The organism is Microbulbifer sp. CAU 1566, from assembly GCF_023156515.1.
In the GTDB taxonomy this organism is placed as follows: domain Bacteria; phylum Pseudomonadota; class Gammaproteobacteria; order Pseudomonadales; family Cellvibrionaceae; genus Microbulbifer.
Genome location: NZ_JALNMG010000004.1, coordinates 1 through 115,343 on the forward strand (window position 1 = coordinate 1; position 115,343 = coordinate 115,343).

Here is a 115,343-nt window from a genome sequence, read left to right on the forward strand (position 1 = left end):
ACTCAGTGGAGCGCCAGGCCCTCACTGTGGGACGCGTATTCTACACATCCAATCTGCTGAAGCAAGTGCTTTTTGCAGACTTCTTTGAGACTGAAAAGCGTTTAAAAACAACGTCTTTTTCAGTCTCGATCACCGTTCCGGTGACCCCGAGAAGGACGCGCATTATATGGCGCCAATCTCGTTTGGCAAGCTCTTTTTTGAGAGCTTTTTTCAGGCCTGGAAAGCAGCTTTAACAGCGACATTCCCAACCCCGAAGGATCTACCCGAGACCCCGGTCGAACACTCAGCAAGTGCGCTTGGCAACCTTGCTTGAGGGCGCGCATTATAGCGAGCTCTCCGACCTCGGCAAGTACTTTTTGAAATTCTTTTTCAGAGAAAAACTCTTTGAAAATCAATCGGTTATCTTGCCTTTTCACCGCGCTTTGGGTTGCCCCTGCAGCGGTGAGGGCGCGAACTATACGAGTCTCACCGGACGGCCGCAAGCAGTTTTTGAAAACTTTTTTCCGGCGCGTTAGTCACTCCGCCTGACAACCCCAGAGCCCCATTCCACAGCCAGAACAGCGAAACAAAAAAAGGCTCCCGAAGGAGCCTTTTTTTTGCGTAAAAGCCGACCGTCTTAGGCGTCGGTCTTTTCTTCCGCGCTTGCCTGCTGTTGAGCCTGCTGTAGAGCAGCGGCGAACAGCGCGTCGAAATTGATCGGCGGCAGCATCAGGGCAGGGAAAGATCCCTTGGTCACCACGTTGTCCACGACTTCGCGTGCGTAGGGGAACAGAATGTTCGGGCAGGCAGTGTTCAGAGCCTGGGCCAACTGCTGACCTTCCAGACCTTTGATACCAAACAGGCCGGCCTGCTGAACTTCTACCAGGAAAGCGGTCTCGTCTTCGATCTTGACGGTGATGGTCAGGGTCAGAGCCACTTCATACAGATCTTCATCGATCTTGGCGGTTTTGGTGTTCAGCTCCTGATTAACCTGGGGTTTCCACTGCTTTTTGAAAACCTCTGCACCCATCGGAGTCTCGAAGGACAGGTCTTTCAGGTAGATGCGCTGCATCGCAAATTGTACTTGTTGGGCGTCGTCTGCGTTTACTGCTGCGCCGTTTTGTTCTTCAGCCATGTTGCTGCCTGTTCACTAATTAAGATTATTGACTGCCTTCCCTGATAAGAAGACTCCCTGTATGAGTCTTACTTATGGGGGCCTCGAAATACCCTTTCAAGGCATCTGTTGGAAATTTCTTGGACTAAGCGGCGGCTTACGCCAGCAATTGATCCAGCTCGCCACTGCGCTCTATCGCCATCAGCTCGTCGCAGCCACCCACATGGTGTTTGCCAATCCAGATCTGTGGCACCGTGTGACGACCTGCCTTGGCGGTCATCTCCGCACGCAATGCTGGCTTACCATCTACCGATATCTCTTTGTAGGAGACATTTTTGTTGTCCAGCAAATACTTGGCCCGAATACAGAAGGGGCAGTAGCGGGTGGTGTAGATGACTACGTCTTTCACGACCAGTTAACCTCTTTACGTCTCGAAACCTAATGTTCGCAGCGCTATTGCGCCTCAGCCTTTTACCAGCGGCAGCTTCTGGTTCGACCATTCAGACATGCCACCTTCCAGGCGGCGCACAGTGTAGCCAGCCTTTTTCAGCTGACGACCGACAGGCCCCGCGTGCTGGCCCATTTTGTCCGCCAGGATCAGGGTCTTCTCTTTATAAGGTGCCAGCTCACCAATGCGCTTCTCCATCTCACCGTGGGGAATGTGGATTGCATCCACGATATGCCCGGCGGTGAATTCACTGCGGTCACGCAGATCGATGACCTTGGCGTCATGAATGTTAATCAGCTGCGTAGCCTCATGAGCCGATGCAGGCTTACCCGCTTTGATACGCTCGGTAATCGCAAACGCGTAAATCAGCGCCACCAATAAACTTACCAGCAGCCACTGCTCGCTGATAAAGACGAAAAAGTCCACTTCGCCCCCAAAAATCTCTGAATTGTAGTTGTAAACCGCACCAGACTTGCCAGTCGAGCCCTGTAGGGCCGCGAATGTACCCAGTCACGTGGTAGTCCAATGAAGGTGGCGGAGTATACACGACCATGGCCATTTCTTAATCAGCATTTTCCGGCACCGTTTTCACACGTCTTCACACATCGATTGCCTCAATCACTGATCAAACCCTGACCTTCCTCCCCTAAACAGGTTAAAATCCGCCACCTGCGGTTTAACACCCTCTAAGTTTCCGATTTCCGGCAATGGCGCCGAGCGATCTTCCACAAACCGACCGATTAACTCAGCAAAGGAATTCCAATCCCATGGCATCCGAGTCTTCGCCTAAACGCCCCCTGGTACTGCTCATTCTGGATGGCTTCGGCTATAGCGAGCACAGCGAACACAACGCCATTGCTGCGGCAAATACCCCGGTTTGGGACCAGATCTGGGCCAATCGCCCGAAATCCCTGATTCACACCTCCGGTATGGCGGTGGGCCTGCCGGAAGGGCAGATGGGCAACTCCGAAGTGGGACATATGACCCTCGGTGCTGGCCGCGTGGTGTACCAGAACTTCACTCGCATCAACAAGGCCATCGCAGACGGCGACTTCTTCACCAATCCGGCATACACCGCCGCGGTCGACAAGGCCATCGCCAACAATGGTGCAGTGCATATTATGGGCCTGGCTTCCGAGGGCGGCGTACACAGCCATGACGACCATATTGTTGCCATGGCCACCCTGGCGGCACAGCGCGGCGCCAAAGCGGTTTACATTCACGCCTTTACCGACGGCCGCGATACCGCCCCGCGCAGTGCCGAAACTCCGCTGGCACGCCTGACTCAGGTATGCGATGCCCTGGGGACAGCGTGCATTGCCAGTATCGCCGGTCGCTACTTTGCGATGGATCGCGACCAGCGCTGGGATCGAGTGCAACCGGTTTATGACCTGATCACCCAGGGCAAGGCCGAACATCAGGCCAGTGATGCCCTCGCGGGCCTAGCCGCCGCTTACGCGCGCGATGAAAACGATGAGTTCGTTGCCCCAACCCGGATCGGAGATGCCGCGCCCTTGCAGGACGGCGATGCAATGATCTTTATGAATTTCCGCCCGGATCGCGCACGCCAGCTGACCCGCGCTTTCACTGATGCCAACTTTGACGGCTTCGAGCGCGCCGTCACCCCCAAACTGGCAGACTTTGTAATGACCACCGAATACGCGGCCAGCATTGACGCCAGCTGCGCCTTCCCGCCGGAAAGCCTGGTCAACACCCTGGGTGAATACCTGCAGAACCAGAACAAGACCCAGTTGCGCATTGCCGAGACAGAAAAGTACGCACATGTGACCTTCTTCTTTAGCGGCGGCCGCGAAGAGCCCTACAATGGCGAAGAGCGCATCCTGATCAAATCCCCGGACGTGGCGACTTACGACCTGCAGCCGGAAATGAGCGCACCAGAGGTGACCGACAAACTGGTTGCGGCCATTGAGAGCGGCAAGTTCGATGCCATCATCTGTAACTACGCCAACGGTGACATGGTCGGACATACCGGTGTGTTTGAAGCCGCAGTGAAAGCGGTAGAAGCGCTGGACGGTTGTGTGGACCGCGTAACCAAAGCGGCACTGGCCGCCGGCGGCGAGGTACTGATCACGGCGGATCACGGCAATGTGGAAGAGATGTTCGACGCCGGCTCCGGCCAAGTCAGCACCCAGCACTCCACCCTACCTGTACCCTTTGTGTATGTGGGTGAGCGCGATATCAGCATGCGCGATGGTGGCAGCCTGGCCGATGTGGCACCCACCATGCTGGCGCTGATGGGTGTACCCCAGCCAGCAGAAATGACTGGTGAGCCCCTGGTAAAAATTGGCTGACCTCAAATTAACAAACATTAAAAACAGCGGGAAAGTATTACCCCATGAAATTGGTCGCACTGTTTTTCAGCGCCCTGCTATTTATCCCCGCCTGCTTCGCGCAGGCGGCGGACGAAGAGCAGCAGGCGCGACTGGCGGAAATCAAACAGCGTATCGAATCCCTGCAGCAGGAGCTGAACCAGGTCAAAGGAGAGCGCGACCAGCTGTTGAAAGACCTGGAGTCCAATGAGAAAGACATCTCCGAGTTGATCCAGCGTATCGATAAAATCAAAGCGGATATGCAAAGCCGCGGCGAGAAGTTGCAGGAGTTGAAGCGGGAAGAGAAACAGCTGGAGGAATCCCGCCGAAGTATGCAGCGGCGGGTCGAGCAGGAAGTCGCCGCCGCTTACCGACTCGGTCGCCAGGAGCAGATCAAACTGCTCCTCAACCAGCAAGACCCCCAGCACATCGCCCGCCAACTCCGCTACCACGACTACTTCCTCAAACAACGCAGCCGCGTCATCGACGATTACGCCAGCACTCTCGACCAGCTCTCCACCGTCAGTTCAGGTATTCAGCGGGAACAGGACACCCTTGCCGGCGAACGCGACCAGCTGGAGCAAAAGCGCCGCGCACTCACCAGTGCCCAGCAAAACCGCCAGCGCACCCTGGACCGACTGGCCAAACAGCTCGCCAGCAAAAGCGGCGAACTGGATCAGCTACACAGTGACCGCAGCCGCCTGCAACGACTGGTGGACGAAGTGGGCAGAGCAATCGCCACCCTGATCAACCCCAGCGACCAGACGCCCTTTGCCAAGCAACGCGGGCGCATGCAGTGGCCCGCCCAGGGACGCCGCGCCAATGCCTTTGGCCAGCGCCGTGCCAACGGCATTACCTGGACGGGGGTCACGATTCGCGCCAATGAAGGCCAGTCGGTCGAGGCCATCCACCGCGGGCGGGTGGTATTTGCAGACTACCTTCGCGGCCAGGGCATGCTGATCATCCTCGATCATGGCGACGGCTACATGAGCCTCTACGGCCACAACCAGTCCCTCACCCGCGCCATCGGCGAATGGGTGGAGCGCGGCGACACCATCGCCAAGGTGGGCAATACCGGCGGCCTTAGCCAAAGTGGCCTTTACTTCGAAATCCGCCGCAACGGTAAACCCCAGGACCCGACCGCCTGGTGCCGGGGCTGACCCAAACAGCCCCCTGCCGACACGCAATCTGCCCGTAAACGCCCGCGATCTCCGCTTCCCGGCTTGTTCCGCCGCTCCTGTGCCTAACATATTTTTCCCTGCCAAGTCCCCCTCTGCCAGCGCCCAGTACACGTATCCCGGTTCGTTTCTCCGCCAAGTTCAAAACCCGGCGTTGGCGGCGGGTCTACAATTCCTGTTGGAAAGTAACGATAAATGCCAAGGACGTGCAGACTATGTTCACCCCCAAAATGCTGGCCCGTATTGTTGGCGTGGCTGCCCTTACCGCTCTGCCGCTGATGGGACTCAGCCAGGGCGACAACAGCGAGCGCCGCTCACTGGAAGCGGAATCCCGCCTGCCGCTGGAAGACCTGCGCAGCTTTGCCAAAGTGTTCGAGCAGATCCGCCAGGGCTATGTGAATGAGGTGGACGACAGCACCCTGCTGGAATACGCCATCAAGGGCATGCTCCAGGGGCTGGATCCACACTCCGCCTACCTCGACAGCCGCTCCTTCGACGACCTGCAGGCCAACACCACCGGTGAATTCGCCGGGTTGGGGATCGAGGTGGGGATCGAAGACGATTACATCACCATCATCACCCCGATGGACGACACCCCCGCCGAGCGCGCCGGTTTGCGCGCTGGCGATGTGATCCTGCGCCTTGCCGGCAAGTCCATGCGCGGCGTCAGCCTGGATGAGGCTGTGGACAAGATGCGCGGCCCGGTGGGATCACCGGTAACCCTGACCATCGGCCGCAAAGGCCACAAGGAACCCTTTGACGTCACCCTCAAGCGCGACAAGGTCCGGGTATACAGTGTGCGCGGCGAGATGCTCGAAGATGGCTACGGCTATGTGCGCATCAGTCAGTTCCAGCTGGATACCGGTGGCGACCTGATGCGCGCGATGAAAAAACTCAAGAAAGAAGGTGAGCTGAAAGGCCTGATCATCGATCTGCGCAACAACCCCGGCGGTGTGCTGCAATCGTCGGTGGAAGTGGTCGACGCCTTCCTGGAGGAAGGCCTGGTGGTCTACACCGAGGGCCGCAACGAGTCCTCCAATTTGCGCTACTCCGCCAGTCCCGGTGACGTCACCAAGGGCGCACCGCTGGTGGTGCTGATCAACGACGGCTCTGCCTCGGCGGCAGAAATTGTCGCCGGCGCCTTGCAGGATCACCGCCGTGCGGTATTAATGGGCACCGACAGTTTCGGCAAGGGTTCGGTGCAGACCGTCATCCCCATCACCGACGATCGCGCCATCAAGCTCACCACCGCACTTTACTTCACCCCCAAAGGGCGTTCGATCCAGGCCCAGGGAATCACCCCTGACATTACCGTTGAACGGGTGCAGGTCACTCGCATGGATGGGCGCACCCGCACCACCGAAGCGGACCTGGCAGGTCACCTGGGTAATGGCAATGGCGGTGAGGAAAGCGGCTCGGAAGATCGCAAGCGCGCCAAGGCCGGCAAGAAAGATTGGTACAGCCGCGACAACCAGGTATTTGAGGCCCTGAATGTGCTCAAAGGCCTGAACCTTTATGTAAAACGCCCAGCGGTAAGCAGCGAAGAAAGCAGTGCGCCGGCTCCGAAAGATCAGGTAGCACGTATCCGCGCGGAAGATCTGTAACCTGGCTTATTGTGAGCTTGTGCAGATTGAGGTTGCGCAAACACAGGCGCCCGCGGACCAACCGACACCCTGTTTTTGACTAATCTTTAAATAGGGTGTCGATGTTCGACCCTGGCAGCGCGCCACAGAATGTAAGCGCCCTGCCCGGCAGTAGATGTAGCGAGGTGAGTCATGCAGCAGTATCGTCGTGGCGAACAGGGTCAAACCATTCCCCCTCGCGCAGACCGTTTTTACAAGCTGGGTGACGACTGGTATTTCACCGTGCGCGGCGGTAAAGCCTTTGGGCCTTTCACTTGCCGGGCTGAAGCGGAAAAGGCCGTAGAAAAATTTCTCAATCCCGCCAAAGAGTACGCCGGCAATGTGCGCCCCTTTGGCAGCCTCCGTGCCAAGCGCTGGCGCTCGCAATTCAGGTTTTAATCCAACCGCCCCACAGCACCCAACGCAACGACATAAGACCAGCCCGCCGTCAGATTCGCATTTCTATGCCTGCATCCTGCATAAACGCCTTGGCTTCACCCACGGTGTATTCACCGAAGTGGAAAATGCTCGCGGCAAGTACCGCATCGGCGCCGCCCTTTAACACACCGTCCGCCAGGTGCTGCAGGTTGCCCACACCGCCGGAGGCAATCACCGGTACGGATACGGCATCGGAGATGGCGCGGGTCAGGGCCAGGTCAAAACCGTTCTTGGTGCCATCGCGGTCCATGCTGGTCAGCAGGATTTCCCCGGCGCCGTAGCTGTCCATTTTTTTTGCCCACTCCACCGCGTCAATACCGGTGGGCTTGCGTCCGCCGTGGGTAAAAATCTCCCACTTGTTCTCACCCACCTGTTTGGCATCGATGGCGACGACGATGCACTGGCTGCCGAAGCGGTCGGCAGCTTCGCGCACAAAGTCGGGATTGAACACGGCGGCGGAGTTGATCGCGGTTTTATCGGCACCGGCATTCAGCAGGTTGCGGATATCCTGAATTTCGCGCACGCCACCACCGACGGTCAGCGGGATAAACACCTGGGAGGCCATTTTCTCCACGGTGTGCAGCGTGGTATCGCGGCCTTCATGGGTGGCGGTGATATCGAGGAAGGTGACTTCGTCGGCACCGGCTTCGTTATAGCGACGGGCGATTTCCACCGGATCACCGGCATCGCGGATATCGACAAAGTTGACGCCTTTGACCACGCGGCCGGCGTCGACGTCGAGACAGGGAATAATGCGTTTGGCGAGGCCCATTGTCTGATTCCGGTAATTACTTGTTCCAGTTATCGCACAGTTGCTGCGCGGCGCGCAGGTCGAGTTTGTCTTCGTAGATGGCGCGGCCAGTGATGGCGCCGAAGATCTCGGTTTTGTCGTCGCCGGCAGCAAGCAGTTTTTCAATATCTTCGATACAGCTGACGCCACCCGAAGCGATGATCGGGATCTGCACGGCGCGGGCGAGGTCCATGGTGGACTCGAGGTTGACGCCCTGCATCATGCCGTCGCGGGCGATGTCGGTGTAGACGATGGCGCTGACACCGCAGTCCTGGAATTCCTTGGCGAGCTCGGTGGCCTGGACGTCGGAGACTTCAGCCCAGCCTTCGGTGGCGACGAGACCATCTTTGGCGTCGAGGCCGACGATGATGTGACCTTCGAATTCACGGCAGGCTTCTTTGACCAGTTTGGGATTTTTTACCGCGGCGGTGCCGATGATGGTCCATTTGACCCCGGTATCGAGGTAGCGCTCGATGGTTTTGAGGTCGCGGATGCCGCCGCCGATCTGGATGGGGAATTGCGGGAACTGGCGGGCGATGGCGTTGACGGCATCGCCGTTGACGGGGTTGCCAGCAAAGGCGCCGTTGAGGTCGACGATGTGCAGGCGTTTGGCGCCCTGGCTGAGCCAGTGTTCGGCGGTGGCTACCGGGTCGTCGGAGAAGACGGTGGCGTCTTCCATTTCACCCTGACGCAGGCGTACACACTCGCCGTCTTTCAGATCAATGGCTGGGATTACGATCATTATTTATAACTTCCTGTTTCGGGGCCCCGGTTATTTTTAGGCCCAGTGGCGGCAGGGCACCGGGTAAGTCTTTTCAAAACCGCTGTGAATACATCCCTGTACGCTGCGTCGGCAACATCCCTGTTGCCGACGCTTTTGAAAAGACATACCCGGCACCCTGCCTTCGCATCTCGTTATTTACTTCGTCAGCTGACGTCCTTAAGCAGCGCCGTTCCAACCAACAAAATTCTTCAGCAGCTGCATACCAGCATCCGCACTCTTTTCCGGATGGAACTGGGTGGCAAAGATATTGTTGCTAGTAACAGCCGCGGCGAATTGCACACCGTAGTCGGTCTCGCCGGCGACGGCGTCATTATTGTCCGCGGGCACATAGTAGCTGTGCACAAAATAGAAGCGGCTGCCGCTTTCGATACCTTCCCACATGGGGTGGTCGATTTTCTGCTGCACGCGATTCCAGCCCATATGCGGGACTTTCAGGCGCTGGCCGTTTTCATGCAGATCGGTGCCGAAGAATTTGACCGGCTGCGGGAAGATGCCGAGGCAGTCGACGCCGCCATTTTCTTCGCTGCTGGCCATCATGATCTGCATGCCTACGCAGATGCCAAGAATCGGCATGCCGGATTCGATGCACTGGTTCAGCAGCGGCACGAAGCCCGGGCGAATGAAACCTTCCATGCAGTCACGGATGGCGCCGACGCCGGGGACGATGAGGCGGTCTGCACCCTGGGCTTCTTCCGGGGTGGTGGCGAGGACGACTTCATCACCGGGGGCGACCTTTTGCAGGGCGCTGGCGACGGAGTGGAGGTTGCCCATGCCGTAGTCGAGGACGACGATCTTTTGCATCTTCGTTCCCGCCTTACAGTACGCCTTTGGTGGAGGGCATGGCGCCTTCCATTCTCGGATCCGGGGTCAGGGCCATGCGCAGGGCGCGGCCGAAGGCCTTGAATACGGTTTCGATCTGGTGGTGGGCGTTGAAGCCGCGGATGCAGTCGATGTGCAGGGTCACCAGGGCGTGGTTGACGAAGCCCTGGAAGAATTCGTAGAACAGCTCGGTATCGAAGTTGCCGATGCGCTTCTGGGTGAAGGGCACATTCATGGTGAGACCGGGGCGGCCGGAGAAGTCGATCACTACGCGGGACAGGGCTTCGTCCAGGGGCACATAGGCGTGACCGTAGCGGGTCATGCCTTTCTTGTCGCCGATGGCCTGGTTGATGGCCTTGCCGAGGGTGATACCGATGTCTTCCACGGTGTGGTGATCATCGATGTGCACGTCGCCGTCGCAGGTGATGTCCAGGTCAATCATGCCGTGGCGGGCGATCTGGTCCATCATGTGCTCGAGGAAAGGGACGCCGGTATTGAATTTGCCGGTGCCTTTGCCGTCGAGGTTGAGGCTGACCTGGATCTTGGTTTCCAGGGTGTCGCGGTTGACGCTGGCGGTGCGCATGAGGTCTACATCCTTGATTGCGAGCTTGTTTGCAATTCAGGGCGGCCCCGTTGACCGGCCCCTGAGACAGAAGGCGCGAATTATACGCCCAAACGGGGCGGAATTTGGCCGATAGTCTCAGATGAAACTTGATTCGTCACAAAGATCAAATATCATACCGCCCATGAATATGAGTTACCGTCACAAGACCCCCGTGTGGGTCAGCTTTGTACTGCTGTTTGCGCTGATGCTCGCGCAGCCGGTGCTGGCGGAGCATATTCACATCGACGACCGCTCGCACCAGCTGTGCGACCTGTCCCACAACCACACGCCCGCGCCCGTGGGCAGTGAGTTCAGCTTCATTTCCGACGACCTGGCACCGCTGTATATCAAACAGCAGTCCCCGGTGGCACTCGATTGCCAGCCGGAGCGCCAGTCCGCCCGCGGCCCGCCCGCACTCCTGTCACTCAGCTAATCACTCTCGCTGCTGATTCCGGTAGATATACCGGTCAGCGGCTTAATAACGCTTATGCATTCGGGCACCGGCCTTTTGGGTGGCCGCTGCCTGTGATTGACAGGAATAATTCGAAATGTTTCGTGAAAAGTACCGAGTAAACACTCTGGCGCTGGCTGTTGCCTGCGCGCTGACTTCTGCTGTGTCTTCTGCCGCTTCCGCTCAGACCGCCAACAACCAAAAAGAGACTCTGGAAGAGGTCAACGTTACCGTCTCTCCCCTGGCCAAGCCCGCCGATGCGGTGGCCGCACCGGTTTCCGTACTGAAAGGCGATGAGCTGCGCAAATCAGCCGCTGCCACCCTGGGTCAGACCCTGAACAGCCAGCTGGGCGTTGCCAATGCCTCCTTCGGCGGTGGTGTGGGCCTGCCGGTGATCCGTGGCCAGAGCGCCAACCGGGTGAAGGTGCTGAACGACAACCTGGATGTGGCCGACGCCTCCAACACCAGTTCTGACCACGCCGCCAGCATCGAACCACTGCTGGCCAACAGCATTGAAATCCTGCGCGGCCCCGCGGCTCTGCGCTATGGCAGCGGCGCCATCGGTGGCGTGGTGAATGTGATCGACGGGCGCATTCCTACCAAGGTACCGGAGGCAATCGAAGGCGCGGTGGAAATGCGCCACGACACCGCCAACAGTCAGGATGCCGGCGTCTTCCGCCTGTCCGGTGGCGCGGGCAACCTGGCCTGGTATCTGGACGGCGTCTACCGCGAGAACGGCAACACCCAGATCCCCGGTCTCGCTATCCGCGAACACGAAGAAGACGGCCACGACGCACACGAAGAAGAGCACGAGGGTGAGGAGCACCACGAGGAAGAGTTCAACACCAACGGCTTTGTGGGCAACACCAACGCACGCGCCAAGAGCGGCAGTGCCGGCCTGTCCTGGGTGACCGACAACGGCTTTGTAGGCTTCTCCGTCAACCGCCTCGAAAACAACTACGGCATCCCCGCTGGCACCCACGCCCACCACGAAGACGAGGAGGGCGAGGACCACGCGCTGGAAGAGGGACATGACGAGGTTCACGAAGAGGAACACGAGGAGCACGGCGGTGAAGGTGTGCGCATCGACCTGGCGCAAACCCGTTACGACCTCAAGGGCGAGCACCGCTTCAACAGCGACTACTGGGACAAACTCAGTTTCCGCCTCGGCCACAACGATTACGAGCACGTGGAACTGGAGCCACACGGCGACCACTACGACGAAGGTACCCGCTTTACCAACAAAGCCTGGGAGAGCCGCGTCGAGCTGACCCACGACGACGGCGGTGAGTGGCGCGGCGCCTACGGCCTGCAGCTGTCACGCAAGGACTTCGCTGCCATCGGCGACGAGGCCTTCATTCGTCCGTCAATCACCGACAGCATCGGCGCCTTCACCATGAAGGAGCGCGAGTGGGGCAGCTGGCACCTGGATCTGGGCGCGCGCCTGGAGAATGTCACCGTCAACCCGGAATACGGCAACGACAAGGACTTCAACCTAGCGGGACTGTCTGGCGCCATTCAGTATTTCCTCACCGAGCACCAGCACCTGAGCCTTGGTCTCACCAGCGCCGAGCGTGCGCCGGTGGCCGAGGAGCTGTTCGCCGATGGCGCCCATCTGGCGGAATCCCGCTACATCATCGGCGACGAACAGCTGGATAAGGAAAACTCCCTCAACCTGGAACTGGGTTATCACCACCACAACCAGGAAGCCAGCGGCTGGCACGCGGCCAAGGTGGAGGCGAATGTTTTCTACAACCGTATTGCCGACTATATCTATGCCGCCAACACCGGCCTGGAAGATGAAGAGAGCGAGTTCGACATCTACGGCTACCGCAACCGCGACGCCACTTTCTACGGCGCCGAAGCTTCGGTGCAGTTCCCGCTGGCCAGCGGCCTCAGCCTAACCCTGTTCGGCGACAGCGTACGCGCCAACTTTGACGATTACATTGCCGGCGAATCCAGAGAAGTACCGCGCCTGCCGCCACTGCGCTACGGTTTTGCCCTGGGTGGCGACTACGCCAACTGGAACTGGCAGTGGCGTAACACCCACGCCACCGAACAGAACCGCCCCGGTGCCTTCGAGGAGAACACCGACGCCTACACCCGCATGGACCTCACTGCCCAGTACAACTTCAAGCTGGCAGGCAACGATGCAGTGGTCTTCGCCAACGCGCGCAACCTGCTCGACGAAGAAATTCGCAACGCCACCTCGCTGTTGCGCGACTTCGCACCGGAAGCGGGACGCAGTATTGAAGCGGGCGTAAGGTTTCATTTCTGACCGGCAACTGCTTCAATAGTCGCATCCACGGTGCCCGGATAGATTGCTGTCCGGGCACCGTTCCCTTCTCGCCAACTCCAGAATAAGGATGCGCCCTGTATGGCCTGGATCAAACGCGGACTGATTACCCTCGTTGTTCTTTTTGTTCTCTTCGCCGGCGTTATTGCCTGGTTCCTCTCCGGCCTCGACGCCAACCAGTACAAACCCAAAATCGTGCAGCTGGCTGCGGATCAGGGCATTGCGCTGACCCTCGATGGCGACATCGGCTGGCAACTGTGGCCCAACATCGCGCTCAAACTGGAGGGCGTGAAAGTCGCGCCACTGGCACTGCCCAGTGAATCCCTGCTGGAAGCCGACCGCGTTGCCGTGGGTGTGGCGCTGATGCCCCTGCTGGACAAACGCATCGAGGCGAAAGAGATCGCCCTGATCGGCCCGCAAGTGGAACTTACCGTGGACAAAAACGGCAAGGGCAACTGGGAGCTGATTACCGATGCCATGGAGGCCAAAGCCAAGCTCGACGCACAGCAGAAAAAAGAACAGCCACCCAAGCTGGACGTTCCCGAGGAAGAATCTTCCGCAGCCTCCGGCCTCGAAATCGCCCTCGAGCAGTTGCGCCTGGAAGACGGCGTGCTGCGCTACCGCGATATGCAGGCCGGCTCCGAATACGCCATCACCAAACTGCGCATCGCCGCAGACAATCTGGTGCCCGGTGGCAAGCCCGGTGACGTGCAGCTCAGCGCGGAGCTGGCGGGCAGCGATTTCCCGGACCCGGTAAATCTCGATATTCACAGCACCCTCGCCATCGATGAGGGCCTCAATGGCCTGCGGGTCCAGCCTGCCAATATCAAACTCACCGGCGCCAAAGGTTCGGAAGCGGAAGTGACCCTGCGCGGCAATGTGCGCCGGGTTGAGGCCGACGCTCCCTGGCAGATTCAACTCAACCTGAATGCCAAGGCCGAGCCCCTGACCGGCTGGCTCGCCGCGGTGGGCAGCGAGTACAAGGCCCAGAGCACCAGCGCCCTGAAAAAATTCAGTATCGAGTCCGACATCAGCGGCACCGATAAACAGCTGAACCTGGAGCCGCTGCAACTGAAACTGGACGATCACGCGTTTAATGGCAGCGCCAGCTATCAGGCCGGCGACATTCCCTCGGTCGCGCTGACCCTGACCGGTGGCGACCTGAATGTGGACGATTACCTGCCGCCCCCGGTAGCCACCCCGGAGGAAGATGCACTGGCCGCGGATGTTGCCGCTGCACAACCAGTACCGCTACCGCTGGAAGCCATGCGCGGCTTCAATGCGCGCCTGAACCTGACCCTCGAGAAGCTGCATGCACTGGATTTTGTAATCGACAAGCCGCAGCTGGCAGTTAACGTCAATAACGGCCTGTATCAGCTCAACCAGCTGGCAGCCGGCCTCTACGGCGGCCAGCTGAACAGCACCGGGGTGTTTAACGCCCGCGGCGCTTCTGCCCGCGGTGAACTGAGCGGCGGCCTTACCGGGGTGGAAATTTCCAAGGTGCAGGAAGCCCTGTTCGCCAGCGACGAACCGGAAGCGGCCAACCAGAAAAAGGTCACCCTGTCCGGTAAAACCGACCTCACCTGGGTAGGCCAGACGAACGGTGCCGACACCCTGGCCCTGCAGAAAAACCTGCGCGCAGCGGTACAGCTGAACGCCGCCGAGCTGGCACTGGCACCATTCAACCTTGAAAAGGGCATGTGTCAGCTGGTGAGCTACGCGGAAAAAACCGCGATGCCGGAAAGAGAGTGGCCGGCGCAAACCCGCCTGCAGGACCTGCGCGCCAGCGTGAACCTGAACGGTGATGTCGCCAAGGTAGAGGGCATCAACGCCGGTATCGAAAATATCGCCCTCTCCGGCGACGGTACCGTCAATCTCGAGCAACAGGACTTCGACTTCGCCCTGGGCCTGGCCCTTGTGGGTGAGAAGACCTCGGGCAATGGCTGCTCGGTGCAGAACAGCCGCTGGCGCAATCGCCCGCTGCCCCTGCGCTGCAAAGCAGCCTTCAACGAGGCCGGCGCCAGCACCTGCAAACCCGACAGCCGCCGCATCGACGACCTGATCCGCGACGAACTGAAGTACAAAGCCGAGAAAGAGTACGGCGACAAAGCCCGCGAAAAGACCGAAGAGCTGAAAGACAAACTGAAAGACAAGTTCAAAGGGCTGTTCAACCGGGGGGACTAATCACTCTCGGTCGTTGTCGATCGGCAATCGCCGGTAGGACGAATAGCCAGAAAGCAGTAGCATGGGCACCCTTCGCGGTGCCCATTTTCGTTTCAGACCATGTCCAAATCCGATCCAGATACCAAGCTTCCGGTTAAGCCCAAAACGCCAGCCCGCTTCCAGCAAGCCTTGCTCAAGTGGTTCGACCAGCACGGTCGCCACGACCTGCCGTGGCAACAAAACATCAACCCGTACCGGGTGTGGGTGTCAGAGATCATGCTGCAGCAAACCCAGGTCACGGCTGTTATTCCGTATTACCTGCGCTTTATGGAATCTTTTCCCACCGTGCAGGCCCTGGCGTCTGCCAGCCAGGACCAGGTACTCGCCCACTGGAGCGGCCTCGGCTACTACGCCCGCGCGCGCAACCTGCACAAGTGCGCGCAGACAGTGGTCAGCGAGCACGGTGGTGAATTCCCGAGGGATGTGGAAGCACTGGCTGAGCTACCAGGAATCGGCCGCTCCACCGCCGGCGCTATCGCCAGCATCAGCATGGGCCTGAAAGCGGCGATTCTGGATGGCAACGTGAAGCGGGTGCTGGCCCGCATACACGCGGTCGAAGGCTGGCCGGGGCAAACCGCCGTGGCTAAAAAGATGTGGGAAATTGCCGAGCGCTACACGCCCGGGGAGCGCACCGGTAACTATACCCAGGCGATGATGGACCTCGGCGCCACCCTGTGCACCCGCTCGAAACCCGCCTGCGAGCGCTGCCCCTTCGAGAGTCACTGCATCGCCCGCGCCCAAGGCAACCCCACCGACTACCCGGGCAAAAAGCCGAAAAAGGAAAAGCCTGAGCGCCAGACTACTCTGTTGCTGATCGAGCACGACGGCGAACTCTACCTGGAACAGCGCCCCGCTAGCGGCATCTGGGGCGGCCTGTGGATACCACCACAGCTGGAAGGGGACGACGGCGGCGAAGCCAGCGCACAGGAGTGGCTGGCCGCACAGGACCTGGATGCCAGCGAGATTCAGGCCCTGCCGCCCATGCGCCACACCTTCAGCCACTTTCACCTGGATATACACCCGGTGTGGATAAGTCTGCCGCGCAAACCCGCACAGGTGGCAGAAGGAGCCTGCGGCTGGTATAAACTGCGCCAGCTCGACCGGCCCAGATCCGGACAGGATCTCGGACTGCCGGCACCCATTACCAAGCTGGTTAAACAGCTCGTAGCGTTTCGGGACCCTTTGCTGGCCCCGTGCTGAATAAGTTAGGAGAACCCATGTCCCGCACCGTCTTCTGCCGCAAATATCAGGAAGAACTGGAAGGCCTCCCCAATCCGCCCTTCCCCGGCCCCAAAGGCCAGGACATCTTTGAGAACGTCTCCGCCAAAGCCTGGCAGGAATGGATGGCCCACCAGACCATGCTGATCAATGAAAAACGCCTCAACATGATGGAGCCCTCCTCCCGCGCCTACCTGGCAGAGCAGATGAGTAAATTCTTCAGCGGCGAAGACTACGACGCCGCTGACGGCTATGTCCCCGAGCAAGATGGCAACAAGTAAGCAACCGCTTACCAACTGAAAAAACTATTTATCAATCAAGGGGTTGACTCCCCCCAGAAGAGCAGGTTTAATACGCGCCTCGCTGCCGGGGACACCCCGAATAAAGCGAAGCCCAGATAGCTCAGTCGGTAGAGCAGGGGATTGAAAATCCCCGTGTCGGTGGTTCGATTCCGCCTCTGGGCACCACTAATATATCTCCACATGCTCCCGCATGATCGGAAAACCCAAGAAAACCCGCACTCTCGCGGGTTTTTTTGTGCCTGTATGATTCTGCACACCTCCACACAATCCCACCCTTTCGGTATATGCTTCGGTATACAGCCCGGTTCGATAACGAGCGTATACCCATGCCGAAGAAAATCGTCCCCCTTACAGACCCGAAATGCGAGGCCGCCCGCCCCACGGACAAGGATTACAGCCTGTTCGACGGCAACGGCCTGCACCTGCTGGTGAAGCGCACTGGCCTGAAAGTTTGGCGCTACAAGTTCAAGCGCCCCAACGGAAAGCAGGGGCTGATGACTTTCGGCCGCTACCCTTCCACCCGTCTGAAAACAGCACGACAGAAACGCGATGACGCCGCGGAGCTACTGGCTGCCGGCATTGACCCCATCGACCACAAGAAAGCCGAGCAGGCGACGAAAGCCGGCGCCCTGACCTTCGAGACCGTCACCCGAGATTGGCACCGCAACCAGGTGGCCCGAGAAAAATGGTCCAGCCCACACGCCGAGCGGGTCATTCGGGAAATGGAAGCCAACCTGTTCCAGATGATCGGCGGATTCAGTATCGAGGACTTCAAAACCCGCGACCTACTGGCACCTCTACGGACAGTGGAAGCCCGTGGCGCCCTGGATATGGCCGCCCGCCTGCAGCAGCGGATCTGCTCAGTATTCCGCTACGCCGTACAAAACGGGCTGATCGACTACAACCCGGCACAGGATCTGACTGGCGCGGTGAAAACCCGCAAAGCGAAACACCGGCCCGCCCTTCCCCTGGAGCGCATCGGGGAGCTGCAGAACAAAATCCACGAATACACCGGCCGCCCGCTTACCCGCCTGGCCATGCTGATGACGCTGCACGTATTCATCCGATCCAGTGAGCTGCGCTTCGCCCGCTGGGGTGAGATCGACTGGAAGCGGAAGCTCTGGATTATTCCGCCCGAGCGGGAAGCCATCGAAGGAGTGCCACACTCCACCCGCGGCAGCAAGATGCGAGACACTCACCTGGTGCCGCTCTCGCCCGCAGCCTTGGCACTGCTGGAAGAGATCCAGACCCTAAGCGGCCGTAGCGCCCTGATCTTCCCCAGTGACTCCAACAACGGCCGGCCGATGAGCGAGAACACAATTAACAAAGCCCTGCGTCGACTTGGCTACGACACCCAGCAGGACGTCTGCGGGCACGGCTTCAGAACCATGGCCTGCAGCGCCCTGGTTGAGTCCGGTCTGTGGTCCCGCGATGCCGTAGAGCGGCAAATGAGCCACAAAGAGCGCAACGGGGTGCGCGCCGCGTACATCCACAAAGCCGAGCACCTGGAAGAGCGCCGCCTGATGTTGGACTGGTGGAGCAAGTACCTGGAAGAAAGCCGCCGGGAATATGTCGCCCCATTTGAGTACGCGCAGCCGAAGGGGAAAAAAGTGGCGAGGTTGCAACGGGCATGAAAGCGTATCCCATTAAGAATTTTCGCGATCCGTCCGCCTACCCAAGCTGGAAAGGCATCAATGCCTGGCGGTGGGAATTCCTGCGCAGAAACCCTGAGTACCAAGCTTTTTTCGATGCCAATAAGACAAAGTTTAAAACCGACCCTAGCAATGTTTCCTGCTGGAGATTTGGTGTTCGGTCGCTGCATGACCCTGCTCACGATGAGGCATACCAGGGAATGTTGCCGCCTTCGCGGGTTGTCGGATTGCCTACATTCGATGATTTGGAGCGCTGGGAGAAAGTCCCTGGATATACGCCAGAAATGGGGTTGACTATTATTCTCCGAATACTCACAGAGCTGCAGTATCAGGGTGACACGCTCGCTGTTATCGACCGCTCTCTGCCAGTCAAACCCCAGCTTACTGCTATCGGAGAAGCAGTCGAATTGCGCAATTCAGCAGACGGAGTATCACCCGCTTTTCAGCGACAAACGTCCACAAAGTGGCCGGAGTACTTGCGTGTATTGGATGGGAAAGCGGCAGGTGCCAGCGATGATGAAATTGCGGCTGTGCTGTATCCCGACAAAGAAAACAATTATCCAGATTATCCAGTGAGAAAGCGTGTCGAGAAGGCGGCCGCACAAGGTATCTATCTATCCAAGGTTTTCGCTACAAAGGGGTTTTCTCCGGAAAAATAAGAGAGTTGTTATATTTCCTATTTTGCACTCATTAAAAATCTGAACCTTGTGGCTCACCCAATACGGAGCCATTCAGATGCAAGTAAACCCACCGCCCGACCAGCTGAGGCTTATCAGGCAAACCACCCTTTGCCAGCGCATGGACCTCAGTGCCAACGGCCTGGCAAAGCTACGCGCCAAAGACCCCACCTTTCCCCAACCAATTAAGTTTGGCGAATCCCGACAAGCCCCCGTTTTTTACGATGAGGCCGAGTGGCAATCCTGGTTGGAAACCAAGAAAGCCGAGAGGGGGGCCGCCTAATGCACACACAAAAAAATGGCGCTGCCCAAGTGGAACAGCGCCAAATTGCATATATCTCGACCACAGATTCTACCGCTGGCGTTGCACAGCTGCCACCCGCGGTGTACATTTCCCCCACTGCCGCAAAAGCGACAGGCCCGGGGTCGAAGCTGGGTAGACATCACCAAGGCGCACTCGCGCCCCGTCTCTATGTGGGCTTTTTTATGCCCGCAATTTATGGCGGGCCGTGCTGGGTGGGCTGTGTAGTTTTCCTTGGTGAACTCCAGCCCTCTTCGACCCCGGCGCGGTCCGCCCCCATAGCTTGTCGAAGAGCTGGTGGCGGTTCCTTCAATCACCAAGGAATCGACACAATGTCAAACCCCACCCAAAGTCCGTCTGTACGCCGCCGCGTGCGCGCTCACCGCGCCATGGCCATGGCAGCGCTTCACAGTAACACCAGCCTTAAAACCCGTATTGCCCGCTTCCGTCACCATGCCAATGCCGCGCGCCGCCTTGAGCGCATTGGGGGTGCGAAATGAGCAATCTGGTAACCTCAACCCGCGTCAGTTTTTACCGTTTCACTCCAAAGATAGGCAGCGAGCTGTACGAAATTAAGGACGGTTTACCAATCGTCGATGTGCTAGAGCACGCTCGTAATCTCGTAGAAGTATGTGAAGGAATTGCTAGTAACGGCGAAGACGGCGACCTTCCAATCATGCAGCGTTACGCCCTGCAACACCTGCTACCGATGGCAAAAGCCACCATAAATTCAGCATTCAACGCCTTGGAGATCGAAAATCTGAATGGGGGTGCAGCATGAGCAACCGCCCCGCCTTCACCGATGAACAGCTGACCTGGCTGGAAAGCCTGCTTACCGAAAAGTCCTCTCGTATCGAGCAGTCCGCTCGCTGTGTGGCCTCTATCGCGGAGATGTTGGGCGCAGGCGGATCCGAGCCCGAAGTTACCGGCGCCCGAGCTGAAGAAATGATTAATACCCTACAGTCCTTGGGGGTGTTTATCGAAGAGACTAGCTCCGACTTGCATGCCCTGATCGTACTCGGCAGGAGGCTTTCCAATGACTACTGATGAAGCCCGCCTCAGCCGTGAACTGAAAAGAGTCAACCACCTAGTTAAAGACCTAAAAGAGGAACTTGAACACACCTGCAGCGTTGCTGCGCAGCGCCTACAGCTGATCCAGACCTTGCGCCAACCAAAACCCGAGGTTGTCGGCGCCGCAAACATGCTACGCGACGCCTTATTCGATCTTGGCCCCACAGGCCAATACCGCGACATGGAAGCTGCTGGCCGTGCCGGCCACCTGCAAACCACCGCCAAACTGGCCTTGGAATTACTGCAGGAGGCCGGACGATGAAAGCACCAATTGAACGCTTTTACCCAGCCGGCAAGTTCCGCCTGATCGGAAAAGACCGGTACCGGGGCATCTGTTCCGTGTGCGACCGCAACACTCTGCAGGTAACAGAGGCAGAGGATGGCAAGCTCTTGCTGAAGTGCTGGGCCGGTTGCGACAGCCACAGCATTCTCGCCGCCCTCGGCCTTTCGTGGGGCGATTTGTTCCCCGACACCGGGTTCAGGCCTGACCCGACCTACCGCCAGCGCAAACAGGCCCAGGCACGCGCCAACGCTGTTCACTTCGAGTTCCAGATTCTGCGCTTTGCCGCGGCGGATCTGAAACGTGGCCGGCGTATCACCCCAACGGATGCCGCCCGTGTGGAGCTCGCTTGCCAACGCATCGAGCAGGCAACAGGGAGGCGCCCACTTTGAGCACAATCGAAGCTGCAAAACGTGAAGCATTGGAAGTTGACCAGATATGGGGGGAGGAGCAGTACACCGGCCCCATGCCCACACCTGCAGATATTGAGCAGCTGCGTACTGAGGTACAGCAAGGGCAACCACCGGCGGTCAAGTTGACCCGCGCCAGTGACGTCCATTGCCGGCCTATCGGCTGGCTATGGCCTGGCTGGCTCGCCGCGGGAAAGCTTCACATCTTTGGTGGGCACCCGGGCTGCGGAAAGACCACAGCGGCACTCAGTATCGCGGCCATAGTCTCCAATGGTGGTTTATGGCCTGACGGCTCTCGAGCGCCCATCGGTAACGTGCTGATATGGTCGGGCGAGGATGATGCCGCAGATACCCTCGTGCCTCGCTTGATGGCAGCCGGGGCAGACCTCAACCGCGTGTACATCGTTGGTGACGTTGTTTCCTGCGGAGAGCCACGGCCATTCAATCCCGCTGCAGACATTCTGACCCTGGAAAAGCAGGCAGAAGCCATTGGTGGTGTACGCCTCCTGATAGCGGATCCAGTTGTGTCGGCAGTGACTGGCGACTCTCATAAAAACGCAGAGGTCAGGCGAGCACTGCAACCCATCGTGAACCTTGCCAGTCGCCTTGGTTGCGCCGTGCTGGGTATCACGCACTTTTCCAAAGGGACAGCAGGGAGAGACCCCACGGAGCGCATTACAGGCTCCATCGCCTTTGGTGCGCTCGCCAGAGTGGTCATCGTTGCCACCAAGGGGGAAGACGGCGACCGAATTATTGCTCGGGCAAAATCGAACATTGGCCCTGATGGTGGTGGCTTCCAGTATGACCTCGAGCAAGTAGAGTTGGATGGCCTGTCGGCCTCTCGAGTCGTTTGGGGAGATGTGATTGAAGGAACGGCCCGCGAGATCATCGGTGAAACTGAAGTCGGATCCTCCTCCCGCGATGATGCCCTGACCTGGCTGGAGGAGCTGCTGTGGTCTGGCCCGGTACCGGTGAAAGCAATCAAGCAGGAAGCTACCGCTTCAGGGACCAGCTGGAGAACGGTAGAGCGAGCCAAAAAGGAATTGGGGGTGGAAGCTCACCGGGTTCAGGACGGTGCCGAGCGTGGACGCGGCCACTGGGAATGGATGCTTCCGGGTAAGACCGCCAACAGCAAGACCGCCAGCCCCACCTCTAAATCTGGCGGCCTTAAAGAAAGCCAGTATTCACAAGGGTTTCAGGGTGATTCTGGGTTTAACACCGCCAGTTCCCAGAGTGGCGGTGTTAAGGCGGACTTAAACAAAACCTGCCCGAGTTGCGCCGGTGAGGGCTGCGGTCATTGCGGGGGTGATTCGTGAGAGCGCGCATCCACACTACGCAAAACCCACCGCCGCACTTGCTGGGATTAGACCGGCTTTCACCGATCCGCAGGATATGGGAGGCGCACTTTGGTGGGCTTGAACCAGAGCCCGAACCGGTGGCCAAGGTATGGCACGCAGAGATCGACGGCGACCGTCTAACCATCATCGACCCCGAACAGTTCACAGCCAATCAGATGCGCCATTACCTGGCGCACAAATTTGGGGGTGCGCGAATTGGCCGAATTAATCAGTGGGGTGGTGCTGATGGACGATAAAGAAGTTGAGCTGATAACTGCAGCGATATTGCTGATTGTTGCCTGGCCTACCTGGTGGGCGTCCCATGCCTTAGCACTATTGGGAGTATTGAAATGATCGAAAGCCATCTGGACGCCCTTCGGTTGCAGTGCAGCGACTATGACGAGAGGGTATTTAAAACCGCGCAATTATTCGCGGATACCGCCAGAGCCGCAGGGATGCAGCTCTCATTTGATCTGCGTATTGGTGAGGCTGATGCAGCAGCCGTGCTTGGTTATAGCCCGGACCACCTTCAGCGAATCCGCCGAGAAAAAACCGGGCCAACTGCCTATCGCCGTGGGATCGGAAATAAAACCCGCGTTTCTTATCGCTTGGTGGACCTCGCACACTGGATCGAGGGAACACGGGAGAGGTAACCCGGCACAACGCTGCATTAACCATCTGTTTGGTCGTGGATGCCGGGTTATACCGGCAAGACAATAACCCTGTACTACTTGATATTTAACCAATCATTCACTGAACAGGAATAGCACCATGCCGATGACCGACCGCGACCGCCTTTCGTTGCAAATTCGCAAGGAAAACGAGACCGAAAACTTGAAGCGCCAAGCTCTATTCATTTTGCGAGCTTTGGCAAGGCATAGTACTGAAAATGGTATGTCAGAGATTCGCCAAATGGGTGGAGATGGAGACGGAACGCCTATTGGTATGTTCGCAAAGGCTGCGACACCCGCGAACTCTCTTGATGTCGCTTGGCAGTCCGCTGCTGGGCAGGCAATGGCCCAGTCATACTTGGGATCAATCGCTTACCGTGACGCACTAACGCTGGTATTACGGTACTGTCGCCAAATCCCAGAAGATCTACCGAACGTTCTAGTCGCAAGTGGCACAACAGCTGATGTGGTTAACGAGGGGGCGCCGAAGGCGGTCCGGCACCTTGACATTTTTGGGGAGGAGGTTGAGGACCGGAAAACTGCCGCCTTAGTGGTGATGACCAAAGAGCTTTTGCGCGAAGGTAATACAGCGGGCTTTTCCCTCTTTGAGCGAGAGCTAACCAACGCGGTCACAGCCGCCGCAAACAAGGCATTTGCCATGGAGTTTGTGGACTCAAACTCGCCCACGGCGACGCCAGGTGCTAACGCATTTGAATCCCTGCAAAACGCATTGGCCCAAGCGGAGCCCTCCCGCGGCTATGTTGTTCTGGCCGATTGGAGCTTAGTGCCAGGCTTGGCAATGCAATCAGACGGCAGGATGTCCGTTTCTGGGGGTGAGTTCGTTCCCGATCTTCACATCATCGGCTACGAGGCCGAAAGCAGTGACCCTCAAATGATTGTTATCCCCGCCGAGCATTGCGCCGTCTGGGCTTCAGACTTCGTAGCCCGCAGTGCCAGCCACGCAAGCGTAATGATGGCCGATGACCCAACCGCAGAAGGCGAGCTGACGTCCCTGTGGCAGACAAACAGCGCGGGGCTTCTGGTTGAGCGCTCCTACCGAATCGTGACATCAGCGTCCGCTGTCATCGTCGAGTAATTGGGGGTGATCCGTGAACGTAGAAAAATTTGTAGAGGGGCTGCACGACTATCTGAGTAAGCAGATACAGCCCCTTGCCGACCGTATCAAGAATCTCGAAAGCAAATTGGAGTCGATAGAGTCCAAAGGCATGGAGTACCGCGGTATCTATCAGCGCGCTCAGCACTATGGGCGCGGCGACGTTGTAACGCATAAAGGCTCGATGTGGGTGCATGTGACTGATGGAAGCCGAGGTTATGCACCCGGTGATGGCGCATGCTGGCAGCTGGCAGCAAAGGGGCATTCAAAGTGAATAGCGGAAACAAGCCAGCGGCCAATTCTGATTATATGGACTTCAAGCGAGCTGCCGCTCACGCGGGGTTCAAAGTCAAAATTGCCACTAATCAACAAGACCGAGATAGAAACGGTGGCTGGTATCTACTGAGCCACCCTGGATCACCAACGATACTGGTTACTTCGGACTGTCTCCGGGATATAGGGCTCACGATAAAGCGCCTTACCGCAGAAGGGGTTGTAGCATGAGTCTAGATTCTGCAATGGAGAGCATCTCTCGCCAGGCCGCTCGTAGCGCGGAAGAGTTTCCTGATAATCGAGCTCTAATGGTGCAGGTGGAGCCTGTAGATGACGAAGCAGGCACCTTCCTGACGGTTGCAGTTGCAACGGCAATGGGTGGTTATCTGGTAGCTGAGGCTACCGGTATTAGTCAGATAACCAGTAAGGAGGCTGAAGCCATCGGGCGTATAGCTCTTTGGTATGCGGGTTTAGGGTTTGACCTACAAGGCAAGCGCTCCCGCGTCGCTCTTGTGAGCTACCACAGCGCCCCTCAGTGTATCCAGTAGGGGTTTAGGGTGCCCGGGGGGTGCTTCGAAAGTCAGAAGCGCCCCAAGCGGACACCACGCCCCCAATCGTTTTTTTGCATGCCCGCTTCAGAAAACTGGTTTTTTTAACCCAGTGACCTGGCGCCGACTTAGGAGCGACCCATGCCACCACCGAAGAAACCCAAAAGCCTCAAACTGCTGAACGGCTCCCGCCGTATCGATGAACAGGACAGCCTTGAGCTGCCACCTCTTGAAGAAATGCCAACGCCGCCAGATTGGCTCCCGAATAGCCATGCGCTATGCGAATGGGAGCGCCTAAGCGGGCTCCTGCACGCCAATGGGTTGCTCACAGAGGGGTGCTTAAGTCCACTGGCCCACTTGTGCGCGCTGCATGGAAAAATTGTCCAGCAGTACGCTGCCGGCGCCGCACCAACTGGGCACATGATTGCTCAGTATCGAGCACTGGCCGGGGAATTCGGCCTTACTCCGAGCAGCGCGACGAAAGTGAGCCCTGGCTCAGCGCGCAAGAAGAACAAATTTGCAAATGGTGGCCCAACCCAGTTGAGTAAACAGCGATGACCGATCAAACCATCAAGCTCGCGGCAAACCCGCTTGTATTGGCACTGCTACAGGATATGAGCGCCGCTCTCGATCATATCGAGAGCGGGAGATACGGAGATGCTCACGCGATCCTTGAGGGGCGCTGCCGCCCAAGCGATCCGCTCAAAAAACTGACAGCATGTTCAAGTGTCGCCATCCGCCGGACCGAAAAAGAGATCGTTGCCCTAATGCCACCGGAAATGTTTACCCAGGGCGATGCATACTCAATTTCAATTGCCGCCGGTGCAGCGGCAAGTCAGCTATCAGTGCCCATCTCGCAACTGAACTGTGGTGATCTACTTTCTGTGCAAGAAATCTTGGCAGAGCTTGGTGCCCTGTTGGTAATTGCTCGCGAGGATTAGAGGACATGGATATATTCGATATAGCCTATTTACAGCGAATTGGTGAGCAGATGGAGGCCGCCCAGGCTGAATACGAGAGCGGCGCCCGACCGTTAGCCCCCAATGTCGCATACCAGACTTCCTTGTTTACCGGGGCCGATTGCCAGCGCTTGATGAATGAATTGACGGGTCAACACTGGCGCGCCGGTCTAGTCGGTGTGGCGGGTATCGGTGCGGTCGATACCGGGCGCTATTCCGCATTAGAAACCTTTTTTGACCCCACAGAAGACCGGTTTAAGTGGGTGTTGGATCAATTGTGGCCGTGCATCTATGCTGCTGGGATCAAGTTTGGCCTGGATGGGCTCAGGCTGGCGGAGCAGGCCCGCATTGTGCGGTACAGGGCCGGAGACCACTTCAATTGGCACAAAGACAGCGATGCTACCGCGCCAAGACGGCTAACGGTCTCTGTGCAACTATCCGTACCAGATTCATATGACGGCGGCGGCCTGATAGTGCTTGGTGATGCCGGAGAATGGCATTTTGCCGCAAATGACTTGGGGGCCGCCTGCCTTTTTCCGGCGGAGAGATTACACCGCGCCGCTCCGGTGGATTCCGGCGAACGGCTTGCCCTAGTTTGTTGGTGCTATTGAGTTATCCGACTGTTTGGGTATACAGGAGGGTATACGCGGCCCCACCAAATAATAAAAATCAATAATAATCAACATGTTGCCAGCATTTTTCTATTCCGCCTCTGGCACCATACAAAAAAAGCCCCATCCGCAAGGATGGGGCTTTTTTTGTATCCGTTGTCCGGAGCCGGATGAGAACCACCGCGGTTCGACTAATCGCGCCAGCGATTTGCAACGAGCACGAAGTGCGAAGCCCGCAGGGTCGTAATAGCCCTTAGGCTATTACGATTCTTCCGCCCCCAGCGCAACCCAGCCTCAACTATCCTGCACTAAAGCCCCCAATCCCTAGTGCACCCATGCCCAACCTCTTCAGAGCCATCCTGTTCCTCTGCCTGTCGCCACTGGCAACGGCCGAACCGCAAAAACTCTTCGAACAGGTAACTCCCGAAGAAGAACAAAGAATCTACCAATACAACCAGCCCTCCATCGACCGAAAAATCTACTACGCGTCCCGCTACCGCATTGTCCGCGTCAACACCAAGCTACTCGAATCCGAAAACAATGAATTCACCCTCAATCCATTCGAAGATCAACAAATGGATGTAGTGACTCTCAAGGTCAACAGGAATCCATCAGGCGGATCTATTCACTGGGAGGGAATCTGGAAGGACTGGGAGCGAGTAACCGGAAAAACGACGCCAACGCCCACGGCGCCACAAAGCAAGCCACTCGAAAAAGACCAGATTCGCCGGATGCTCAAAATTGAACTGCGCGCATACGTCTGGCATTTCAACCCGGATACTAGCGAAGCAATCACTCCCGGTAATCTGCACCGCAAATACCAGGAACTCGATGGTAACGAAGTCGAGGAACACCAAAAGCTCAAAAAAATCAGTCGACACTCTTTCAGGACAACTACCGGAAGATTTTTTATTCTGGGTGGCGACAGCTTTGTATTAACACCTCTCGAATTCACACCGAGGTACCACCTGATTTCTATCCCAAACCCGGATCGCTACCTGGGGATAGACACGCCCTACCACCAGCTGAGCGAGGATAACCAGCGCAGAGTAAGAGAAGCGCAGGCTTTCATCGACAGCCTCCCCCCATCAGACCCGAACAAGAAAGTGCTCGAAGATATTTAACCTGCTAAAACAATACAAAGGAACAAAACCATGAAACGTATTATTTTCGTTTTATTTATTCTTCTCTCTGGCCCAAGCTGGGCTGAGAAGTTTGGTGTTAATAGTGGGAGTTTTAATTTCGAAGCAGCAGAAATACTGGAGTGCAAGAGCCTCAAAGCAAGCGCCCAATACAGACATCATGCAAGCAAGTGTTTAGAGTTTTTCGAGAATAGCGCCAAGCAAAGACTAGAGACAGAATATCTTAAGCTACTCTCAAGCATCACCAATGACACTAGTGATCTGGAAGATGCACAAATTAAATGGCATGAAGATTCAATTGTTCAGTGCAAACTGGAAGACTCCGCAATCAGGTCAAGCTCCGAAACAGATAGTGATGCGAGTTGGAATAATAGAATTTGCATGCACAATAAATATATACAACGCAAAAAATATTTGAAGCGCATACATCTAGAAAACTCTGACTCTATCAGGTGAAGTCCAGCGCGTAAGCTGGAGCGCATACTGCAGATTTTCAGGCGCTTACCCCAGCAGTTTCCGCGACGAACCAATCCACAAAATCGGCTCCCGGTGAATCGCACTTTATAAACAGAGAACGATAACCCCATCACACTATCAAGCCTTTCGTTCAGCATAAATTCATCCACACACGTCAGAATTACCCCTACAAATTTTCACAATTGTTGGAGAAACCATGAACAAGATTCTTACCACCGCGGTGATCAGCCTGGTATTTTCTGCGCCAGCCCTGGCCGACAAGCCTGAAGTTACCGGCAAGGAAATGAAGGAAGCCAAGGTATCTGCGGAAGCCAAAACCGGCACGGAAAAGCAGGCTTTGATAGCTGCAGAAAAGCGCCAGATGGCAGAAGACAAGGCGATGAAAGCCAAGGAAAAGCGCAATAGCGCAGAAGAACCAACGGAAGAAGGCAAGGAAAAAATGCCCAAGGGCCTTGAGGCACAGAGCGCCAAGAAGGCCGAGCAGGAACGCAAGGAAATGGACAAGGGATCCGAACAGGGCCAGGCCGCACGTGCTGAGAACAGCAAGAAGTGGTGGCAGTTCTGGAAGTAACTATTCTGGAACTAACTATCTAAGCGCCCCCAGACGCCCCCCTAACCCAACCGTACCCATACAAAAAAGCCCGGGCATTCATAGATTGCCCGGGCTTTTTTGTCCGCTATGCGCGGCTATTCTTCCACGGTTCCCGGCCAGATAACCACGCGCCCGTCCGGCTCTTTGAATACCCTGACCGGTAACGACTGCTCCAGCATCGCCACCAGGATATCCGCCTGGTCGGCATTAAACGCGGTGGTTACCCGCAGTGTTTCCAGTTCGCGAGTACCGATAATAATGCGGTGCTTGCGGTAGCGGTTGGCATCGGCGACCACTTCTGACAGGGGTGCATCGCGGTAACTGAATTTGCCCTGGCGCCAGCCGGCCACCCGGCCAGATTCCACATTGCGCACCGGGCTCAAGCGGGATTCACTGACACTGACTTGCTGGCCGGCGAGCAGGCGGACTTTATCCGCCGGCGCACTGCCCGACACCTTCTGCCGGGCGACATCCACAATGCCTTCCTCAACGGTTACCTTCACTTCACTGCCGCTGCGCACATCAAAGCGCGTACCAACCACGCGTACCTCGGCACCCTTGGCGATGACATAAAAAGGCCGGGTCGGGTCTTTGGAAACGCGGAAGAAGGCCTGTCCTCGCAACAATTTTACGTCGCGCCGACCACTTGAAAAGCTTGTCTCGATGGCAGTATCGCCCCCCAGGGTAACTTCGCTGCCGTCCTCCAGGGTGATGTTGCGCACCTGGGCCAGTGCCGAAGTGTAGGCCTGGGCGGCGGGCTCACTTTGCCAGGGCGCCAGGTACAGGGTGCCGACGGCGAGCATCAGGGTGCAGGCGAAGGCGAGGCCGGTTACCGGTGAGACACCGAGAAAACCCTGCAGCTTTGCCAACAGGCTGCCGAAGCCAAGCGGCTGGCGCAGGCGCGCGCCCTCTTCACTGGCGGCCAGCGCCGCGAGGCTGCGATCAATCTGTTGCAGACGCCGGTAGGCATCGCGGTTCTGTGCCTTCTGCATCCAGGCATCAAACGCAGACTGCTCACTGCTATCCAAAGCGCGCTCACTGCGGCGCATAAACCACTCGCGAGCCTCGGCTTCCACCTGCCGGATATCACGCTGCGGGTGACTGTTCCCAGCCGTCATCACAATTCTCCACCGTGCACACGCAGCGCTTCCTGACAGCCAGCCAGGGCTTTCGCTACGTGTTTTTTCACTACTGTTGCCGAGAGCCCTTCCCGCCGCGCGATTTCCGCGTAGGAGAGTCCATCGACACGATTCATCAACAATAATCGCCGCCGTTTGTGGGGCATATTCCACAAGGCGCGGCTGATCAGTCCCAGAAACTGGCGGCCGGAAGCCACACGCTCGGGGCTGCGACTGTCCTGTTCGCGATCTGGATCGCCCTGTACCGATTGCGCGTAACTCTCGCGCACCTGCCCTTTGCGCAAGGTATCTATGGTGGCGTTGTGCACCGCGCGGTACAGGAAAGCCCTGACGTGCTCGATGTCGCCGACACGGAGCTGGGGCGCCATCCGCGCAAACGCTTCCTGCACCAGATCTTCGGCCTCGCTGTACGACAATCCGAACTTGCTTACCGCGTATCGACACAGCTCCTGGTGATACTCGCGGTAGTAATAATCCAGATCTTTGTCGTTATCGGTCGCCAATTGGCTGGCCCATGCTGTCGCCATGGATTCTCTTCACCATCATTTTTGTTGTATTTGGCTGCTTGCTTTAGCGAAATCTAATTCTCTCGCCGGTATGACGACCAGGCCTCGGCAATCGTCTCCCCCCCTTTGAAAAAATAATCGGAGCCAAATCAATCGAACTGCAAGCCAACACGCAATCCGAACATACGCGGCGCGCCATAGTAGTAAACGGGAGTTGCGGCATCGGCCTCCTGTACGTCGTTGGCGGCGGCGATATCGGTGAGGTTTTCGCCGTAGAAGTCGAGCCACCAGTTGCCCGCCACTGGCTCCAGTTTGATGCCGGCGCTCCACAGGCTGTAGGCCGGGCGGCGGTCGATATTGCGCGCCGGGCCGGCAGGATCAGGCAACCATTCTCCGCTTTGGTTGTCGAGCAGCAGGCCGTCGCGATCGCCACGATTGGCTTCGGCAAAATACATGGCATCCGCATAGCGCAGGCCAAGCCGCGCGGTCGCCCGCCCCCAGTTACCCAGGGGCAGCTGGTGGCGGTAGTTGAGACCGAGACTCAGCTCCGGCACCTGTTTCAGCTGATTGCCACTGAAATCCACCAGGTCAGGGATCTCTGCATTGCCGGCATCGGGATTCCAGGTCTGGCCGTAGCTGGGGAATTCGTTATCGACGGCGAGGAAGCGGTTGTAGTGCGCATCTAGCCAGGACAGGAACCCGGTGACGCGGCCGTTGCGGCTGCTGGCCCAGTTGAGCTCCAGTTCCAGGCCGCGAATGGTGGCCGAGGGCGCGTTAGTGCTGCGGATCAGCTCGGTGCCGTCCTCTTCGACAGCAACACCGGAGACCTGCAAGTCCCGGTAGCGGGTATCGAACAGGGCGCCGTTCAGGGTCATTGCGCCATCCAGCAGCCCGAGCTTGATGCCCAGCTCCACATTGGTACTGGTTTCGGGGCCGACGTAGGCTTCACCAGCATTGTTGCGCGCGACTAGTGCCTGCAGGGCCGACTCGAATGCTGGGTCCCGGGGGCCGCTGAATGTTCCTTTGAGACTGGCGCCGTCCTGCACAATACCGGGCTTGAAGCCCTCGGCGTAATGGAGATACAACAGGGTGTCTTCTAGCGGGCGGTAGGATAGCCGCGCCATGGTGGTGGTGCTCTGCCAGGTGTGATCCACGTCGTTATAGTTGGCCACATAGCACTGGCCCTCTGCTGCGGAAGCGCGATTGACCGCGATCTCCCCCAGCTCGCCCCCGCGGTCGCTGCGAATCAGGTCCGGGCAGGCGATATTGCGACCGCCGCGATCGTAGCGCTGGTCACGCCCGCTGCGGGCACCGAGGCTGATCATCCAGCGCGACGTAAGATCGTAATCCAGCTGGCCGTAGAAGGCGCTGAGGCGGGTACCGCGATTCGGCTGCTGGAAGCTGTGCGCCGGGGCGCCACCCCAGCCGCTGCCGTCCGGATTCTGGTGCTCGAGATCAAAGCGGATCCGGTTTCGTTCCTCAAACCCGAAGTAGGCCAGCATCCAGCGCAGGTCCTGCTCATCATCGCTCTTCAATTGCAGTTCGTGCTGATGCCCGCGGTACTCGGACCCGATGGTGCGGTTGCTCTGGTGATAGACGGCGGGGTCCGTTTCACTGCCCACTGCGCCGGTGCCATCGGCATCCCAATCCTGTGAGCGCTCCAGCGTACCGAGACCGGCGATATACGCAAGACTCGCACTGCCCGGCAGCGTCCATTCCAGGCGACTGCGCAGGGAGTCCTGATTCAGCAGGGTTTTACCCGGGGTGTCGATGGTGACCGGGGTATCGTAATCCACCACCGGCAGACTGCCGGCGCCGCGGTCTTCGAAACGCTCGTAGCTCAACCACCAGTGCAGGTCATCGCGGATCTGCCAGCTGGAACCGAGGCGATGGCTGAACAGGTCGGTGTTGTTGTAGCGCTCACTGCGGTCGGCAGAGACCGAATCCCCGGTGTATTCGGTATAACTGTCTGCGCGCACGGATACCGCCGCCCAGCGCAGGGCCCAGTTGTCGGTCACCGGTGCGTTGGCAATCGCGGTGACTTTCTGCTGGTGATAGTTGCCAAGGGTCACGGACAGGTCCGACGACCACTCCGGCTCCGGGCGCGCCGTGTGGTAATTGATTACGCCGCCGGTGGAATTGCGACCAAACAGGGTGCCCTGTGGGCCGCGCAGAACTTCCACCCGATCCAGATCGTAGAGCAGCACCGCAGAACCCTGTACACGGCTGCTGAAAACCCCGTCCACATGGGTAGCCACCCCAGAATCCCCCGCCTCGGTGTGATTGTCGGAGCCGACCCCGCGCAAATACAGCATGGACGCGGTGTGGTCACCATTGCGCGCCACCTGCAGACTGGGCACCTCGGCGGCCAGCTGCTCCAGGCTGTCGATATTCCGCGCCTGCAGGGTAGCGCCGCTGAGGGCCGTCACGGTCATCGGGGTCTGCTGCAGATTAGTGCGGCGCTTGCTGGCCACCACTTCCACTTCCTCCAGCATTGGCCGGACCTCGGGCGTGGCTGCCGGTGAAACGTCTTGTTGCGGAAACTTGTGCGGAGCCTTGGGTGGCAGTATCACTATTCCCGGGCCGTCGACCTGGCGGTAGCGGAACCCGGACGGCCCGAGCAGTGCGGCCAGCGCGGCCTCTGCGGTAAAGCGGCCATTTAACGCCGGCGCTAACTGTGCGCTCTGCGGCTGCGCCCCCAGCATCACTGCGAGACCGGTGTGACGGGAAAACGCCAGCAGTGCCTGATCCAGCGGCAGCGGGGGAATTTCGAAGGTATAAAAAGCAGAGGTGGCAGTGTCTGGCGACGGCGTACTGGCAGCGGCATGGATGGATTCCGCCACCGAAAAAGTATTATCCGCCACGGCAGCGGCCAGTGGGCAGACACCGATTGGTGCCGCCAACAGCAAAGTGCGGAGTGACCTGTGGCAGGTCTTGAACATAGGCATGTCGTCATCGCTGCCCCGCACGCTGGCGGGAATTCCGGATACGCGATGGCGACACGCAAAACCGCTCTCAACCGCTACTCTCTGCAAAAGCAGCATGAGCAGTTAGAGAACCAGCGTCGAAAATCAGGTCACGTTCCGGCTTGATTATTGTTCTGGCCGGAAAACATACAACAAGAATCTGCGGGGTGACAAGTTGAGACGTGCCGCCCCGGGGGATCCGCCCCCTCTTTGGTAACTCCCGATCTGCAACCCTATTCGGCAGCGAGGGTCACACAGCGGTAATGGGAGCCTCCATCGGCACTCAAATCTGCCGCCAGCTGGGGCAGCAGCTGGTCCATCTGCCCGCGCAAGGTCCAGGGTGGATTGATCACGATCATGCCGGCGGAAGTCATGCCGTGCCCCTCGGCGTCGCCGCGGATACCCAGCTCGAACAATTCGATATTGCGAATACCGGTAGCCACCAGCTGCTTCTCCAGCGCATCGATGCGGCGGCGCTCCACTACCGGATACCAGAGGGCGACCGTTGCGGTGGCCATCTTGCGATGGATCAACTTCAGCGCGTCGACCACCCGCTGATAGTCGTCCTTCTGCTCATAGGGCGGATCGATCAACACCAGCGCGCGGCGGGCGCGACTCGGCAGCAGGCTCGACAGCCCCTTGAAACCATCCTCCTCGCGCACCTGGTACTGGCGCCCGCGGGGCAGGTTCTGTCGCAGCTTTTCCGCATCGCTGGGGTGCAACTCAAACGCCCAGGCCTTGTCCTGCGGGCCCAGCATCTGTGCGGCAATCAACGGCGAACCCGGGTACTGCTGCAGCGCTCCCTCCGGGTTCAAACCCTCAATCAGGCGCAGGTAATTCTGTAGCCCCGGCAGCTCACTGATTTTGAACAGGCGACCGATACCATTCATGTATTCGCAGTTTTTCTGCGCCATGTCCGACGCCAGCGCATAACTGCCGGCACCGGCATGGGTATCGATATAGTCGAAAGGTGCCTCTTTTTTTTGCAGGTAAGAAATAATTTCCACCTGCACACAGTGCTTGAGCACATCGGCAAAATTGCCGGCGTGAAAACCGTGGCGATAACTGAGCATAGGACCCACCCCGGGCAAGTAAAAACAAGGAAAAAACACTGCCGGATGGGGCTTGGCAGTGGCGGGCAAGTCACCAGAGAAGGCTGGTGCTCACCGGGAAGCGGGCGAACTTTAGGGGCCTTTGCGGCCCCTGACAATCATTTTTGCTCGATCTTCCAGTGCACAATGTGGGCCCTGGATTAGAACCACATGGACCAGAAGAGGCGCACCACGTGGGCATTGAAGTGGTAGGCGGGCTCGTCACCGGGGAGGTAGTCGCCGCTGCCAGTGTGCACGCGCACATCGTGGAAGTCGTCGTAGTCGAACAGCACGTAGTCCCAGTAAAGGTTAACGGTGTTCTTGCGATCAAACAGGGCCCAGCGTTCCGGCAGCAGGTAGGAAGCGCCGATGCCGATGGCGGTGCTGGTGAAGTCGCTCAGCTCTTTGTCGCGGGCGCGGAAGTTGGTGGCATCCAGATAAGGGAAGAGGTCGCTGTAGAAATCCGCTCCGGTCTGTTTGTAAAAGCGCAGCTTGCCCTCGAGGATCAGGTTTTCCGCTTCCAGGGGGTGGGTGTAGCGGAATTCCAGGTTGTCGGAATTGATGCCCCAGCTGTCGGCATAGCGACGGTACTCACTTTTGACCGCTGCGCGGTAGGGCAGGTGGTATTTGGCCCTCAGTGCCACGGCATCGCTGTTGCGGGTGGTGGGGTAGAGTTCCGCCTGGTAACTGAAGCCGGTTCCGGAATTGGGGTCCAGGTAGCGCACGCTGCGATAGGGATTGTTCAGGAAGCCCTCATCCGCCACGGTTTCTACGCTCAGTTCGGCGATCAGTTTAGTGGTGAGAATCTGGCTCCAACCGATGGAATAGCGACGGTGCTCGGCCTGGGCAAGAAAGTCCTCGTCGCCGTTGCGCATGACATCGTCACTACCCAGGCTGACGCGCATGGACAATGAACTGAGGTCGCCGAAGAAATCCTGCGATATGCCGAAACCGACAGTCTCGGCCTGGTAGTCGTCTTCGCTGGAGTTGGTGTAACTCAGGCTCATGGTGGTTTTATCCACCAGATACTCGGCGCCCAATGAATACTCGTCCCGCTGCTCGCTGTAAGGGCTGGCGGTGGCCTGCACATCGATGGAGGCGCCGGAGATCATGTCCACATAATAATTGGCAGAAAGAGATACCTTGTTGCCAATATTCTTGCGCACCAACACCGAAGGGCCATCAATGGTGACCCCACCACCACTATAGGAGTGGTACATGGTATCCGCGCGTTCTTCCGGCAACACCGCCGCAGAGGACTGAACAGAAAATAAAAAGAGTGCTAGTGCACCGAGGCATTTTCTGTAATTAGTTACAGCCACAACCGCCTCCGGATCCACCTTCTGCACCGCGTGCAGCTTCGCGCGCTTCATACACGTGGTTCATGTAGCCGGCGGCCACCGGATCGCGCTCGAAACTCATGATCGGGTCCGCGAGATAGTGCCGCTCGTAAGGTTTTACCCAGGGCTCCGGCATCACGGTTTCGCAACCGGCGAGAATCGCGAACAAGGGTAAAGACAGGCAGATAAGGAAGCGCTTGGCCATGGATTATTCCCGGATCAGTTCCTTGATGATTTTTTTGTACTCGGCCTCATCGCCACTGCGGTAGCCCTTGTGCACGTAGCGCACCTTGCCGTCGCGGTCGATAAACACGGAGGTAGGCATGGCTTCAACGCCAAAGAGCTTGCTGACATCGCTCTCGGCATCAAACAGCACCGGAAATTCCACCGGGATTTTTTTCAGCATGGCCTGGGCATCTTCGCGGTTGGCATCCACATTCACACCCCACACCTGAAAACCCACCGGCTCGTAGCGCGCGTGCAGATCACTCAGTAGCGGCATTTCCTCGCGGCAGGGTCCACACCAGGATGCCCAGAAGTTCAGCATGATCACTTCGCCGCGCTGTTCGCTGAGCTTCAGGTTGCCGTCGTTGAGGGAAGCCAGGGTGAAGTCGCTGGCGGGGGCGCTGGCCAGCGCCGGCGCGCCCGCGAGAAGGGCAGCACTGGTGCAGAGGGCGGCAATCAGGTTACGCATCGGGTTACTCCATTTTTTCTTTTATAAGTCGTATAGAAATCAAATTCAGAAATAGATCGAAAAGCCCAACTGGGTTGAGAGGTTATTGGTTCGCAGTGGCTCGCCAAAAATCTCGTGCTCGAGAATGTGATCGCGCACATCCAGGCGCAGGGCCAGCCAGTCCTGGGCCAGCACGCGCACGCCGGCACCTACGTTGTAGGTGAAGTGCTCTTCATCAGCGAAACTGGTATTGCCAATGCCGCCGATCAGGTAGAGGTTACTGTTCAGTGCCCACTTGTCGAAAATGAAAATCTCTCCGGGCATAAAGTTCCAGGCCAGGGACAGGTTATACATGGAAAGCTCGCGCTCTTCGTCGGTCAGCAGAGGGGCCGAGCCGCTCAGTTTTTCGTAACTGGTTTCCCCCAGCTTGGTTTGGCCGTAGCCCGCCTCCATAAAAAAATCTTCGTTGATATGGTAGGCCAGGCTGCCGCCGATCAGGCGACTGCTGCCGAAATCCTCGACACTGATGATACCGCCTGCATAAACGGTGAACTCGAAGTCTTCGGTATCGATTTTCGCTTCGCGAATTTCCCGCCGCTCCAGATCCGGCGAGATAATCTCGTCGATTGCTTCATCTCCCTGAGCCAGGGCGCCACTGGCACAGGACGCCGCCAGCAACAAGCCGGCAAATGTTACATAAATACGTCGAATCCCAATTTCCATTCGACTATCTCCTGATTGTTTTCCCGCGAGGTAAGCAGGTAGTGATTGGCAGCTTCCACACGCAAGGCAAAGCGACGGGAAAGATAAGCGGTAACACCGACACCGGTCAGCATGGTGGTGTCCTGGCGGTCTTCGGTGGCGACGATGGTGGCATTGGGGGAAGTGGTGTTGATACCGGTGCCCAGCAGAAAATAGGGCGAAAACCGCCACTGGGGGAAGGGCTTGTGCAATACAGCCACCTGATAGGTCTGGCTATCGGAGTAGGCACCGATGGTCTGCGCCGCGCGCAATTCCGCCGAAAGATTCGCGGTAAAGCGATACCCCAGCGACACCCCCAGGGAGTTGGCACCGGCAAAATCCCCATAGGAAAAACTGAGACGGAGCCCCTGTTCACGGTAGTCGTCGATCCCCGGGGTGGGCACCACCAGCTGCTCGCCCTCCGGGGTAAACACTTCATCCAGTTCGGAGATTTTTGCCCAGCCGGTTTTACCGCTGCGGGTCATGACCTTGACCCAATCGGTGCGGCGTTTCAGCAGCCACAGGGGCTCACCGTATTCCACCACGTGATCGATCACGTAACCGCGCCCGGGGCCGGTATAAAGATTCAGGAATACAGCGCCGACGATCACCTGCTCGGCGTCGCTGGCAAGACCTTCCGGCTGACGCCCGCCGAACTGCTGTGCGGAGAAGCTATCAATAACCGCCGCGCTATCTTCCTGCAGCTGCACGTCTCGCCCATCCGCGTGACTCTCGCTGGCCTGGAGCGGACCGACAGACATCAAGCCGGCGACCAATGCCGCCAGCCGCAAGGATGTCGTTGAGAGAATTCGGAAGGAATATTTTCCGGGCTGCCAATTCATGACTCAGTTGACCGGTGCTTCAAAGGGATTGTTGTAATACTGCGCACCGATATCCAGCCACTCTGAAATCAAACGCAATTCCGCAGCGGACAGTTCACCGGCGTGGAAACCACCCGCTTCAAATACCTCGAAGAAGCGACTGGCATTCGCGCCATTGGTATCCATGATCCGCTGAATGTCGACGGTAACCATAACAGGAATCGGGTTGCCATCGGCATCCAGAATCAACTCGCCATTCTCATCGGTTTCAAACAACAGGTTGCCGTTGTCGTCGGTATCCTGCACCAGCACATTCTGTACCGCGCCGTCGCGCAACTCTTGAATGGGGTTGTCGAAGATCAACTCCACGTAGGAGGTACTGTAATTGGTGTTTACGCCGGACTGGTCACTGCGCAGGTCCAGCTGCCCCGGGGGTACCTGGGCCATGCCGGCAGCATCGCGGTTGCTATGGCAACCGGTGCAGGTACGGTCTTCCAGCACCGTGCCCATATCATCGGTAATCTCCCGCGGCAGATCCCAGATGGGCTGGATGTGGGTGGGGTAGTGGATAACCGTGCGGCAATCCACGCTCCAGGCGCTCTGGCAGGCGACGCTGGTCGGCGCCGGCGTCAGCAACTCGCTCATCAACAGCTCGCTGCTGGGGTCTTTTGCCCGCAGCGCGGAATCCGTCCACAGGTCACTGAATTTCAAATCTCCTTCCAGTATCAGGTGTCCGGCCACCCGCGCCATCAGTTGCGCCATCGTCTCGCCCATCTGTGCATTCAGTGCGGGCTCGGTGTTGGCGAAGGGCGCCTCGCTAGTGGGCGCACCGGCCCAGGCTGCTTCCGGCTGCTTATCGTCACGCCCGTGGGGCACTTCGCTGTCGCGGCTGTGGCAGCCCTGGCACTGCCTGATTTCACCGGCGCGGAATTGCAGCCAGTTATTGTGACGACCGACAATGCGCCGGCCATTGGCATCCACCACCGAAATCGCCAGCGGCACATCCGCCGGTACTTTGACCCGCACCGAACCGTCCGGCTGAATCGGGGTGTAACCGATGATCTCGCGCATCAGCTGGCTGCGGTTGCGGCCGAAGGCACTGCGGTCGAAATCCAGGGTGTCGCGATCGGGAACCCCCACCGCTTTCACTACCCTCAGGAAACGCGCCGGGCGCTCGGCGGCAGACGTCTGCAGCGGATCCGCCACCGCAGCGATATCCAGCGCGGGCTCGCCGTCAAAATCGTAAACGCTGCGAATATCCAGAATCGCCATTCCCTCGTCCACCAGGTCGCGGTCGATATCAATACCGGGGATAGGCTCGGGAATGAATTCGGCCACTGGGCGGGTATCGGCGGTGACTGCTTCGGAAATCATCTGGCCTTCAACGGGCTGGATGATAGGCCGCTGGGTACCCTCGAAATAGTCATAGATCCACAGGCCATAAAGGGGATCCGCGGGTACGATATCCGGCGTGGCCAGCCACTCTTCGGTACAGGGTTGCGGCAGCTCGGTTTCCGGGTCGATGACCCGACACTCGCTCCAGCTGACCAGTAATCGGCTGGTGCCATCGTGAAAGGCCCAAGCATTGGCAAACAGTCCGTGGGGAGAGAGACTACCGTCGGTGATGACCTGTAATACCGACAGAGACTCCTGCCCCTGCAGCACGCCCTCCTGCTCCGGCTCACTGTAGGCCTCGGTGAAATTGTCGGCATCGATGACCACCATATCGCCGCCGTAGGTAATCCCCTCCGGGGAGCGCAGGGTGACGAGAATGCGACCATCCGGCATCTGCTGGGGTTTGCTGAAGGTGGCCACAACCGGGTCACTTTGCGGATTGGCACTGAGGCCGGTGGCCTGGCTGTGATACCCGTAATGGAACTGCAGGTCGGTGCCATCGGGTTTGACGGTATACAGGCTCAGGCGATCGACACCGCCCATATTATCCCAGCGATTGAACAGGATGCGGCCATTAAACAGAACCGTTGGGGAAAGATCGTGGCTCTGGTTGTAGGAGATCTGTCGAATATCGCTGCCATCCGCTTCCATCACATGCAGTACGAAGGCAGGCTCATCCAGGTTTTCCGCCAGGGCAGAAAACTGTGGCTTGTTGTCATCGAGCAGTAACGCACGGGAGCGGCGCTGGCGAGTAGAGGTAAAAACGATGCGACCGTCGGGCAAAAATGCCGGGGCGATATCATCCCCTTCCTCGGCAATCAGGTCAGACTGGATGGCCCGCTTCAATTCCGCGGCGGCAAAATCGTACAGCCAGATATTCCAGCTGGGCTGTTCATCGTCATCCAGCCCTTCGATATCCGGGGCGCGCATGGCGAATGCCATGGTGCTGCCATCGGCGGATACCGTCAGGTCTTTAACGTCGTAACCGCCCTCGAAAATAATTCCCGCCTCTTCGTCGCTGACGAACAGATTTTCCGTCAATACCCGCTGATCGGCGCTGGCGGTGGCGCGATCGCGCAGCACCAGTTCAGCGCCGGGATTAAACGAAGAGGGCGCGTAGATACTGTCGCCCATCAGCAGGTCGTCTTCGTCCCGGTTCAGCGTGCGGCGCACATAGGCTACCGGGTAATCCACCACCACCGGATCCTGCGCCTGATCACCGCCGCCGAGACTGGAGCCCTCACCACTGCCACCGGAACAGCCCGACAGCAGCGCAAGCGTCCATAGCGCAGACAGTCCGCCAAGCGTCCGCAGCTGCGTATAAAAAAGATTCAAATAGGTACCCTCGTCCAAGTCTCCAACCAGCTTTTCCGTAGTGAACACTCACCTTGTTTACGGCGCTATAACTGGACTTACGTCTGCCATATTTACACAGAATAATTGCGCCTGATTCTCGCGATTGACCGCCTTAGTCTCAAGCGATGCACATGGTTTTTGCCAACCAGCACACGCTTTAAATTTTTACCGCTGGTGAATCCTTGTGCATTCTTTAGTATCCGTTGCCAATTGCCTGACTGTTACAAAAGTCAATTAAACGCTGCGCTCCAAGCACAACACCAAAGCGATCATTACCATGAAAATAAAATCGCCCGCTGCGCGCCTGCTATGCGCGGCGACCGCCTGCCTTGGCACCCTTGCCGCCATCAGTGCCAACCCGGCCCTGGCGGGAGCGGAAGAACAGGCAGCGCAAATCCACAGTCGTCTCACCGGGGTCAAGCCGAGCGTGGACGTACTCACCGCCATGGCCGAAGAAATTGCCAATGGCAATGCCGAGGTGGCGGCGCATCTGGCGATGGACAACGATGCCTTCTATAACGTCACCCTGAAAAACCTCGTTACGCCCTGGACCAACCGCGACGGTGACAACTTCGCGCCGCTGAACGACTACACCGCAACCGTCATCGGCGTGGTGCGCGACGATGTCGACTTCCGCGAGATTCTCTCCGGCGACATCCTCTATACCGGCACCGGCGCCTCCGGGCTTAACCTGCCCGCCTACAGCAACAGCAATAACAACCACTACGAAGCCTTGGAAAACAGCGGCTATCCGCTACAGAGCGCTCTCCAACGCCAGCCCCAATCCTCCGTAACCGGCCTGCCCAGCGAGGCCACCGCCGGGGTGATGACCACCCGCGGCGGCGCCAAGGCGTTTTTCTATGCGGGCACCAACCGCGCCATGTTCCGCTTTACCCTGATGAATCACCTGTGCCGGGACCTGGAACAGGTGCACGACACTTCAAGACCGCCGGATCGCATCCGCCAGGATGTGAGCCGCAGCCCCGGTGGCGATAGCCGGGTATTCCAGAACAACTGTATCGGCTGCCACAGCGGCATGGACCCCATGGCCCAGGCCTTTGCCTACTACAACTTCGCTTACGATGTGGAAAATGACCCCACCGGGGAAAACGGCCAGATCGATTACAACCGCAGCGGCGATACCGACCCCGCAACTGGCACACGCGTACAGGCCAAAAACCACATCAACAGCGCCACTTTCCCCTATGGATTTGTGATTCCCGACGACAAATGGGACAACTACTGGCGGCAGGGACCCAACATGCACCTGGGCTGGAGTGAAACGCTGCCCGGCTCCGGCAATGGTGCCAAGTCCATGGGACAGGAACTGGCCAACAGCCAGGCCTTCGCCCAGTGCCAGGTAACCAAAGTCTTTGAACAGGTGTGCCTGCGTGCACCGGAAGATCAAGCGGACCGCGACCAGATCGAAAACATCACCAGCAACTTTACCGGCAACGGTTACAAACTGAAGCAGGTGTATGCGGACACTGCGGTTTACTGCGCGGGAGAATAAGAAAATGTACAACGATACCGCACAATTCCAGCTCAGCTTCAGCACCCTGTTCGGACGCCCGCAATTGCGTAAGGCCGCGCTGCGTAAAACCGCGTTACTCTCCTGCGTGTTTGCATCAGCGCTGCTGGTCGCCTGCTCCGGCGGCAGTGGCCAGGCCACGGAAGAGTTGCCCAATACCAATCCCGACAGCGGCGACACCAGCTATTCCGGCCCGGCACCGGAAAGCGAAGATGTGCAGAATTACAAACGCTATATCTGGGACAACCTGGCAGCGGAAAACCGCTGTGGCAGCTGCCATATCGAGGGTAACCAGAGCCCGCGCTTTGTGCGCGGCGACGATGTCAACCTGGCCCACGGCGAAGGTCGCGAGCTGGTCAATCTCGGCAGCCCGGAAGATTCCCGCCTGGTCACCAAGGTGGCCAGCGGCCACAACTGCTGGCTCGCCAGCCCCGATGCCTGTGCGGAAATCATTACCAATTACATTGAGGAGTGGGCGTCCGCTGCCGGCTCCGTGGCCAGCAGTATTACCCTGACCGCGCCGACCGAACGCGATGTAGGTGCGAGCAAAAGCTTCCCCGCGTCCAGTGCCAATTTTGCAACGACCGTCTACCCATTGCTGGAAGAGTACTGCTCCGGTTGTCACAGCGAGGATGCCGGCACCGCACAGCAGCCGTATATCGCCAGCGCCGACATCGACCAGGCCTACGAGGCCGCCAAGGCGCGTATGGACCTGGACAGCCCGGAAAAATCCCGGCTCGTGGTCCGTCTCGGTACCGACTTTCACAACTGCTGGAGCAACTGCAGCGAGAACGCCGATACCATGGCCGCGGCCATCAAGAATTTCGTCGACGGTATCGCGGTCACCGAAGTGGACCCCAACTGGGTGATCAGTAAAGCGCTCTACCTCACCGATGGCATCGTCGCCAGTGGCGGCGGCCGTATCGAGAACAATGCCATCGCGCTGTACGAGTTCAAATCCGGCAGCGGCACCGTGGCTTACGACACCTCCGGGGTTAACCCGGCGATCAATCTTAATCTCTCTGGCGATGTGGAGTGGCTCGGTTCCTGGGGCATTCAGCTGAACGGCGGCAAGGCCCAGGGCGCCACCGCCACCAGCAAACGTCTGTTCGATACCCTGAGCGGCACCGGTGAATACACCATTGAAGCCTGGGTGGCCCCGGCCAATGTGGTGCAGGAAGGTCCTGCGCGGATCGTGAGCTACTCCGGTGGCAATGATATCCGCAACTTCACCCTCGGCCAGGCGATGTACAACTACACCTTCCAGAACCGCAACGATGCCAGCACCGACGCCAACGGCATGCCAGCGCTGATCACCGAAGACATGGCCGAGCGGGCCCAGGCCACCCTGCAGCATGTGGTCGCCACCTTCGATCCGATCAACGGCCGCCGCCTCTACGTCAACGGCGAATTCACCGGCGACGCGGATCCGGTCGCCCCCGGCCTGCTCTCCACCTGGGACGACACCTTCGCGCTGGTGCTGGGCTCCGAAGCCTCCAACGATTTTGCCTGGCAGGGCTCCATCCGCCTGCTGGCGATCCACTCCCGCGCCCTGAACCAGGACGATATCCTCACCAACTTTGAAGCCGGTGTCGGCGAGAAATACATGCTGCTGTTCAAAGTGGAAGAGCAGACCGACGTACCCCAGGGTTACGTCATGTTCGAAGTGCAGCAGTACGACAACCACGGCTACCTGTTCAGCGAACCCAAGTTCATCACCCTGGAAGACGGCGTAACTCCCGACGGTGTGGTGATCCAGGGCATGCGTATCGGCATCAACGGCCGCGAGGCCGTGGTCGGCCAGGCCTGGGCAAATCTCGACACCACCGTGACGGCCACCGATTACAATCCGGCGAGCGGCCAGAAACTGTCCCCGCTCGGCACCATCATCACCCTGGAAAAAGGTCCCACTTCCGACGAGTTCTTCCTGACCTTTGAACGCCTGGGTAACGAGGAATTTGTGCGCATCGAAGCCACCCCCGCGGCACCGGCTGCGCCGGCAGACCTCGCCCCGCAACCGCGCATCGGCATCCGCCGTTTTGAACAGATTCACGCAGCGCTGTCTGCGGCCACCGGCATCTCCAGTGCCAATAGCGCCGTTGTCGAGACCTGGGAAAAGGTGAAACAGCAACTGCCTGTCGAAGCGGACGTGCGCGGCTTCCTCGCCGCACAGCAGATGGGTATTACCCAGCTGGCGGTGAAGTACTGCAGCACCCTGGTGGACGACACCAGCGCCCGCGCCAGCTACTTCCCCGGTTTTGATTTCTCCGCCGCCGCCAGCAGTGCGTTTGACACTGACGCCAAACGCGCGCAGATCATCGATCCGCTGCTGGAAAAACTGCTCGGGCGTCCGATTGCCTGGCCTGCGGCAGTTGGCGGCCACACCGCACAACTGGCCACGGCGCCGGATGAGAACGCGGTGCGTGCGGAACTGGATGAACTGATCAACATCATGACGACCTGCAGTAGCGGCACTGCTTGCGATGCCGCCCGCACCGCGACCACCGTGAAAGCCACCTGTGCGGCTGCCATGGGCAGCGCGATGATTCTGATTCACTGATAACCGGCGCTACCGCACCGGGGAAATAGAACATGAGCAAGAAAAAACATTTCGAACTGGATCAGCCGCTGCGCCACCCGGACCACCACCGCCCGGTGAGCCGACGGGACTTCCTCGGCCAGGGTTTCCGCGCCGGTATGGCCACCGTTCTCGGTGGCTCTGTCTTCAGCCTGTTTGCCAACCCCCAGTTGGCGCGGGCCGAATTGTCATCGGACCTGGAAGCCATGCGCGCACTCTGTGGCGTGAGTAAAAACGGTGCCGGAAAAATTCCGTTTATCTGCTTCGACCTCGCGGGCGGCGCCAACATCGCTGGCTCCAATGTGCTCGTGGGCAAGCAGGGCGGACAGCTCGACTTTCTCAGCACCGCCGGTTACAACAAACAGGGACTGCCCGGGGACATGCTGCCGTCACTGACCGATGCCGCCGGCAATTCCTTCGTCAACACCGACCTCGGTCTCGCCTTCCACAGCGACAGCCAGATGCTGCGCGGTATCTTGGAGAAAGTCGCCGCCGGCACCGCCGCCTCCATCAACGGTGCGGTGATTCCCGCGCGCTCGGAAAATGACACCGGCAACAACCCGCACAACCCCATGTACGGCATCAACCGCGCCGGCGCCAACGGCTCACTGCTGGCGCTGATCGGCTCCCAGACCAGCGAATCCGGTGGCAACTCCATGGCCCCTATGGACCTGATCAACCCGGAAGTGCGCCCCACCAAAATCGATCGTCCGTCCGATGTAACCGGCTTGGTCGATGTGGGTGACCTGGTGGGACTGCTGAGCCAAGAAGATACCGTTGCGGTAATGGAATCCATGTACCGCATCTCCAGCGCCAAGCTCGGCAAGGTCAACACCCGGGTCAGCAACGATGCGGTGATCAAAGATCTGGTGAAGTGCGGCTATATGAAAAGCGCGGACCTTGCCGACCGTTTCGGCAACCCCAGCGCGCTGGATCCGGCGCTGGATCCGGACATTGTCGGGGCCTCCGGTATTTTCTCCACCGAAGAATTTCTCAACGATCGTGAGTTCCAGAAAGCCGCTTCTACCATGAAGCTGGTGGTCAACGGTTACGCCGGTGCCGGCACCATTACCATGGGTGGCTATGACTACCACACCGGCGACCGCGCCACCGGCGAGCTGCGCGATCTGCGCGCGGGCCGCTGTATTGGCGCCTGTCTGGAGTACGCCGCCAAAGTGGGCCAACCGCTGATGGTGTACGTGTTCAGCGACGGCTCCGTTTTCAGCAACGGCATGGTGGATGATTCCATCAATGGTCGCGGCAAGGGCGTCTGGACCGGCGACAACCAGCAGACCGCCGCCTCCTACTTCCTGGTTTACAATCCCGCGGGTCGTCCGGCACTGCTGGGTGGCACTGCGGACCAGCAGGCCCGCCACCAGCAACTGGGTTACATGCGCGCATCCGGTGATGTGGAAACCGCAGGCAGCCCGGCGGCCAACAACGTCAACCAGTTGGTACAGACGGTAGTGCTGAATTACATGGCGCTACACGGTGAGCAGGGGAATTTTGCCAGCCTGTTCCCCAACCACGGATTGGGTAATGCAAGCCTGATGGACAGTCTCACGGCTTTTGCTCCGATCCAGTAACCACCGCTCCAGCAACAAGCACAGCAATAAAAGATCTAACGATGTACCTCGCTCGCCCTTTTTTGCCTTTTGTACTGCCTCTCCTCGGCCTGCTCAGCGCAGGCCTGGCACAGGCGGAACCGAAACAGGAAACCGGCTCCGACCACTGGCACTACGACAAGCAGGCCATTATGGGCACCGAGGTGCACCTGCAGTTCTGGATGGAAGACGCGGATAAGGCGACGGAAATCAATCGCGCCGTAATGGACGAATTTCGCCGCATCGACAATCACTTTTCCCCCTACAAAAAAACCAGCGAGCTGTCGGAGCTCAATCGCATTGTCTCTGAGGGCGAAAGCAGGGTAGCCATTTCCCAGGAAATGCAGGAGATCATCCAGAAGTCGCTGTTTTACAGTGAAAAAACCGGCGGTGCCTTTGACATCACCTATGCCACCCTCGGCAGCCTGTACGACTTCCGCAAAGGCGAAAAGGCGGACCAGCAAACTACAGACTCCCTGCTGCCCGCGGTCGATTACCGGCACCTTAAACTGGATCGGCAATACCGCATTCTCGAAGTCAGCGACAAACGCACCAAAATAGACCTCGGCGGTATCGCCAAAGGTTATTCGGTGGATCGCGCTGTCGCCATCCTGCAACACTACGGGGTTGAAAATGCCAGCGTCAGCGCCGGTGGCGACGCCCGCCTGCTGGGCGACAAACGCGGTAAACCCTGGCTGATCGGCATTCGCCACCCGCGGGACAAAAGTAAAAATGCGGCGGTGATACCGCTGGAAAACACCGCCATTTCCACCTCCGGGGATTACGAGCGCTTTTTTATCGATGACGACGCACACCGGGTACACCACATTTTCAACCCGGCCACCGGCAAGCCCGCGGATACCGATGCCAGCGGTGAACAATCCGACGAAGACAAGCTGATCAGTGTCAGCGTCATAGGCCCGCAGGGCTTCGATACCGATCCACTGTCCACCAGTGTCTTCGTACTCGGCAAGAAAAAAGGACTGGCATTGATTGAAGAGATGCGCGGCTTTGAAGCCATCGTCATTGACGCCAACCACCGGATGTTTTTCAGTAGCGGGCTGCAACCCTAATTGCCAACTGGATCACACCGGAAACGCGGAGCCCTGACATAATCATGGGGCATATTTTGTACTTTAAAACTATTAACATTCAGGCTTTTCCATGCTTTCCCTGCGCCGCCTTTTGAAATCATTCCGCTCCCTGTTGGCCCTGGCCGCCGTTTCAGCGGCCGCAACTGTATCAGCGCAGAGCGATGACTTTCCCGGTAAGGATCTGGAAGACCTGAAGCAGGACGTTCTCAAACTGAACCGCGATCTGCTGGTACTGGAAGAAGACCTGCTGTTTCCGGCCCAGAGCCAGGTAGCCGTTTATGTCTCCATGGATGTGGGCCACTTTTTCGACCTGGACACCGTGAAGCTGCACATCGACAACAAGCTGGTAGAAACACACCTCTACACCGAGCACCAGAAAAAAGCCCTGGTCCGCGGCGGCATCCAGCCGCTGTTCAAGGGCAACCTCAAATCCGGTGAACATACGATTACCGCTTTGTTCACCGGTACCGGTCCCGAGCAGCGCGCATTCAAGCGTGCCGCGGCACTCACACTGAAAAAAACCGACGAACCCGCGGTAATCGAGCTGCGCATTTCCGACTCCAGTGGCAAACAGCAGCCGGAGTTTGAAGTGGTGCAGTGGCCAGCGCCCTGAGCGGCCGGCCACCATGCAGATTGCTGCCGTGTTGAAGCCAAGCGCCCTCGCCCTGTCCATTACCCTGCCCATTGCCCTGGCCACGTTTTGTGCCAGCGCCTCTCTGTGGGCCAGCGACAATGCACAGTCGCTGGCACAGGTCAGGCAACAGGACCAGGCATCGCAACAGATGCAACCGGGTCAGAAATTCCAGCAGGCGCAGGACATGCGTTATGGCGCCGCGCTGTATCACTATTTTCAGGGCAATACCTTTGATGCCCTGAGCACCCTGATGGTGTCTGACCTCCGTGGCGGCATTGCCCATCACGCCGACAATGCGGACCTGATTCGCGGCGGCATCAGTCTCGCCTTCGGCCTCGAGCGCCAGGCTGCCAAACTGTTTGAACAGCAATTGCAGAAAGCGGCCGACGAAGATAACCAGCAGCGTATTGTGCGCTTTCGGGAAATCGCCTGGCTGAAACTGGCAACACTCAACTATCGCCACCAGAACTGGGACACCGCAGCGCTACAGCTGCAGAAGTCGGGCGCTATTCACCAGTCCAGCCTCACTTTGAACCTCGCCATCCGCAGCGGTGATCTCGCGCAGGCGCAGCAGCTGCTGGCGATGTCAGATCTACCACTGGCGGAACAGGTGCTCGGCCACAGCAACCTGGCAGCGGCCTATGCGCGACAACACCAGCTACCCGCAGCGGCCGAGGAATACCGCCGCGCCGCCGCGCTGGTGGAACAGAATCCTGACGCCGACGACGAGCTGCATATCCTGCGCGACAAGGCCCGCATTGGTGCCGGTTACGCACTCGCATTGAACAATGACTACCTGGCGGCGGCGGCGGAGTTTCGCAGCGTCCGCCTCGATACGCCCTGGTCCGCCGACGCCCTGCTCGGTCTCGGCTGGGCATCGGTCAACAGTGGTTCGTATCAGCAGGCCGTTGATGCACTGGGGTACCTGATCCAGCAGAACCCCCTGTCGCCCCAGGTACAGGAAGCGCTACTGGCACTGCCCTACAGCTACGAAGAACTGAAGCGCCCGAAGCTGGCGCTACAGTCCTACCAGCACGCCGAACAGCAATACCAGCAAGCACTGCAGGATCTCGATGCCCTTCAGCAGGCCTCTGCAGAGCTGCCGTTTCCCCCGCCGCAAGACCAAAGCACCCTGAACCTGCAGCGCTACGGCTGGCTGGAGGATGCGGAGACGCCGGCACTGATCCGCGACAACCAGCGCTACCTGTTGCAGATGATGCAAAGCGACCGCCTGCAATTGCAGCTGTCGGAATTGCGCGACCTGCAGCAGCTCACCCGAGTGCTGACCCGCTGGCAACAGCGGCTGCCGGAATTTCACAACCTGATTGACGAGCGCGAGCAGCGCCGCATCGCCATTATTCAGCAACACGACAGCGCGCAGTACGACCAGCAGGTGCAGATTGCCGAGCAGCAGCTGGCAAAATTGCAGCAGTCCCTGCAGCGTATCGAGGCCGATGAAGACGGCCTTGCGATGCTCGCCAGCGCCGGTGGTGAAACCGCGGAATATCTGGAAATGGTGCGCGCAGCCGAGGCCCGCTACCAGCGGCTCAGTGCCGCCGACAAAACCAGCAAGTACCAACAGCAGACCCTGGCGCGTGCCCGCGGCATTCTGCAATGGCAGGCGGCGGATCAGTACCATGCAAACCTGTGGCAGCTGCGCAAAGCCGTCACGGCGCTGGAACAGGAACTCACAGAAGCCGCACGGCGACAGCGCAAGGTGGCAAGAATTTCTGCAGAAGCGCCACAGCTGAATTTGCTTGCCGGTAGCGTGGATGACGCGGGCCTGCGCCTTGCGGAACAACAGCGTGCCGTCGATCGTGCAACCAGATTGATTGAAAGACAGATCCGCCGCGACCTGGTCGAGGCACTCACCAGTGCCAAGCAGCGCGTGCAGCAGTATATGGCCCACACCCGCCTGGCGATTGCGCGGATGCAGGATGCCAGCATGCAGGGACTCTACAACGCACCGTCCCCTTCTCCAGCACCCGCACTCGCACCCGCACCCGCACCCGCAGATCAGGTTCCTGCAGATGAAATACCGACAGACGAGATGTCCGTAGAGAAGAAGCCGGCAGAAAACCCGCAAACAGGTCACGGTACGCTCGAACAGCCGGCAAACCCGACCAATGACTCAGAGGCGGAGTTGTGAAGCCCGTTTTTTCCCGTCGCCAGCCACCGCAACTTGTAAGCGCACGCAAAAAATTACTGGCCCTGGCCATTTGCACCGGCGCCCTGATCAGCGGTTGCGCCAGTCAGTTCGACCCGGGCACCACCCTCGCCGACCTGCCTGCCGCCAGCCTGCCGCCGGTGGAGCCAGACGTGCAGATGCCAGCGATCGAATTACCGGCGCTGATCGCAAGCTATGAACGCGCCCTCGCCGCCAACAGCGATCCGAAAACCCGCCGCCAGATTCAGCTGCGCCTCGCGGATCTGGAAATGGAGCGCACCGAGCAGCTGCAGGAAGACAACCCGGAAATGGCCGTGGCCTACACCGAAGCGGTGCGCCACTATGAGGCGCTGCTGCAGACCTCGGCCGACGACGATTATCTCGCTTACCGGTTGGCCCGCGCCCGCGCCCTCGACGGCAATAGCAGCGGTTCTCTGGCGGCACTGGAAAACATTGTCGACACCGCGCCGGAATCGCCATTTATTGCCGAGGCCCTGTTCCGCCGCGGCGAGGCAGCGTTCGGCCAGAAAAAATACCGCGCAGCGGAGCGCGATTTCGCCGCGGTACTCGCCGAGGGTGACACCCCCTTTGCACAGAATGCCCGTTACATGCTGGGCTGGAGCCGTTTCAAGGACGCGCGCTACCGCGAGGCAAGTGACACCTTCCTGGTGCTGATGGATGAGCTACTGGCAGAACAGCAGCCGGAAAAGCGCACCTTCGATCAACTGGAAAAAGGTGAGCGCCGGCTGGCGGACGATACCCTGCGCGTGCTGGCGCTGGGCTTCAACTATCTCGGCGGTGCCGAGGTCATCGAGTCTTTCAATCCCCAGTCGCCTACCGGCGCATCCACCGGCCGCAGCTACCAGCACCAGTTGTATCGTGCACTGGGGGACTGGTACGCAGAAAGTGAACGCTATCGCGACGGCGCCCAGACGTTCCTGACCTATGTCGAACGCAATCCACAACACCGCCAGGCCCCGGCCATGCACGTGCGCGCGGTAGAAATCCTGCAGCAGGGCAACTTCCCCAGCGAAGTGCTGCCGGCAAAGAGAGATTTTGTCACACGCTACGGTATTCGCAGCCTTTACTGGCAGAATGCTGACGACAGCCTGCGCGACAGTTTGCGCACGCAACTCAAACCCTGGCTGGAAGAACTGGCGCGCTTCGATCACGCCCGCGGCCAGGCGCTGGCGAAAGAGGCGGCTACCGAGCGCAGCGGACGAAAAAATCGCTCGCGCAACGACGTCAAGGTGATTGCCAAAGCCCAGCAGGAATCCCGGGCCGCTTTCCTCACCGCGGCCGATCTGTACGGCGAATTTACCCAGACCTTCCCCGACGACGAAAAAACACCTCAGCTTACCTTCCTGATGGCAGAGTGTTTCAACGAGGCTGGGCACTATGCCCGCGCCTTTGACGCTTATACCCGTGTCGCCTGGGATCTGCCGGTAACCGGCGCAGCCAGTGCCCAGGCCACTGAGGCGGGATACGCGGCCATCCTGATGGCCGGGAAAATGCACCAGCAGGAAAAGAACCCGGAACAGGCCACCCTGTGGTTGGATCGCAAAACCGAAACCAGCCTGCGTTTCGCCGACAGCTGGCCCACGGACCGCCGCGCGCTGGCGGTTCAGCTGGATGCGGCACACAACCTGTTTGAACAGTACCGCCACGCCGAAACCATTGCCGCTACCGAAAAGGCGGCGGCCTGGCAGCCGCCCCCCGATGCCAAACAGCGCCGCACCATCATGATGCTGCTGGGGCACAGTTACTTCGAAATCGACAATTTCTCCGCGGCGGAAAATGCCTATACCCAGCTGCTCGCAGGTATGGCGTCCACCGACCCGGAATACCTCAATACCCGCGATCGCCTGCAGTCGTCCATCTACAAACAGGCCGAAATCATTCTGCGGCAGGTGCACCTGACCACCAGCGACATGGAATTTGTCGCGCCCACGGAAGACGCCATAGCGCTGCTGCTGCGGGTGCGCGAGAGCGGTCGCTCCAGCATCGCGGCCACTGCCCAGTACGATGCCATCACCCAGCTGGTGCGCTTGCAGCGCTGGCCGCAGGCGCGCACCGAGCTGGCGGATTTCCGCCAGTATTACCCCGACCACAAACTCACTCCGTCCCTCGCCGCCAAGGCGGTCGCCATATACCAGGGTCTGGAAATGCCGGGGGCAGCGGCAGAAGAGTTGATGGCACTGGCCAATGGCGATAGCGACCCGGCGGTGCGCCGCGACTCCCTGTACCTGGCCGCAGAACAGTTCGAGCAATCCAACAACCCGGCAAAAGCCATCGAGGCCTATCGCCAGTATGCGCGCCAGTGGCAGGCACCCGCGGTACAGAACCTGGAAGCCCAGCGCAAACTGGTATCCCTGTATGAAAACGCCGGTAACCAGCACGAGCGCAACCTGTGGCTGCAAAGCCTCGCGGGCAACAAGGTTTCCGAGCCCCGCGGCCGCTATCTGGCCGCCTTTGCCCAGACCGAGCTGGCCGGACAGAGTTACGCCCGCTTCCAGCGCCTGGCGCTGACCCTGCCACTGAAGCAAAGCCTGAAAAACAAAAAACAGGCGATGGAAGCCACCGTGGCCGACCACAAAAAGATACTGGCCTTTGGGATTGCCGAATTCACTACCGCAGCCAACTTCCGCCTCGCGGAAGTCTACCGCCAGCTGAGCCGTGCACTGATGGACTCCCAGCGCCCCAACGGGCTCAGCCCACTGGAACTGGAACAGTACGAAATCCTGCTGGAAGAACAGGCCTACCCGTTTGAGGAAAAAGCCATCGAGCTGCACGAAGCCAATGTCAAACGCACCGCCGACGGTGTCTACGACGACTGGGTGAAGAACAGCTTCTCCTCCCTGGAAAGCCTGCTGCCAGCGCGCTACCGCAAACCGGAATCCACTGTGGAGTGGAGCGATGCTGCATACTGATATGAAAAACCTCAAACACCTCGGACTGGTCGCCGCACTCTCGGTATTGCTCGCCGCCTGTGCCAGCAATCCGGAAACCCCGCAGGTATCCGACATACCCGCAGCAGCTGTGGATGAAAGCGGCCAACGGATCCTTTCCCCAAACCCCTATTTAGCGGAAAAAGCGAGCGTGCCGGATGCCGCGCAACAGGCGCTGTTGCGCGCACGACAGTATTTCGAAGCCCAGCAATACACCGCGGCGGAGACGGAACTGCAACAGCTTGTGGCACAATGGCCGGCACTTTCCGGTACCTGGTTGAACCTGGCTAAGGTACAACTGAAGCTGAAACAGCCGGAACAGGCGGAAACAAGCCTCAAGCAGGCAGTCGCCGCCAATGAAAATAATGTGTTTGCCTGGAACTCACTCGGCGTTTTACTGCGAGACCAGGGTCGATTTGACGAGGCGCGCACTGCGTATGAAAGCGCCCTGGCGCGCTGGCCGGACTTTGCAACAGGTCACCGCAATCTGGGCATTCTGTTTGACCTGTACCTGCACCAACCGGAACGCGCTTTGCAGCACTACCGCGAAGCCAAGGCATTGGAAACCGAAGAAGACCGGGTACTTGCAGGCTGGATTGTGGATCTGGAGCGGAGGCTGTAATCGATGAAACAATGGTTAGCAGTGTTACTGTTCCCGCTGTCCTTTTTTGCCAGTGCCCAGGAGGAAGGCGGTGAAGTGATCACCCTGGAATCCACCATTATCGGCAGTCAGGAACAGCCCAAGGTGCTTTACATCATTCCCTGGAAACAGGCCAACAGCCTCGAGAAAATTGAAAGCACCTTGCCCAATGCAATAAACCACAGCTTCCAACATCAGGAATACTCGGAATTGCAGAGGGAAATAAAGCTTTTGCAGCCCGAAAAAAGTGAATAAGAGAAGATTCACGAATAAATCACGAATCATCAAATTTTAAAATCACAAAATCTTTAAGTCCCGGAGATTTGACCATGGAATTCATCAACACACTGCTGCGATTCTTCCAGAACGGCGGCGCCTTTATGTATCCCATTGCCCTGGTCCTGGTTATCGGCATAGTGCTGGTGGTGGAGCGCTGGGTATTCCTGTCGCGGGCCAAAATCGCCAACCGTCGCGCCTATGGCCAGATACTGCCAATGATGCAGCAACGCAACTTTGCTGCCGCCCTAAAATTTTCCCAGAACGAAAAGGCCCCTATGGGCCAACTGGTGGCTGCTGGCATTTCCACCGCGCAGCACGCGCGCAAGGATGAAAACATCGCAATGGCCATCGAAGAAAGCATTCTCGAAGCCGTACCGCGCCTGGAAAAGCGCACCAACTACCTGGCCACCCTCGCCAACATCGCCACCCTGCTGGGCCTGCTCGGTACCATCATCGGCCTGATCGCCGCGTTTACCGCCGTGGCCAATGCGGATCCATCAGAAAAAGCCAGCATGCTGTCTTCCAGTATTTCCGTGGCCATGAACACCACCGCCTTCGGCCTGATTTCCGCGATCCCGCTGCTGCTGGCGTACTCCATGCTGCAGAACAAAACCAATGAAATCATCGACAGCCTGGAAATGGCCGGCGTGAAGTTTCTTAACCTGATTACCCTGACTCGCGGTCAGAAAGCGGATGCGACCGCTCGCCCCGCGGTCAAAGCCGGCACCCCGGCCTGAGCGTGAACCGCGCGTCTTCAACGCGACACCGCAATCGTTAAGAAATCGAACAAGAGAGAGCCATGGCTATCCGACGCAGGCTGGAAACCGATCCGGATCTGGACATCACCTCATTTATGAGCCTGATGACCGTACTGGTGCCGGTACTACTTCTGAATATGGTGTTTTCCCATATTTCCGTGCTGAACCTGAATCTGCCCGGATTGAGTGACGCCAGTACCCAGGAAGAAAAAGAAAACCGGCAACTGGAATTGGTGCTGCGCGCCAGCCACATCGACATCAATTATCCGGCGGGGATTCGCGTGAAACGAATTCAGCACCGGGACGGCAAGCCGGATTTCAAGCTGGTGTCGGATGTATTGCAGGAAGTAAAGCGCAGCCTGCGGGAACAGGATATCGACAAAAAAGACCTGGTTATTCTCTCTGAGCCGGGCACCCCTTACCGCACTCTGGTGAGCGCCATGGATACCGCGCGCTCCTTCCGCACGGTAGTGGCGGCCTCGGTGGTAGATGCGGAATTGTTCCCGCAGATTTCCCTCGGCGATGCCCCGCTTCAGGGTGGGCAGGCGCAACAAGAACAGCGAGCAGGCAACGGCATATGAAAGCGACGATCGGCGGCAAGCTGAAAGGACGCAAGCAGCGCAGGCACAAGCAGACCAAGCTCAACCTGGTTTCACTGATGGATATTTTCACCATTCTGGTGTTCTTCCTGCTGGTGAACTCCTCGGACGTAGAAGTATTACAGGCAGACAAAACCATCACCCTGCCGGAATCCACTTCCACACAAAAACCGGAAACCACTACGGTGGTACGAGTGAACGGTGACCAGTTGATGGTGGGCAACCGCGTGGTCGCCAGGGTGGGCGAAATCCCCCAGAGCCACGAACAGATCAAACCGCTGCTGGACGAGTTGAAATACCTCGCCAGCCGCGCGGAGCCCTTGCCGGAAGACAAGCAAGCGGTCGGCCGCCCCATCACCATTCTGGGGGATGAAGAAGTGCCCTACGCACTGCTGAAACAGATCATGAACACCTGCGCTGCGGCGGACTACCGGGATATCGACCTCGCGGTAACCCAAACCGCAGCCCAGGATCCCGCCGCACCTGCGGCCGGCAGCTGAGCGGAGGCCGTATACGATGAGTCATGCAGCCACCGCCGGCAGACCGGCACTGATGCCCTGGCACTATTACAACTCCACACTGCCCTGGGCCTCGACGGAAGAAGAGGACCAGCGCTTTCGAAAATTCCTCAAGGTGGGCTTCGCCGCCTTTGTAGTGGTTGGGGCCCTGTTTACGTTTATTCCGGCAGCGGAACTTACCCGGGAACAAAAAGAGCAGCTACCGCCGCAACTGGCACGGGTGATCCTGGAGAAAAAAGAACTGCCAAAGCCAGTAGAAACACCCAAGCCAAAACCGGTTGAAAAGAAAAAAGAAAAACCCAAAGAGGTCAAACAGGAAAAGCCCAAGCCGATCGAAAAACCAAAACCGGAGCCGATAAAAACCGTCAAGCCCAAACCCCTGACGGAAAAGGCACCCGCCGCGGAAGTGGCCAAGGCGCGGGAGAAGGCCGCCAACAGCGGCCTGATGCAGCTGCAGGACGAGCTGATGGATATGCGCGATAGCCTCGATGTATCCGAGGTGGCCAATGCCAACAGCCTGGCCAGTGGCGCCGCTACCGCACAGAAGATCGATCGCTCGCTGATCAGTGACAAATCCAAGGCCTCCAGCGGCGGTATCAACACCGGGCAGCTGAGCCGCAATACCGGCGGTTCCGCTCTTTCCGGTCGCGAGACGACTAAGGTGCAAGTGGCCGAGGCCACAGCCGCGGCAAAATCCAGCGGCAAAGAGGCGCGCCGCGAGCGGGGCACCCGCGGTGAAGAATCCATTCGCCAGATTATGGAGGCCAACAAGGGGGCCATTTTTGCCATTTACAACCGCGCCCTGCGCCGGGATCCCACCCTGGCCGGCAAGGTGACGGTAAAACTGGTGATCGAGGCCAACGGCACCATCTCCGGTGTTAGCCTGGTGAGCAGTGAGCTTGGCGACGAGGACCTGGAGCGCAAGCTGCTGGCGCGGATCCGCCTGATCAACTTCGGTGCGGCCAATGTGGAGAAATCGACCCTGAATTACTCCATCGACTTCCTGCCCTCGTGAGAGAGCAGCGTCTCTCGCGCTCCTTCAAGGCGTCAGCGCCCGCTGACGCCTGCTAGTCAACACCGACACCCGGTAGCGGTAGTACTCCTGCCGAGCCCGCCGGGGGTCCCACGGCCCCGGACTTACCTGTCTTTCCTCTAGCAGTTAGAGCAATTTCTTCGCGCTTAACAGATTCTGTTTGCGTATCCTTCCGCTGTTCTGGTACAAAAGTCTCACAAACAAAGTGACGACGATCACAAAAAACGCACACCTCAGGCGACACATCGGTTAATCCAGTCGCGTCAGGGTGCTTGGGGCGATATCAAGGGATCTGTACTGGTGACCAGGGAAATTCTCGACAACAAACCACAAACCAACTTGTTGACCGATGTCTGGGATCAGCGCAAAGAATCCTTTGCCAACGCAAAGTCAGAGCCCTCAGAGTTCCGGGCGGACGAGTTGATGGGAGCCATGTTCCGCAATGGCCCGGGCTATCACTATATATTCGACCTGTATGACCTGAGTCTGGTACATATCAGCCCCAAGGTTGCGGAAATCCATGACCTGGATCCGGAGACCGTCACCTTCCAGGATATCCTCAACCAGGTGCACCCGGATGACATGCCGTTTGTCGCTCGCGCGGAGGAAGCCGCAATCCGGATGTTTCAGGATGAAATTGGCATCGACAAGGTGAAGGACTACAAGATCTCCTACTGTTTTCGCTTTCGCGTCAAAAGTGGACAGTACCGCCTGTTCAGCCATCAAGCTGTCGTTCTCTCAACCGACAACCAGGGTGCAATCAGCAAGGCGCTAAATATACATACGGATATTTCACATCTGGTCAGCGAAAATAATTACCAGTTGTCATTGATCGGAATGAATGGCCAACCCTCCTATCTCAATATTGATGTGGAAGGCCCGCATTCATCGGCACAGTCCAACAACCCCAAATTCAGCGAGCGGGAAATTTCGGTGATTCGCCTGATCGCCAAGGGACTGACCAGTGCGGAAATCGGTCTTCGCCTGACGCTCTCGGAATACACCATCAAGAATCATCGCAAGCGGATCTTAAAAAAGAGCGACTGCCAGAATATGAGCCAGCTGTTAAGTAGCGGCATGCTGGACGGTTTACTGTGATGCGCCCATAAGTTTCAGAATGACTGATTCCGCGCTCACCTGTACTCCATCCTGCCATTCGTGAACCAGCTGACAAAAATACCTTTTTATGACTCACAAACTTCGAGTCGCCCACAAATACCGCATGCCGAATTTAAAGTTATCTGTGCCAAATAGTCCTTTTTTGCTATAACTATCACCTCAAATCTGTGCTACGCATCAAGATTTTTGACGCATAAGGCAGCTTTGCCAAAGTCACAGGCAGACCAACAATAAAACGAAGCGGGCAGTGACCATGGAAACGATGGATCTGCAACCGGAACAGAGTCTGATTCACCGCGCCTGGTGTAATGTTCCAAGTTTTTTTGCCTCCCGGGAAGTCGCACAGCAACGGCAAAAGCTGGACCAGTTTATTGCCTCTGTGTTCAGTACCGGTGCCTGTTACTACTACGTCCTGGATTTTTTCAGGCTCGGCGAGCCAATGCTGGTGAGCCCCTCGGTAGAAACCATTCTCGGGCTTGACCCCCAGGCCACCACTATTCAGTCGATCATCGAAAGAGGGCACCCGGACGACCTGCCGTTCGCTTCTAGTGCCGAAGAAACCGCGCTTTACATCCTCAGAAACCAGATCGGTATGGATCGGGCCAAAAATTACAAGATTTCCTATAGCGGGCGTCTTCGTGTGGCCGATGGCAGCTACCGGCTGTTCAACCACCAGGCACTGATTCTGGATACCGACGACGAATTTGGCGTGGCCCGGGTTCTGGGTATCCACACCGACATCACCCACCTGACCAAAAAAAGTAATTACAAGTTATCGCTGTTAAACATGCTGGGTGGAGAGAGCTTTTTAAATATTGATGTGTTTGCGGACAAGCAGAGCATCTTGGCGTCACCGCCGCCGTTTACCGCACGGGAAATGGATGTAATCGCGCTGCTGGCAGAAGGTAAGACCAGCGCTGTCATCGCGGACGCGCTGAACATATCGACCAACACGGTAAAAAATCACCGGAAAAATATTTTGCAGAAAGCCGACTGCAAGACTACCGGACAGCTGATGTCGAAATGTATCAGTGAAGGATTGATCTGATAGTAGCCACTAGTAGCCACTGCAGAACCACCGCGGTAAATTTGGTCGCGAACTGCATCACCCTTTTTTCAAGATGATTCGAAAGGGCTATTGCCTGAGCGGCGGAGTGAGCGCATCCTAACTCCTGAGCACACCGGTTTCAGATATTTATTGTTTGACCGGTTTGGAAAGGACACCGCGCTCACCAACATATTCTCATCCTGTGAGTTGGTATTAGCCGCAAGGCTGGCTCTGAGTAAGCCGGGATCGCTTGCTACAGAGCTTTTTTATTTTGTATATCGTTTCGGGTCTTTATATCCCGTTCAGGCCGGTTATCCCGGGCTGATCGCTCCTTTCAAAACCCCGTTTAAAATCCCCATTCAAATTCGCTGTTCGATTCCGCCGGTTTAATTCAGATCCGCCGCATAGCGACGCAGAATTTCCAGGGGTACGATTTCCAGGGCCTTCATATGTGTGCGCTGTAAATAAACGCGCGGTGCCATATCGGCCTTCTCGGCCTCAAGCCAACGCGCCGCGCACAGACACCAGCGGTCTCCCGGGTTCAAACCGGGGAAGCCGAATTCTTCCACCGGGGTACTGAGGTCATTGCCGCGCTCCCGGGAAAAGGTCAAAAAGTCCTTCGTGACCTCCACACACACCGTATGAGAGCCCAGGTCCTGATCGTTGGTGTTGCAGCAACCGTCACGGAAGAATCCGGTCAACGGGTCGGTGCTGCAGGGTATCAGCGGATCGCCGAATACATTGATCGACTCGTGCATTTCCAGTGCCATGGCCATATTTATTCTCCCCCGGATTGTTCATTGATCAGGCTGATATCCACCAGCCGCCAGCGCAGTCCGTCGCGACGCAACTGTAATTGCACACGCCTGCGCTCCGCCTCGGAACCACAGATGACTTCCACCGTATTCACACTGCTAAAGGCCCAGCTTTGCAGCTGCCAGCGCCGGCTGCGTTCATCGCGCTCGGCAGACTCCGGACTTTGCGCACTATCCACAGGCTGCTTGCCGCTCGGCGCCGGTGAACCCGAACGCGGTTGCTCATGTGGAGTTTGCGTCCTGCCACCCAGCGCCGACTCCAGATTGCGCTCGAGCTCGCGCTCCAGTTGCCGCCAGTCACGCCGCCCCTGAATCAGGTCGGAGATACCTTGCGGGCTGACCAGCCTTTCCACCAGCGGTTTGAGTATCAAATCGGAACCCGCTGTGAAGAGCCCGTCCAGTTCCGGCGGCAGGTTCGCTCCCATGGACCCGCGCATTTCCTCGCGCAGGTCCTGCAGAATATTGCTGCGCAGCGTGGGAAAGTCCACATAGCGTTCCAGTGTGGCTACATTTTCACTCTGTGCTGCCGCAATCAGTTGCCGGGCGGAATACCAGGGCAACGCCGCGTAAACAACCCCCAGCAATATCACCAGCAAGCTGCCGCGAGCCAACCATTTTCCCATTTCTATACCTCGTTCATTCCTGATCGCTACCCGGCTGTGGTCGACCAACAGATCCCGGGCCTGGTGCGGGATAGCCAAGAAATAGCCACGAAATAGTCGCGAAATAGCCGCCGGACAGTTGTCGGTCAAGTTGCAGTCACCATGGAGCGCAATAGTATCCTCGCAAGGCCCCCAATTACAGGCGCTTACACCACCGGGGATATGGCGCCAAAGGGGCTAATACCTGTGTTATCGTTGCAGACCCTGTTACTGATGCCCGCGTCCTGCCAAGCGGGTACAGGAACTTCGGCTGGTGACGTCACCGCGAGCCACCGCCAGTAAAAAAAGACAAAAAACGTTCGAGCAAGGAATTTCGACCATGAGTGATATTTATAACGCGCCCCAGGCTGAGCTGGCGGCGGATGAAGTCAACAGTGCCAACATGGGTTCCATTCCCAAGGCACTGGCGGGGGACTACCAGGTTAACGTCGGTGACACTATCAGCGAAGCCTGGGCGCGCACCAAGGGTAACAAGGGCACCGTATGGCTGGGCGTCCTGCTGTACCTGGTGGCTTATATCGGTATTTCGGTGGTCGCCACCATGATTACCGGCCAGTCCATCACCGACCCCGATGCCAACCAGGGCGTCGGCGCCATCATTTCCAACCTGATTATTGTGGCTGCCAGCGCACCGCTGGGTGCCGGCATGATGATGATCGGGGTCAAGATCGCCCGCGACGAACAGGTTTCCGGCACCGAGGTGTTTGCGCACTTCGACAAAATCCTGCCGCTGGCAGTGTGCATGATCCTGACTTATCTGCTGGTTACCTTGGGCTTCATCCTGCTGGTGCTGCCCGGTATCTACCTGATGGTGGGTTACTGCATGTCAATTCCGCTGATCGTGGACAAGAACATGGGCCCCTGGCAGGCACTGGAAACCTCCCGTAAAGCCGTTACCAAACATTGGTTCCCGGTATTCGGTTTCCTGATTGTGATGCTGCTGTTGTACGTGGCGGGCTTTCTGGCACTGCTGATCGGTCTGATCTGGGCAATCCCCACCCTGGCCATTGCCTACGGCGTGCTCTACCGCAACATGTTCGGTGGCGCCGAGTCCAATCCGGAAGTCTGAACAGACAACCTGTGATCGCCGTCAGTCCTTTCGGGCAACAGGGTTTCCGCACTGGCATATTGCCTGGGGAAACCCGCCCCCGGATTGCACTGACGGCGCTTTGCGGCTCCAGTGACTCGACCGCTTAACTGCAGTACACACCCCCATGCAAAACCATTCCTTTTCCAGCCCACCACAAGATTCCGCCGACAGCCCCGGGCTCGACACCCTGTACGAGATTGAAACCCCAGAGGGCATCGACCTGACCGCTCAGGTGGCCGGACCAGTGCCGCGCATCCTCGCCTACGCGGTGGACCTTTTCTATCGCACTCTGGTGCTGCTTGTGCTGGGTATTGCCCTGGCGTTTGCCGGCAAGGCGGGCGTCGGTTTCTGGCTGCTGGGTTCTTTTTTGCTGGAGTGGTTTTACCCGGTCATTTTTGAAGTGTTCCGCGGCGGGCAAACCCCGGGCAAGCGGGCATTTTCCCTGGCGGTGGTGAACGATAACCTGACCCCGATTACCTGGGGCGCTTCCATCATGCGCAACCTGTTGCGCTTTGCGGATTTTCTTCCCTTCGGTTATTGCGCCGGTATTCTCAGCATGTCCTGCAGCCGCCACTTTCAAAGACTGGGCGATTTTGCCGCGGGTACCATCGTCATCTACCGCGAACAACCCGCGACGGCCGCAGAGCTACCCAAAGTGGCACCAGCGCCACCACCGCGCGGGCTGCGCACCGCGGATCAGCAGGCCATTGTCAGCCTCACCGAACGCAGCCGCGAACTGAGCCTGGCGCGCCAACAAGAACTCGCAGACCTGCTACAGCCGATTACCGGCAAAGACAGCGAGGCAGGGCTTATACAGTTGCACGCGATCGGCCGCTGGCTGCTGGGTGCCAGAGACTCCGGAAGCGACACACCACAGCAGAAAAACCAGCACAATAAAACGGATCGCCCATGAAGCAGCGGGACTTTGAGCAGCGCCATCAGGAGCAGTGGCTACAGCTGGAAAACTGGCTCGCAGGCTATGAAAAAAATTCCGTACAGCATGGCGCGGCGCTGCAAGATCTCCCGGCCAGTTATCGCCGCCTGTGTCAGCAGCTGGCGGTCGCCAAGGAGCGCCATTACACCAGCAATCTGGTGACGCGCCTGAATCAACTGGTGATGCAGTGCCACCAGCGTATTTACCAACAGAAATCCATTTCCAGAAATCGCTGGTTGGAATTTCTGTTCGCCGGTTTCCCCCGCGCGCTGCGGGAACAGGCGCGCTTTGTATGGCTGGCCTGTGGGCTTTTCCTGGCCCCGGCACTGGTGATGGGGCTCGGCAGCTACTGGAATGACGCGCTGATTTACGCGGTCATGTCCCCGGAGCAGGTCATGCAAATCGAATCCATGTACGACCCCGCCAACCGCGTGCTGGGCCGCGAGCGGGGTTCCGACTCGGACCTGCTGATGTTCGGCTTTTATATCAAGAACAATATCGGCATCGCCTTCCGCACCTTCGCCTCCGGCATTCTGTTTGGCCTGGGTTCGATTTTTTTCCTGGTATTCAACGGCATTTATCTCGGCGCGGTATTCGGGCATATCACCCGGGTCGGTTTTGTCACCACTTTCTATCCGTTCGTGATTGGCCACGGCGCCTTCGAATTGACAGCCATTGTATTCGCCGGCGCCGCCGGGCTGCTGCTGGGACATTCGCTGGTAAACCCCGGTAACCGGAGCCGGCGACAGGCACTGCGGGAAGCCGGTCGCGAGGCGATGAAAATCATGTACGGCACTTTCCTGATGCTGGTGATCGCCGCGTTTCTCGAGGCTTTCTGGTCGTCCAGCACCCAGGTCAGTATCGCGGTAAAACTGGCGGTGGGAGCTTTTTTCTGGCTCATCGTAATAAGCTACTGCCTGCTCGCCGGTCGCAATCAGACACCAAGCGCAACCGCCGCTGGAGGTCCGCTGTGAACCTCGATCGCCTCGCAGTACATGCGCGTCTGCGCTCCAACTGGGAATCCGTGGATCTCGGCATACTGCTGGCCCGTCGCCACTGGCTGCAAATGGCCATCCTGTGGCTGCTGCCCGCCGCCGCCATATTCCTGCTACTCGCCCTGTTGTTTCCCGACAGTCCCAATTGGGTAGCCACCTTCCTGTGGTGGCTGAAACCAATGTTCGAGCGCTTGCCACTGCTTGTGCTCAGCCGCGCGCTCTTCGCCGAGCACATTAGTTACCGTCAGGCTCTGGGATTGTTTCGCCGCGCCAACGGCCGTGACTGGTTTTCCTGGCTGAGCTGGCGCCGCATCAGTTTTACCCGCAGTTTCGATATGCCGGTTACGGTACTGGAGAATTCCACCGGCAAAGCGCGCACTACACGCCTCGCCCTGCTACATCGCAAAACCGCCAGCACCGCCAGCTGGCTGCATATTGTCGGTGCCCATATCGAAATGATTCTGATACTCGGTCTGGCGGCACTCTTCTATCTGCTGATACCGGAGCAGCTGGAAATCGACTGGCTGCCAATCCTGAGCCAACAGGACCCTATTTACAGCTGGATTGCCAATGGCTCGACCCTGCTGATCATGGCTGCGGTAGCGCCTTTCTATATCGGCGGTGGTTTCATGCTCTACATCGGCCGCCGGGTAGACCTGGAAGCCTGGGATATCGAAATCCACTTTCGCAAAATGCGCGCCCGACTCGACAGCAAAAAACATGCGGCGACGGACAAGTCCCGCGCCCACGACAAACCCACCGTTGGTGCGACCAGCGCGCTTGTGTGCGCGGTCATCCTGGGCAGCGCCGCACTCATGGGCACTCCGCAACCGGCGCTCGCCGACCCGGTCACGCCCACCCACGCCCAGGAATTGATCGACGAAACCCTGGCCGAAGAGGCCTTTCACCAAACGGAGAGTGTCAGCGGCTGGCGCCTGAAGGAATTTGAATCCCGGGAATACCGCTTCCCGGAGTGGATGATCGCGTTTATCGAGTTTTTGGAAGGTCTTGGCGGAGACGACGAAGTAGAAGCGGACACCGAAACCGACGGCGCCATAGGACCGCTGCTTGCCGGGATTATTGAAGTGCTACTCTGGGCCATCGCCGCAACGCTGGTGCTTTACCTGTTGTGGCAATTCCGTCACACCATTCGCCGCGGTATCGGCTTCAGGCCGCGAAACAAGGCGGGTTCAACACAACAGCGCCCGCAAACCCTGTTTGGGCTGGACGTACGCAGTGAAAGCCTGCCGGATGATGTCACCGCCGAAGTACTGAAACTGTGGCATAGCGGTGCCCAGCGGGAAGCTCTGGGGTTACTTTACCGGGCCAGCCTGTCCCATCTGATTTCCCATTTTGAATGCGATTTTCAGGATCACTTTACCGAAGCGGAATGCGCGCAGCTGGTGCGGGAAGAGGCGGAGCAGGATGCGCGCCTGCAGCCGGCACTGGTGCAATTCTTTGGCTTGCTGACCGCCACCTGGCAGCAACAGGCTTACGCCCATCGCCCGCCGGCCAGTACAAAACTGGAATCTCTTTGCGATCAATGGCAAAGCGTGTTTTCACCGCGGAATATTCCCGCTGCACAGAATGATGGGAGGGCAACGTCGTGAAGCTTGGACGCATCGCCATCGCCTGGGTGCTGTTGCTGCTGGCGGCCGCCGCGGCACTGTTTCTGTTTTTCTTCGAGCGTTATACCGAAGAACGGGACCGGGGATTTGGCCCCGAGGCCCGGCGCAATCCTTACCTGGCCGCCGAGCAATTTCTTACCCGGGTAGGGATTCGTTACCGGCGCGCCGACAATATTGCCGCGGTGAGCGCCCTGGGAGACAACGATGTCCTGTTCCTCACCAGCTCCAGCCAGATCTACAACGCCAGCCGCGGTCAGGAGCTGTTGGGCTGGATAGAGCAGGGCGGTCAGGCCATTGTCATCGCCCACGGCAGCGATGCAGACAACGAACAGGATTACCTGCTGGATATGCTCGGGCTGGAAATAGCCCGCGGCGAAATGGATCTCTATTTCAACCAGCAGGTGCGTGAAGTCTTCGGCGATGAAATCACTGAGATAGAAATCAAAAAAACCAGTGACATGATGCGCGATCACAACCGCAAATTAGCGGAGCGTGAGAAGAATAAGGAAAAGGAAAACGAGGACGCAGCAGACTCTGCCGAGGAAACCGCGCAAGAAAACATCGAACCCCGCAACCCGGACATAGACCCGGAGCGACTGATCAATCTCACCAGCGACAGCGGCGCCAGCTACGCGCTGTTTTTTGACACCGCCAAAGTGTTCACCCACGAAATGATGAATGGTGAATACACCGATACGCAGATCGAAGGTAACCGACTGCACTGGGTTCCTTTCCAGAGAAGCACCACGCAATCCCCGCTGGTGCACTACGAGTACGGACGCGGCCGCCTGACCCTGATGGCCGACGGCGGCCTCTGGCGCAACCATCGTATCGGCGATTTCGATCACGCCTATTTTCTCGCGCACCTCGTGGGTGAGCGAGAGCTGGTGATGATCACCCGTCCCCACTTTGATGACCTGGGCACCCTGGCCCAGCGCTATGCGCTGGAGTTTTTTGTCGCCGGCCTGCTGGCGCTGATGGCCTGGATTGCCAATCGCAGCCGCCGCTTCGGACCGATGACACCGGCACCTGCCAGTGAGCGCCGCTCACTGCTGGAGCACATTCGCGCCTGCGGTCACTTTTACTGGCGCAATGACCGCGCCGCGCAGCTGTTCGAAAAAGCCCGCGCGCCCCTGCTGCAGAAGCTCAGCGGCCAGCCGGCGCATATGGCCCAGCAGTTACCCCCAGAAAAACAGCGTCAGATCGCCGAGTCTGTCGCCGAGCGCAGCGGACTTGGCCGTGACGACATCTACACGGTGCTGTGGGCATCGCCCCCCCACAGCGAAGAAGACTTTACCGCGCGACTGCGCAGCATTCAGATTATCGAGGCCGCCCTATGAGTGAATCCACCCTGGACCAGAACCCGGTCACCACCACCGACGATACTCAGCACCAGGCGCAAGCCGACAGCCGCTGGCAACAAGCCAGTGCGCGGGTGAATCAACTGCGGGAGCAGATCAACCAGGTGGTGATCGGCCAGCAGGCGGTGGTCGATCAAGTACTGATTGCCCTGCTCGCCGGCGGTCACGTGCTGCTGGAAGGTGTTCCCGGCCTCGGTAAAACCCTGCTGGTGCGGAGCCTGGCGCGGGGTTTTGGCGGCGACTTCCGCCGTATCCAGTTCACCCCAGACCTGATGCCCGCGGACGTCACCGGCCACGCGATCTACCATGCCGCGGAGAGCCGTTTTGAGGTGCGCCGCGGGCCGGTGTTCACCAACCTGCTGCTGGCGGACGAGATCAACCGCGCCCCAGCCAAAACCCAGGCGGCGCTGCTGGAAGTGATGCAGGAGCAGCAGGTCACCATCGACGGTGAAACCCACCGCACCCCGCGGCCGTTTATGGTGCTTGCCACCCAGAACCCCATCGAGCAGGAAGGCACCTACCCGCTGCCGGAAGCGGAACTGGACCGTTTCCTGCTCAAGGTACTGATCGATTTCCCCTCCCAGCAGGCGGAAGAGCAACTAGCGGCCGCCGCCAGCAGCGGACGCATTGAACAAAAGCTGCAGCACGGGGTGCAGGCAGTATTCGACGCGGAACAACTGCAGCAGCTGCAGGCACTGATTCCCCAGGTCCAGGTGGACCAGCAGGTACTCAGTTACGCGGTGCGCCTGGTGCGCGCCACCCGCGAATCCTCCCAGCTGCGCCGCAGCGCCGGCCCCCGCGCCAGTATCGGCCTGATGCTGGCGGGGCGTGCCCACGCGTTGATGCAGGGTCGCGAGTTTGTACTGCCGGACGACATCAAGGCCATGGCCATTCCGGTGATGCGCCACCGGGTGGCAGTGTCGCCGGATATGGAAATCGACGGCGAAACCGCCGATTCGGTGCTGGCGCAGATCATTGAATCCGTGGAGGCACCGCGGCTGTGAAGCCCTCTCCGTTACTGATCCGGTTGTTGCTGATCGCCTGTGCCAGCGCACTGGCGGTCAGCGCCGCGCGTATCTGGTGGCCGGGCATCGCCGACGGCATTGCCAAGCTGTGGTGGACCGGGCTGGCGCTATTGACCCTGGCGGCCCTGCTGGATTTTGCCACCGGCCGCCACTGTCGCGGCCTCAGCGGCCGCCGCGAGCACCCGGGCAACCTGGCACTGGGAGTCGATGAGGCAATACAGCTTACCCTGTTCAACGGCGGCAGCAGGCCCCTGTCTCTGCAGGTAACCGATCAGGTACCCGCTGAGCTGCGCTGGGCCGGGTTGCCGGTGCGGATGCAACTGAACCCCCAGCAGGAAATCGTTACCCACTACACCGCCACGCCAGTGCGGCGCGGCCTCGCCGCCTTCGGTTACATCGAAGTACTCACCAGCTCGCCCTGGAACCTGTGGCAGCGCAAGGTGCTGCTGGGGGAAAACCAGGACGCCAAGATATATCCGAACTTCCTCGGTATCTCTTCGCTACAGGCACTGTCTACGGAACAGACACTGCGCTACATGGGGGTTCATCAGCAGCAGCGCCGGGGCGAGGGACTGGATTTCCGCCAGCTGCGGGAATACCGCCGCGGCGACAGCCAGCGGCAGATCGACTGGCGTGCCAGTGCGCGCATGCAGAAACTCATCAGCCGCGAATACCAGGACGAGCGCGACCAGGAGATTATTTTCCTGCTGGACTGCGGCCGCCGTATGCGCGCCCGCGACGGCGATCTCAGCCATTTCGACCACGCCCTCAATGCCCTGTTGCTGTCTGCCTATGTGGCCATTCGCCAGGGGGATGCGGTGGGCCTGCAGTGTTTTGCCGGCAGCCACAGCAGTCTGCCGCCGGTAAAAGGCGAGGGCAGTATCAACCTGTTGCTGAACCACGTGTACGACCTGCACTCAGGCACCGCCCACAGTGACTACACCGCTGCCGCCGAGCAACTGCTGGCCCGCCAGCAGCGGCGCGCACTGGTGATACTGCTCACCAATGTGCGCGACGAAGACAGTGAAGACCTCACCGCCGCGGTACAGCAGCTTTCCCGCCACCACCTGGTGATGGTGGCCTGCCTGCGGGAACGTGCCCTGGATGAATTGCTGGAAGCGCCGGTTGTGGATTTTGACGCGGCATTAATGCACAGCGCCGGGAAAGATTTTGTGCAGCGCCGCGGCCGGCTGCTGCAGGAACTAAAAGCCCGCAATACCATCCTTGCGGATGCCCTGCCATCGGAGATGCATATGTCGCTGGTGGAAACTTACTGGCAACTAAAACGCAGTGGTAAGCTGTAATACCTGCTGACCGTTACCGAGAGAAAAGTAACGCCATTGTGAAACAGAGCCCGGCACCGCTGATACAGCTGACACAGTCCCAGCGCAAGCCACTGCCTCCATGGTTGGCGGTGGTATTACTGGGTTTGTTCCTCAGTGTGCGCGGGCTGGTACCTGCGGGCTTTATGCCCGCACCGGTTGCCGGCGGCTCGCTGTACGCTTTGTGTCACGGCGACAGCCGCAGTGCCCTGCTGCTCAACCTGCTCTCACCCCCGGTCGCAGATGCCCACCTTCACCACCATGGCGGGCCCGCGGCATCCGCCGGCCACGACCATGACACAGTAACCGCCAAAAGTTTTGCCGAAAGCCACTGTACTTTTTCTGCAGCCGGCAGCACGGCAATTGCCAACAACACAGCACTACCCGACTTCGCCACTCGACTCTGGCTGGCACGACCACCAGAAACAAGAGGCGAGCGATATACCCCCGATTACTTCACCCCTCCCGGGCGCGCCCCACCCGCCATTTCCTGACGACGTCTCTCAAAGCAATTGAACTTCCTGCCGAAGCCGGCAGGGCGTTGGCTTGTGCGCGCCCCTATCTATCTGCGGTCTACGGCGGTGCCAAGCGTTCATCATTCAGGAAAAAACCATGTATAGCTTCAATGTAAAAAAACTGTCCGTCGCGCTCATCGTAACCTCCCCAATGATTGCGAAAGCGCACGATGTCGAATCGCCCTCTTTTCTCCCAGAGGCCCACGCGCCCGCCGGCGTAATGAGCGACCACCTGCACAAACAAGGGGAGTGGATGGTTGGTTATCGATTTATGCGCGAGAATTTTTCCGGCCTCTATTACGGCTCAGAAAAAGTGACCGGCGCCGAACTGAATGCTGCGGGCTATTCCATGCAGCCCAGCAGTATGGCCATGGAAATGCAGATGCTGGATATCATGTACGCGGTGAGTGACAACCTCACCCTCATGCTGATGCCACAGACCATGTCCATGGACATGACCATGAAGATGACCGAAGGCAGCCATATGCATGGCGATATGGCCATGGATGGCATGGGAGCAATGGGAGAAATGAGCACTGCGGAGGAGGCTGAGCCAGCCATGCACGCCAGCCACAGTCACGGTACCAGTGGCATCGGCGATACGGTCATCGCCGGGCTTTTCCGCCTTGCCGACACCAGTGGCTACAAGCTACACACCACCCTGGGGATCAGTGCCCCCACCGGGGACGTGGACCTGAAAAACGCCGACGGCACCTTTACCCACTACGGTATGCAGCTGGGCAGCGGGACCTGGGATTTTATGCCATCGATTACCTATTCCGGCGGTCGCGAGCGGTTGAGCTGGGGCGCCCAGGCCAGCGCGCGATTGCCGATGGAGGATAAAAACGATTCAGGGTTCCGTTTTGGCGAGCGCTACGCAGCCACCGCCTGGAGCGCCTACCGCCTGACAAACTGGTTGAGTCTCTCCAGCCGCCTTTCCTATACCAAACAACTGGACATCAACGGCCACTACAATGGCCCGCACAATCACTCCAGCCCTGCGGACTTACAGAAAAATTACGGTGGGGAATTCGTGGATGCCGCAGTGGGTGCCAACATGGTGCCGCAAGGCGGTGCGCTCGCCGGTGTGCGCTTGGGGCTTGAATGGAGCTCCCGTGTGTCCGGTCACTATAACGGCTATCAGTTGGGTCGAGATGATGGTCTCAATATGAGTCTGTCTTACGCATTCTGATTGAAGCAAATGGAATCAGGCCCTAACCGGGCCTGATTCACTGCAAACAACGGGTCATTTCGCTGCGGATTAAAAGCGGTAGGCAAAGTTTACCGTCAGGGTACGCAGGTGCCCCAAATCAAAACGCACATCGGAGACGCCATCGTTGAGTCGAATCTTGGTGTCGATATCGTTGTAGTTGTATTCGATGGACGTATCGAAATCCTCGGTCCACTTGTAGCGATAACCGACACCTGCATTCCAGTAATTGTCATTTCCGTCATCGAATACATCGTAGATCACGTCGTGCTTTTCAATGGTATCCAGCTCAAACTCACCGTAGTTCCAGCCCACCATCCAGTAGAGACATTGCACATCGCAGGTCACCGTGAAATCCACCTTGGCGCCAATGCCCCACTGGTCCACCGAAACACTGCCGTCGTCAAATCCGGTGTAGCGTAATTCCACCTGCCAGATTCCCGCGGCAGGGGTCACCCCGATACTGGCGTAACCGGCAAAGTCCTGTTCGTCATTGATCTGCAATTCGCCCACGCCCAGACCGAGTGTGCCCACTACGCGATATTCGCCATTGCAGTAGCCATCGATAGGGTTGTTCCACTGGGCCATGGCCGCACTGGATGCCAACAGGGCCAGAAGAAAAATCACACCTTTCATTGTCACCGTCCTTGGTTCAGAAATCATTGCTCAGTGAAAGTCTTAATGCGGCAACCCCGGCAGCAAAATCCGTCGCGCATTTTCGGTCAGCGTCCAGCTGAGCTGTTAAGAGCGTGGACTCATTGCATTACTTTCAATGTCGATAATCGCCCAGACACCACCGACAAAAGCGGGGTTTTTTCGCAGCTTTTCCAGGTCGCCCGGTTGCGGCGGCGGATCACCGGCGGCCCTTAATTCATCCAGCCGTTCAACGATAGTTTCCGCCATTTTCTGCAGGGCAGTTTCCAGGGTATCGCCGTGGCAATGGCAGTGGGGGAGATCCGGCGCTATGGCACCGTAACCGGCAAATTCGATGTTATGGACTACGACCGGATAGCGCATGGGACTTTCTCTTTTAAGTTAACTTTTATCCCACCAAGCGTAGACCCAAATGTTGCAAGTTGAACAAAATTCTCAACAAAGAAAATATTTACGCGACGACAGCCGGGAAACCTGCGCCGCTGGCGAAATAATTTCCGAACACCCGCAAAATACGCGCACAAAAAATTTCCCCGGGCCGCAAAGCTCGGGGGAATTTTTCTTGAATGAATGTTTTCTGCGGCAAGCCAGCCGGCTTGCCGGTATCGATATCAGCGGGGGATTCGCCCGAGTAGCGCGCGGCGGGAAAAAATCATTTCTCGATAGGTCTGGCGCAACGACAGGTCCACCGCTTCCTCGGCGCCCTGCAATTCGTCCAGCTGCCGCGCCAACCAGGTAATCTCAACCTGTAGTCGATGACGCAACTGGCGGGTTTCTGTTTCACTGATATTCACGTGATGGCAGACCTGCGCCCCGTAGGTACTACTGCGAGCACTGGAATGGCCGCCGAAATGCCCGGAGGCATGACCGGAAGAATGTGCACCGTGATCGAATGAAGTCATCGCTTTACCTCGCATGCGGGACCCAGCTGGCTGTCGCATAAAACAACACAACAGCCGGCCGATAAGGTAAAGCCTAGACCAGAATTATCCGCCCGTGCGGATTAGCGGCATCGGGAATCAGGGAATTAGGCAAGCAGCAGCGACTTCCAATCGAAGGACTGGTCACCGATAACGTAAAAGAAGGGATTCAGTAGCTCGTCTTTCTGGTTGTAGCGCAGCAGCTCGAATTTATCGTCCACCACAATACCCCCAGCAGCCTCTACCACCGCCTGGGCCGCCGCCGTATCCCACTCGCAGGTCAGCGCCAGACGCGGATAGAGATCCGCCGCACCTTCCGCCACCAGGCACAGCTTCAGGGAACTGCCCATATTCTTCAGACCAGTCTCACCCAGGCTGCTTTCGATACGCTCCAGCAGCGCGTCTACCGCACCGGCGCCGTGGCTGCGGCTTGCAACCACCTCGATGGGCGACTTGCTGTCCAGACGCGGTTGCATCGCACGCACCGCAATCGCCTTCTCACCACTGGTATCCTGCTTGATCGCCCCCAAGGACTTGGCGCCCGCATAGGTAATATCCAGCACCGGCACATGCACCACCCCCAGCACCGGCTCGCCCTTCTCGATCAGGGCAACATTGACCGTGAACTCACCGTTGCGACGGATGAATTCCTTGGTGCCGTCCAGGGGGTCGATGATCCAGTAGCGATCCCACTGGCTGCGCACATCATAAGAGGGCATCTCGCCTTCTTCAGAAAGTACCGGCACACCGTCGAGCAGTTCCGCCAGTGCCGGCGCGAGAATCTTGTGCGCCGCGAGATCCGCCGCAGTGACCGGAGAGTCGTCGGACTTGGTATCCACTTCCAGTTCGCCGCTGGCGTTATACACCTCGAGGATCGCCTTGCCGGCTTTGGCCGAGATGTCGATGACCTGATCCAGTAGCGCCCTGTTTACAACCTTGTCCATGATTCCCCCAAGTACGAATAGTTATGCAAATTAAGCGGGGGATTATACGCAGGCTAAGCCCGCATTTCTGTTTATAGGTTGAGGTTAGATACGAAGGTGGCGATAGCGGGTACACCCTTTGGAGACCGTCTGCGGCCAGGACGGCCGCAGCCGAGCCCCCATGGATGGGTATACGGCGTGTCTCCAAAGGGTGTACCCGCTAGCGTCACCGCCACCGGGCTATCCCAATGGAAAGTCAGGCTGAGAATAAATCTTCAATAGAAAGGTAACGCTCCCCAGTGTCGTAGCTGAATACCAGCACCCGGCTGCCGGGAGCCAGCTCCTGCTCACGCTGCTTCAGCGCCGCTAGTGACGCCCCGGAAGAGATACCCACAAAAATCCCCTCCTTCAGCGCACACAGCCGGGCCATCTCAAAACTGTCCTCTTCAGACACCGGAATAGTGCCATCCAGAATGCCCTTGTTCAGCACCTCCGGCACAAAGCCCGCGCCGATGCCCTGCAACCGATGCATCCCTTTCTCCTTACCAGCAATCACCTGAGACTTCTCCGGCTCCACCGCGAACACCTTCAAACCCTGCATGGACGCCTTCAGTACCTCACCACACCCCGTGATATGGCCACCAGTGCCGACACCGGTAATCAGGTAATCCAACCCCTCCGGAAAATCCGCCAGAACCTCTTTCGCCGTAGTGTTCCTGTGCGCCGTCACATTGGCCGGATTCATAAACTGCTGGGGCATCCAGCTGTTCTCGTGCTCCGCCAGAATCTCCTCCGCCTTGGCAATCGCGCCCGGCATACCATTCTCTTTCGGCGTCAGCACCAGCTCGGCACCCATGGCCTTCATGATCTTGCGGCGCTCCACCGACATCGACTCCGGCATCGTCAGAATCAGCCGGTAACCCTTCACCGCCGCCACCATCGCCAGCCCGATACCGGTATTGCCGGAGGTCGGTTCCACAATCACCCCGCCGGGTTTGAGCGCACCGGACTTCTCCGCATCCTCGATCATGCCCAGGGCAATCCGGTCCTTGATACTGCTGCCCGGATTGAACCGCTCCACCTTCATCCACACCTCGATATCGTCCCGGAACAGGTGGTTGATCCGAACATGGGGGGTATTGCCGATGGTTTCGAGGATATTGTTGGCCTTCATCTGTCACTCCCTGCAAAAGATGTCTTGTGAATTATCAGGCAGTCGATTGAACCGCCTGCGGCTTTCGCGAATACTCGGGCAAGAATACTCTGCTCGCGCAAAAATAGAAAAAACCAAAAGCATAAGAAAACCGGAGCCTTCGATCATGTCCAATTCCGCGATGACCACCGACATACCCGCCAATCCACCCCGGGAAGCCCAGGCCTCCAGCCTGCGCCCGGCACTGATCATCTTCGCCCTCAGCGGTGCCCTCTACATGCTGCTGGATGCTGCGAATGCCGAGGGGCTGTGGATGGCTGCACTCAAGATAGTGCCCATCGCTACCCTGTTGTGGCTGGCCGCCAGCTCCCTCGTGGGCACTGGCCGCACCCTGGCCCTGGTGGCACTGGGCTTTTCCGCGACCGGGGATGTGTTGCTGGCCATCGATTTTCCCAACCACTTTATCTTCGGTCTCGGCGCCTTTCTGCTGGCACAGCTGACCTACGCCGTCACCTTCGGCCGCCGGGCGCATTTCAGCCTCTGCCTGGCCGGGCGCGCCTTTGCGATTCTGGTGGCAGCGGGCATGCTCGCGGCAAAGGTAGTGCCCGCCGCCGGCGACCTGGCACTGCCGGTGAGCTTCTACATAGTGGCCATTGTGACCATGGCGTTGTGCGCCGCCGCCTACCGCGGTGGCTCTTCGCTGCTGTTCTGCGGCGCCCTGACGTTTATGGCGTCGGACGCGCTGATCGCGATCAACCGTTTTGTCGAGCCGGTGGCCCTGGCAGGCACCTGGATCATGCTGACCTATTATCTGGCCCAGGCACTGCTGGTTTGCGGCCTGATCCGCGCAGAATTGGCGGCGCGGGTGGCTTGAGGGCATAATGGCCGGCCAATTTTTGTGCAACCCGGCCGTACAGTGCGGCCGTGCGCGCCCTCAAGGGTAAGTCAGAGGTAAACATGCTGGACTGGAGCCGGATTGATACGGTGCTGCTGGATATGGACGGCACCCTGTTGGATCTGCACTACGACAACCATTTCTGGATGGAGCACCTGCCGCTGCGCTATGCGGAGGCCAATGGTATTTCGGTGGCGGAGGCGCAGGCGTTGGTGATCCGCATGACCGATGAGTTGCGTGGCACTCTGGACTGGTACTGCCTGCACTACTGGTCGGATGCCCTGAAGCTGGATGTGCCGGCGATTTACCGCGAGATCGAAGACCGCATCGCATTGCGCCCGCACACGGACAATTTCCTGCGCAGCCTGCGCACCATGCAAAAACGCGCACTGCTGGTAACCAATGCCCACCCGGACGGTTTGAATCACAAGCTGGAAATCACCGGCATTGACCAGTGGCTGGACGAGATTGTGTCCTCTCACGATCTGGGTCACGCCAAGGAGAGCAGTCTCTTCTGGCATTCCCTGCAGGAGCGCCAACCGTTTGATCCCGAGCGCACACTGTTTGTGGACGACAACCTGCATGTGCTCGGTGCGGCGCGGGATTACGGCATCGCAAATCTGCTGTGTATTCGCCAGCCGGACAGCAAAAATCCTGCCCGTGAGATTACCGAATTTCCGGCGATTCACGACTTTGACGAAATTTTAGGGGCCCGCTGAGATTCAGCAGGAGCTCCGTATTGACCTTTGTGGCGGTGGATCGCCGGGTGCGGGTTTTCAGGACCGCTGTGGATACATCCCTGTACGCTGCGTCGGCGGCGTCCATGCCGCCGACGCTCCTGAAAACCCGCACCCGGCGCTCCTCCTTCACATCAAGTTTTTTACTTCGTAGCTTTAGTGGTTCTGAATTTATTTAATGGAAAAAGTACGTATTGATAAGTGGCTCTGGGCTGCCCGTTTTTTCAAAACTCGCAGCATCGCCAAACAGGCCATCGAAGGCGGCAAGGTGCACGCCGAAGGCCAGCGGGTGAAAGCCAGTAAAGAAATCACCACTGGTACCCTGCTGACCATTCGCCAGGGATGGGATGAAAAAGTGGTGGAAGTGATCGCACTGTCCGACCAGCGCCGCGGCGCCGACATTGCGCAGACGCTCTACCGGGAAACCGAAGACAGTGTTGCAAAACGGGAGCAGTTCACCGCGGATCGCAAGGCCAATAATGCGGTCATAACCAACGAGCGCCCGAACAAGAAGCAACGCCGGCAGATTCACAGATTTATCCGTGAATCTCAGGATTAATTGAAGCGTATCGAAAACTTCTTACGAAGTATTAATCCCGGAATTGAAGCCCGGGCGCTGGGTGGAGCTTTTCAGGAGCGTCGGCGGCATGGACGCCGCCGACGCAGTGTACAGGGATGTATTCACAGGGGGGCGCCTAGCTCGGTCCTGAAAAGCTGTACCCAGTGCCCGACCGCCACCATGCCGATCAGAGCTTTACGAAGCCGGAATAAGACGTACTTTTGCCCAAAAAGAGCAAACAAAAGCCAAAGTGCTAAACTGCCCCCAAACCGACGAATAAACACGACGCCGTAATGAAACAACTGCTGACCTTTTGCCTGCTGATCCTGTGCTTCTCGCAAGCCGCCAATGCCGACAACCGCGAGCGGGAGCAGCTCAAGCGCTCGATCATCAAGATCTACACCACCGCCGCCGCCCCCGACTACTTCAACCCCTGGGCCCTGCTCAACGCCCAGCAACTGTCCGGCTCCGGCGCCGTCATTAAAGGTCAGCAAATACTTACCAACGCCCACGTCGTCGCCAACGGCAGCTTTATCCAGGTGCAGCGCCACGGCGATGCGCAGAAATTCCGCGCGCGGGTCAAATTCGTCTCCCACGATGCCGACCTCGCCCTGCTCACCGTCGACGACGAAGAATTCTTTGACGACACCCAACCGCTCGCCTTCGGCAAACTCCCCGAACTGCAGGAAGAGGTCACCGTCTACGGCTACCCCATCGGCGGCAAATCCCTCTCCATTACCCGCGGCGTCCTCTCCCGGGTGGAACACCAGTACTACGCCCACGCCGAAAGCTACCTGATGGCCGGCCAGATTGATGCCGCCATCAACCCCGGTAACAGCGGTGGGCCGGTGATTTCCAACGGCAAGATCGTTGGTGTCGCCATGCAGACCAATAACAGCAACGGCGCCGAAAACCTGGGTTACTTCGTGCCCCCGAGCGTCATCAGCCACGTTCTGGAAGATGCCAAAGATGGCGTGCACCAGGGTTTCCCCGAACTGGGCGCGGTTACCCAGAGCCTGGAGAGCCCGTCCATGAAAGCCGCCGCCGGTCTTACCGAAGATCAGGAAGGTGCGCTGATCGTGCAGGTGTTTGAGGATGCGCCCGCCGCCCAAGTGTTGCAGGCCGGCGACGTGCTGTTGCAGGTGGATGGCTTTGACGTGGCCGCGGACCGCACCATCGAGTGGCGTGAAAACCAACGCACCAACTACCACTACGCGGTGGACCACTACCATGTAGGCGACCAGTTGCCGGTGCGCTTCTCCCGCGATGGCGAGATCCACAACGCCAAGATCACCCTGGCCGCGACGCCACCCTCGCGTTCCCTGGTACAGGGCGAAAAGTTCGACCAGCGCCCGCGCTACTACATCTACGGCGGCGTGGTGTTCGTGCCCCTGAACATGAACCTGATCAAACGCTGGGGCAACAACTGGCACTCCAAAGCGCCCATCGAGTACCTCTATGCGCGCAACCAGTGGTCCGCCCCGGAGCAGCGCGAGCTGGTGGTGGCGCTCAAGGTGTTGCCGGCGCCGGTGAACCTCGGTTACCACGACTGGAAAAACTGGATCATTGAATCCGTCAACGGCGAGAAGATTCGCGACTTCCAGCAGTTCTCACAGCTGATGGAGTCCAATGAACAGGGCTTTGTCGAGCTGAAAGACAGCTCCGGCTACCGTATGGTGCTGGACTCCGCCGCTGCACTGGAGCAACAGCCCTTCATTCTGCAGACCTACCAGATTCCCGAGCGCCACTCCCAGGGTCTGTTCAGCACCCTGGCCGATAGCGACAACCAGGATGCCGACCTCGGGCAGGTTCAGTTAAATTAGGCGATCGCCCTCTAGATAGCTCAACGGGAGACAGGGAATGGCTGCCGCGATATCCACGACACGCTTTACCTTCCTGTTGCTCGCCCGGTTGCTGGCGGGGTTCGTGCTGGTCTTCAGCGCCGGCACTGCCAGCGCCGACGGGCTCTACCGCTGGGTCGACGCAGACGGCAAGGTGCACTTTGGCGACCGGCCACCGCTTGAAGCCAAGGTGGAATCCCTGGACGGCAAGCTGAAGCCGGTCAACGGCGCCACCCCCACCCGCCGGGAAGACTATCCCGACCCCAAACGCGCCGAGGATATCGAGCGCGAATACGCCCAGCGCACCCAATCGCAACAGGCAGAAGCCTGGCGCCAGCAACAGCAGGCCTGCGCCCGGGCCCGCCGACAGCTGCAAATCCTCAAGGGCCCGGTCTATTTCGTGGATGAAAACGGCGAGCGCTCAACCATCAGCGAGCGCCAGCGGCAGATAGAAGCCAAGAAGCTGGAAGATCGGGTTCGCCAACACTGCGGCTGAAACAACACCAACACTCGACAGTCACAGGCCACAACCATCTCCCAGCCGCAGCGCCTATCATAAACAGCCTCGCGGGCATCGAATTTAGCGTCCACAAGCCCTAAAATCGCCACCCTCAAATTTCAGCGAGGCGCTTTGCTATGTCGGATCAGTTGGAACGCTTTATCTTTTCCAAGCACGATGTCCGCGGCCAATTGGTCACTCTCACCGATGCCTATCGGGAAGTACTCGAGCACAACCAGTTGCCAATGCCGGTTCAGCGTCTGCTGGGTGAATTTCTCGCCGCCGCCTGCCTGCTTTCCACCACCCTCAAATTTGAAGGCATCCTGATGCTGCAGGCCCGCGGTGAGGGCGATGTGCCCTTGCTGGTGGCGGAGTGCACCCACCACAGCGATGTGCGTGGCCTGGCGCGGGTCGCGGAAGGGGCCGAGATCAAGGAGGGCGCCACCCTGCGCGAGCTGGTGGGCAACCGCGGCGCACTGGTGATTACCGTGGACCCGCAGGAGGGCGAGCGCTACCAGGGCATAGTGCCGCTGGAGAAAGACACCCTGGCGGAATGCCTGGAAGATTACTTTACCCAGTCCGAGCAGCTGCAAACCCGCTTCTGGATCGAATCCAGCCCGGATACCGTGGGCGGTATCATGCTGCAGGTACTACCGGGCAACAACGCCGCCAGCCCGGAGGAAAACGAAGATGCCTGGGAAACCGGGGTACACCTGGCTTCCACCGTCACCGCCGAGGAGCTGCACAGCCTGCCCCACGACGAGCTGCTGGTGCGTCTGTTCCACCAGCTGGAGCCGGCGAGCCTGGGCACCGCCAATATCCGCTTCAAGTGCAGCTGCTCCCCCGAGCGCAGCGCCCGCGCGCTGATCGCCATGGGCCCGGAAGACGTTTACCAGTTGCTGGAGGAGCAGGGCGGTGAAATCACCGCGGATTGCCAGTTCTGCAACCGCACCTACCGCTTCAATCGCGACAAGATCGAAGACCTGTTCAACGCCCCGCCGCACACTCTTCACTGAATGCATCCATCGATGGGTTGCCATCGTGAATACCCATTCAGCAAAGCGCGCCCCCGGGCGCGCTTTTTTGTCTCCGCCCGCTGCCGTCGGCGCATTCCCACCGCTCAAAACTGACTGTAGTAAAAACTACAGAACAGCCAATATTTCCCAAAATTATGAAGTAAAAAAACTACATCATCATTTTGAATAAAAAAATGCAAAAAACTTTCTAAAAACCATCCTGACAACGCTGTCTTAGATCAAAATTTATTCAGTTTTTCTGTGATCGCAAATTGAAGTTTGCCATAATGCGCGCGCCAGCCCGCCCGAGTCGCGGCATTCGTTCGCAGTATCGGGTGGCACCCCCTACTATTTATTTCACTGATACAACTTTCACGGGTAATAAACGAATGGCACAGCAAGACGACACGGTGCAGGTATTGTCCAACCTGGCGCCCGCTCAACTGGTAGAGCAGGCACTGAAGCGCGGTGAAGGTCACCTCACCCATACCGGTGCTCTCTTGGCCGTGACCGGCGCCCGCACCGGCCGCTCTCCCGCAGACCGTTTTGTGGTTGAAGAGCCCTCCACCGCCGACAGCATCGAGTGGGGCGGCGTGAACCGTCCTTTCCCTGCCGACAAGTTCGACGCCCTCTGGAGCCGCGTTGAAGACTTCGTCGCCAGTCACGACAGCTTTGTACAGCAGCTGCACGTGGGCCAGGACGAAGACCACTATATCCCGGTGAAAGTCACCACCCAGACCGCCTGGCACAACCTGTTCGGCCGCAACATGTTTATCCGCGCCGAAAAGTACAACCCGAAAGGCAAGGAAGAGTGGCGCATCCTGCACGCCGCCAACTTTGAGTGCGATCCGTCCCGTGACGGCACCAACTCCGAAGGCTGCGTGATCATCAACTTCGCCCAGCGCAAGGTGCTGCTGGCGGGCATGCGCTACGCCGGTGAGATGAAGAAAGCCATGTTCTCCGTGCAGAACTTCCTGCTGCCGGAAAAAGACGTGATGCCGATGCACTGCGCGGCCAACGTGGGTAAAGACGGCGATGTGTGCCTGTTCTTCGGCCTGTCCGGCACCGGCAAGACCACCCTGTCTGCCGACCCGGCGCGCTACCTGATCGGCGACGACGAGCACGGCTGGGCCAAGGGCGGCGTGTTCAATATGGAAGGCGGCTGCTACGCCAAGACCATCAACCTGAGCCAGAAGAACGAGCCGGTGATCTGGGACGCCATTCGCTTTGGTGCCATCGTCGAGAACGTGGTCACCGACGACGCCGGCAAGCCGGACTACGACGACACCAGCCTGACCGAGAACGGCCGCTGCTCCTACCCGCTGGAGCACGTGGAAATGCGCCAGCTGGAGAACCGTGCCGGCGAGCCGAAGAACGTGATCTTCCTGACCTGCGACGTTACCGGTGTACTGCCTCCGGTTTCCATCCTGTCCAAGGAAGCCGCGGCTTACCACTTCCTGTCCGGTTACACCGCCCGCGTGGGTTCTACCGAGCTGGGCGCAGAAGCGGGTATTCACCCGACCTTCTCCACCTGCTTCGGTGCGCCCTTCATGCCGCGCGCCCCGCGCGAATACGCCGACCTGCTGATGAAGCGCATCGAGGACTTCGACTCGAAGGTGTACCTGGTCAACACCGGCTGGACCGGTGGTTCTGGCGAGCAGGGCAAGCGTTTCCCGATCCCGGTGACCCGCGCGGTGATCGCGGCGATCCAGAGTGGTGCTTTGGAAAGCGCCGAGACCGAACACCTGGAAGCCATGAACCTGGACATCCCGGTAGCGGTCGAAGGTGTGGACAAGTCCTGCCTGAACCCACGCAACGCCTGGGCCGACGCCAGCGCTTACGATGCAGCGGCGAAAAAGCTCGCAGGCCTGTTCGCGGAAAACATCGAGAAGTTCTCTGTCTCTGACGAGATCAAAGCCGCAGGCCCCCAGGCCTGACGGATTTCTTGCTTTCAGCAAGAAGCTCGAACCGAGAACGAAAAGGCGGCCTACCCGGGCCGCCTTTTTTATGCCCGCCATACCCTGACCCAAGCGCGCCGAAACCAGCCAGCCGATACCAGCCAGCTGACACCAGACAGCTATAGTCATTAGAGTGCCTGTTTTCCCCCTGAAGTGACCAGCGATACCCGGGGAAAACGGAACGCGGAATTCAGTAAACCAACCCAGGTAACCAGGCTGCAGGCATGCCGGCGGGCAACCCCATTTCCAAGGCGAAGCGCCACTTCAATCACCTGCCCCCGAATCAGCAGGCCAACTGGTGGGTGCTGGTGGGCGTGGTGCTGCTATTGCTGTTGCTGCTGCTGGGGCTGTGGCTCTACCTGCAGTACAAAGCGGCAGAAAAGCCCTACTACGAACTCAAGGGCTACCGCGTGGCCACGCATGCCAGCCTCAACCAGTTTCTGCGCCAGGGCAATCACCGGCGCGAGTTCGGACAGCTGGCGCGCTTTCTCAAGGAAGCCGGGGTAGCGGGCACCACCGAGCCGGAAAACCTGCTGCGGCAAGGCTCAGACTGGCTGGATCTCAAGGAGCCGCCCTTTGCCATTCCACCGCAGGCTGTGTGGGCCAACATGGTGCCCACCCTGAAGCTGATCCGCGATGAACTGGAACCAACCATTGGCCCGGTGGATATTGTGTCCGCCTTCCGCACCGACCAGTACAACCGCAAGGCCGGGGGATCCAGCAAAAGCAAGCACAAGACCTTTTGCGGTGTGGACCTGGTACCGAGATCCAATATCAGCCGCAAGGAGCTGGTGGAGGAATTGCGCAACCTGCATGCGCGCCTCGGCCCCGACAGCCATATGGGGCTCGGGATCTACAGCGGTGTGCGGTTTCACGTCGATACCTGTGGTTTTCGCCGCTGGTAAACAGCAAGCAGTCAGGCAGTAGTCAGCGATGGATATCAAAGAGACCCCGGATCACGAGTTTATCGACATCCATATTGAGCGCCGCCGCGTTATCTGGATCGTCGCCCTGGTGCTGATCAGCCTCCTTGCGCTGGTGGTGCTGACGGTGGAAAAAACCCGCGAGCTGGCCGAGCGCGTGGTCAGCCCGGTGGAATTTATTCCGGAGCCGCCGCCCCTGCCCAAGGCCCCGGACCTGCCGCTGATTTTCAAGATCAAGGGCTACTCCGCCGCCTCTTCCAGCGCTTTTGACAAGTTCCTCGATAGCGGCAACAACCGCGAGCAATTCGACGAGCTCAAGCAGTTCCTGGAGGTCAACAATGTCGGCGATGTGGTCCCGATTTTTGAATTGATGCGCCAGGGCACCGACTGGCAGGAAATCGGCGAACAGCCGTTTGCGATCCCTCCCCGGAAAGACTGGAAAACCATGGTCGCAACCCTGCGGGTAATACGCGATCACATCATTCCCGAGCTGGGCCAGGTAACCGTACTCTCCGGCTGGCGCACCCCGGGCTACAACGCCAAAGCTGGCGGTGCCCGCTCCAGTAAACACCTTCACTTTTGCGGTGTGGACCTGATTCCAGAAGCGGACTTCACCCGCGGCGAGCTGCTGCCCAAATTGCGCAAAATCCACCAGCGTTACGGGCGCAAGCGCAATATCGGTCTCGGCATCTACAGCGGGGTGCGTTTCCACATAGATACCTGCGGTTTCCGGCGCTGGTAACCACCGGTCTATCTGGGTACATTAGCTGCACCTGATACGGGCAAAAATTTCGGTTAAACCCGAATAAAATTCCCACCCGTATAAAACCCATAAAAGCTAGCAAGGATGTTCCCGGTGCAGGAAAGACTGGAAAGACGCTCGTTTATTTTTACTCTGCTGCTGGTCACTGTGGCCTTCGGCCTGTTGCTACAACCCTTCTTTACCGCCATCTTCTGGGCCTGCGCCGTCGCGCTGATATTCCATCCGCTGTACCGCTACCTGCTGAACCGCTTTCCCAAGTGGCGCAATCTTACCGCGCTACTGACCCTGGTACTGTGCATCGTCGTGGTGGTGATTCCGGTTTTGCTGGTGGCCAGCTCCTTTATCAGCGAAGTGGCGAACCTGTATCAAAAAGTGCAGTCCGGTGAGATCAACCTGGGCGCCAAGGTAGAACAGGTGCGCGCCGCTTTCCCCGGGATTAACGCCGCACTTGAGCGTATCGGGATGGACTTCGACGGCCTGAAGGAGCGCCTGCTGGGCGGCCTGATGACCGCCGGCAGTCTGATCGCCAAAAATGCCCTGGCGCTGGGCCAGAACACCCTGAACTTTTTTGTCAGCCTCGGCCTGATGCTGTACCTGACCTTCTTCCTGATCCGCGATGGCAACGCGCTGGTGGCACTGTTGATCCGCGCCCTGCCTCTGGGTGACGAGCGCGAAAAGCTGTTACTGGCAAAGTTCGCCGAAGTCACCCGCGCCACCATCAAGGGAAACCTGGTAGTCGCCGTTACCCAGGGCACCCTGGGCGGTTTGATTTTCTGGGTACTGGGATTGCCCGCGCCGCTGCTGTGGGGTGTGGTGATGACGGTACTGTCACTGCTGCCCGCAGTGGGCGCGGCGATTATCTGGTTTCCCGCGGGTCTCTACCTCTACGCCACCGGGGACTCGGTAAAGGCCACGGTGCTGATGATTTACGGTGTGGCGGTGATCAGTCTGGTGGACAATATCCTGCGCCCGATCCTGGTCGGCCGGGATACCAAACTCCCGGACTATATCGTGCTGTTTTCCACTGTCGGCGGTTTGCTGATGTTCGGCATCAGCGGATTTGCCATAGGGCCACTGCTGGCCGCGCTGTTTATGGCATTCTGGGAAATTTTTATGCGCGAGTTTATCGCCGAGGGAGAACCATTGATCCCACCACCGCAGGAATCGCCGCTCGATGAGTTGGAGGGCCTGGAAGCTCCGGAACGTATGAAAGGCCCCAAGGCGCCGACATCCAGCAGCAACTGACAACCCCGGCTTTCTGGCAACATTTCTTTCATTGGCCTCCCTGGCCCGCCTTCACGGCGGGCCATTTCATCTCAATCAATCCACAACTAATTCTTCCCCTGACTCATCCGATAGCGCGCTGCCTCCGTAGAATATTGCTCAGTGCTCCTACAGGTTCGAGGGTCGTGGCCATGAACAAGCTTTTCTCCTTCTTACTAGTAACCGCAGTCATCTGTACTGGTTGCAGCGGCCCCAGCATCGAAGATTATGCGGACAAATCACCAAGGTTCGTGGCGGAAGAATTTTTCTCTGGCCCGATGAAGGCCTATGGCGTGGTGAAAGACCGCAGCGGCAAGGTCACAAGAAAGTTCATCGCGGAACTGGACGGAAGCTGGGAAGATGGACGTGGGTTATTGCGCGAAAAATTCGAGTTCGACGACGGAGAAATCCAGTATCGAAACTGGCAGCTGGTACCCGCCTCACAGAAGGATATTTCGCCCCGTCAGTATGTCGCCACGGCAGGCGATGTGGTTGGCAACTCGACCCTGTCGGTGGCCGGCAATGCCGTGTTCATGCGATATGTACTGGAAGTTCCATACAAAGGCCGGACCATAAATGTGGACGTGGATGACCAGATGTTTCTGATCGCGCCGAATATTCTGCTGGCAGAATCAAAATTGACCAAATGGGGATTTAATGTGGGTGAAATTCAGCTCACCATCATCAAGTAAGCCAGGCCATCAAGTAATACAGAGCATCACGGCGCTGGCGAGCGTATTTTTTGTCGCTCAGCCTCCTCGAGGATCAGGTTCATTTCCGCCATTGGCGTCTGGTCCACAATAATCACCCCCTCCGTGGCCCTATCCAGGTCCGCAATCAACAAAATCACCGTGGCAAACGTCAGCCCCAGGGTAACCGCCAGCTGCCCCGAACCGCCCTTGCTCACCCCGAACTGAAACCCGATCGCCAGCATCGCCAGGCCGGTAAGAAAATACAGCGCTATCCAGATGGGTCCGGGAATCCGGTATTCCAGCCCGATCACAATGCGCGAATTGTGTGAGTTGATGATCGCGGTCACCGGCTCCACAAACTGGCGCAGGTAGCCCGGCTCGTAGCCCTGGACCACATGCTGCTGCACCATCGCCCACAACTGATCCTGGATGGCGACACTCTTGGCCAGCCCCTCCGGGGTAATTTCATCTTTGCGTGGATGGAAAAAACGCAGCTCCGCATAATCCAGCAGCAAAAGCTGCGCTTTGCGCGCCGCTGCAGGTTCGAGAAAGTCCGCGTGCAGGTAGGCGGTGTGAATGGCATTAACCTCATCCAACAGGAGAGCCTTGCGCTTGTCGTAGCGCGCCGCGGTCATGTTGAACGTAAACGCCAGTAGAAAGGCCAATAACCCCAGAGTTGCGGTTACCGCACTGCCAATGGAAGGCTCCTTTTCCGAGCCCAGCAGACGCATATAACGACGCCCCAGCAGCAGGCCAAAACCCATGGTGGCAATCACCATGATCACGGTAAAAAAATACACCGCTGCCAGTGGAATGGAGTGGAAAAAATCGTCTGCAAACATCAGCCGCCCCTGGCCCGTTTCTCGACACCCTCACCTAATCTGAGACGCGCAGTTTCTCTGCCAGTGCCTGCATGGGTCCCTGGTCCACCAGCAGCAGTCCTTCATTGGCGCGATCCAAATCCGCGATCATCAGAATCACCAGTGCAAATGCCAGCGACATACTCAAGGCCACCGGAATCGAGCCCCTGGCATTGAGGCCCAGCTGCACACCAATACCAAATACCGCGAGGGCAGTGATCGTATAGAGCGCCATCCAGATTGGCGTGGGAATTTGGTACTCGGCACCGACCTGAAGCCGCATGGTGTGCAGGTCTATGACCTGGTTCAATGGCTCGTAAAACGCCTTGAGACGCAGCTCACTGTCATTATCCTGCAACCCCTGCTCGACCAGTTGCCACAGCGCACTGTGGATCTCATCACTGCGCGCTATAGCCACCCGGAAGTCTTCAGCGGTAATCGTGGCCGGATCGTGACTGCGCAATGTCGCATACTCGACCAACAATGCATGCGCCTGCTGCCGGGCTTTTTCCTGCAAAAAGTCCGCGCGTAAGAAAGTGGTACCTATCGCGTTCACCTCCTCTAACAGCAGCGCTTTGCGATGTGCGAAGCGCTCGGCGGTCATATTGAAGGTTAACGCGAGCATAAACGCCAGCAGCCCGAGGGTGGCCGCTACCGCACTGCCCAGAGAGGCATCATCACCCCTGCTGTGGTGGCGCCGCATGTATCGACCAATGAGATAACCAAATGCCAGCGCCAGCAGCACCAACAGGATCGCGCTCAGGTAAACACCCAGTAGGGAAATGCCATTAAAGATCTTGAACATCCGCGCTCGAATCTTGCTGCGAAAACGAAAATCACCTTCCAGTCTGGATCATTGACGCAACTTCCGCCTCTCGAGCGCGGCACAATCAGGCTTTCTTTACAAATTCCGACTTCAATTTCATCGGACCGATGCCGTCGATCTTGCAGTCGATGTCGTGATCGCCTTCCACCAGGCGAATATTCTTGACCTTGGTACCGACCTTCACCACCAGCGAGGAGCCTTTGACTTTCAGGTCCTTGATCACCGTCACCGTATCGCCGTCGGCCAGCGGGTTGCCATTGGCATCCTTGATGTTCAGGCCCTCGTCTTCTGCCGACTCTCCAGCGGTCCATTCGTTGCCGCACTCGGGACATACGAACAGATCGCGGTCTTCATAGGTGTAGGCGGACTGGCACTTGGGGCAATTTGGAAGTTCACTCATGGGACTTTCTCGGATAACGGTCACAGATATTGGTTGTTACGGGGAATACTGGCAGTAAAGCAGAAGCGAACACCACGCCGGCGTGCCAGTTATCGAATACGCGCGCACTATAACGAAAACGGGCACCCGAAGGTGCCCGTTTTCAACAATCCGTGACGACGGGAATCAATCCTCGCCACCATTCATCCCCAGTTCCTTGAGTTTGCGGGTCAGGGTATTGCGCCCCCAGCCCAGCAATTCGGCGGCATCGCGTTTGCGGCCGGCGGTGTGCTTGAGCGCAATTTCGATGAGGGCGCGCTCGAAGGCGGGTACCGCTTCACTGAGGATTTCCCGCTGGCCAGTGGCCAGCGCCTGGTCTGCCCACAGGCGCAGGGCCCGCTGCCAGTCCTGGGGTACTTCGCTGGTCGCGCTCTGCTGGTGCAGTTCCGGCGGCAGGTCGTCGATATGCACTTCACGCCCCGAGCCCATGACCGTGATCCAGCGACAGGTATTTTCCAGCTGGCGCACGTTGCCGGGCCAGTCGAGGCCGGAGAGGTATTCCTCGGATTCTTTCAGCAGGATTTTTGGTTCGACCCCGAGATCCTTGGCGGCACTGTTGAAGAAGTGGCGCACCAGACGGGGGATGTCTTCGCGGCGATCGGCGAGGCGGGGGATGTGAATGCGGATTACGTTGAGGCGGTGGAAAAGGTCTTCGCGGAATTTGTGTTCTTCGACCAGGCGTTCCAGGTCTTGATGTGTTGCGGCGATGATGCGCACGTCGACTTTTACCGGGGTGTGGCCACCGACCCGATAAAACTCCCCGTCTGCCAGCACCCTCAGCAGACGGGTCTGCGTCTCTGCGGGCATATCCCCAATTTCATCCAGAAACAGGGTGCCACCATTGGCCTGTTCAAAGCGGCCGGCGCGCTGGCTGCTGGCACCAGTGAAAGCCCCTTTCTCGTGGCCGAACAGCTCCGACTCCATCAGGTCCTTGGGAATCGCCGCCATATTCAGGGCGATAAACGGCTGGTTTTTGCGCGGGCTGTGGTTGTGTAGCGCCTGGGCCACCAGTTCCTTACCGGTACCGGATTCACCATTGATCAGCACGGTGATATTGGAGTGGGAGAGGCGGCCGATCGCGCGGAAAACTTCCTGCATCGCCGGCGCTTCACCGATAATTTCCTTATTGCCAGTGCCGTTCTCAATCACCACCGGCTCTTCCGGCTGCTGCTCATTGGCATGGGCCAGGGCGCGGCGGGTAACCGCTACCGCCTCGTCCACATCAAAGGGTTTTGGCAGATATTCAAATGCACCGCCCTGGTAGGCCGCTACCGCACTGTCGAGGTCCGAGTGCGCGGTCATGATGATGATCGGCAGTGCCGGGCGTTCCGCCTGAAAGCGCTGCAACAGCTTGAAGCCGTCGGAACCCGGCATGCGGATATCGCTGATCACCACATCCGGTGATTCGCTGTAGAAATCGTCGAGGGCGCGATCGCCATTTTCGTAGCAGGTGGTATCTATCCCGGCGCGGGAAAGTGCACGCTCCAGCACCCAGCGGATGGAGCGGTCGTCATCAATGATCCAAACGCGATTGTTCATAATAATTGTCCGGCTCTGCGATTACTTTTTAATAGTTTTGTTGAATAGTCTTGGTTCTCTTCCCTGCCTTGGCTTCCTGTCGTTGACCGTCCCAATGGTGCAACTTTTTAATCCGTTGCCAGTGGCAAATAAATCTGAAATTCCGTCTGCCCGGGTTCACTTTCACACTTAATCAGCCCGCGGTGCTGATTGATGATGTGCTGGGAAATGGACAGCCCCAGTCCCGAACCCTCGGCGCGCCCGGAAATCATCGGGTAAAAAATTCGTTCGCGAATCTCTTCCGGAATTCCCGGGCCGTTGTCGACAATATCGATACGGCACACCAGTGCGCAGTGACGGCGACCGATGGTGAACTGACGCTGGACCCGGGTGCGGATGGTCAGGTCGCCTTCGGCAAGGCCGATATTCTCCTCAATGGCCTGCATGGCATTGCGGGCAATATTCAGCACGGCCTGAATCAGCTGCTCGCTGTCGGCGGGAATATCCGGAATCGAGGGGTCGTAATCGCGCTTGATCACCAGCGCGCCGTCGCACTCGGCCTCGATCAGCTGTGCCACCCGCTCGGTAATGGTGTGTACATTCACCGATTGTAATTTCACCGGCTTGCGCGGTCCCAGCATGCGGTCCACCAGATTGCGCAGGCGATCCGCCTCCTCGATGATGATCTGGGTGTATTCCGCCAGATCCTCTCCCTCGGGCTGCTCCAGCTCTTTCAACTCTCTTTGCAGCAACTGTGCCGCACCGCGAATACCGCCCAGGGGATTTTTCACCTCGTGGGCCATACCGCGCACCAGGTTGCGTGTGGTTTCCTGGGCGGAAATCAATGCGTCTTCGCGGGCGATACGCAACAGGCGGTCCATGGACTGCACTTCCAGCAATAGCAGTCCCAGTTCTGTCAGCGGTGTGACCGAGTAATCGACGGTGCATTCTTCCAGGTTGTGCAGGAACCACAGTGCGCGGCGCACGGTGTACTTCTCGCCACTGGCCAGGGCCCCGCGCAGCGCCTGCTCGGCGGAGCGAGACTCGCGCACCACTTCCTCCAGCGGCAGGCCGATGGAGCGGGCACTGGACGCGGCCACCAGATCTTCCGCCGCGGAATTCAGGTAACAGAGCGACAGGTTTTCATCCAGTACCAATACAGCAGACGTCAGGTTGTCCAGCAGCAGGCGTAACTGGCGGTCATTGAGCATTGAGGCTTCCGAGGTTGAGCGTTCCAATTCTGTTCACATCTCCGGTTCGCCTATTGGCGGTGCAAAAAGCAAACCAAAATGGCGCAGAAAACCGGGCAATTACGAAGTTTTCACAGGCAGCGGCGGCGAAGGCCACAGGCATGCGCACCATTATGGTGCGCAGAGTAAAAAATAGCCAGAGTTAGGGTTCACAAGAGGGCGCCGGGTCAATTCTGGGGCAGGGGCTGGAGCAGACGTAGAAGCAGGACCGGCGAAAAAGAGACGATGGGGAAAGCGCCGGCCGGGGCGCTGGGCCCCGGCGAGCAGGTGGCCACGCAGGCCAGGCTCAGCGCGGCTGGGGTTTCGGTGGCTTGGCCACGCCCGGTGCCTGGGGCATTTGCGGCATCTGTGGCGCCTGTTCCGCGGGGAAGTCCGGCAGCTGGCCTCCGGGGCGCTTTACAAAGATCTGGATGGCCTGCGACTGCGCCAGGGGCTGGCCGCTGGCGCTGAGCAACACGGCCTGCACCGTGTGGGTACCGCGCTCCAGTGCGGAAATATCCAGGCTGCTACCGGAGGAAGTACCGGACCAGCGCTGGCCATCGATCACTGCAAAGAACTGATAACCATCCCTGGGCATTGGATTCACCGCCACCTGCAGCACGATAAAACGCTGTCCGGGAGGGATGGTGGCGCCATTGGCCGGGCTGAGGATGGTGATATTGGCCGGTTCCTGCTCGTATTCCCTGCGGTCTTCCTCATCATAGCCGCCGCCCTCGGTCTCCCGCGGCGACAGCTTGCGCGTGGGCATGGGCAGTGGCGGCGCTACCGGCTGGACATTGGTGGGGCCTATCTGAATTTTCTCGGCCTTCTGGCCCGCCGGCGGGCTGTCACTGAAGGTCACCTTGCCGTCCGGGCCGACAATTTTGTAGATGCTGTTGCCGGAGGACTGTTTCGCGCTTTTATCGTCGGAATCAGCGACTGTGTCCTGCTGCGCCATCAGCGGCAGCGCGATCAGCAGCAACAGCAGTGAACAGAGCGCTGACAGCGAAATCCGTTTGTTCATGGGCTTTCCCGCCTCTTTCTCGCGTTTATTTAAGGCTAGTGTACTCCGACACGCCCGACCGGCATAAAAAAAGCCCACACCGTGAAGGTGTAGGCTTTCTCGTCATCTTTGCACCGTTCTCACCAGAACAAATCCGGCGGCGGCACGCTGATGATACCTGCTACTTAGCAGGAGTAGTACAGTTCAAACTCAACCGGGTGAGTGGTCATGTTGACACGTTGTACTTCTTCGCGCTTCAGGGAGATGAAGGCGTCGATGGCATCGTCGGTGAATACGCCACCTTCGGTCAGGAAGGCGCGGTCCTGATCCAGTGCGTCCAGGGCCTGTTCCAGGCTGGAGGCAACAGTCGGGTACTCGGCCAGCTCTTCCGCCGGCAGGTCGTACAGGTCTTTGTCTGCAGGGTCGCCAGGGTGGATCTTGTTCTTCACGCCGTCGAGGCCAGCCATCAGCAGCGCTGCGAAGGCCAGGTACGGGTTGGCGGTCGGATCCGGGAAGCGGGTCTCGACGCGCTTGCCTTTCGGGCTCGCCACGAACGGGATGCGGATGGACGCAGAGCGGTTGCGCGCAGAGTAGGCCAGGATTACCGGCGCCTCGAAGCCCGGCACCAGACGCTTGTAGGAGTTGGTGGACGGGTTACAGATGGCATTCAGGGCGCGCGCGTGCTTGATGATACCGCCGATGTAGAACAGGGCAGTTTCAGACAGGCCAGCGTAGGCGTCACCGGCGAACTGGTTTACACCGTCTTTACTGAAGGAGTGGTGCACGTGCATACCGGAACCGTTGTCACCTACCAGCGGCTTCGGCATGAAGGTCGCCGTTTTGCCGTAAGCGTGGGCTACGTTGTGTACCGCGTACTTCAGGATCTGAACTTCGTCCGCTTTTTTGGTCAGGGTGTTGGCACCAACGCCGATTTCACACTGGCCAGCAGTACCCACTTCATGGTGGTGCACTTCGATTTCCAGGCCCATGGCTTCCATCGCGGAACACATGGCGGCGCGGATGTCGTGCAGGGAATCGACCGGCGGAACCGGGAAGTAGCCGCCTTTCACGCCCGGACGGTGGCCCATGTTGCCATCGGTGTAGCTGGCGCCGGAAGACCAGGCCGCTTCTTCAGAATTGATTTTGTAGAAGGCGCCGCCCATTTCGGCACCCCAGGTGATGTCGTCGAATACGAAGAACTCGGGCTCCGGACCCATCAGCACGGTGTCACCCAGACCGGTGGACTTCAGGTATTCCTCGGCGCGCAGCGCGATGGAACGCGGGTCGCGCTCGTAGCCCTGGCCGGTGATCGGGTCAACGATGTTACAGCGAATGATGACAGTCGCTTCATCGGTGAAGGGGTCCAGGAAAGAAGTTTCGTCGTCCGGCATCAGAATCATGTCGGATTCGTTGATGCCCTTCCAACCAGCGATGGAAGAACCATCGAACATTTTGCCTTCTTCGAAGAACTCGCTGCCAACTTCCTTAGACGGAATGGAAACGTGTTGTTCCTTACCTTTGGTATCGGTGAAGCGCAGGTCTACCCATTTTGCTTCGCTCTCTTTGATGAGTCCGAGCGTTTTCGCTGACATTGCAGTCCTCCAAGAATGAAAATTTATGTGTCGCGCCAATTCGCTTTATCTTGTGGCAACAGACAAAGCAAGGAGTGTGCCAAATTGGGGCAAACTGGCCGCTAATTGAATCCGATGCGCGGAACAGGCCGCCAGTAGCGGAAAAAACTAAACGCGAGGCCTGATTCAGCTCCATTGCTGACAGTGCAGGCTCACGATAGTCCCAAAAATGGTGCTCCCAAACCTTATATTGCACCATTATTGGGCCAACCAGTCACAAAAGGCACCATTTTGGTGCTACCCCTGGTTGCGGGCCGCCTGGCTCGCAAGCAAATTGCCTGCAGCGAGTTTATAATTCGCCACCTTTGCAATCTTCTCGTCAAACGAAGCACGATTGACCAGACCCAGCAACCCAACACCCTTAACCGCGGTATCCGGCACCTTCTATGCACTTCGTCGTCAAATTCTTCCCAGAAATCACCATCAAAAGTAATCCGGTGCGCAAGCGCATGTCGCGCCAGCTTGCGGACAACCTGCGAAAATTGATGCGCCAGTTAGACGATCGTATTCAGGTGCGTAAAGACTGGGAAAAAATTGATGTCGTAGCGCCAGACGCAGTATCCCATCTTTCCGAGCGAATAGAAGAGGTTTTGGCGCAGACGCCCGGTATTGCCAACTTTGCCCGGGTGCAACAGTTCCCGCTGGGTGACCTGGACGACATCTATCAGAAAACCCTCGCCATATGGGGCCCGCAACTGGCCGGCAAAACCTTCTGTGTGCGGGTAAAGCGCACCGGCAAGCACGACTTCCAGTCACTGGATGTGGAGCAGTACGTGGGTGGCGGCCTGAACCAGAACAGCGACGCCGCCGGGGTAAAACTTAAAAACCCCGACATCACCGTGAAGCTGGAAGTCCGCCACGACAAACTGAACGTGATCGAAGAACTGCACCAGGGCCTCGGTGGTTTCCCACTCGGAACCCAGGACCCGGTTCTGTCACTGGTGTCCGGCGGTTTTGACTCCACCGTGGCCAGCTACCTGACCATGAAGCGCGGCATCCGCACCCATTTCCTGTTTTTCAACCTGGGCGGCCGCCAGCACGAATTGGGGGTAAAAGAAGTCGCCTTCTACCTGTGGAACAAGTACGGCGCATCACACCGGGTGAAGTTCATCACTGTACCCTTCGACGAAGTGGTCGCAGAGATCCTCGAACAGGTGGACGACTCTTATATGGGCGTAACCCTGAAACGCATGATGTTGCGTGCCGCATCCGCTATGGCCAAGGAGCTGGAAGTGGATGCGGTGGTGACCGGCGAAGCCATTGCCCAGGTCTCCAGCCAGACCCTGAAAAACCTCGCGGTGATCGACAGCGTGACCGACACCCTGGTACTGCGCCCGCTGATTGCCTCGGACAAAACGGACATCATCCGCACCGCTCGCGCCATCGGCACCGAAGACTTTGCCGCGAACATGCCGGAGTACTGCGGAGTGATCTCGGTAAAACCCACCACCCGCGCGAAAATGGAAAAAGTCGTACACGAGGAAACCCGCTTCGACTTCACCGTACTCGATCGCGCTATCGGCAACCGGGTGATCCAGAATATCGACGAAGTGATGCAGGACCTGGGGGAAGACACTCCGCCGGTGGATATTGTTGCCGAGCCGGGCGAGGCCATCGTCATCGACATCCGCCACCCCACGGAAGAGGAAGTCAATCCGCTGGAGCTGGACAACACCGAAGTGGAAACCATTCCCTTCTACCGCTTGAGCACCGCCTTCCAGAAGCTGGACAAAGATAAACACTATCTGCTGTACTGCGCCCGCGGCGTCATGAGCCAGCTGCACGCGTCGCATCTGCTGGACCAGGGTTACAGGAACGTCGGCGTATTCCGCCCGGAAAAGCCCAAGCACTAAACGCCCCTGCGCCAAGGTTCAAGCGCACGTCCAAAAGCCCCGGTCGCCGCCGGGGCTTTTCTTTCAGGGACGACGAAAGCGCAAATGTTACTGGACACTTTCGTCTAGCAGCCGGCACCGGATACCGGTGTACACTGATCCCCCACTTCAATAGTCAGAAGGAATCACGATGTTCAGCCACATCATGCTCGGCGCCAACGACATTCAGGAATCCAAGGCATTTTACGATGCGATTCTCGGCGTACTGGGCCACAAGCCCGGCGTCATCGATGCCAAAGGACGCTGCTTCTATTTTACCGACAGCGGTGTTTTTGCCCTCACCAAACCCATCGACGGAGAGGCGGCGAGTTGTGGTAACGGCAGCACCATTGGCTTTTCAGTCGCGAGCCCGGAGCAGGCCGACCTGTGGCATGCCGCAGGCGTAGCCAATGGCGGCAGCACCTGTGAAGAACCACCGGGGGTACGCGAGGGCGGTGGCATGAAGCTGTACCTGGCTTACCTGCGCGATCCATCCGGCAACAAGATCTGCGCGCTGCGCCGTATGGAAGCCTGATCGCAAGGCTCTCAGCCATACAGGTGTAAGTCACTGACACATCAAAAAAAGCCCGGCCAGCTCGCCGGGCTTTTTTTGTGCCTGCGGCAACCCGCTATGCTGAGGACTGGTTAGCTTGTGATCTGAACAGGGGAAAGCATGCAGCGCAAACCCGCCGTCAATCACCGCGGCAACCCACGGGCGCTTGTGCGGGCAACCTGCACGCCACTGGCATCAATCTTCGGCAGCGGCTTTCTGGTTATGGTACCCATTCTCGCCGGGGCAGTTGGAGCCTATGCCGTATTGGCCATGGCGCTGGTATGCGCGCTGGCGTTTTGTGTGGGCAGTGTTATCCGCTTCAATATTCGCCACGCGGAACCGGCGCTCGCGGCAAGCCCCAAGGAATCCACCCTGGCGTTTGAGCGCAGCTCAGACCTGGCGCTGGTCATGGCCTACGTGATCTCGGTCTGTCTCTACCTGCATATCCTCTCTGCGTTTGTGCTCGGCAGCCTGCATCTGGATACCGGGGTCAACGAGGATGCACTCACCACCGCCGTCATCGTATTTATCACAGTGATCGGTGTGACCCGGGGGCTGGAAAGCCTTGCGGCGCTGGAGGGAATCGCGCTGGCGGTCACCTTGGTGATTATCGTGCTGCTGATCGGCGGCTTCGCGCTCCACGACCTGCACGCCTGGCGGTCGCCGGCGGGGCTGACGCTTTTCCATCCCAAACCCCACAGCCTGTGGGAAATACTCACCATCGTTGCCGGCACCCTGATCGTGGTGCAGGGGTTCGAGACCACCCGCTACCTGGGGGACAGCTTCCAGGCCGACACCCGTATTCGCGCATCGCGCTGGTCACAGCTTATTTCCACCGGCGTCTATCTCGTATTTATTGCGGTGGCACTGCCGCTGGTGCATACCTTGAACGGCAAGTACGACGACAACAGCCTGATTCATCTCGCCGCCGCTGCCTCTTCCGTGCTGGTGGCACCGCTGGTCATTGCCGCGGCCATGAGCCAGTTCTCCGCTGCGGTGGCGGATACACTCGCGGCCACCGGCAATCTCGCGGAAGTGACCCATCACCAGCTCAAACTGCGCTTCGCCACACTACTGGTCGGCGCTGGAGCCATCGCACTGACCTGGTCCGCGGACACCCTCGAAATAGTGGCGCTGGCATCGCGGGCATTTGCGTTTTACTACCTGTTGCAATGCCTGGTCGCGATCAGCGTCAGCCAATCCGCCTGGCAGCGCACATTATTTGCCACTGTCGCCGTGGCCCTCGCTTTTATCACCGTTTTTGCGGTTCCCGCCAGCTGACCAATGACACGCCGCAAGCGCCCATTTCCAGACACAAAAAAGCCCGGGCAATGCCCGGGCTAAACTGGGGGTCCGGCAGCGTACTGCTACCGGGATCTCGACCAAGAGAATTTTTTTCAGCTTTCGCTTTCGGTGTTTGCTTCAGTATTTCCTTCGACTTTGTTTTCACAGGCTGCCGCCGGCTCTTCGCCGTCGCACGCCTTCGGCTCAAAATAAAACTGGTAGCGCCACTCCAACCCTTTCCAGGAGGTTTCCGCAGGCACAAACTGCCAGTTCTTGATCGCCGCCAGCAAGGGCGCCGCGTATACCGCCACTTCCTCGCTGGTTTTGTGCTTGAGTGTCAAACCCGACACCGAACCATTTTTTTCCACGTCGAAAGAAAAGAAGAGGGCACCCTCGACCTTGTCTTCCAACGCTTTTTCAACCGCGTCATTTTCGGAAAAGTCCGGGCGCTCGTAATACCAGAAGGAAAGCCCCTTTTCGCGAAATTCCTGCTGCTTGCTCTGGCGGTAAGCATTTTTTTCCGCGTTGCGGCACTCGCTGAAACTTTCGTAGGCGGAGCAGTCCGGGCGCTGCCAGTCCAGGCTGAAAGCCTGGCTGGCGAACAGCATGGAAGCCGCGATCAATACTCGCTTAACCACGCTTCACCTCATCGTAAAAGGTGTAGTCGAGGCCGCGGGCACCTTGCGGGATACAGTCACTGGCGGGCGCGTCGGTGGGCTTGCCATCGCCAATATGGCGATTGAAGAAATCGATCATGCGGCAATAGATTTCTTTCTGGCTGTCCTTCTCGCGGGCGCCGTGGAAAGCGCGCGGGGCGACCAACGTTTCCAGTGCGTGGTGCTGCTTCTCCAAGGCGTCGCGCATGGCCCAGTAGTGCTCGATGGGTACACGCACATCGCGGGCGCCCTGCACCAGGAAGACCGGTGCCTTGATGCGCTCGGCGTTGCGCGCCGGGGAGCGCTGGCGATGCACTTCGGGGTCGGTACCGGTGGCTTCTGCCAGGTACTTGCGGCCCGCTTTACGCAGACGGATATCGCCGTGGGTACTGAAAATTTCCATGTCATACACGCCCACATAACCGATACCACACTGGTACAGGTCCGGCTCTTTGGTAACGCCCTGCATGGCCGCGTAACCGCCGTAGGAAGCACCGTAGATACAGATACGATCCGCGTCGGCGATACCCGCCTGGATCGCCCAGTTGGTGGCGTCGGTCAGGTCGTCCTGCATTTCCATACCCCAGTGGCCGTACCAGTCGAACAGGAAGTCGCGACCATAGCCGCCGGAGCCGCGGTAGTTCACGTGCATCACCGCGTAGCCGGCGTTGGCGAATAGGATGCGCTCCTTGTTGTAACCCCAGTAGTCGCGCGGACCGTGGGGACCACCGTGCGGCAGGATGATCAGCGGCAGGTCTTTCGCTTCCTTGTTCACCGGCAGGGTCAGGTAGCCATTGATCTCGAGACCGTCGCGCGCGGTGAAGCGCACCGGGTGGGTCGCCGGGATATTGGCCGGGTCGATCCACTCCGCCTGGTTGGCGAGGAACTTCAGCGCACCGTCAAACTGGTTGTACACGTAGTAGCTGCCCGGATGACGGTCGTCGCCCACGTGCACCACCCACTCGTTACCGTCGCTGGTACGATTCAGGATCTGGATGTGCTTGTTGGCGAAAGTACCCTGCAAACGCTTGTGGGTCTTGGCGTAGTGGTTGTTTTCGTCGATGTAGACCATCTGCGGATAATCGTAATTGATCATCGCGCCCCAGGGGTTGCCGTCTTCATCGTAGAAAATCTTGTCGTAGTCGACCTTCGGGTGACGGTAGACCAGCTTTTTCTCACCGGTTTTCACGTTCACCTTGTAGAGGCCCTTGGTCGGCGCTTCCAGGGTGTCGGAATACCACATCCAGTCTTCGTCTTTGGTCCACGCCAGCGGTGCGAAAACACCGTCTTTGTTGTGGAACACGGTTTCGTCCCAGTCACCGGCAGCATTGCGGCTGGCCACCACGGTCGCATCGAAGTCGTCCGGCAGTTTGCCGACCCAGTGGGTAATTTCGCCTTCCTTGTTGAAGATCGCATTCGGCATGCGGATCGGCGAACGGGCGATACGGGTGGTTTTGCCGGTGTAGATATTCAGCTTGTAGATGTACTGCAGCGGGAAGCTCATCGCGGAACCGGAGGGGTACACGGCGATGCGGTAGTGATCGTCATCGATCTTGCCCAGCAGCTGCGCGCCTTCCGCACCGTCGTAATCGCTGGTGCCGCGGAAAACGATTTCCTTGCGCGAACCGTCGATATTCATACCGGCGATCTGCGAGGTGCTCGCATCTTCCGCCACCGCGGACTTCATGGTGAAGCTGAACAGAACACGCTCTTTGTTGGCCCAGCGGATACCGCTGACACCCACGTCACCGGACATTTGCAGGGTGGATTTCACTTCCATGGTACGACGGTCGATGATCAGGCCATCGGTCATGCCGTCTTCACGCATGCGGCCGGCGGCGAAGTATTTGCCGTCCGGAGAAATGCGGATATTGGTGTAGGCCACCGGGCGGAACAGGTCCTCAAACGGCACCGGCATCTCACCCAGGCTGGCGAAAGGCTTTGCCACAGATTCTTTTGCCACTGCCGGTGCCGGCAGCAGGCTCATCGCCGCAATCGCCCCGGTAACCACCGCGGCGCTCAGCATTGATACTATTTTCATTGTTTTCTCTCCTGTGGCCGGCGCCCGGCAAAAAACGCCAGGCACCGACCGACACATCAACAGGATCTCAGTTATTCACTCAGGAAGTAGCTGAACGACAGGTTTACACTGCGGCCGTAGGGCTGCTGCAGGTAGCTCCAGTAGTGGGGCCAGCGGTTGGTCATGTCGTTATTGGGCATTTCATCGGTCAGGTTTCTGATCGTGAGACCCAGGTTCATGCGTGCGTTGGGGCGATAGTTCGCAGACAGGTTGGCGGTGTAGTAGGGATCCATCCGCTCGGTGCTGGCGAAGTTTCTGACGCTGCCCTGGCGTTGAATGAACAGGTTCGCGCCCACGGAACGGAAACCGCTCAGCGGGTTGCTCCAGCTCAGGGTCAGGTTGCTGTTGTTGGCCGGGGTCGCCTGGCCGGGCAGGCCGTTGCGCATTTCCACCGGCTCGTCGCCCGCAAACTGCAGCCACTCGTAGGACAGGATGTTCACGTACTTGAACTGGGCGCCGAAGTTACCGAAGCGGGCAGAATCAAACTGGCCGGCCAGGGTCACATCGATACCTTCCATATCGGTGTATTCGTGGTTCTGCGGCTCGATGATGATGCGCTCAACGGCACCGGACGCATCGCGAATTACGCGGTTGTTCACGTCCTGACAGAAGTTGCTGCCGCTGGCGTAAACGCCGGTGGCACACTGCCATTCGTTACGCATCAGGCCGGCGGCACTTTCGGTTACCACTAGGTCTTCCAGGCGCACGTTGTACCAGTCAACCGCGAGGCTGATGTCATTGGTCGGGGTAAACACAAAGCCGAAGCCGACGTCCTTACCTTTTTCCTCTTCCAGGTCCTGGCTGCCGCGACGGGTAGAGACCACGTTGTAAACCGCACAGTCGCTGGTGTCTTCGTCCAGGTAGCAGTTGTTGCCCACCAGGTCGGCAACCACGGTGAAACCGGTGGACTCACCGTAAATGTTGAACATGTCCGGAGCGCGGAAAGTCTGCGCCACGCTGCCGCGGAACTTCAGCATGTCCATCGGGCTGTACAGGAACTTCAGCGAGGACGTATTGCGGCCGCCGATCGCGGTGGAATCGTCGTAGCGATCCATACGGGTGGCGAAGGTCAGTTCCAGGTCTTCCACTACCGGAATCAGGAACTCGGCACCGATGGCAGTGCGATCGCGGCTGCCGCCCGCTTCGATGGCACCCAGGTTCAACCAGCCGTTGCCGTCCAGGTTCAGGGAGCGCTCGTCCGGGCTGATCTGGCTGGACTGGGTCGCCCAGTCGGCGATCACCGCCACGGTGACCGGGTTGTACAGGAAGCCGAAATCGCTCAGCTCACCCACCGCTTTGGCGCTGATGCTATCGGCACTGGAGCTGGCATAGGTGGTGGCCATACCCATCAGTTCGTCGATATCACCGGAGGCATCGCGGAAGATATTGTCCACCAGCTGGTTGTCGAAGAAGCTGTTATTCACCACGTAGACGTTGTTCGACAGCTCCTGGGAGTACTGGGCGCCGTCGAGGATCCAGTTGCGCAGCGCATCTTCACGGATGGCACCGTACTTCTGCACCATGTTGTAGCGCGCCTTGGAGTAGCCCAGGTCCCAGTTCCAGGTGGTGTCGCCGAGTACGGTTTCACCTTCGAGGCCCAGCATCAGGGTCCACATTTCCTGGTCGTAGCCGGAAGTGGTGTAACCCAGGTCGTGCACAAAAGAGCGCGCGACATTCACTGCGCGGCTGCCGTCGGCACTGATGATGGTGCCATTCCAGTTGGCCGCCGGCGCGGAGCTGGACACGTCCTGCTTGGAGCCGAGGAAAGTGGCAAAACCGGAAATGTTGTCGCTGAACTGGTAGCGACCGTCGACGAAGGTAGAGGTGCGCTCCATTTCCGGCTGCATGGCGATGCCACCGGAGGCGTCGAAGTTACACACGGTCTTGCCGTCTTCACCGTAGGTCTCGGTGGTGACCAGGCCAGCCGCTTCACAGTCGTAACCCATCGGAGAAACCGGACCCTGGGTGCCCGCGTTCAGATCGGTCAGGGTAACGCCAACGCCGGTGGTCAGGTATTTGCGGTCGTTCAGGAATTCAATGTCATCGGCGTAGATGGCGTCAGAGGAACGCTGCTCCAGGCTGAAGGTCACGGAACCGCGATCGAATACCTTACCGGTAATGAAGGAAGTGTTCTTGGTGAGGCCGTAGCCGTCTTCGTAAGCGCCGACGTCGGCAGTGACGATGGTCTGCTCCATGTCGCGCTTGGTGATCACGTTGATCACACCACCCACGGCATCGGAACCGTAAATGGCGGAGGCACTGCCATTCAGGATTTCAACGCGGGAAACCGAGGTACCGGGGATGGTGCCCAGGTCCGCGCCGTTCTGTTCACCGCCGAAGGGCAACGGGTAGTCGGCAATGCGGCGGCCGTTGACCAGTACCAGGGTACGGCCGGCACCCATGCCGCGCAGGTTGGCTTCGGAAGCGCCCACGGTAAAGCCGGACAGCAGGTTGCCCGCTTCGCCTTCGCGGTAGCCGGTGTTCGCCGCCAGCGAATCGATCACATCGGCAACGGTGTTCAGGCCGCGCGCCTTCATGTCTTCTTCGCCGATCACGGTCATGGGATCGGGGCCGTCGAAGGTGCTGCGCGGAATCAGGGAGCCGGTCACCACCACGTTTTCCATGGTTTCGGCGGAACGCACCACCAGTCCGTCTTCGGATTTAGCAACCTTCTTGGTTACTTTTTCGGAAACAAGCGTTTCCTGCAGTTCGGTTTTTTCGGTTTCCTGCGCTTCGCTGCTCTCTTGTGCCGACAGCGGCATGGCCGCAGAAACACCCAGTACCAGCGCTACGCAGAGCGAGAGTTTCTTTTTTTCAAACATTGTTTTTTCAAACATGGTCAATTCCCGTGGGCGTACACCCATCTGAAATTTTTAATTCTTAAACCGGGGGTGCAGTGCACCCCCAGGGCCAGGACGAACGGATCAGCCGTTACAGGCTGCGGGAGATGGACAGGTGGCCGCTGATGCCATTCTTGTCCACGTCACCGCTGTGTATGCCCAGTCCAGATTTGAAGGTCCACAGCTGGTATTTGCCGTCGATACCGAAGTCCACATTGAAGCCAGTGCCGGACACATCGCTTTCGAAAGCGATGCCGTTGGCGTGCAGGTTGTGGATATCGGCGTTGCGACGCTCAGATACGCTGAAGGTGGCGTAAGGCATGGCGAAGCCTTCACTCAACTTGAACGACTTGCGCATGTTCAGGCCCAGGCGCGCGCGCTTGCTGCTGTTCAGTGCGTAGTCGTAATCGAAGTTGCCATCCGCGGTGCTGAAGGAATCGACGTCGACACCGACGTTGTCCCACTGTGCAAACGGGGTCACGGCCATGCCGGAATCCGCCAGGTAGGTCCAGCCCGCTTCCACGCTGACACCATCGGCTTTACCGGAAGTGGCCGCGGCGGAATCGTGCGCACGCACGTTCGCGTCGAAGTCCACCACCTGGTACATGGCATTCGCGTAGAAGTCGCGCATGCTCCAGCTACCGGTCAGGGCGTAGGTTTTGGTATCCAGTTTGGCGTTGGCGGATTGCTCCAGCTGGCTGCCGTCGGCGGTACCCAGGCCCACCAGTGGGCTGAAGGACAGCCAGCTGTCACCCAGCTTGGTGGAGTAAGTCGCACCGGCAACCTGGCCACCCAGGGACTGACTGAAGGTCAGGTCCTGCGCCGCCAGCGCGCCGAGGGCGGCCACATCGCTGTTGGTGGTGAACATGCTGGACCAGGCCTGCAGGCCTTCGATACGACCAGTCTCGCTGCCGTTGGCAGAGCGCTCGCCGTCGAAGAAGGCAGAGGAAGAACGCAGCCAGAAGCTTTCCGCGAGGTGGGAAATGGAGCTGGCCGCGGTGCCCAGATCGGACAGACCCGCGGTGTAATCCACTACCCAGTTGCCGCCGCCGTCCTGGCGCAGTTCGGCGCTGAGGATGGTGTCGGCAAAGTCGCCGCCGATGTTGGCGAGCTGGACGCTGTCCATATCCTGCTCACCGTTGATCACCAGCACCGGGCCGGACACGATGCGGCCTTTGCCCTGGTCGGTCACGTTCAGTGCCAGGCGCAGGTTGGAGGACTGGGTGGTGCCCGCTTCGACGTCGAGGATTTCGTTCGCGGTCACGTCGCCGTGAATCACGATGCGGTCGCTGCCGCGGCTGCCGATGTCGGCCAGCAGCAGGGTGTTCTGGCCCTGGAAGCTGGTGAATTCCACATCGCCGCGAATGGTCAGCTTGTCGCCGATCTCGTCGTTCACACTGGAGATGGTGACGTAGCTGCCGCGGTAGGACTGGTTGAGCATGGTGCCCTTGGCGCCCACGTCGATGCGACTGTCGCCGGAGAAGACGATGTCACCAGACTGGTTGCTGAAATTGTTGGCACCGGCACCCATGTCGATGCTGGCATCGTCGAGGATGAACTTGCCCACGCCCACGATGTAGCCGTCGGCGTCGTAGCGGAATCCATTGAGGATAAAGTCATCGCCCGCGCCCATGGATACGGAGCCTTCGATCAGGCCGCGGTTGACGATGTTCGCCGCAAAGTCTTCGGTAGACTGGATCGCAAGGCTGCCTTCGCCGCTGGCGAGGATAGTGCCCTGGTTCACCACCGCGCCTGCACGCACAAACTCTTCACCGGTTTCCGCGTCAATCGCATTAAGGATTGCGGAAGACAGCTGCACACCGACAGAGCTGTCACCGACCGTCACGGTGCCGGTATTCACCACCTGCGCCAGGGTACCGAAAGCCTGGATACCCAGGGAGTCGTCACCCACGGTTAAGGAGCCAGTATTGATCGCGGTGGCGTAGTTGGCGCCGTAATTGAAGTTGGTCCCCATGGCCTGGATGCCGGTGGACGCATCACCGGTTTGGATAACGCCGGCGTTCTCGGCAATGGCCTGGGTCTGGCCGCGTGCTACCAGGCCCGCAGCGTTGTCGCCGACGATGATACTGCCGGTGTCGCTCTGCATGCTGCGTGCAAAGAAAGCTTCGGCGAACATGCCCGCCGCTTCGTCGCCACCGGTAATGTCACCGGTATTCAGCAGAGTTGCCGTCAAACCGGCATCGGTGAGGGTGCGCATGCCTGCAGCAATCTCAACATTGTTCAGGTTTTGCATCGGACCGCTGCCGATAGTGATACTGCCGCTGTTGTAGCCCAGTGACATATAGCCGTTCACGCCCATACCGGTGGCGTAGTCGCCGGTGCTGATTACGCCGGTGTTAATCGCCGCCGCGGTGTGGTCGTACGCAAACTCTTCACTCAGGAAGGTCCCGGTGGTGAACACGTTGGAAGACACCATGCCAAAGGCGCGATCACCTGTGGTCACATTGCCGCTGTTGTGTGCAAATGCGTAGGCATCGTTGCCGCCGGCAACCACAGAGCTGATACCGTTGGCGACGGAGCCGTGAGCGTATGCGCTTTCATCAGTAGCCTCCAGCAAGTGACCGCTTCCAACGGTGACATTGCCTTCGTTGAACACGGAGCTGGAACCGTGCCAGCTTTCGGAACGGATACCATTGGCGACATCGCCAGCAAATACATCGCCGCGGTTCACTACGAGGTGATTCGCCAGGCCTTCGATACCGAAGTTGCTGACGTTGATCGCAGTAGACTTGATGGTGACCGCACCGTAGGTTTCCGGCTGGCGCCCATGCACGCCATTGCCAACGGAAATGCTACCCTGGTTTTCAACCACAACGGTGCCGTATTTTGCCGAGACATTGATACCGCGAGCCTGATCCGAGAGGCTGATATCACCGGTATTCAGGATACTGGTGGTAGTCAGCTCGATACTCTCGTCGATCTCGATCTTGGTGTACTCGTACACCTCATCGATGGTGATTTCGCCGGCCAGATACGACTCCATATCCGCCTGAGCTCGGGCGTAATTACTGGCGTTGACCTTGTCCACGGTCGCCTGGCCGTACTGGGTCCACTTGTTGGCGCTGCCAACAAGGTTTGAGCCCAGCGCAGAAACGTTGATACCAAAACTGGTAATGGCGAAGGATTCCAGCGCACCGTTTTCGTTGTAGCTGACCAGGTGGCTGGTGTCAGCACCGCCGATGAAACCGGAGTTGGCAATAATCACGTCGCCATTTTCAAAACCGCCAAACGCTTCGACAGTAGCGCCGTCGATGCCGGCACCGGACTGCTCAATGCTGTCCATATTGAACGGCGAGGCCTCGACCTGAATCGCCGCACTGCCGGCGCCATTGAGGTAAATATTGCCCTGGTTGTCGATTACGGTTTCGCCGACACCGCGGGTACCAATGCCCGTTCCCAGCGCGCCCGCTTCAATATCACCGGAGTTGAGAATGGTCTTGGTTCCGTGGCCCACTGCGGTAATGCCGGCAGCAGCCAAAGTACCAGACAGATCCAGGGTGCCGCTGTTGGCGATGGCGATATCACCGCGGTCGTCAAAGTAGCCGGTGGCTTCCCACTGCACCACTTCCGAGTAGTGCTTGGTAGCTTCTTCGGTGTAGTAGCCGGTGGGGCGGCCGACTAAGTTCAGTATCGGCGCCTCATGGGTGTAGTAGTCCCCATTGGCATTGTGGCTGTAAATGTTGTCTTCGCGATCACTCAAGCCGTAGGCCACATTGAGCTCGCTGGCTTCACCTTTTTCGATGGTGAAATACGGCTTGGTCGGGCAGCCAAAAAATGGGTTACAGGCTGCAACCTCGACCATTTCTTTGGTGGCGCTCAAGCCGGCAGAGGTAGAGGCGTAAATACCGGCACCACCAACGCCATCGGCAACATCGATATCACCGGAGTTGATGATGGTAATACCTGCACCGGAGGGGTTTTTCGCATGAATGGCAACACCCGCTTCACCCACAGAGATACTGCCGCTATTGCCGATCTCGATGACGCTGTCGGTGGAATCGACGATCTTTGAACCAACGGAGTAGTCACGATAGAAGTGGGTATAGGAAGGCCCCTTCCAACCGCTGAAAAAATCAATCCGTCCCGCAGTGTGCTCGACGGCGTAAGCGGTCCCGCTGTCCTGGGTGTTGTAGCTGTAGGAAATACCGGAATCCATCGCTAGCACCGCACTGGACGCGCTGATGCCGTAGGAGGCATCGCCAGTGGCGATGTCGCCACTGTTGCTGATGGCAATATCACCGCTCTCGGTAAAGACGTTGACACCCTTGGAGATGTTGCCTGCGGTAATGGTACCCGCGTTTTCGATAACGATATTGCCGCTGGTGCTGCTGGCGCTGATGCCACCGGAGAAAACCGTCGCGGTATGCGCATTCGCAGGATCGACGAAGATAGTATCCTCACCGGTCCACACACTGATATCGGCAACGCCGTCACCATCCACATCGACTTTATTGAGGACCGAGAAGGGATTCTTACCGGACGCTACGATCTCACCGTAGGAGCTGCTGTGCTTTTCGGTGAACGCGGAGTAATAGGTAACGGACTGACCGCTGCCGACACTGATATCACCGGTGTTGGTAATAGAAATACTGCCGGCTTCGGTTTCCGCGTTGACCAGCGCACTGACACCACCCTCGAAGGTGCCTTCCTCGGCAACCAGGAAGGTGATTTTGTCCTCAGGGCCATTTTTGCTCAGCTTGCCATAGTCGGCACTGTCAGTGTTCACACCCAGATGGCTGTCGAGTTCGTCGGCAGCTACCTTGATCGGATTGCCATCGGCGTCGGTGAACAGAATTCGCTCGCCGGTAGGATTGCCGTCTTCGTCCAGCAGCGCCTTGCCGTTTTCATCCAGCACCATGTAGCTGTCGAAGAAGTGACCGCCGTCGTTGGAATTACCACTGCCGACACGGATACCCATGTCGTAATAGGTGCGCTCGACGCCGTCCGGAACTTCAATGCCTGCATCACCTTCGCGGGCGATATCGCCGTGGTTCTCGATCACGATGGAACCAGTGGCTTCGGTGTCGGCAACGGCCGCAGTTACCGAGGTAACGGTGATGCCGCTCGCCGTGCTGCCTTCGGCAACCACCACATTAATGTCACCGGGAAGAATACTCTCGGCCGCAGAATCTGGATCGATGACCGTCGCATCGACCACGTCGTAGTTGATGGTTTCATCGAATACGCCGCTGCAGGTGACGGTATCACCGGCCGCTGGCGCGCCCAGTTGACCCGGCGCGCAGGCGATTTCCGCTGCCGCTGCGTAGCCTGGAGTACCCATGGCGATGGCAGTCACCGCCGCGGACGTAAACAGAGCCTTGCGGACCGCGGAGGTCAGCTGACTCTGGGAACTGGGAAAGCCTTTGTTATCGGCCATAGATTCTCTCCCCAATGTGAATGGTTGCGATCGTGCGCTGTTATCGGAAGTTTCTGAGCGACGGATAAAACCACGGGGAGAATCAAGGGCTCCAAGGCTTTCACGTAACAGTTTGTCAGCGCACCGGTGTGGCGCGCGCAGCAGGGGAAATGCACCATCAGCGGGCAATTCCGTACGGTCGTTCAATATTAAAAATCGGAGGGAGAATCAGACCAGAAGGTCAGTCATTTTTTGTACAGATAATTAGTTGGACAATCGTCTGTTTCTAGGGGATTTTTCCTCACAAACCTGCGCTTTGTAACAGTTTGTAAGGATTCGGTAGAGGCTATGGAGCGGCCAGTTACGCTGTGATACAAACGATCAAAATACAACCAGAACACTGTTCACGCGCTGCCTAGATGACCAGACTTACCCCCAGATTCCTGCTGACTTTCCTCGGCGTTTTTTCCGCCGTGGCGACTTCCCATGCAGCCGTACAGGCCAAGCCGGCGCGCACTACCAGTCTGTCCGAGGTTTCCACCTCCACTTGGGAAATCAGTATCGCCAGCGGCTATGGCTACCTGGAAAATCCCATCGCCGGAAAACGGGATAGCGAAACCTATTTGCTACCTTCCTTCAGTTACTACGGAAAACGTTTCTTTGTCAGCGACCTGACGGTCGGCTATAGCCTGCTGGAAAACAAAAACGTTTATCTGGATCTGGTCGCACGCCCCAATGAAGACGGGCTTTATTTCCAACTGGACAAGAACAAAGCTGCCGATGGCCTGGTGACAAACTGGTTTACGCACTTCCAGGCTCCCAATCCGGAAGATGTAGAGCGCAAGGTTTCCGTTGTCGGCGGCCCCAGTGTGACCCTGGTTTCGGACTGGGTAGACGTTTCCTTTTCCTGGTTTCACGACCTGAGCAATGTGCACCACGGCAGTGAAGCCCACCTGAGTTTCGACAAGCAGTATCCCCTGTTTGCCGGCGCCATCGGCTTCGGTATTGGCGCCATCCAGAAAGACGCAGACCTGGTGAGTTACTACTACCAGTTCAGCGAGCAGGAAGCGGACATTTTCTACAACCGTTACCTCGCCGCTCACCCTGCGGACGATGCCACCGACACCTACGCACGCGTGCATTTTTCCTACCCGCTGGGCAAGCACCTGTCTCTGCGCCTGGCGGCGCGCTACAACGACTTCGATGAGGCAGGCAGAAATGCGCGCTTTATCGACAAGCCCCATACCCTCAGCTGGTTTGCGGGCCTGCAGTACGCGTTCGGTAGCGGGCACTGAACATGAAGCGGCAATTCTTTTTGCTCCTCATGGCAATCGCGCCAGCGCTGGTGAAAGCCGCGGAATTGCGCCTCACCCCCAGCGTTTGCGCGGTGGATGAAGGGGAGAGCAGCTGCAACGTGTCGGTCAAAATCAATTTCGATGCGGACGATAACGCCCGCTACTGCCTGTCCATTGCCGGCCGCGGGCTGGTGCGCTGCTTCTGGGGCGACGCCGAAGAGTTGAAGGTATACGTCAATAGCCCCGGCGATCTTCGCTTTCAGGTGACTTCCGGCGAGAGCGGGGAGGGGGTGGCCGCGGCCATTCTCAAGGTCGCGCAATATCAACCAAAACGCCACCGCCGCCGCTACGGCTGGGGGCTGCTGTAATGAATACCATGTCGAGCCCTGCCAATATCGCATTCCAAGCTGATAACGCCCATCCAGAAACCGAAGGCGTTTCGGGTAAATACCGGATTTTACTGCTGGAAGACGACCAGCAACTGGCGGAACTGATCGTGCGCTTCCTGTCCGATCGGGAGTGCGACGTCACTTATGCCGCCAGTGGTAGTGAATTTATGCGCGCGGTGCACCACCGGGAGTACGACCTGATCATCGCCGACGTGGTGCTGCCGGATGCCAGCGGTTTTCAATTGCTGGAACAATTCCGCAGCCAGCTGAGTTGCCCGCTGATTTTTCTCAGCGCACTCAGCTCGGTGGATGACCAGGTCGCGGGCTTGCGCCTCGGCGCCAACGACTATCTGGTTAAGCCGGTTGATCCGCACCTACTGTGGGCAAAGATCCAGGCGCACCTGCGCACCGCCAGTAGCCCGGCACCCAGTGCCAACGGTATTACCTTTGGCCCCCTCAGCATCGACCTGGTGAGCCGCCAGGCGCAGGTGCACGAGCAGCCGCTGCCACTGACCACTAACGAGTTTGACCTGTTGCAGATTTTTGCCGAGCAACCGGCGCGCCTGCTGAGCCGCGAGTACCTGTTCCGGCGGGTGATCGGCCGCGAGTTTGACGGTCTGGATCGGGTAATCGATATGCGCGTGAGCCGCCTGCGCAAAAAGCTGGAAGCCATTGCCGACGGCGTTGCCATTCAGTCAATCCGCGGCCGCGGTTACTCCCTCAACACCGTGCACAGTCACTCCTGATGCGCCTGCAGATGTTGCGCATGGTCAGCGTACTGGCGCTGGCTTTAGTGGTGGTTTACTCATCCGTGGCGGCGCTGTTCAACCTCTACTCCACCGCGCCCCACGAGTACACCATCAGCGCCGAACAGCTGGCGCGAGCGCTGGAGCGCGGCGATGCGCCCCTGGCCCAGAGTTATTCCGCCGATGCCATTCACTTTTCCGGTGCCCTGCGCCAGCGCCTGGACAGCGGCGAAGTAGTAGGCCTTGATGCCGGCGACGGGCAGATCCTGTTTTACCATCGCAACGGCAATACCGTACTGGAAATCGGCCCCTTTCCCCACGAGCCAGCGCAGAGCGTTACCCAGTGGCGACTGCTGTTTATCGGCGCCATGCTGGTGGTGCTGCTGCTATTGATCTGGCCCATGTTCAGCGATCTCAGCCGGCTGCAGAATCAGGCGATTCGCTTCAGCAAAAAGCCGTTCCATATTCCCGGCCAGTTCAGCCGCCGCTCCACCATTTACCCGCTGGCGGAAACCTTCCGCCGCATGGCCAATATCGTTACCGGCCATTTCCAGATGAATCAGGACCTGGCGCGCACCATCGCCCACGAGGTACGCATGCCGCTGGCACGCATCAAGTTTCAGCAGGCACTGACCGACAGCGACTCGGAAAGCCGCCGGGTCATCGACAGAGCCACCCGCGATATCGAAGAGCTGGTGGACAAGTATCTGAGCTTCGCGCAGATAGAAGTGCACGAGCAGTTTCTCGCGCGCAAGGCGGTCGCCCTGGAAACCTTTTTTACCGACCTGGCTTCACACCTGGAAGTCCAGTGCCCACAACTGGAAATTGCCTACTACTTCCCCGATGGCGATGCCTGGCTGGAGCCGGACTCGCTGACCATCGCGATTCAGAACCTGGTAGTGAATGCCGGCAAATACGCGCGCGACCGTGTGGATATCCGTTTCGCGCACGAGGATGGTTTCTGCCATCTTTCGGTGGAAGACAACGGCCCCGGCCTCGGCGGCGACGCACTGGAGCTGACCGACGCCTTCACCCGCTCGGCGACCGACGACCAGGGCTACGGACTCGGCCTGTATATCGTCAAGAAAGTGATGATGTGGCACGAGGGCGAGCTGCGCCTGGACCAGTCCCCTAGCCTCGGCGGTACCCGCGCCACCCTGCGCTGGCCCAACCGCGCCTGATCGCGGGCCGGACCACGGCCCGGATCACGGATGGAAGCAAGCGCCGCGCTGCCCGGGTGTCGGAATTCTTATTAGACGTCGGTACTGTTATTAAACGTCGGAATCGACTGGCAGACTGGTGCCCGGAGAGATCTGATGTTCGGTTACCGATTCGTCAAACTTGCGCCCGACAACCGGAGCGCCGCCGGGGCGCAGGCCGAGAATAAAGAAGCCAATTTCGCTGCCCGCCTGCAACTCACTGTCCGCAAGCACATCCGCACCTTGCGGCGACACAAGCACACCGAACGGCTTGCGCGGCAGGTACCTGGGCTCCCAGGCCTTGAGAATGGTGTAACTCTGCGTCAGCAACGCCCGCCGCACTGAATCGGTTGCGGAATCGGCCGCAGAATTGGTCGCGCCGTTCGGCCCGAAAAAGTCGCGATAAAAGTAATACTGCTGCCCGTCGTGCGGGGCGAAGTCGACGTGCGCCGAGCCGAGGGCGACGATGGCGTCTTCACGCAACACCGCCACCACCACCTCGTTTGCCCGGCGGCGCAGTTCCATTAACGTCAGGCCCGCTGGCAGCGACCTGTTGCGCAGCCAGAAGTCGATGACGGCATTGATATCCGCCGGTGTCAGCTTGCGGTAGACATCCAGCAGCTCAACGCCGTCGAACTCCGCTAGGCGCGGGTAATTGCCCTGCATATTCAGCCGTTGGCTTGTGCGCTGGCCGCCGCACCGGTGGCGTCTTCAAACGTCACCATGGTGAGGTTTTCCCTGCTCTGCTGGCCGATGCCCATGGGGCAGCGGGTACCGGCGAGCACCGTGAGGTCGAACAGTTCGCTGACCGGCCCGTCGAGGCGGATCCAGTGTTCCACATTGCCGTTGGTCAGGTTGATGAACTGCACCCCGCACCAGGCCTCCGAGTCCTTGTCCGCCAGGTTCTGGTCCAGCTGCAGGCCCTCGAAGCGCTCGTAGCGCGGCTTGGACAGCCCGACGATGGCGTAGTTGCCGTGCATGGCCAGGCCGCGGGCAAAGCCCGGGCAGAAGGTATGGGGCACAAAGGACTTGCTCTCGAAATCCACGTAACCCAGGTAGCCGGTGCCGCTGTTCAGTACCCACAGCTTGCCGTTCACCCAGCGCGGCGAGTGCGGCATGGACAGGCCTTCACACACGATCTCGTTGCTTTCGATATCGATGATGATGCCGCCGTTATCGCGGCGCTCGCGCCAGCCGTCGATGGTGTCGGACTTGCACACCGCGGTGACGTATTTTGGCCTGCCATCCACCATCGCCAGGCCGTTCAGGTGGCAGCGGTCTTCCGGCACAATTTTGCTGATGAATTCCGGCTTCCAGAGCACGCGGAAACTGTGGGTCAGGCTCGGCTCTGCCAGGCAGTTGTACTTGGTATTCACGAAGACAATCTTGCCGCTCTTTTGGATGCCCAGCTCGTGGATATCCACCTCGCCGGTGAACTGCGCGTTGCGCGGCACATAGCAGGCGTCAAAGATCTTGTTCGCCACCTGCCCCGACTGCAGTACGTTCTCGAAGCGCCAGATCTGGTAAAGGCCGCCCATATAAATACGGTTGCGGTTGCCCACAATACCCATGGCGCGCTGGAAGATGCGCTCGTGAAAAGACAGCTTGCCGCCCGGCTCGGCGCCCACCATGTAAACGCGGCCGGACTGGTAGGAGGTGAAGGCAATAGACAACTGACGCTGGTGCATCCACTGGGCCAGGCCGGCGGAACAGGATTTGCGCACTGGCTCGGGCTTGGCCGCCTGCTGCTCGCCGGCGGTCGGTTCAGTGATCTCTTGTGGCTGCTGTCCCTGCGCCGCGGTGTTCCCTTGGCTTGCCTCTGCACTCGTCTCTGAGCTTTTCTCTGGCTGGCTTTCTGCCTCATCTACCGCCGGCATTTGCGCCTCGGCGGTTGCGTCTACTTCACTCATTTCGGTACCACGGAGTTACTTGGTGGGGCGTTACTTTGTGGCCCGCAGCCGCGGACCCGGTCATTATTTTTTGGCCAGTTTTCAGCCACAGGAGACTGTACCGCGCCTTAAGACGTGACCGGGGGGACCGACTGTAACAGTTTGTAGCAAGCGCGCCGGCGCTAACCGAAACTCGCCAGTCGCAGCAGCTGCAGAGCCGATGGAATCAGGGCTACAGGCCGCAAACGCACAAATTTCCGCCAATCCGACTCCCAATTGCCACACTTCACCTCTATAATGCGCGCGCCTTGGCCGGATAGCCGCTGTTTTACCCCTCAGCACAGCCCCCGCCTGACCCAATTTCCCAGGTGTGACCACGCTAAATCGTTAGTGCCACACCCAATCACGCATTACGCCCAGAGGCCCCCAGTGATAGACAATCTTCGCAATATCGCGATCATCGCCCACGTTGACCACGGCAAGACCACCCTGGTGGACAAGCTGCTGCAGCAGTCCGGTACCCTGGACCGCCGCAGCGCCGACTCCGAGCGCGTGATGGACTCCAACGACCAGGAAAAAGAGCGCGGTATTACCATCCTCGCCAAGAACACTGCGATCCGTTGGAACGACTACCGCATCAACATCGTGGACACCCCCGGGCACGCCGACTTCGGCGGTGAGGTAGAGCGCGTACTGTCCATGGTGGACTCGGTACTGCTGCTGGTCGACGCGGTAGACGGCCCCATGCCGCAAACCCGCTTTGTGACCTCCAAGGCCTTCGAGCAGGGCCTGAACCCGATCGTGGTGATCAACAAGATCGACCGCCCGGGCGCGCGCCCTGACTGGGTGATGGACCAGGTGTTCGACCTGTTCGACAGCCTCGGCGCTACCGAAGAGCAGCTGGACTTCCCGGTCATCTACGCTTCCGCCCTGAACGGCATCGCCGGTCTCGACGAAACCGATATGGCGGACGACATGACCCCGCTGTTCCAGATGATCGTCGACAAGGTGCAGCCGCCGCAGGTAGACAGCAACGGCCCCTTCCAGATGCAGGTTTCCGCACTGGACTACAACAGCTACGTGGGCGTGATCGGTGTTGGCCGCATCACCCGCGGCACCCTGAAGCCGAACCAGCAGGTAGTGATCCTCGACCGCGAAGAGAACAAGCGCAAAGCCAAGGTACTGCAGGTGATGGGTTACCTGGGCCTGGAGCGCGTGGAAGTGGAACAGGCCAGCGCCGGCGACATCGTGTGTATCACCGGTGTGGGCGAGCTGAACATTTCCGACACCCTGTGTAATCCGGAACACCCGGAAGCACTGCCACCGCTGTCGGTCGACGAGCCCACCGTGAGCATGACCTTCCAGGTGAACGACTCGCCGTTTGCCGGTAAAGAAGGCAAGTTCGTGACCTCGCGCAATATCAAGGATCGCCTGGACCAGGAACTGATCCACAACGTGGCACTGCGTGTAGAGCAGGGCGACTCCCCGGACAAATTCAAGGTATCCGGCCGCGGTGAACTGCACCTATCGGTACTGATCGAATCCATGCGCCGCGAAGGTTTCGAGCTGGGTGTTTCCCGCCCGGAAGTAGTACAGAAGATCGTAGATGGCGAAGTACAGGAGCCCTACGAGCAGGTCGTGATCGACGTAGAAGAACAACACCAGGGTCCGATCATGGAAGAGCTGGGTCTGCGTAAGGCCGACCTGACCAACATGGAACCGGACGGCAAGGGCCGTGTGCGCCTGACCTTCATCGTACCGTCCCGCGGCATGATCGGTTTCCGCAACCAGTTCCTGACCATCACCAGCGGCTCCGGCATCATGACCAGCATCTTCGACCACTACGGTCCGGTGAAGCTGGGCGACGTGGCCAAGCGTATCAACGGTGTGCTGGTCTCCATGACCAAGGGCAAGACCCTGGCCTACGGCCTGTTCGCACTGCAGGATCGCGGTCGCCTGTTCCTGGGCCACGGTGAAGAAGTCTACGAAGGCCAGGTAATCGGCATTCACTCCCGC

110 protein-coding genes and 1 tRNA gene (1 of these 111 running past the window's edge) are annotated in these 115,343 nt (G+C 58.6%); 74 read left to right on the forward strand and 37 right to left on the reverse strand.

All coding sequences use genetic code 11. The features are described from left to right. A partial coding sequence (locus M0G74_RS10845; protein WP_248216735.1) for a hypothetical protein occupies nt 1-233 on the forward strand: 233 nt, incomplete at its 5' end. Between the two features lie 63 nt (nt 234-296). Continuing rightward, the gene (locus tag M0G74_RS10850; protein ID WP_248216739.1) at nt 297-515 is read left to right on the forward strand and encodes a hypothetical protein; all 219 of its coding nucleotides are present in this window, start codon (nt 297-299) and stop codon (nt 513-515) included. 101 nt (nt 516-616) lie between these two features. On the opposite strand, the gene secB is transcribed toward M0G74_RS10850, so the two are convergent. The 3 genes from secB to M0G74_RS10865 all read right to left on the reverse strand — a co-directional run bounded on the left by secB (nt 617) and on the right by M0G74_RS10865 (nt 1,967). Further along, complete coding sequence (gene secB, locus M0G74_RS10855) at nt 617-1,114, reverse strand: protein-export chaperone SecB (protein WP_160152117.1); 498 nt, start codon at nt 1,112-1,114, stop codon at nt 617-619. Nucleotides 1,115-1,250: 136 nt separating this feature from the next. After that, nucleotides 1,251-1,502 (reverse strand): glutaredoxin 3, encoded by a 252-nt coding sequence (grxC, locus tag M0G74_RS10860; RefSeq protein WP_160152116.1) that lies wholly within the window; start codon nt 1,500-1,502, stop codon nt 1,251-1,253. A 54-nt stretch (nt 1,503-1,556) separates the two neighbouring features. After that, nucleotides 1,557-1,967: a rhodanese-like domain-containing protein gene (locus tag M0G74_RS10865; RefSeq protein ID WP_160152115.1), complete on the reverse strand. Its 411-nt coding sequence runs from the start codon at nt 1,965-1,967 to the stop codon at nt 1,557-1,559. A gap of 341 nt (nt 1,968-2,308) precedes the next feature. Between M0G74_RS10865 and gpmI the strand changes: the two genes are divergently transcribed. From gpmI to M0G74_RS10885, 4 genes are all read left to right on the forward strand, one after another. Then, the gene (gene gpmI / locus M0G74_RS10870; protein WP_248216741.1) at nt 2,309-3,853 is read left to right on the forward strand and encodes a 2,3-bisphosphoglycerate-independent phosphoglycerate mutase; all 1,545 of its coding nucleotides are present in this window, start codon (nt 2,309-2,311) and stop codon (nt 3,851-3,853) included. 44 nt (nt 3,854-3,897) lie between these two features. Continuing rightward, nucleotides 3,898-5,031, forward strand: coding sequence for a peptidoglycan DD-metalloendopeptidase family protein (locus M0G74_RS10875; protein WP_248216742.1), 1,134 nt, complete (start codon nt 3,898-3,900; stop codon nt 5,029-5,031). Between the two features lie 233 nt (nt 5,032-5,264). Next, a complete protein-coding gene (locus M0G74_RS10880) occupies nt 5,265-6,653 on the forward strand; it encodes a S41 family peptidase (protein ID WP_160152112.1) in 1,389 nt (462 codons plus the stop codon). A gap of 171 nt (nt 6,654-6,824) precedes the next feature. Then, nucleotides 6,825-7,070: a DUF6316 family protein gene (locus M0G74_RS10885; RefSeq protein WP_160152111.1), complete on the forward strand. Its 246-nt coding sequence runs from the start codon at nt 6,825-6,827 to the stop codon at nt 7,068-7,070. Nucleotides 7,071-7,119: 49 nt separating this feature from the next. On the opposite strand, the gene hisF is transcribed toward M0G74_RS10885, so the two are convergent. The 4 genes from hisF to hisB form a co-directional block, all read right to left on the reverse strand. Beyond that, nucleotides 7,120-7,881, reverse strand: coding sequence for an imidazole glycerol phosphate synthase subunit HisF (gene hisF, locus M0G74_RS10890; protein ID WP_160152110.1), 762 nt, complete (start codon nt 7,879-7,881; stop codon nt 7,120-7,122). A gap of 16 nt (nt 7,882-7,897) precedes the next feature. Next, nucleotides 7,898-8,641, reverse strand: a complete 744-nt coding sequence (gene hisA, locus M0G74_RS10895) for a 1-(5-phosphoribosyl)-5-[(5-phosphoribosylamino)methylideneamino]imidazole-4-carboxamide isomerase (protein ID WP_248216746.1) — start codon at nt 8,639-8,641, stop codon at nt 7,898-7,900. A gap of 198 nt (nt 8,642-8,839) precedes the next feature. After that, on the reverse strand, nt 8,840-9,484 hold the full coding sequence (gene hisH, locus M0G74_RS10900; RefSeq protein ID WP_248216749.1) for an imidazole glycerol phosphate synthase subunit HisH: 645 nt from the start codon (nt 9,482-9,484) through the stop codon (nt 8,840-8,842). 13 nt (nt 9,485-9,497) lie between these two features. Continuing rightward, complete coding sequence (gene hisB, locus M0G74_RS10905) at nt 9,498-10,085, reverse strand: imidazoleglycerol-phosphate dehydratase HisB (RefSeq protein WP_066960431.1); 588 nt, start codon at nt 10,083-10,085, stop codon at nt 9,498-9,500. Between the two features lie 163 nt (nt 10,086-10,248). On the opposite strand from hisB, the gene M0G74_RS10910 reads away from it, so the two are divergent. From M0G74_RS10910 to M0G74_RS11030, 25 genes are all read left to right on the forward strand, one after another. Beyond that, a complete protein-coding gene (locus M0G74_RS10910) occupies nt 10,249-10,539 on the forward strand; it encodes a hypothetical protein (RefSeq protein ID WP_248216753.1) in 291 nt (96 codons plus the stop codon). 115 nt (nt 10,540-10,654) lie between these two features. Continuing rightward, nucleotides 10,655-12,835 (forward strand): TonB-dependent receptor plug domain-containing protein, encoded by a 2,181-nt coding sequence (locus M0G74_RS10915; protein WP_248216757.1) that lies wholly within the window; start codon nt 10,655-10,657, stop codon nt 12,833-12,835. A 99-nt stretch (nt 12,836-12,934) separates the two neighbouring features. After that, complete coding sequence (locus M0G74_RS10920) at nt 12,935-15,037, forward strand: AsmA family protein (RefSeq protein WP_248216761.1); 2,103 nt, start codon at nt 12,935-12,937, stop codon at nt 15,035-15,037. A gap of 99 nt (nt 15,038-15,136) precedes the next feature. Next, nucleotides 15,137-16,276 (forward strand): A/G-specific adenine glycosylase, encoded by a 1,140-nt coding sequence (gene mutY / locus M0G74_RS10925; protein ID WP_248216764.1) that lies wholly within the window; start codon nt 15,137-15,139, stop codon nt 16,274-16,276. A 17-nt stretch (nt 16,277-16,293) separates the two neighbouring features. Further along, nucleotides 16,294-16,575: an oxidative damage protection protein gene (locus M0G74_RS10930; protein ID WP_248216767.1), complete on the forward strand. Its 282-nt coding sequence runs from the start codon at nt 16,294-16,296 to the stop codon at nt 16,573-16,575. 110 nt (nt 16,576-16,685) lie between these two features. Next, nucleotides 16,686-16,761 (forward strand) — tRNA-Phe (locus tag M0G74_RS10935). Between the two features lie 161 nt (nt 16,762-16,922). After that, nucleotides 16,923-18,230, forward strand: a complete 1,308-nt coding sequence (locus tag M0G74_RS10940; RefSeq protein ID WP_248216776.1) for an integrase arm-type DNA-binding domain-containing protein — start codon at nt 16,923-16,925, stop codon at nt 18,228-18,230. After that, entirely contained in the window at nt 18,227-18,907 is a 681-nt protein-coding gene (locus tag M0G74_RS10945; protein WP_248216777.1) for a DUF2285 domain-containing protein, read from the forward strand. Before M0G74_RS10940 ends, M0G74_RS10945 begins: the two co-directional genes overlap by 4 nt. A gap of 651 nt (nt 18,908-19,558) precedes the next feature. Further along, nucleotides 19,559-19,726 carry a hypothetical protein gene (locus M0G74_RS10950; RefSeq protein WP_248216779.1) on the forward strand — a complete coding sequence of 56 codons (168 nt, stop codon included), beginning with the start codon at nt 19,559-19,561 and terminating at the stop codon, nt 19,724-19,726. Continuing rightward, nucleotides 19,723-20,007, forward strand: a complete 285-nt coding sequence (locus M0G74_RS10955) for a DUF3077 domain-containing protein (protein WP_248216781.1) — start codon at nt 19,723-19,725, stop codon at nt 20,005-20,007. Before M0G74_RS10950 ends, M0G74_RS10955 begins: the two co-directional genes overlap by 4 nt. Next, the gene (locus M0G74_RS10960) at nt 20,004-20,273 is read left to right on the forward strand and encodes a hypothetical protein (protein WP_248216782.1); all 270 of its coding nucleotides are present in this window, start codon (nt 20,004-20,006) and stop codon (nt 20,271-20,273) included. Before M0G74_RS10955 ends, M0G74_RS10960 begins: the two co-directional genes overlap by 4 nt. After that, nucleotides 20,263-20,559, forward strand: a complete 297-nt coding sequence (locus M0G74_RS10965; RefSeq protein ID WP_248216784.1) for a hypothetical protein — start codon at nt 20,263-20,265, stop codon at nt 20,557-20,559. The genes M0G74_RS10960 and M0G74_RS10965 overlap by 11 nt, the downstream gene beginning before the upstream one ends. After that, entirely contained in the window at nt 20,556-20,969 is a 414-nt protein-coding gene (locus tag M0G74_RS10970) for a hypothetical protein (protein WP_248216785.1), read from the forward strand. The genes M0G74_RS10965 and M0G74_RS10970 overlap by 4 nt, the downstream gene beginning before the upstream one ends. Next, nucleotides 20,966-22,303 carry an AAA family ATPase gene (locus M0G74_RS10975; RefSeq protein WP_248216787.1) on the forward strand — a complete coding sequence of 446 codons (1,338 nt, stop codon included), beginning with the start codon at nt 20,966-20,968 and terminating at the stop codon, nt 22,301-22,303. The genes M0G74_RS10970 and M0G74_RS10975 overlap by 4 nt, the downstream gene beginning before the upstream one ends. A 237-nt stretch (nt 22,304-22,540) precedes the next feature. Continuing rightward, on the forward strand, nt 22,541-22,678 hold the full coding sequence (locus tag M0G74_RS10980) for a hypothetical protein (RefSeq protein ID WP_248216789.1): 138 nt from the start codon (nt 22,541-22,543) through the stop codon (nt 22,676-22,678). Continuing rightward, on the forward strand, nt 22,675-22,977 hold the full coding sequence (locus M0G74_RS10985) for a hypothetical protein (RefSeq protein ID WP_248216791.1): 303 nt from the start codon (nt 22,675-22,677) through the stop codon (nt 22,975-22,977). Before M0G74_RS10980 ends, M0G74_RS10985 begins: the two co-directional genes overlap by 4 nt. Before the next feature lie 118 nt (nt 22,978-23,095). Beyond that, the gene (locus tag M0G74_RS10990) at nt 23,096-24,091 is read left to right on the forward strand and encodes a hypothetical protein (protein ID WP_248216793.1); all 996 of its coding nucleotides are present in this window, start codon (nt 23,096-23,098) and stop codon (nt 24,089-24,091) included. Between the two features lie 13 nt (nt 24,092-24,104). Next, nucleotides 24,105-24,383, forward strand: a complete 279-nt coding sequence (locus M0G74_RS10995; RefSeq protein WP_248216795.1) for a hypothetical protein — start codon at nt 24,105-24,107, stop codon at nt 24,381-24,383. 226 nt (nt 24,384-24,609) lie between these two features. Then, nucleotides 24,610-24,930 carry a hypothetical protein gene (locus M0G74_RS11000; RefSeq protein WP_248216797.1) on the forward strand — a complete coding sequence of 107 codons (321 nt, stop codon included), beginning with the start codon at nt 24,610-24,612 and terminating at the stop codon, nt 24,928-24,930. 141 nt (nt 24,931-25,071) lie between these two features. Next, on the forward strand, nt 25,072-25,488 hold the full coding sequence (locus tag M0G74_RS11005; protein WP_248216798.1) for a P27 family phage terminase small subunit: 417 nt from the start codon (nt 25,072-25,074) through the stop codon (nt 25,486-25,488). Continuing rightward, nucleotides 25,485-25,871, forward strand: coding sequence for a hypothetical protein (locus M0G74_RS11010; protein ID WP_248216801.1), 387 nt, complete (start codon nt 25,485-25,487; stop codon nt 25,869-25,871). Before M0G74_RS11005 ends, M0G74_RS11010 begins: the two co-directional genes overlap by 4 nt. Before the next feature lie 5 nt (nt 25,872-25,876). Beyond that, on the forward strand, nt 25,877-26,500 hold the full coding sequence (locus M0G74_RS11015; RefSeq protein ID WP_248216811.1) for a 2OG-Fe(II) oxygenase: 624 nt from the start codon (nt 25,877-25,879) through the stop codon (nt 26,498-26,500). A gap of 335 nt (nt 26,501-26,835) precedes the next feature. Beyond that, nucleotides 26,836-27,624 carry a hypothetical protein gene (locus M0G74_RS11020; RefSeq protein WP_248216814.1) on the forward strand — a complete coding sequence of 263 codons (789 nt, stop codon included), beginning with the start codon at nt 26,836-26,838 and terminating at the stop codon, nt 27,622-27,624. Nucleotides 27,625-27,654: 30 nt separating this feature from the next. Continuing rightward, entirely contained in the window at nt 27,655-28,098 is a 444-nt protein-coding gene (locus M0G74_RS11025; RefSeq protein WP_248216816.1) for a hypothetical protein, read from the forward strand. Nucleotides 28,099-28,315: 217 nt separating this feature from the next. Next, entirely contained in the window at nt 28,316-28,690 is a 375-nt protein-coding gene (locus M0G74_RS11030; protein WP_248216818.1) for a hypothetical protein, read from the forward strand. A 116-nt stretch (nt 28,691-28,806) separates the two neighbouring features. Here M0G74_RS11030 and M0G74_RS11035 read toward each other — a convergent pair whose 3' ends face one another. From M0G74_RS11035 to M0G74_RS11080, 10 genes are all read right to left on the reverse strand, one after another. Continuing rightward, nucleotides 28,807-29,829 (reverse strand): FecR domain-containing protein, encoded by a 1,023-nt coding sequence (locus M0G74_RS11035; protein ID WP_248216819.1) that lies wholly within the window; start codon nt 29,827-29,829, stop codon nt 28,807-28,809. Beyond that, nucleotides 29,829-30,377, reverse strand: a complete 549-nt coding sequence (locus tag M0G74_RS11040) for a sigma-70 family RNA polymerase sigma factor (protein WP_160152098.1) — start codon at nt 30,375-30,377, stop codon at nt 29,829-29,831. Before M0G74_RS11040 ends, M0G74_RS11035 begins: the two co-directional genes overlap by 1 nt. A 128-nt stretch (nt 30,378-30,505) precedes the next feature. Then, nucleotides 30,506-33,400 (reverse strand): TonB-dependent receptor, encoded by a 2,895-nt coding sequence (locus tag M0G74_RS11045; RefSeq protein WP_248216821.1) that lies wholly within the window; start codon nt 33,398-33,400, stop codon nt 30,506-30,508. Between the two features lie 155 nt (nt 33,401-33,555). Further along, the gene (rlmJ, locus tag M0G74_RS11050; protein WP_248216832.1) at nt 33,556-34,395 is read right to left on the reverse strand and encodes a 23S rRNA (adenine(2030)-N(6))-methyltransferase RlmJ; all 840 of its coding nucleotides are present in this window, start codon (nt 34,393-34,395) and stop codon (nt 33,556-33,558) included. A gap of 179 nt (nt 34,396-34,574) precedes the next feature. Next, nucleotides 34,575-35,735, reverse strand: a complete 1,161-nt coding sequence (locus M0G74_RS11055; protein WP_248216834.1) for a DUF3570 domain-containing protein — start codon at nt 35,733-35,735, stop codon at nt 34,575-34,577. Next, a complete protein-coding gene (locus M0G74_RS11060; protein WP_201276963.1) occupies nt 35,722-35,889 on the reverse strand; it encodes a DUF4266 domain-containing protein in 168 nt (55 codons plus the stop codon). The genes M0G74_RS11055 and M0G74_RS11060 overlap by 14 nt, the downstream gene beginning before the upstream one ends. A 72-nt stretch (nt 35,890-35,961) precedes the next feature. Further along, nucleotides 35,962-36,447 (reverse strand): TlpA disulfide reductase family protein, encoded by a 486-nt coding sequence (locus M0G74_RS11065; protein WP_160152093.1) that lies wholly within the window; start codon nt 36,445-36,447, stop codon nt 35,962-35,964. Nucleotides 36,448-36,492: 45 nt separating this feature from the next. Further along, complete coding sequence (locus tag M0G74_RS11070) at nt 36,493-37,149, reverse strand: outer membrane beta-barrel domain-containing protein (RefSeq protein WP_248216836.1); 657 nt, start codon at nt 37,147-37,149, stop codon at nt 36,493-36,495. Next, complete coding sequence (locus M0G74_RS11075) at nt 37,119-38,009, reverse strand: SH3 domain-containing protein (protein WP_248216838.1); 891 nt, start codon at nt 38,007-38,009, stop codon at nt 37,119-37,121. Before M0G74_RS11075 ends, M0G74_RS11070 begins: the two co-directional genes overlap by 31 nt. Before the next feature lie 3 nt (nt 38,010-38,012). Continuing rightward, nucleotides 38,013-40,718, reverse strand: a complete 2,706-nt coding sequence (locus M0G74_RS11080; protein ID WP_248216840.1) for a hypothetical protein — start codon at nt 40,716-40,718, stop codon at nt 38,013-38,015. Nucleotides 40,719-41,016: 298 nt separating this feature from the next. Between M0G74_RS11080 and M0G74_RS11085 the strand changes: the two genes are divergently transcribed. From M0G74_RS11085 to M0G74_RS11155, 15 genes are all read left to right on the forward strand, one after another. Further along, nucleotides 41,017-42,252, forward strand: coding sequence for a hypothetical protein (locus tag M0G74_RS11085; protein ID WP_248216842.1), 1,236 nt, complete (start codon nt 41,017-41,019; stop codon nt 42,250-42,252). A 4-nt stretch (nt 42,253-42,256) separates the two neighbouring features. After that, nucleotides 42,257-44,830 carry a LamG domain-containing protein gene (locus M0G74_RS11090; RefSeq protein WP_248216843.1) on the forward strand — a complete coding sequence of 858 codons (2,574 nt, stop codon included), beginning with the start codon at nt 42,257-42,259 and terminating at the stop codon, nt 44,828-44,830. Nucleotides 44,831-44,862: 32 nt separating this feature from the next. Beyond that, nucleotides 44,863-46,434 carry a general secretion pathway protein GspF gene (locus M0G74_RS11095; RefSeq protein WP_160152089.1) on the forward strand — a complete coding sequence of 524 codons (1,572 nt, stop codon included), beginning with the start codon at nt 44,863-44,865 and terminating at the stop codon, nt 46,432-46,434. 41 nt (nt 46,435-46,475) lie between these two features. Then, on the forward strand, nt 46,476-47,525 hold the full coding sequence (locus M0G74_RS11100; protein ID WP_248216846.1) for an FAD:protein FMN transferase: 1,050 nt from the start codon (nt 46,476-46,478) through the stop codon (nt 47,523-47,525). 91 nt (nt 47,526-47,616) lie between these two features. Continuing rightward, nucleotides 47,617-48,159 carry an AraC family transcriptional regulator gene (locus M0G74_RS11105; protein ID WP_248216847.1) on the forward strand — a complete coding sequence of 181 codons (543 nt, stop codon included), beginning with the start codon at nt 47,617-47,619 and terminating at the stop codon, nt 48,157-48,159. Continuing rightward, the gene (locus M0G74_RS11110) at nt 48,131-50,329 is read left to right on the forward strand and encodes a hypothetical protein (protein WP_248216849.1); all 2,199 of its coding nucleotides are present in this window, start codon (nt 48,131-48,133) and stop codon (nt 50,327-50,329) included. Before M0G74_RS11105 ends, M0G74_RS11110 begins: the two co-directional genes overlap by 29 nt. Further along, a complete protein-coding gene (locus tag M0G74_RS11115) occupies nt 50,326-53,277 on the forward strand; it encodes a tetratricopeptide repeat protein (protein ID WP_248216851.1) in 2,952 nt (983 codons plus the stop codon). Before M0G74_RS11110 ends, M0G74_RS11115 begins: the two co-directional genes overlap by 4 nt. Continuing rightward, complete coding sequence (locus tag M0G74_RS11120) at nt 53,264-53,917, forward strand: tetratricopeptide repeat protein (protein WP_248216854.1); 654 nt, start codon at nt 53,264-53,266, stop codon at nt 53,915-53,917. Before M0G74_RS11115 ends, M0G74_RS11120 begins: the two co-directional genes overlap by 14 nt. A gap of 3 nt (nt 53,918-53,920) precedes the next feature. Then, on the forward strand, nt 53,921-54,190 hold the full coding sequence (locus M0G74_RS11125; RefSeq protein WP_248216856.1) for a hypothetical protein: 270 nt from the start codon (nt 53,921-53,923) through the stop codon (nt 54,188-54,190). Between the two features lie 74 nt (nt 54,191-54,264). Beyond that, the gene (locus tag M0G74_RS11130; protein ID WP_248216857.1) at nt 54,265-54,951 is read left to right on the forward strand and encodes a MotA/TolQ/ExbB proton channel family protein; all 687 of its coding nucleotides are present in this window, start codon (nt 54,265-54,267) and stop codon (nt 54,949-54,951) included. Between the two features lie 62 nt (nt 54,952-55,013). Then, a complete protein-coding gene (locus tag M0G74_RS11135) occupies nt 55,014-55,553 on the forward strand; it encodes a biopolymer transporter ExbD (protein ID WP_248216861.1) in 540 nt (179 codons plus the stop codon). After that, nucleotides 55,550-56,071: a biopolymer transporter ExbD gene (locus M0G74_RS11140; RefSeq protein WP_160152081.1), complete on the forward strand. Its 522-nt coding sequence runs from the start codon at nt 55,550-55,552 to the stop codon at nt 56,069-56,071. Before M0G74_RS11135 ends, M0G74_RS11140 begins: the two co-directional genes overlap by 4 nt. Nucleotides 56,072-56,087: 16 nt before the next feature. Then, a complete protein-coding gene (locus tag M0G74_RS11145) occupies nt 56,088-57,104 on the forward strand; it encodes an AgmX/PglI C-terminal domain-containing protein (RefSeq protein ID WP_248216863.1) in 1,017 nt (338 codons plus the stop codon). Nucleotides 57,105-57,422: 318 nt separating this feature from the next. Next, complete coding sequence (locus M0G74_RS11150) at nt 57,423-58,220, forward strand: LuxR C-terminal-related transcriptional regulator (RefSeq protein WP_248216864.1); 798 nt, start codon at nt 57,423-57,425, stop codon at nt 58,218-58,220. A 274-nt stretch (nt 58,221-58,494) separates the two neighbouring features. Further along, nucleotides 58,495-59,289 carry a LuxR C-terminal-related transcriptional regulator gene (locus tag M0G74_RS11155; RefSeq protein WP_248216866.1) on the forward strand — a complete coding sequence of 265 codons (795 nt, stop codon included), beginning with the start codon at nt 58,495-58,497 and terminating at the stop codon, nt 59,287-59,289. A 386-nt stretch (nt 59,290-59,675) separates the two neighbouring features. Here the strand turns inward: M0G74_RS11155 and M0G74_RS11160 are convergent, their stop codons facing one another. Together M0G74_RS11160 and M0G74_RS11165 are read right to left on the reverse strand one after the other, a co-directional pair. After that, complete coding sequence (locus M0G74_RS11160; RefSeq protein ID WP_248216867.1) at nt 59,676-60,065, reverse strand: DUF2237 domain-containing protein; 390 nt, start codon at nt 60,063-60,065, stop codon at nt 59,676-59,678. Between the two features lie 2 nt (nt 60,066-60,067). After that, nucleotides 60,068-60,727: a DUF2939 domain-containing protein gene (locus M0G74_RS11165; RefSeq protein WP_248216869.1), complete on the reverse strand. Its 660-nt coding sequence runs from the start codon at nt 60,725-60,727 to the stop codon at nt 60,068-60,070. Nucleotides 60,728-61,085: 358 nt separating this feature from the next. Here M0G74_RS11165 and M0G74_RS11170 point away from each other — a divergent pair, with 358 nt between their 5' ends. From M0G74_RS11170 to M0G74_RS11210, 9 genes are all read left to right on the forward strand, one after another. Further along, nucleotides 61,086-61,835 carry a hypothetical protein gene (locus M0G74_RS11170; RefSeq protein ID WP_248216872.1) on the forward strand — a complete coding sequence of 250 codons (750 nt, stop codon included), beginning with the start codon at nt 61,086-61,088 and terminating at the stop codon, nt 61,833-61,835. Nucleotides 61,836-61,980: 145 nt separating this feature from the next. Next, nucleotides 61,981-62,769: an RDD family protein gene (locus M0G74_RS11175; RefSeq protein ID WP_248216879.1), complete on the forward strand. Its 789-nt coding sequence runs from the start codon at nt 61,981-61,983 to the stop codon at nt 62,767-62,769. Beyond that, nucleotides 62,766-63,764, forward strand: coding sequence for a stage II sporulation protein M (locus tag M0G74_RS11180; protein ID WP_248216881.1), 999 nt, complete (start codon nt 62,766-62,768; stop codon nt 63,762-63,764). Before M0G74_RS11175 ends, M0G74_RS11180 begins: the two co-directional genes overlap by 4 nt. Then, nucleotides 63,761-65,395, forward strand: coding sequence for a DUF4129 domain-containing protein (locus M0G74_RS11185; protein WP_248216885.1), 1,635 nt, complete (start codon nt 63,761-63,763; stop codon nt 65,393-65,395). The genes M0G74_RS11180 and M0G74_RS11185 overlap by 4 nt, the downstream gene beginning before the upstream one ends. Further along, nucleotides 65,392-66,753, forward strand: a complete 1,362-nt coding sequence (locus M0G74_RS11190) for a DUF4350 domain-containing protein (RefSeq protein WP_248216896.1) — start codon at nt 65,392-65,394, stop codon at nt 66,751-66,753. Before M0G74_RS11185 ends, M0G74_RS11190 begins: the two co-directional genes overlap by 4 nt. Further along, a complete protein-coding gene (locus M0G74_RS11195; RefSeq protein WP_248216900.1) occupies nt 66,750-67,778 on the forward strand; it encodes a MoxR family ATPase in 1,029 nt (342 codons plus the stop codon). The genes M0G74_RS11190 and M0G74_RS11195 overlap by 4 nt, the downstream gene beginning before the upstream one ends. Continuing rightward, the gene (locus tag M0G74_RS18370) at nt 67,775-69,103 is read left to right on the forward strand and encodes a DUF58 domain-containing protein (protein ID WP_248216904.1); all 1,329 of its coding nucleotides are present in this window, start codon (nt 67,775-67,777) and stop codon (nt 69,101-69,103) included. Before M0G74_RS11195 ends, M0G74_RS18370 begins: the two co-directional genes overlap by 4 nt. A 38-nt stretch (nt 69,104-69,141) precedes the next feature. After that, nucleotides 69,142-69,615 (forward strand): hypothetical protein, encoded by a 474-nt coding sequence (locus M0G74_RS11205; protein WP_248216905.1) that lies wholly within the window; start codon nt 69,142-69,144, stop codon nt 69,613-69,615. Nucleotides 69,616-69,733: 118 nt separating this feature from the next. After that, nucleotides 69,734-70,828 carry a transporter gene (locus M0G74_RS11210; protein WP_248216907.1) on the forward strand — a complete coding sequence of 365 codons (1,095 nt, stop codon included), beginning with the start codon at nt 69,734-69,736 and terminating at the stop codon, nt 70,826-70,828. Between the two features lie 69 nt (nt 70,829-70,897). Here the strand turns inward: M0G74_RS11210 and M0G74_RS11215 are convergent, their stop codons facing one another. From M0G74_RS11215 to cysK, 5 genes are all read right to left on the reverse strand, one after another. Beyond that, nucleotides 70,898-71,482 carry an outer membrane beta-barrel protein gene (locus M0G74_RS11215; protein ID WP_248216910.1) on the reverse strand — a complete coding sequence of 195 codons (585 nt, stop codon included), beginning with the start codon at nt 71,480-71,482 and terminating at the stop codon, nt 70,898-70,900. 105 nt (nt 71,483-71,587) lie between these two features. Then, complete coding sequence (locus M0G74_RS11220) at nt 71,588-71,863, reverse strand: type II toxin-antitoxin system HicB family antitoxin (protein WP_160152066.1); 276 nt, start codon at nt 71,861-71,863, stop codon at nt 71,588-71,590. A 248-nt stretch (nt 71,864-72,111) separates the two neighbouring features. Next, a complete protein-coding gene (locus M0G74_RS11225; protein WP_248216912.1) occupies nt 72,112-72,402 on the reverse strand; it encodes a hypothetical protein in 291 nt (96 codons plus the stop codon). A gap of 125 nt (nt 72,403-72,527) precedes the next feature. Further along, nucleotides 72,528-73,364: a 3'(2'),5'-bisphosphate nucleotidase CysQ gene (gene cysQ / locus M0G74_RS11230; RefSeq protein ID WP_248216914.1), complete on the reverse strand. Its 837-nt coding sequence runs from the start codon at nt 73,362-73,364 to the stop codon at nt 72,528-72,530. A 235-nt stretch (nt 73,365-73,599) separates the two neighbouring features. Then, entirely contained in the window at nt 73,600-74,517 is a 918-nt protein-coding gene (gene cysK, locus M0G74_RS11235; protein WP_248216917.1) for a cysteine synthase A, read from the reverse strand. Between the two features lie 145 nt (nt 74,518-74,662). Between cysK and M0G74_RS11240 the strand changes: the two genes are divergently transcribed. The 11 genes from M0G74_RS11240 (at nt 74,663) to M0G74_RS11290 (ending at nt 85,642) form a co-directional block, all read left to right on the forward strand. Further along, complete coding sequence (locus tag M0G74_RS11240; RefSeq protein ID WP_248216919.1) at nt 74,663-75,370, forward strand: lysoplasmalogenase; 708 nt, start codon at nt 74,663-74,665, stop codon at nt 75,368-75,370. An 83-nt stretch (nt 75,371-75,453) separates the two neighbouring features. Continuing rightward, complete coding sequence (gene yrfG, locus M0G74_RS11245; protein WP_248216921.1) at nt 75,454-76,110, forward strand: GMP/IMP nucleotidase; 657 nt, start codon at nt 75,454-75,456, stop codon at nt 76,108-76,110. 196 nt (nt 76,111-76,306) lie between these two features. Then, nucleotides 76,307-76,687, forward strand: coding sequence for a S4 domain-containing protein (locus tag M0G74_RS11250; RefSeq protein WP_160152061.1), 381 nt, complete (start codon nt 76,307-76,309; stop codon nt 76,685-76,687). Nucleotides 76,688-76,980: 293 nt separating this feature from the next. Beyond that, a complete protein-coding gene (locus M0G74_RS11255; protein WP_248216922.1) occupies nt 76,981-78,510 on the forward strand; it encodes a serine protease in 1,530 nt (509 codons plus the stop codon). A gap of 37 nt (nt 78,511-78,547) precedes the next feature. Further along, nucleotides 78,548-79,024, forward strand: coding sequence for a DUF4124 domain-containing protein (locus M0G74_RS11260; protein ID WP_248216925.1), 477 nt, complete (start codon nt 78,548-78,550; stop codon nt 79,022-79,024). Between the two features lie 140 nt (nt 79,025-79,164). After that, on the forward strand, nt 79,165-80,043 hold the full coding sequence (gene hslO, locus M0G74_RS11265) for an Hsp33 family molecular chaperone HslO (RefSeq protein WP_248216928.1): 879 nt from the start codon (nt 79,165-79,167) through the stop codon (nt 80,041-80,043). A 389-nt stretch (nt 80,044-80,432) separates the two neighbouring features. Then, the gene (locus M0G74_RS11270; protein WP_248216930.1) at nt 80,433-81,980 is read left to right on the forward strand and encodes a phosphoenolpyruvate carboxykinase; all 1,548 of its coding nucleotides are present in this window, start codon (nt 80,433-80,435) and stop codon (nt 81,978-81,980) included. A 245-nt stretch (nt 81,981-82,225) separates the two neighbouring features. Continuing rightward, nucleotides 82,226-82,906 carry a DUF4381 family protein gene (locus M0G74_RS11275; RefSeq protein WP_160152056.1) on the forward strand — a complete coding sequence of 227 codons (681 nt, stop codon included), beginning with the start codon at nt 82,226-82,228 and terminating at the stop codon, nt 82,904-82,906. A 28-nt stretch (nt 82,907-82,934) separates the two neighbouring features. Then, a complete protein-coding gene (locus M0G74_RS11280; RefSeq protein ID WP_160152055.1) occupies nt 82,935-83,666 on the forward strand; it encodes a D-Ala-D-Ala carboxypeptidase family metallohydrolase in 732 nt (243 codons plus the stop codon). 114 nt (nt 83,667-83,780) lie between these two features. Next, nucleotides 83,781-84,932, forward strand: a complete 1,152-nt coding sequence (locus tag M0G74_RS11285) for an AI-2E family transporter (protein ID WP_248216931.1) — start codon at nt 83,781-83,783, stop codon at nt 84,930-84,932. Nucleotides 84,933-85,102: 170 nt separating this feature from the next. After that, the gene (locus M0G74_RS11290; RefSeq protein WP_248217663.1) at nt 85,103-85,642 is read left to right on the forward strand and encodes a DUF3833 domain-containing protein; all 540 of its coding nucleotides are present in this window, start codon (nt 85,103-85,105) and stop codon (nt 85,640-85,642) included. A gap of 26 nt (nt 85,643-85,668) precedes the next feature. On the opposite strand, the gene M0G74_RS11295 is transcribed toward M0G74_RS11290, so the two are convergent. The 7 genes from M0G74_RS11295 to glnA form a co-directional block, all read right to left on the reverse strand. Then, on the reverse strand, nt 85,669-86,484 hold the full coding sequence (locus M0G74_RS11295; protein WP_248216934.1) for a hypothetical protein: 816 nt from the start codon (nt 86,482-86,484) through the stop codon (nt 85,669-85,671). A 34-nt stretch (nt 86,485-86,518) separates the two neighbouring features. After that, on the reverse strand, nt 86,519-87,307 hold the full coding sequence (locus tag M0G74_RS11300; protein ID WP_248216937.1) for a hypothetical protein: 789 nt from the start codon (nt 87,305-87,307) through the stop codon (nt 86,519-86,521). 85 nt (nt 87,308-87,392) lie between these two features. Beyond that, nucleotides 87,393-87,728 carry a zinc ribbon domain-containing protein YjdM gene (locus M0G74_RS11305; RefSeq protein ID WP_160152050.1) on the reverse strand — a complete coding sequence of 112 codons (336 nt, stop codon included), beginning with the start codon at nt 87,726-87,728 and terminating at the stop codon, nt 87,393-87,395. A gap of 165 nt (nt 87,729-87,893) precedes the next feature. Next, nucleotides 87,894-89,306 carry a nitrogen regulation protein NR(I) gene (gene glnG / locus M0G74_RS11310; protein WP_248216940.1) on the reverse strand — a complete coding sequence of 471 codons (1,413 nt, stop codon included), beginning with the start codon at nt 89,304-89,306 and terminating at the stop codon, nt 87,894-87,896. A 107-nt stretch (nt 89,307-89,413) separates the two neighbouring features. After that, entirely contained in the window at nt 89,414-90,496 is a 1,083-nt protein-coding gene (gene glnL, locus M0G74_RS11315; protein ID WP_248216943.1) for a nitrogen regulation protein NR(II), read from the reverse strand. Nucleotides 90,497-90,821: 325 nt separating this feature from the next. Then, the gene (locus M0G74_RS11320; RefSeq protein ID WP_248216949.1) at nt 90,822-91,538 is read right to left on the reverse strand and encodes a DUF4124 domain-containing protein; all 717 of its coding nucleotides are present in this window, start codon (nt 91,536-91,538) and stop codon (nt 90,822-90,824) included. Nucleotides 91,539-91,702: 164 nt separating this feature from the next. Continuing rightward, the gene (gene glnA, locus M0G74_RS11325) at nt 91,703-93,109 is read right to left on the reverse strand and encodes a glutamate--ammonia ligase (protein ID WP_248216961.1); all 1,407 of its coding nucleotides are present in this window, start codon (nt 93,107-93,109) and stop codon (nt 91,703-91,705) included. A gap of 425 nt (nt 93,110-93,534) precedes the next feature. On the opposite strand from glnA, the gene thiI reads away from it, so the two are divergent. From thiI to M0G74_RS11340, 3 genes are all read left to right on the forward strand, one after another. Continuing rightward, nucleotides 93,535-95,001 carry a tRNA uracil 4-sulfurtransferase ThiI gene (gene thiI / locus M0G74_RS11330; RefSeq protein WP_248216965.1) on the forward strand — a complete coding sequence of 489 codons (1,467 nt, stop codon included), beginning with the start codon at nt 93,535-93,537 and terminating at the stop codon, nt 94,999-95,001. Between the two features lie 169 nt (nt 95,002-95,170). After that, nucleotides 95,171-95,554 carry a VOC family protein gene (locus M0G74_RS11335; protein WP_248216970.1) on the forward strand — a complete coding sequence of 128 codons (384 nt, stop codon included), beginning with the start codon at nt 95,171-95,173 and terminating at the stop codon, nt 95,552-95,554. 138 nt (nt 95,555-95,692) lie between these two features. Next, the gene (locus tag M0G74_RS11340) at nt 95,693-96,853 is read left to right on the forward strand and encodes a hypothetical protein (RefSeq protein WP_248216972.1); all 1,161 of its coding nucleotides are present in this window, start codon (nt 95,693-95,695) and stop codon (nt 96,851-96,853) included. A 116-nt stretch (nt 96,854-96,969) separates the two neighbouring features. On the opposite strand, the gene M0G74_RS11345 is transcribed toward M0G74_RS11340, so the two are convergent. The 4 genes from M0G74_RS11345 to M0G74_RS11360 form a co-directional block, all read right to left on the reverse strand. Then, the gene (locus M0G74_RS11345; RefSeq protein ID WP_248216977.1) at nt 96,970-97,494 is read right to left on the reverse strand and encodes an energy transducer TonB; all 525 of its coding nucleotides are present in this window, start codon (nt 97,492-97,494) and stop codon (nt 96,970-96,972) included. Next, nucleotides 97,487-99,553 carry a prolyl oligopeptidase family serine peptidase gene (locus M0G74_RS11350; RefSeq protein WP_248216985.1) on the reverse strand — a complete coding sequence of 689 codons (2,067 nt, stop codon included), beginning with the start codon at nt 99,551-99,553 and terminating at the stop codon, nt 97,487-97,489. The genes M0G74_RS11345 and M0G74_RS11350 overlap by 8 nt, the downstream gene beginning before the upstream one ends. A gap of 71 nt (nt 99,554-99,624) precedes the next feature. Continuing rightward, complete coding sequence (locus M0G74_RS11355) at nt 99,625-102,429, reverse strand: TonB-dependent receptor (protein WP_248216987.1); 2,805 nt, start codon at nt 102,427-102,429, stop codon at nt 99,625-99,627. Nucleotides 102,430-102,523: 94 nt separating this feature from the next. Continuing rightward, entirely contained in the window at nt 102,524-107,830 is a 5,307-nt protein-coding gene (locus M0G74_RS11360; protein WP_248216998.1) for an autotransporter outer membrane beta-barrel domain-containing protein, read from the reverse strand. Nucleotides 107,831-108,228: 398 nt separating this feature from the next. Between M0G74_RS11360 and M0G74_RS11365 the strand changes: the two genes are divergently transcribed. From M0G74_RS11365 to M0G74_RS11380, 4 genes are read left to right on the forward strand one after another with little or no spacing between them, the layout of a single operon-like run. Continuing rightward, nucleotides 108,229-109,104 carry a MipA/OmpV family protein gene (locus M0G74_RS11365; protein ID WP_248217016.1) on the forward strand — a complete coding sequence of 292 codons (876 nt, stop codon included), beginning with the start codon at nt 108,229-108,231 and terminating at the stop codon, nt 109,102-109,104. 2 nt (nt 109,105-109,106) lie between these two features. After that, nucleotides 109,107-109,472, forward strand: a complete 366-nt coding sequence (locus M0G74_RS11370; RefSeq protein ID WP_248217018.1) for a DUF3019 domain-containing protein — start codon at nt 109,107-109,109, stop codon at nt 109,470-109,472. Further along, complete coding sequence (locus M0G74_RS11375; protein ID WP_248217022.1) at nt 109,472-110,239, forward strand: response regulator transcription factor; 768 nt, start codon at nt 109,472-109,474, stop codon at nt 110,237-110,239. Before M0G74_RS11370 ends, M0G74_RS11375 begins: the two co-directional genes overlap by 1 nt. Further along, nucleotides 110,239-111,420, forward strand: a complete 1,182-nt coding sequence (locus M0G74_RS11380) for an ATP-binding protein (RefSeq protein WP_248217024.1) — start codon at nt 110,239-110,241, stop codon at nt 111,418-111,420. Before M0G74_RS11375 ends, M0G74_RS11380 begins: the two co-directional genes overlap by 1 nt. Nucleotides 111,421-111,510: 90 nt before the next feature. Here M0G74_RS11380 and M0G74_RS11385 read toward each other — a convergent pair whose 3' ends face one another. Both M0G74_RS11385 and M0G74_RS11390 read right to left on the reverse strand, forming a co-directional pair. Beyond that, on the reverse strand, nt 111,511-112,104 hold the full coding sequence (locus M0G74_RS11385) for a hypothetical protein (RefSeq protein ID WP_248217027.1): 594 nt from the start codon (nt 112,102-112,104) through the stop codon (nt 111,511-111,513). Between the two features lie 2 nt (nt 112,105-112,106). Then, the gene (locus M0G74_RS11390) at nt 112,107-113,348 is read right to left on the reverse strand and encodes a TIGR03032 family protein (protein WP_248217029.1); all 1,242 of its coding nucleotides are present in this window, start codon (nt 113,346-113,348) and stop codon (nt 112,107-112,109) included. A gap of 408 nt (nt 113,349-113,756) precedes the next feature. On the opposite strand from M0G74_RS11390, the gene typA reads away from it, so the two are divergent. After that, nucleotides 113,757-115,343: the 5' portion of a translational GTPase TypA gene (gene typA / locus M0G74_RS11395; RefSeq protein ID WP_248217032.1), read on the forward strand. 222 nt of this gene lie beyond the right edge of the window; the window shows 1,587 of its 1,809 coding nt (coding positions 1-1,587); it begins with the start codon at nt 113,757-113,759; its stop codon lies beyond the right edge, outside the window.

Bases quoted from the DNA above. Each gene is read 5' to 3' on its own strand.
- hslO (WP_248216928.1), top strand. From the start codon at position 79,165: ATGTCGGATCAGTTGGAACGCTTTATCTTTTCCAAGCACGATGTCCGC.
- M0G74_RS10985 (WP_248216791.1), top strand. From the start codon at position 22,675: ATGATCGAAAGCCATCTGGACGCCCTTCGGTTGCAGTGCAGCGACTAT.
- M0G74_RS11030 (WP_248216818.1), top strand. From the start codon at position 28,316: ATGAACAAGATTCTTACCACCGCGGTGATCAGCCTGGTATTTTCTGCG.
- M0G74_RS10880 (WP_160152112.1), top strand. From the start codon at position 5,265: ATGTTCACCCCCAAAATGCTGGCCCGTATTGTTGGCGTGGCTGCCCTT.
- M0G74_RS10930 (WP_248216767.1), top strand. From the start codon at position 16,294: ATGTCCCGCACCGTCTTCTGCCGCAAATATCAGGAAGAACTGGAAGGC.
- mutY (WP_248216764.1), top strand. From the start codon at position 15,137: ATGTCCAAATCCGATCCAGATACCAAGCTTCCGGTTAAGCCCAAAACG.
- M0G74_RS11170 (WP_248216872.1), top strand. From the start codon at position 61,086: ATGAGTGATATTTATAACGCGCCCCAGGCTGAGCTGGCGGCGGATGAA.
- M0G74_RS11130 (WP_248216857.1), top strand. From the start codon at position 54,265: ATGGAATTCATCAACACACTGCTGCGATTCTTCCAGAACGGCGGCGCC.
- M0G74_RS11145 (WP_248216863.1), top strand. From the start codon at position 56,088: ATGAGTCATGCAGCCACCGCCGGCAGACCGGCACTGATGCCCTGGCAC.
- M0G74_RS10910 (WP_248216753.1), top strand. From the start codon at position 10,249: ATGAATATGAGTTACCGTCACAAGACCCCCGTGTGGGTCAGCTTTGTA.
- M0G74_RS10940 (WP_248216776.1), top strand. From the start codon at position 16,923: ATGCCGAAGAAAATCGTCCCCCTTACAGACCCGAAATGCGAGGCCGCC.
- M0G74_RS11260 (WP_248216925.1), top strand. From the start codon at position 78,548: ATGGCTGCCGCGATATCCACGACACGCTTTACCTTCCTGTTGCTCGCC.
- M0G74_RS11010 (WP_248216801.1), top strand. From the start codon at position 25,485: ATGACCGATCAAACCATCAAGCTCGCGGCAAACCCGCTTGTATTGGCA.
- glnG (WP_248216940.1), bottom strand. From the start codon at position 89,306: ATGAACAATCGCGTTTGGATCATTGATGACGACCGCTCCATCCGCTGG.
- M0G74_RS10960 (WP_248216782.1), top strand. From the start codon at position 20,004: ATGAGCAACCGCCCCGCCTTCACCGATGAACAGCTGACCTGGCTGGAA.
- M0G74_RS11165 (WP_248216869.1), bottom strand. From the start codon at position 60,727: ATGGGAAAATGGTTGGCTCGCGGCAGCTTGCTGGTGATATTGCTGGGG.
- M0G74_RS10965 (WP_248216784.1), top strand. From the start codon at position 20,263: ATGACTACTGATGAAGCCCGCCTCAGCCGTGAACTGAAAAGAGTCAAC.
- hisF (WP_160152110.1), bottom strand. From the start codon at position 7,881: ATGGGCCTCGCCAAACGCATTATTCCCTGTCTCGACGTCGACGCCGGC.
- M0G74_RS11125 (WP_248216856.1), top strand. From the start codon at position 53,921: ATGAAACAATGGTTAGCAGTGTTACTGTTCCCGCTGTCCTTTTTTGCC.
- M0G74_RS11335 (WP_248216970.1), top strand. From the start codon at position 95,171: ATGTTCAGCCACATCATGCTCGGCGCCAACGACATTCAGGAATCCAAG.
- thiI (WP_248216965.1), top strand. From the start codon at position 93,535: ATGCACTTCGTCGTCAAATTCTTCCCAGAAATCACCATCAAAAGTAAT.
- M0G74_RS11025 (WP_248216816.1), top strand. From the start codon at position 27,655: ATGAAACGTATTATTTTCGTTTTATTTATTCTTCTCTCTGGCCCAAGC.
- M0G74_RS11340 (WP_248216972.1), top strand. From the start codon at position 95,693: ATGCAGCGCAAACCCGCCGTCAATCACCGCGGCAACCCACGGGCGCTT.
- M0G74_RS11135 (WP_248216861.1), top strand. From the start codon at position 55,014: ATGGCTATCCGACGCAGGCTGGAAACCGATCCGGATCTGGACATCACC.
- M0G74_RS10875 (WP_248216742.1), top strand. From the start codon at position 3,898: ATGAAATTGGTCGCACTGTTTTTCAGCGCCCTGCTATTTATCCCCGCC.
- M0G74_RS11380 (WP_248217024.1), top strand. From the start codon at position 110,239: ATGCGCCTGCAGATGTTGCGCATGGTCAGCGTACTGGCGCTGGCTTTA.
- M0G74_RS11045 (WP_248216821.1), bottom strand. From the start codon at position 33,400: ATGCTGCTTTTGCAGAGAGTAGCGGTTGAGAGCGGTTTTGCGTGTCGC.
- M0G74_RS10885 (WP_160152111.1), top strand. From the start codon at position 6,825: ATGCAGCAGTATCGTCGTGGCGAACAGGGTCAAACCATTCCCCCTCGC.
- M0G74_RS11295 (WP_248216934.1), bottom strand. From the start codon at position 86,484: ATGTTTGCAGACGATTTTTTCCACTCCATTCCACTGGCAGCGGTGTAT.
- M0G74_RS11225 (WP_248216912.1), bottom strand. From the start codon at position 72,402: ATGACTTCATTCGATCACGGTGCACATTCTTCCGGTCATGCCTCCGGG.
- M0G74_RS10970 (WP_248216785.1), top strand. From the start codon at position 20,556: ATGAAAGCACCAATTGAACGCTTTTACCCAGCCGGCAAGTTCCGCCTG.
- M0G74_RS10915 (WP_248216757.1), top strand. From the start codon at position 10,655: ATGTTTCGTGAAAAGTACCGAGTAAACACTCTGGCGCTGGCTGTTGCC.
- glnL (WP_248216943.1), bottom strand. From the start codon at position 90,496: ATGCTCAATGACCGCCAGTTACGCCTGCTGCTGGACAACCTGACGTCT.
- M0G74_RS11070 (WP_248216836.1), bottom strand. From the start codon at position 37,149: ATGGAAATTGGGATTCGACGTATTTATGTAACATTTGCCGGCTTGTTG.
- yrfG (WP_248216921.1), top strand. From the start codon at position 75,454: ATGCTGGACTGGAGCCGGATTGATACGGTGCTGCTGGATATGGACGGC.
- M0G74_RS11155 (WP_248216866.1), top strand. From the start codon at position 58,495: ATGGAAACGATGGATCTGCAACCGGAACAGAGTCTGATTCACCGCGCC.
- hisB (WP_066960431.1), bottom strand. From the start codon at position 10,085: ATGCGCACCGCCAGCGTCAACCGCGACACCCTGGAAACCAAGATCCAG.
- cysK (WP_248216917.1), bottom strand. From the start codon at position 74,517: ATGAAGGCCAACAATATCCTCGAAACCATCGGCAATACCCCCCATGTT.
- M0G74_RS10945 (WP_248216777.1), top strand. From the start codon at position 18,227: ATGAAAGCGTATCCCATTAAGAATTTTCGCGATCCGTCCGCCTACCCA.
- glnA (WP_248216961.1), bottom strand. From the start codon at position 93,109: ATGTCAGCGAAAACGCTCGGACTCATCAAAGAGAGCGAAGCAAAATGG.
- M0G74_RS10920 (WP_248216761.1), top strand. From the start codon at position 12,935: ATGGCCTGGATCAAACGCGGACTGATTACCCTCGTTGTTCTTTTTGTT.
- M0G74_RS11140 (WP_160152081.1), top strand. From the start codon at position 55,550: ATGAAAGCGACGATCGGCGGCAAGCTGAAAGGACGCAAGCAGCGCAGG.
- M0G74_RS11005 (WP_248216798.1), top strand. From the start codon at position 25,072: ATGCCACCACCGAAGAAACCCAAAAGCCTCAAACTGCTGAACGGCTCC.
- M0G74_RS11280 (WP_160152055.1), top strand. From the start codon at position 82,935: ATGGATATCAAAGAGACCCCGGATCACGAGTTTATCGACATCCATATT.
- M0G74_RS11040 (WP_160152098.1), bottom strand. From the start codon at position 30,377: ATGGCGACAGCATGGGCCAGCCAATTGGCGACCGATAACGACAAAGAT.
- hisA (WP_248216746.1), bottom strand. From the start codon at position 8,641: ATGATCGTAATCCCAGCCATTGATCTGAAAGACGGCGAGTGTGTACGC.
- gpmI (WP_248216741.1), top strand. From the start codon at position 2,309: ATGGCATCCGAGTCTTCGCCTAAACGCCCCCTGGTACTGCTCATTCTG.
- M0G74_RS11250 (WP_160152061.1), top strand. From the start codon at position 76,307: ATGGAAAAAGTACGTATTGATAAGTGGCTCTGGGCTGCCCGTTTTTTC.
- M0G74_RS11255 (WP_248216922.1), top strand. From the start codon at position 76,981: ATGAAACAACTGCTGACCTTTTGCCTGCTGATCCTGTGCTTCTCGCAA.
- M0G74_RS11100 (WP_248216846.1), top strand. From the start codon at position 46,476: ATGTACCTCGCTCGCCCTTTTTTGCCTTTTGTACTGCCTCTCCTCGGC.
- M0G74_RS11105 (WP_248216847.1), top strand. From the start codon at position 47,617: ATGCTTTCCCTGCGCCGCCTTTTGAAATCATTCCGCTCCCTGTTGGCC.
- M0G74_RS11085 (WP_248216842.1), top strand. From the start codon at position 41,017: ATGAAAATAAAATCGCCCGCTGCGCGCCTGCTATGCGCGGCGACCGCC.
- M0G74_RS11370 (WP_248217018.1), top strand. From the start codon at position 109,107: ATGAAGCGGCAATTCTTTTTGCTCCTCATGGCAATCGCGCCAGCGCTG.
- M0G74_RS11215 (WP_248216910.1), bottom strand. From the start codon at position 71,482: ATGAAAGGTGTGATTTTTCTTCTGGCCCTGTTGGCATCCAGTGCGGCC.
- M0G74_RS11120 (WP_248216854.1), top strand. From the start codon at position 53,264: ATGCTGCATACTGATATGAAAAACCTCAAACACCTCGGACTGGTCGCC.
- M0G74_RS11090 (WP_248216843.1), top strand. From the start codon at position 42,257: ATGTACAACGATACCGCACAATTCCAGCTCAGCTTCAGCACCCTGTTC.
- M0G74_RS11195 (WP_248216900.1), top strand. From the start codon at position 66,750: ATGAGTGAATCCACCCTGGACCAGAACCCGGTCACCACCACCGACGAT.
- M0G74_RS11220 (WP_160152066.1), bottom strand. From the start codon at position 71,863: ATGCGCTATCCGGTCGTAGTCCATAACATCGAATTTGCCGGTTACGGT.
- M0G74_RS11275 (WP_160152056.1), top strand. From the start codon at position 82,226: ATGCCGGCGGGCAACCCCATTTCCAAGGCGAAGCGCCACTTCAATCAC.
- M0G74_RS11180 (WP_248216881.1), top strand. From the start codon at position 62,766: ATGAAGCAGCGGGACTTTGAGCAGCGCCATCAGGAGCAGTGGCTACAG.
- M0G74_RS11015 (WP_248216811.1), top strand. From the start codon at position 25,877: ATGGATATATTCGATATAGCCTATTTACAGCGAATTGGTGAGCAGATG.
- M0G74_RS11355 (WP_248216987.1), bottom strand. From the start codon at position 102,429: ATGTTTGAAAAAACAATGTTTGAAAAAAAGAAACTCTCGCTCTGCGTA.
- M0G74_RS11175 (WP_248216879.1), top strand. From the start codon at position 61,981: ATGCAAAACCATTCCTTTTCCAGCCCACCACAAGATTCCGCCGACAGC.
- M0G74_RS11375 (WP_248217022.1), top strand. From the start codon at position 109,472: ATGAATACCATGTCGAGCCCTGCCAATATCGCATTCCAAGCTGATAAC.
- M0G74_RS11270 (WP_248216930.1), top strand. From the start codon at position 80,433: ATGGCACAGCAAGACGACACGGTGCAGGTATTGTCCAACCTGGCGCCC.
- M0G74_RS11060 (WP_201276963.1), bottom strand. From the start codon at position 35,889: ATGCCGGAGCCCTGGGTAAAACCTTACGAGCGGCACTATCTCGCGGAC.
- M0G74_RS11000 (WP_248216797.1), top strand. From the start codon at position 24,610: ATGAGTCTAGATTCTGCAATGGAGAGCATCTCTCGCCAGGCCGCTCGT.
- M0G74_RS11290 (WP_248217663.1), top strand. From the start codon at position 85,103: ATGAACAAGCTTTTCTCCTTCTTACTAGTAACCGCAGTCATCTGTACT.
- M0G74_RS11035 (WP_248216819.1), bottom strand. From the start codon at position 29,829: ATGACGGCTGGGAACAGTCACCCGCAGCGTGATATCCGGCAGGTGGAA.
- M0G74_RS11385 (WP_248217027.1), bottom strand. From the start codon at position 112,104: ATGCAGGGCAATTACCCGCGCCTAGCGGAGTTCGACGGCGTTGAGCTG.
- M0G74_RS10950 (WP_248216779.1), top strand. From the start codon at position 19,559: ATGTCAAACCCCACCCAAAGTCCGTCTGTACGCCGCCGCGTGCGCGCT.
- M0G74_RS11065 (WP_160152093.1), bottom strand. From the start codon at position 36,447: ATGCGTAACCTGATTGCCGCCCTCTGCACCAGTGCTGCCCTTCTCGCG.
- M0G74_RS10955 (WP_248216781.1), top strand. From the start codon at position 19,723: ATGAGCAATCTGGTAACCTCAACCCGCGTCAGTTTTTACCGTTTCACT.
- M0G74_RS11365 (WP_248217016.1), top strand. From the start codon at position 108,229: ATGACCAGACTTACCCCCAGATTCCTGCTGACTTTCCTCGGCGTTTTT.
- M0G74_RS11300 (WP_248216937.1), bottom strand. From the start codon at position 87,307: ATGTTCAAGATCTTTAATGGCATTTCCCTACTGGGTGTTTACCTGAGC.
- M0G74_RS11210 (WP_248216907.1), top strand. From the start codon at position 69,734: ATGTATAGCTTCAATGTAAAAAAACTGTCCGTCGCGCTCATCGTAACC.
- M0G74_RS10990 (WP_248216793.1), top strand. From the start codon at position 23,096: ATGCCGATGACCGACCGCGACCGCCTTTCGTTGCAAATTCGCAAGGAA.
- M0G74_RS11390 (WP_248217029.1), bottom strand. From the start codon at position 113,348: ATGAGTGAAGTAGACGCAACCGCCGAGGCGCAAATGCCGGCGGTAGAT.
- secB (WP_160152117.1), bottom strand. From the start codon at position 1,114: ATGGCTGAAGAACAAAACGGCGCAGCAGTAAACGCAGACGACGCCCAA.
- M0G74_RS11020 (WP_248216814.1), top strand. From the start codon at position 26,836: ATGCCCAACCTCTTCAGAGCCATCCTGTTCCTCTGCCTGTCGCCACTG.
- M0G74_RS11240 (WP_248216919.1), top strand. From the start codon at position 74,663: ATGTCCAATTCCGCGATGACCACCGACATACCCGCCAATCCACCCCGG.
- rlmJ (WP_248216832.1), bottom strand. From the start codon at position 34,395: ATGCTCAGTTATCGCCACGGTTTTCACGCCGGCAATTTTGCCGATGTG.
- M0G74_RS11360 (WP_248216998.1), bottom strand. From the start codon at position 107,830: ATGGCCGATAACAAAGGCTTTCCCAGTTCCCAGAGTCAGCTGACCTCC.
- M0G74_RS11075 (WP_248216838.1), bottom strand. From the start codon at position 38,009: ATGAATTGGCAGCCCGGAAAATATTCCTTCCGAATTCTCTCAACGACA.
- hisH (WP_248216749.1), bottom strand. From the start codon at position 9,484: ATGCAAAAGATCGTCGTCCTCGACTACGGCATGGGCAACCTCCACTCC.
- M0G74_RS11350 (WP_248216985.1), bottom strand. From the start codon at position 99,553: ATGAAAATAGTATCAATGCTGAGCGCCGCGGTGGTTACCGGGGCGATT.
- M0G74_RS11305 (WP_160152050.1), bottom strand. From the start codon at position 87,728: ATGAGTGAACTTCCAAATTGCCCCAAGTGCCAGTCCGCCTACACCTAT.
- cysQ (WP_248216914.1), bottom strand. From the start codon at position 73,364: ATGGACAAGGTTGTAAACAGGGCGCTACTGGATCAGGTCATCGACATC.
- M0G74_RS11320 (WP_248216949.1), bottom strand. From the start codon at position 91,538: ATGAACAAACGGATTTCGCTGTCAGCGCTCTGTTCACTGCTGTTGCTG.
- M0G74_RS11160 (WP_248216867.1), bottom strand. From the start codon at position 60,065: ATGGCCATGGCACTGGAAATGCACGAGTCGATCAATGTATTCGGCGAT.
- M0G74_RS11095 (WP_160152089.1), top strand. From the start codon at position 44,863: ATGAGCAAGAAAAAACATTTCGAACTGGATCAGCCGCTGCGCCACCCG.